The organism is Sphingopyxis sp. GW821-FHT02C12, from assembly GCF_059421785.1.
This window is the reverse complement of sequence record NZ_JBWKVQ010000002.1, coordinates 613512-725991: the sequence shown is the minus strand read 5'-3', so window position 1 is coordinate 725991 and position 112480 is coordinate 613512. Positions and strand designations below refer to the sequence as shown.

108 protein-coding genes (2 of these 108 only partly in view) are annotated in these 112480 nt (G+C 63.2%); 37 read left to right on the top strand and 71 right to left on the bottom strand.

What is annotated here, in order from left to right; genetic code table 11:
• The 5 genes from AC07U1_RS18795 to AC07U1_RS18775 all read right to left on the bottom strand — a co-directional run.
• Positions 1 to 199 carry the 5' end (the start) of a DUF2958 domain-containing protein gene (locus AC07U1_RS18795; protein WP_495177935.1) on the bottom strand. Its footprint begins 230 nt before the window's first position, so the window shows 199 of its 429 coding nt (coding positions 1-199); the start codon lies at positions 197 to 199; the stop codon falls past the left edge of the window.
• Complete coding sequence (locus AC07U1_RS18790; protein ID WP_495177936.1) at positions 196 to 1158, bottom strand: ArdC family protein; 963 nt, start codon at positions 1156 to 1158, stop codon at positions 196 to 198. Before AC07U1_RS18790 ends, AC07U1_RS18795 begins: the two co-directional genes overlap by 4 nt.
• A 478-nt stretch (positions 1159 to 1636) precedes the next feature.
• Complete coding sequence (locus AC07U1_RS18785; RefSeq protein WP_495177937.1) at positions 1637 to 2215, bottom strand: lytic transglycosylase domain-containing protein; 579 nt, start codon at positions 2213 to 2215, stop codon at positions 1637 to 1639.
• On the bottom strand, positions 2203 to 2763 hold the full coding sequence (locus AC07U1_RS18780; RefSeq protein ID WP_495177938.1) for a S26 family signal peptidase: 561 nt from the start codon (positions 2761 to 2763) through the stop codon (positions 2203 to 2205). The genes AC07U1_RS18785 and AC07U1_RS18780 overlap by 13 nt, the downstream gene beginning before the upstream one ends.
• Positions 2756 to 2995, bottom strand: a complete 240-nt coding sequence (locus AC07U1_RS18775) for a helix-turn-helix domain-containing protein (RefSeq protein WP_495177939.1) — start codon at positions 2993 to 2995, stop codon at positions 2756 to 2758. The genes AC07U1_RS18780 and AC07U1_RS18775 overlap by 8 nt, the downstream gene beginning before the upstream one ends.
• 199 nt (positions 2996 to 3194) lie before the next feature.
• Between AC07U1_RS18775 and AC07U1_RS18770 the strand changes: the two genes are divergently transcribed.
• Positions 3195 to 3416 (top strand): hypothetical protein, encoded by a 222-nt coding sequence (locus AC07U1_RS18770; RefSeq protein ID WP_495177940.1) that lies wholly within the window; start codon positions 3195 to 3197, stop codon positions 3414 to 3416.
• On the opposite strand, the gene AC07U1_RS18765 is transcribed toward AC07U1_RS18770, so the two are convergent.
• From AC07U1_RS18765 to AC07U1_RS18755, 3 genes are all read right to left on the bottom strand, one after another.
• The gene (locus tag AC07U1_RS18765; RefSeq protein WP_495177941.1) at positions 3413 to 4228 is read right to left on the bottom strand and encodes an NYN domain-containing protein; all 816 of its coding nucleotides are present in this window, start codon (positions 4226 to 4228) and stop codon (positions 3413 to 3415) included. The genes AC07U1_RS18770 and AC07U1_RS18765 overlap by 4 nt on opposite strands.
• Complete coding sequence (locus tag AC07U1_RS18760; protein WP_495177942.1) at positions 4225 to 5133, bottom strand: HEPN domain-containing protein; 909 nt, start codon at positions 5131 to 5133, stop codon at positions 4225 to 4227. The genes AC07U1_RS18765 and AC07U1_RS18760 overlap by 4 nt, the downstream gene beginning before the upstream one ends.
• 86 nt (positions 5134 to 5219) lie before the next feature.
• The gene (locus tag AC07U1_RS18755; RefSeq protein WP_495177943.1) at positions 5220 to 5543 is read right to left on the bottom strand and encodes a DUF736 domain-containing protein; all 324 of its coding nucleotides are present in this window, start codon (positions 5541 to 5543) and stop codon (positions 5220 to 5222) included.
• 427 nt (positions 5544 to 5970) lie between these two features.
• On the opposite strand from AC07U1_RS18755, the gene AC07U1_RS18750 reads away from it, so the two are divergent.
• Positions 5971 to 6264: a hypothetical protein gene (locus AC07U1_RS18750; RefSeq protein WP_495177944.1), complete on the top strand. Its 294-nt coding sequence runs from the start codon at positions 5971 to 5973 to the stop codon at positions 6262 to 6264.
• Between the two features lie 57 nt (positions 6265 to 6321).
• On the opposite strand, the gene AC07U1_RS18745 is transcribed toward AC07U1_RS18750, so the two are convergent.
• The 6 genes from AC07U1_RS18745 to AC07U1_RS18720 form a co-directional block, all read right to left on the bottom strand.
• Entirely contained in the window at positions 6322 to 6984 is a 663-nt protein-coding gene (locus tag AC07U1_RS18745; RefSeq protein ID WP_495177945.1) for an alpha/beta hydrolase, read from the bottom strand.
• Between the two features lie 150 nt (positions 6985 to 7134).
• Positions 7135 to 7329 (bottom strand): hypothetical protein, encoded by a 195-nt coding sequence (locus AC07U1_RS18740; protein WP_495178466.1) that lies wholly within the window; start codon positions 7327 to 7329, stop codon positions 7135 to 7137.
• A 152-nt stretch (positions 7330 to 7481) separates the two neighbouring features.
• Positions 7482 to 7919: a VOC family protein gene (locus AC07U1_RS18735; RefSeq protein WP_495177946.1), complete on the bottom strand. Its 438-nt coding sequence runs from the start codon at positions 7917 to 7919 to the stop codon at positions 7482 to 7484.
• A gap of 47 nt (positions 7920 to 7966) precedes the next feature.
• Positions 7967 to 8515, bottom strand: coding sequence for a hypothetical protein (locus AC07U1_RS18730; protein ID WP_495177947.1), 549 nt, complete (start codon positions 8513 to 8515; stop codon positions 7967 to 7969).
• A gap of 181 nt (positions 8516 to 8696) precedes the next feature.
• A complete protein-coding gene (locus AC07U1_RS18725; protein WP_495177948.1) occupies positions 8697 to 9485 on the bottom strand; it encodes an SDR family oxidoreductase in 789 nt (262 codons plus the stop codon).
• The gene (locus AC07U1_RS18720) at positions 9482 to 9859 is read right to left on the bottom strand and encodes a nuclear transport factor 2 family protein (protein WP_495177949.1); all 378 of its coding nucleotides are present in this window, start codon (positions 9857 to 9859) and stop codon (positions 9482 to 9484) included. The genes AC07U1_RS18725 and AC07U1_RS18720 overlap by 4 nt, the downstream gene beginning before the upstream one ends.
• A 98-nt stretch (positions 9860 to 9957) precedes the next feature.
• Here AC07U1_RS18720 and AC07U1_RS18715 point away from each other — a divergent pair, with 98 nt between their 5' ends.
• Positions 9958 to 10869: a LysR family transcriptional regulator gene (locus tag AC07U1_RS18715; RefSeq protein ID WP_495177950.1), complete on the top strand. Its 912-nt coding sequence runs from the start codon at positions 9958 to 9960 to the stop codon at positions 10867 to 10869.
• A gap of 143 nt (positions 10870 to 11012) precedes the next feature.
• Here AC07U1_RS18715 and AC07U1_RS18710 read toward each other — a convergent pair whose 3' ends face one another.
• The 3 genes from AC07U1_RS18710 to AC07U1_RS18700 form a co-directional block, all read right to left on the bottom strand.
• Complete coding sequence (locus AC07U1_RS18710; RefSeq protein WP_495177951.1) at positions 11013 to 11849, bottom strand: alpha/beta fold hydrolase; 837 nt, start codon at positions 11847 to 11849, stop codon at positions 11013 to 11015.
• Between the two features lie 25 nt (positions 11850 to 11874).
• Positions 11875 to 12795 carry an acetoacetate decarboxylase family protein gene (locus tag AC07U1_RS18705; protein ID WP_495177952.1) on the bottom strand — a complete coding sequence of 307 codons (921 nt, stop codon included), beginning with the start codon at positions 12793 to 12795 and terminating at the stop codon, positions 11875 to 11877.
• A gap of 82 nt (positions 12796 to 12877) precedes the next feature.
• On the bottom strand, positions 12878 to 14119 hold the full coding sequence (locus AC07U1_RS18700; RefSeq protein ID WP_495177953.1) for an NADH:flavin oxidoreductase/NADH oxidase family protein: 1242 nt from the start codon (positions 14117 to 14119) through the stop codon (positions 12878 to 12880).
• Here AC07U1_RS18700 and AC07U1_RS18695 point away from each other — a divergent pair.
• The 3 genes from AC07U1_RS18695 to AC07U1_RS18685 all read left to right on the top strand — a co-directional run bounded on the left by AC07U1_RS18695 (position 14021) and on the right by AC07U1_RS18685 (position 17198).
• Positions 14021 to 14674 (top strand): MerR family transcriptional regulator, encoded by a 654-nt coding sequence (locus AC07U1_RS18695; protein WP_495177954.1) that lies wholly within the window; start codon positions 14021 to 14023, stop codon positions 14672 to 14674. The genes AC07U1_RS18700 and AC07U1_RS18695 overlap by 99 nt on opposite strands.
• Positions 14675 to 15028: 354 nt before the next feature.
• A complete protein-coding gene (locus AC07U1_RS18690) occupies positions 15029 to 16639 on the top strand; it encodes a hypothetical protein (protein ID WP_495197777.1) in 1611 nt (536 codons plus the stop codon).
• Between the two features lie 136 nt (positions 16640 to 16775).
• Entirely contained in the window at positions 16776 to 17198 is a 423-nt protein-coding gene (locus tag AC07U1_RS18685) for a hypothetical protein (protein WP_495177956.1), read from the top strand.
• Positions 17199 to 17567: 369 nt separating this feature from the next.
• On the opposite strand, the gene AC07U1_RS18680 is transcribed toward AC07U1_RS18685, so the two are convergent.
• The 6 genes from AC07U1_RS18680 to AC07U1_RS18655 all read right to left on the bottom strand — a co-directional run bounded on the left by AC07U1_RS18680 (position 17568) and on the right by AC07U1_RS18655 (position 27776).
• A complete protein-coding gene (locus tag AC07U1_RS18680; protein ID WP_495197776.1) occupies positions 17568 to 18581 on the bottom strand; it encodes a hypothetical protein in 1014 nt (337 codons plus the stop codon).
• Between the two features lie 602 nt (positions 18582 to 19183).
• Complete coding sequence (locus AC07U1_RS18675; RefSeq protein ID WP_495177958.1) at positions 19184 to 21466, bottom strand: arylsulfatase; 2283 nt, start codon at positions 21464 to 21466, stop codon at positions 19184 to 19186.
• 86 nt (positions 21467 to 21552) lie between these two features.
• The gene (locus AC07U1_RS18670; RefSeq protein WP_495177959.1) at positions 21553 to 24054 is read right to left on the bottom strand and encodes a TonB-dependent receptor; all 2502 of its coding nucleotides are present in this window, start codon (positions 24052 to 24054) and stop codon (positions 21553 to 21555) included.
• Positions 24051 to 25343 (bottom strand): spinster family MFS transporter, encoded by a 1293-nt coding sequence (locus AC07U1_RS18665; RefSeq protein WP_495177960.1) that lies wholly within the window; start codon positions 25341 to 25343, stop codon positions 24051 to 24053. Before AC07U1_RS18665 ends, AC07U1_RS18670 begins: the two co-directional genes overlap by 4 nt.
• Positions 25340 to 26614 (bottom strand): FAS1-like dehydratase domain-containing protein, encoded by a 1275-nt coding sequence (locus tag AC07U1_RS18660; protein ID WP_495177961.1) that lies wholly within the window; start codon positions 26612 to 26614, stop codon positions 25340 to 25342. Before AC07U1_RS18660 ends, AC07U1_RS18665 begins: the two co-directional genes overlap by 4 nt.
• Positions 26607 to 27776, bottom strand: coding sequence for an acyl-CoA dehydrogenase family protein (locus tag AC07U1_RS18655; RefSeq protein ID WP_495177962.1), 1170 nt, complete (start codon positions 27774 to 27776; stop codon positions 26607 to 26609). The genes AC07U1_RS18660 and AC07U1_RS18655 overlap by 8 nt, the downstream gene beginning before the upstream one ends.
• Positions 27777 to 27863: 87 nt before the next feature.
• Between AC07U1_RS18655 and AC07U1_RS18650 the strand changes: the two genes are divergently transcribed.
• A complete protein-coding gene (locus tag AC07U1_RS18650; protein WP_495177963.1) occupies positions 27864 to 28505 on the top strand; it encodes a TetR/AcrR family transcriptional regulator in 642 nt (213 codons plus the stop codon).
• 261 nt (positions 28506 to 28766) lie between these two features.
• Here the strand turns inward: AC07U1_RS18650 and AC07U1_RS18645 are convergent, their stop codons facing one another.
• A complete protein-coding gene (locus AC07U1_RS18645) occupies positions 28767 to 29447 on the bottom strand; it encodes a pirin family protein (protein ID WP_495177964.1) in 681 nt (226 codons plus the stop codon).
• A gap of 49 nt (positions 29448 to 29496) precedes the next feature.
• Positions 29497 to 30813, bottom strand: coding sequence for a chloride channel protein (locus tag AC07U1_RS18640; RefSeq protein WP_495177965.1), 1317 nt, complete (start codon positions 30811 to 30813; stop codon positions 29497 to 29499).
• 166 nt (positions 30814 to 30979) lie between these two features.
• On the opposite strand from AC07U1_RS18640, the gene AC07U1_RS18635 reads away from it, so the two are divergent.
• On the top strand, positions 30980 to 32773 hold the full coding sequence (locus AC07U1_RS18635) for a cation:proton antiporter (protein WP_495177966.1): 1794 nt from the start codon (positions 30980 to 30982) through the stop codon (positions 32771 to 32773).
• On the opposite strand, the gene AC07U1_RS18630 is transcribed toward AC07U1_RS18635, so the two are convergent.
• The 7 genes from AC07U1_RS18630 to ectA are packed head-to-tail and all read right to left on the bottom strand — an operon-like array spanning position 32770 to position 40046.
• A complete protein-coding gene (locus tag AC07U1_RS18630; RefSeq protein WP_495177967.1) occupies positions 32770 to 34113 on the bottom strand; it encodes an MFS transporter in 1344 nt (447 codons plus the stop codon). The genes AC07U1_RS18635 and AC07U1_RS18630 overlap by 4 nt on opposite strands.
• Positions 34106 to 35374 carry an MFS transporter gene (locus tag AC07U1_RS18625; protein WP_495177968.1) on the bottom strand — a complete coding sequence of 423 codons (1269 nt, stop codon included), beginning with the start codon at positions 35372 to 35374 and terminating at the stop codon, positions 34106 to 34108. The genes AC07U1_RS18630 and AC07U1_RS18625 overlap by 8 nt, the downstream gene beginning before the upstream one ends.
• Before the next feature lie 21 nt (positions 35375 to 35395).
• A complete protein-coding gene (locus tag AC07U1_RS18620) occupies positions 35396 to 36835 on the bottom strand; it encodes an aspartate kinase (RefSeq protein ID WP_495177969.1) in 1440 nt (479 codons plus the stop codon).
• A complete protein-coding gene (gene thpD, locus AC07U1_RS18615; protein WP_495177970.1) occupies positions 36832 to 37752 on the bottom strand; it encodes an ectoine hydroxylase in 921 nt (306 codons plus the stop codon). The genes AC07U1_RS18620 and thpD overlap by 4 nt, the downstream gene beginning before the upstream one ends.
• 29 nt (positions 37753 to 37781) lie before the next feature.
• Positions 37782 to 38183 (bottom strand): ectoine synthase, encoded by a 402-nt coding sequence (locus AC07U1_RS18610; RefSeq protein ID WP_495177971.1) that lies wholly within the window; start codon positions 38181 to 38183, stop codon positions 37782 to 37784.
• Between the two features lie 16 nt (positions 38184 to 38199).
• Positions 38200 to 39504 (bottom strand): diaminobutyrate--2-oxoglutarate transaminase, encoded by a 1305-nt coding sequence (gene ectB, locus AC07U1_RS18605; protein ID WP_495177972.1) that lies wholly within the window; start codon positions 39502 to 39504, stop codon positions 38200 to 38202.
• An 11-nt stretch (positions 39505 to 39515) separates the two neighbouring features.
• Positions 39516 to 40046, bottom strand: coding sequence for a diaminobutyrate acetyltransferase (gene ectA / locus AC07U1_RS18600; RefSeq protein ID WP_495178467.1), 531 nt, complete (start codon positions 40044 to 40046; stop codon positions 39516 to 39518).
• A gap of 224 nt (positions 40047 to 40270) precedes the next feature.
• Here ectA and AC07U1_RS18595 point away from each other — a divergent pair, with 224 nt between their 5' ends.
• Entirely contained in the window at positions 40271 to 40756 is a 486-nt protein-coding gene (locus tag AC07U1_RS18595) for a MarR family winged helix-turn-helix transcriptional regulator (RefSeq protein ID WP_495177973.1), read from the top strand.
• 6 nt (positions 40757 to 40762) lie between these two features.
• The gene (locus tag AC07U1_RS18590; protein WP_495177974.1) at positions 40763 to 41176 is read left to right on the top strand and encodes a VOC family protein; all 414 of its coding nucleotides are present in this window, start codon (positions 40763 to 40765) and stop codon (positions 41174 to 41176) included.
• A 49-nt stretch (positions 41177 to 41225) separates the two neighbouring features.
• Here the strand turns inward: AC07U1_RS18590 and nhaA are convergent, their stop codons facing one another.
• From nhaA to AC07U1_RS18570, 4 genes are all read right to left on the bottom strand, one after another.
• Positions 41226 to 42506, bottom strand: coding sequence for a Na+/H+ antiporter NhaA (gene nhaA / locus AC07U1_RS18585; protein ID WP_495177975.1), 1281 nt, complete (start codon positions 42504 to 42506; stop codon positions 41226 to 41228).
• A gap of 507 nt (positions 42507 to 43013) precedes the next feature.
• On the bottom strand, positions 43014 to 43844 hold the full coding sequence (locus tag AC07U1_RS18580) for an alpha/beta fold hydrolase (RefSeq protein ID WP_495177976.1): 831 nt from the start codon (positions 43842 to 43844) through the stop codon (positions 43014 to 43016).
• A gap of 205 nt (positions 43845 to 44049) precedes the next feature.
• Complete coding sequence (locus tag AC07U1_RS18575; protein ID WP_495177977.1) at positions 44050 to 44775, bottom strand: SDR family NAD(P)-dependent oxidoreductase; 726 nt, start codon at positions 44773 to 44775, stop codon at positions 44050 to 44052.
• 101 nt (positions 44776 to 44876) lie between these two features.
• Positions 44877 to 45449 (bottom strand): PAS domain-containing protein, encoded by a 573-nt coding sequence (locus tag AC07U1_RS18570; protein WP_136176259.1) that lies wholly within the window; start codon positions 45447 to 45449, stop codon positions 44877 to 44879.
• 217 nt (positions 45450 to 45666) lie between these two features.
• On the opposite strand from AC07U1_RS18570, the gene AC07U1_RS18565 reads away from it, so the two are divergent.
• The 3 genes from AC07U1_RS18565 (at position 45667) to AC07U1_RS18555 (ending at position 49803) form a co-directional block, all read left to right on the top strand.
• The gene (locus AC07U1_RS18565; RefSeq protein WP_495177978.1) at positions 45667 to 46611 is read left to right on the top strand and encodes an NAD(P)/FAD-dependent oxidoreductase; all 945 of its coding nucleotides are present in this window, start codon (positions 45667 to 45669) and stop codon (positions 46609 to 46611) included.
• Complete coding sequence (locus tag AC07U1_RS18560; RefSeq protein WP_495177979.1) at positions 46608 to 48170, top strand: phytoene desaturase; 1563 nt, start codon at positions 46608 to 46610, stop codon at positions 48168 to 48170. Before AC07U1_RS18565 ends, AC07U1_RS18560 begins: the two co-directional genes overlap by 4 nt.
• A gap of 259 nt (positions 48171 to 48429) precedes the next feature.
• On the top strand, positions 48430 to 49803 hold the full coding sequence (locus AC07U1_RS18555; protein WP_495177980.1) for a cryptochrome/photolyase family protein: 1374 nt from the start codon (positions 48430 to 48432) through the stop codon (positions 49801 to 49803).
• An 18-nt stretch (positions 49804 to 49821) separates the two neighbouring features.
• On the opposite strand, the gene AC07U1_RS18550 is transcribed toward AC07U1_RS18555, so the two are convergent.
• Both AC07U1_RS18550 and AC07U1_RS18545 read right to left on the bottom strand, forming a co-directional pair.
• Entirely contained in the window at positions 49822 to 50160 is a 339-nt protein-coding gene (locus AC07U1_RS18550; RefSeq protein ID WP_495177981.1) for a putative quinol monooxygenase, read from the bottom strand.
• A complete protein-coding gene (locus AC07U1_RS18545; protein WP_495197775.1) occupies positions 50157 to 50579 on the bottom strand; it encodes a nuclear transport factor 2 family protein in 423 nt (140 codons plus the stop codon). Before AC07U1_RS18545 ends, AC07U1_RS18550 begins: the two co-directional genes overlap by 4 nt.
• A 219-nt stretch (positions 50580 to 50798) precedes the next feature.
• On the opposite strand from AC07U1_RS18545, the gene AC07U1_RS18540 reads away from it, so the two are divergent.
• Positions 50799 to 51353, top strand: coding sequence for a fasciclin domain-containing protein (locus AC07U1_RS18540; RefSeq protein ID WP_242777674.1), 555 nt, complete (start codon positions 50799 to 50801; stop codon positions 51351 to 51353).
• A 60-nt stretch (positions 51354 to 51413) separates the two neighbouring features.
• Here AC07U1_RS18540 and hemH read toward each other — a convergent pair whose 3' ends face one another.
• On the bottom strand, positions 51414 to 52382 hold the full coding sequence (gene hemH / locus AC07U1_RS18535) for a ferrochelatase (RefSeq protein WP_495177983.1): 969 nt from the start codon (positions 52380 to 52382) through the stop codon (positions 51414 to 51416).
• Between the two features lie 423 nt (positions 52383 to 52805).
• Between hemH and AC07U1_RS18530 the strand changes: the two genes are divergently transcribed.
• Positions 52806 to 53285: an Hsp20 family protein gene (locus AC07U1_RS18530; protein WP_495177984.1), complete on the top strand. Its 480-nt coding sequence runs from the start codon at positions 52806 to 52808 to the stop codon at positions 53283 to 53285.
• Positions 53286 to 53383: 98 nt separating this feature from the next.
• Here AC07U1_RS18530 and AC07U1_RS18525 read toward each other — a convergent pair whose 3' ends face one another.
• Together AC07U1_RS18525 and AC07U1_RS18520 are read right to left on the bottom strand one after the other, a co-directional pair.
• Complete coding sequence (locus AC07U1_RS18525) at positions 53384 to 53653, bottom strand: usg protein (protein ID WP_495177985.1); 270 nt, start codon at positions 53651 to 53653, stop codon at positions 53384 to 53386.
• Positions 53650 to 53877 (bottom strand): hypothetical protein, encoded by a 228-nt coding sequence (locus AC07U1_RS18520; RefSeq protein WP_495177986.1) that lies wholly within the window; start codon positions 53875 to 53877, stop codon positions 53650 to 53652. The genes AC07U1_RS18525 and AC07U1_RS18520 overlap by 4 nt, the downstream gene beginning before the upstream one ends.
• Positions 53878 to 54137: 260 nt before the next feature.
• Here AC07U1_RS18520 and groES point away from each other — a divergent pair, with 260 nt between their 5' ends.
• From groES to AC07U1_RS18495, 5 genes are all read left to right on the top strand, one after another.
• Entirely contained in the window at positions 54138 to 54452 is a 315-nt protein-coding gene (gene groES / locus AC07U1_RS18515) for a co-chaperone GroES (protein ID WP_495177987.1), read from the top strand.
• A gap of 45 nt (positions 54453 to 54497) precedes the next feature.
• Positions 54498 to 56117, top strand: coding sequence for a chaperonin GroEL (groL, locus tag AC07U1_RS18510; RefSeq protein ID WP_495177988.1), 1620 nt, complete (start codon positions 54498 to 54500; stop codon positions 56115 to 56117).
• Positions 56118 to 56397: 280 nt separating this feature from the next.
• Positions 56398 to 56997: a GTP cyclohydrolase I FolE gene (folE, locus tag AC07U1_RS18505; RefSeq protein ID WP_136172900.1), complete on the top strand. Its 600-nt coding sequence runs from the start codon at positions 56398 to 56400 to the stop codon at positions 56995 to 56997.
• A gap of 115 nt (positions 56998 to 57112) precedes the next feature.
• Positions 57113 to 58354, top strand: a complete 1242-nt coding sequence (trpB, locus tag AC07U1_RS18500) for a tryptophan synthase subunit beta (RefSeq protein WP_495178468.1) — start codon at positions 57113 to 57115, stop codon at positions 58352 to 58354.
• Between the two features lie 76 nt (positions 58355 to 58430).
• Positions 58431 to 58778 carry a response regulator gene (locus AC07U1_RS18495; RefSeq protein WP_136172898.1) on the top strand — a complete coding sequence of 116 codons (348 nt, stop codon included), beginning with the start codon at positions 58431 to 58433 and terminating at the stop codon, positions 58776 to 58778.
• Between the two features lie 35 nt (positions 58779 to 58813).
• On the opposite strand, the gene AC07U1_RS18490 is transcribed toward AC07U1_RS18495, so the two are convergent.
• On the bottom strand, positions 58814 to 58906 hold the full coding sequence (locus AC07U1_RS18490) for a hypothetical protein (protein WP_495197812.1): 93 nt from the start codon (positions 58904 to 58906) through the stop codon (positions 58814 to 58816).
• Positions 58907 to 58996: 90 nt separating this feature from the next.
• Between AC07U1_RS18490 and AC07U1_RS18485 the strand changes: the two genes are divergently transcribed.
• Positions 58997 to 59359, top strand: a complete 363-nt coding sequence (locus AC07U1_RS18485) for a hypothetical protein (RefSeq protein WP_495197774.1) — start codon at positions 58997 to 58999, stop codon at positions 59357 to 59359.
• Between the two features lie 429 nt (positions 59360 to 59788).
• Here the strand turns inward: AC07U1_RS18485 and AC07U1_RS18480 are convergent, their stop codons facing one another.
• The 3 genes from AC07U1_RS18480 to AC07U1_RS18470 all read right to left on the bottom strand — a co-directional run bounded on the left by AC07U1_RS18480 (position 59789) and on the right by AC07U1_RS18470 (position 61495).
• Positions 59789 to 60175 (bottom strand): MAPEG family protein, encoded by a 387-nt coding sequence (locus AC07U1_RS18480; protein ID WP_495177991.1) that lies wholly within the window; start codon positions 60173 to 60175, stop codon positions 59789 to 59791.
• A gap of 127 nt (positions 60176 to 60302) precedes the next feature.
• Positions 60303 to 61046, bottom strand: a complete 744-nt coding sequence (locus AC07U1_RS18475; protein WP_495178469.1) for an SDR family NAD(P)-dependent oxidoreductase — start codon at positions 61044 to 61046, stop codon at positions 60303 to 60305.
• Between the two features lie 17 nt (positions 61047 to 61063).
• The gene (locus AC07U1_RS18470) at positions 61064 to 61495 is read right to left on the bottom strand and encodes a DoxX family protein (RefSeq protein WP_495177992.1); all 432 of its coding nucleotides are present in this window, start codon (positions 61493 to 61495) and stop codon (positions 61064 to 61066) included.
• Between the two features lie 144 nt (positions 61496 to 61639).
• On the opposite strand from AC07U1_RS18470, the gene AC07U1_RS18465 reads away from it, so the two are divergent.
• The 3 genes from AC07U1_RS18465 (at position 61640) to AC07U1_RS18455 (ending at position 65405) form a co-directional block, all read left to right on the top strand.
• Entirely contained in the window at positions 61640 to 61990 is a 351-nt protein-coding gene (locus tag AC07U1_RS18465) for a winged helix-turn-helix transcriptional regulator (RefSeq protein WP_495197773.1), read from the top strand.
• Positions 61991 to 62553: 563 nt separating this feature from the next.
• The gene (locus AC07U1_RS18460) at positions 62554 to 64344 is read left to right on the top strand and encodes an HsdM family class I SAM-dependent methyltransferase (protein WP_495177994.1); all 1791 of its coding nucleotides are present in this window, start codon (positions 62554 to 62556) and stop codon (positions 64342 to 64344) included.
• A complete protein-coding gene (locus AC07U1_RS18455) occupies positions 64341 to 65405 on the top strand; it encodes a BsuBI/PstI family type II restriction endonuclease (RefSeq protein ID WP_495177995.1) in 1065 nt (354 codons plus the stop codon). The genes AC07U1_RS18460 and AC07U1_RS18455 overlap by 4 nt, the downstream gene beginning before the upstream one ends.
• Positions 65406 to 65448: 43 nt before the next feature.
• Here AC07U1_RS18455 and AC07U1_RS18450 read toward each other — a convergent pair whose 3' ends face one another.
• From AC07U1_RS18450 to AC07U1_RS18440, 3 genes are read right to left on the bottom strand one after another with little or no spacing between them, the layout of a single operon-like run.
• Positions 65449 to 66867 (bottom strand): response regulator, encoded by a 1419-nt coding sequence (locus AC07U1_RS18450; RefSeq protein WP_495177996.1) that lies wholly within the window; start codon positions 66865 to 66867, stop codon positions 65449 to 65451.
• Entirely contained in the window at positions 66864 to 67760 is an 897-nt protein-coding gene (locus tag AC07U1_RS18445) for a sensor histidine kinase (protein WP_495177997.1), read from the bottom strand. Before AC07U1_RS18445 ends, AC07U1_RS18450 begins: the two co-directional genes overlap by 4 nt.
• A complete protein-coding gene (locus AC07U1_RS18440; RefSeq protein ID WP_495177998.1) occupies positions 67757 to 69589 on the bottom strand; it encodes a hypothetical protein in 1833 nt (610 codons plus the stop codon). The genes AC07U1_RS18445 and AC07U1_RS18440 overlap by 4 nt, the downstream gene beginning before the upstream one ends.
• Positions 69590 to 70115: 526 nt before the next feature.
• Here AC07U1_RS18440 and AC07U1_RS18435 point away from each other — a divergent pair.
• Positions 70116 to 72302, top strand: coding sequence for an AsmA family protein (locus AC07U1_RS18435; RefSeq protein ID WP_495177999.1), 2187 nt, complete (start codon positions 70116 to 70118; stop codon positions 72300 to 72302).
• Between the two features lie 137 nt (positions 72303 to 72439).
• Here AC07U1_RS18435 and AC07U1_RS18430 read toward each other — a convergent pair whose 3' ends face one another.
• Both AC07U1_RS18430 and AC07U1_RS18425 read right to left on the bottom strand, forming a co-directional pair.
• Positions 72440 to 73672: a glycoside hydrolase family 130 protein gene (locus AC07U1_RS18430; protein WP_495197772.1), complete on the bottom strand. Its 1233-nt coding sequence runs from the start codon at positions 73670 to 73672 to the stop codon at positions 72440 to 72442.
• A gap of 275 nt (positions 73673 to 73947) precedes the next feature.
• Entirely contained in the window at positions 73948 to 74220 is a 273-nt protein-coding gene (locus tag AC07U1_RS18425) for a hypothetical protein (protein WP_495178000.1), read from the bottom strand.
• 582 nt (positions 74221 to 74802) lie between these two features.
• On the opposite strand from AC07U1_RS18425, the gene AC07U1_RS18420 reads away from it, so the two are divergent.
• Both AC07U1_RS18420 and AC07U1_RS18415 read left to right on the top strand, forming a co-directional pair.
• A complete protein-coding gene (locus AC07U1_RS18420; protein WP_495178001.1) occupies positions 74803 to 77067 on the top strand; it encodes a glycosyltransferase in 2265 nt (754 codons plus the stop codon).
• A gap of 11 nt (positions 77068 to 77078) precedes the next feature.
• Positions 77079 to 78110 carry a mannose-1-phosphate guanylyltransferase gene (locus tag AC07U1_RS18415; protein ID WP_495178002.1) on the top strand — a complete coding sequence of 344 codons (1032 nt, stop codon included), beginning with the start codon at positions 77079 to 77081 and terminating at the stop codon, positions 78108 to 78110.
• Between the two features lie 20 nt (positions 78111 to 78130).
• Here AC07U1_RS18415 and AC07U1_RS18410 read toward each other — a convergent pair whose 3' ends face one another.
• A complete protein-coding gene (locus tag AC07U1_RS18410; RefSeq protein ID WP_495178003.1) occupies positions 78131 to 79102 on the bottom strand; it encodes a glycoside hydrolase family 130 protein in 972 nt (323 codons plus the stop codon).
• Here AC07U1_RS18410 and AC07U1_RS18405 point away from each other — a divergent pair.
• Together AC07U1_RS18405 and AC07U1_RS18400 are read left to right on the top strand one after the other, a co-directional pair.
• A complete protein-coding gene (locus tag AC07U1_RS18405; protein ID WP_495178004.1) occupies positions 79052 to 79429 on the top strand; it encodes a hypothetical protein in 378 nt (125 codons plus the stop codon). The two genes, AC07U1_RS18410 and AC07U1_RS18405, sit on opposite strands and share 51 nt — an antisense overlap.
• Complete coding sequence (locus AC07U1_RS18400; protein ID WP_495178005.1) at positions 79426 to 80172, top strand: HAD-IIB family hydrolase; 747 nt, start codon at positions 79426 to 79428, stop codon at positions 80170 to 80172. Before AC07U1_RS18405 ends, AC07U1_RS18400 begins: the two co-directional genes overlap by 4 nt.
• A 102-nt stretch (positions 80173 to 80274) precedes the next feature.
• On the opposite strand, the gene AC07U1_RS18395 is transcribed toward AC07U1_RS18400, so the two are convergent.
• The 11 genes from AC07U1_RS18395 to AC07U1_RS18345 form a co-directional block, all read right to left on the bottom strand.
• Positions 80275 to 81030 (bottom strand): SDR family oxidoreductase, encoded by a 756-nt coding sequence (locus tag AC07U1_RS18395; protein ID WP_054587255.1) that lies wholly within the window; start codon positions 81028 to 81030, stop codon positions 80275 to 80277.
• A gap of 224 nt (positions 81031 to 81254) precedes the next feature.
• Complete coding sequence (locus AC07U1_RS18390; protein WP_495178006.1) at positions 81255 to 82487, bottom strand: NAD(P)/FAD-dependent oxidoreductase; 1233 nt, start codon at positions 82485 to 82487, stop codon at positions 81255 to 81257.
• A gap of 12 nt (positions 82488 to 82499) precedes the next feature.
• Positions 82500 to 84647 (bottom strand): catalase, encoded by a 2148-nt coding sequence (locus AC07U1_RS18385; protein ID WP_495178007.1) that lies wholly within the window; start codon positions 84645 to 84647, stop codon positions 82500 to 82502.
• Positions 84648 to 84728: 81 nt separating this feature from the next.
• A complete protein-coding gene (locus AC07U1_RS18380) occupies positions 84729 to 85655 on the bottom strand; it encodes an NAD(P)/FAD-dependent oxidoreductase (protein ID WP_495178008.1) in 927 nt (308 codons plus the stop codon).
• A gap of 29 nt (positions 85656 to 85684) precedes the next feature.
• Positions 85685 to 86410 (bottom strand): DUF72 domain-containing protein, encoded by a 726-nt coding sequence (locus AC07U1_RS18375; protein ID WP_495178009.1) that lies wholly within the window; start codon positions 86408 to 86410, stop codon positions 85685 to 85687.
• A 245-nt stretch (positions 86411 to 86655) separates the two neighbouring features.
• On the bottom strand, positions 86656 to 87660 hold the full coding sequence (locus AC07U1_RS18370) for an alpha/beta hydrolase (protein WP_495178010.1): 1005 nt from the start codon (positions 87658 to 87660) through the stop codon (positions 86656 to 86658).
• Positions 87661 to 87667: 7 nt separating this feature from the next.
• On the bottom strand, positions 87668 to 89320 hold the full coding sequence (locus AC07U1_RS18365) for a tannase/feruloyl esterase family alpha/beta hydrolase (protein ID WP_495178011.1): 1653 nt from the start codon (positions 89318 to 89320) through the stop codon (positions 87668 to 87670).
• Positions 89320 to 90774, bottom strand: a complete 1455-nt coding sequence (locus AC07U1_RS18360) for a spinster family MFS transporter (protein WP_495178012.1) — start codon at positions 90772 to 90774, stop codon at positions 89320 to 89322. The genes AC07U1_RS18365 and AC07U1_RS18360 overlap by 1 nt, the downstream gene beginning before the upstream one ends.
• Positions 90671 to 91516 (bottom strand): 3-hydroxyacyl-CoA dehydrogenase family protein, encoded by an 846-nt coding sequence (locus AC07U1_RS18355; protein WP_495178013.1) that lies wholly within the window; start codon positions 91514 to 91516, stop codon positions 90671 to 90673. The genes AC07U1_RS18360 and AC07U1_RS18355 overlap by 104 nt, the downstream gene beginning before the upstream one ends.
• Positions 91513 to 93543, bottom strand: coding sequence for an acetoacetate--CoA ligase (locus tag AC07U1_RS18350; protein WP_495178014.1), 2031 nt, complete (start codon positions 93541 to 93543; stop codon positions 91513 to 91515). Before AC07U1_RS18350 ends, AC07U1_RS18355 begins: the two co-directional genes overlap by 4 nt.
• 125 nt (positions 93544 to 93668) lie before the next feature.
• On the bottom strand, positions 93669 to 96311 hold the full coding sequence (locus tag AC07U1_RS18345) for a TonB-dependent receptor plug domain-containing protein (RefSeq protein WP_495178015.1): 2643 nt from the start codon (positions 96309 to 96311) through the stop codon (positions 93669 to 93671).
• A 101-nt stretch (positions 96312 to 96412) separates the two neighbouring features.
• Between AC07U1_RS18345 and AC07U1_RS18340 the strand changes: the two genes are divergently transcribed.
• A complete protein-coding gene (locus AC07U1_RS18340; protein ID WP_495178016.1) occupies positions 96413 to 97534 on the top strand; it encodes an AraC family transcriptional regulator in 1122 nt (373 codons plus the stop codon).
• Positions 97535 to 97637: 103 nt separating this feature from the next.
• On the opposite strand, the gene AC07U1_RS18335 is transcribed toward AC07U1_RS18340, so the two are convergent.
• Together AC07U1_RS18335 and AC07U1_RS18330 are read right to left on the bottom strand one after the other, a co-directional pair.
• Positions 97638 to 98519: an NAD(P)H-hydrate dehydratase gene (locus AC07U1_RS18335; protein WP_495178017.1), complete on the bottom strand. Its 882-nt coding sequence runs from the start codon at positions 98517 to 98519 to the stop codon at positions 97638 to 97640.
• Positions 98512 to 99273: a histidine phosphatase family protein gene (locus AC07U1_RS18330; RefSeq protein WP_495178018.1), complete on the bottom strand. Its 762-nt coding sequence runs from the start codon at positions 99271 to 99273 to the stop codon at positions 98512 to 98514. Before AC07U1_RS18330 ends, AC07U1_RS18335 begins: the two co-directional genes overlap by 8 nt.
• 112 nt (positions 99274 to 99385) lie before the next feature.
• Here AC07U1_RS18330 and AC07U1_RS18325 point away from each other — a divergent pair, with 112 nt between their 5' ends.
• The 4 genes from AC07U1_RS18325 to AC07U1_RS18310 all read left to right on the top strand — a co-directional run bounded on the left by AC07U1_RS18325 (position 99386) and on the right by AC07U1_RS18310 (position 102545).
• Positions 99386 to 100063 (top strand): MgtC/SapB family protein, encoded by a 678-nt coding sequence (locus AC07U1_RS18325; RefSeq protein WP_495178019.1) that lies wholly within the window; start codon positions 99386 to 99388, stop codon positions 100061 to 100063.
• Between the two features lie 148 nt (positions 100064 to 100211).
• Complete coding sequence (locus AC07U1_RS18320; RefSeq protein ID WP_495178020.1) at positions 100212 to 100577, top strand: hypothetical protein; 366 nt, start codon at positions 100212 to 100214, stop codon at positions 100575 to 100577.
• Positions 100484 to 101518, top strand: coding sequence for a cation efflux transmembrane domain-containing protein (locus AC07U1_RS18315; RefSeq protein ID WP_495178021.1), 1035 nt, complete (start codon positions 100484 to 100486; stop codon positions 101516 to 101518). Before AC07U1_RS18320 ends, AC07U1_RS18315 begins: the two co-directional genes overlap by 94 nt.
• Positions 101519 to 101717: 199 nt before the next feature.
• Positions 101718 to 102545, top strand: coding sequence for an SDR family oxidoreductase (locus AC07U1_RS18310; protein WP_495178470.1), 828 nt, complete (start codon positions 101718 to 101720; stop codon positions 102543 to 102545).
• Positions 102546 to 102645: 100 nt separating this feature from the next.
• Here AC07U1_RS18310 and AC07U1_RS18305 read toward each other — a convergent pair whose 3' ends face one another.
• Genes AC07U1_RS18305 through AC07U1_RS18295 form a run of 3 tightly spaced genes read right to left on the bottom strand, consistent with a single transcriptional unit; the run spans position 102646 to position 105669 of the window.
• The gene (locus AC07U1_RS18305) at positions 102646 to 103722 is read right to left on the bottom strand and encodes a sensor histidine kinase (RefSeq protein WP_495178022.1); all 1077 of its coding nucleotides are present in this window, start codon (positions 103720 to 103722) and stop codon (positions 102646 to 102648) included.
• Positions 103723 to 103727: 5 nt separating this feature from the next.
• Entirely contained in the window at positions 103728 to 104174 is a 447-nt protein-coding gene (locus tag AC07U1_RS18300; RefSeq protein ID WP_495178023.1) for a response regulator, read from the bottom strand.
• On the bottom strand, positions 104167 to 105669 hold the full coding sequence (locus AC07U1_RS18295) for a sensor histidine kinase (protein WP_495178024.1): 1503 nt from the start codon (positions 105667 to 105669) through the stop codon (positions 104167 to 104169). Before AC07U1_RS18295 ends, AC07U1_RS18300 begins: the two co-directional genes overlap by 8 nt.
• 569 nt (positions 105670 to 106238) lie before the next feature.
• Here AC07U1_RS18295 and AC07U1_RS18290 point away from each other — a divergent pair.
• Together AC07U1_RS18290 and AC07U1_RS18285 are read left to right on the top strand one after the other, a co-directional pair.
• Entirely contained in the window at positions 106239 to 108164 is a 1926-nt protein-coding gene (locus AC07U1_RS18290) for an AsmA family protein (RefSeq protein ID WP_495178025.1), read from the top strand.
• Positions 108165 to 108568: 404 nt separating this feature from the next.
• The gene (locus AC07U1_RS18285; protein WP_084758193.1) at positions 108569 to 108700 is read left to right on the top strand and encodes an entericidin A/B family lipoprotein; all 132 of its coding nucleotides are present in this window, start codon (positions 108569 to 108571) and stop codon (positions 108698 to 108700) included.
• Between the two features lie 52 nt (positions 108701 to 108752).
• On the opposite strand, the gene AC07U1_RS18280 is transcribed toward AC07U1_RS18285, so the two are convergent.
• Positions 108753 to 109931, bottom strand: a complete 1179-nt coding sequence (locus AC07U1_RS18280) for a sensor histidine kinase (RefSeq protein WP_495178026.1) — start codon at positions 109929 to 109931, stop codon at positions 108753 to 108755.
• 69 nt (positions 109932 to 110000) lie between these two features.
• On the bottom strand, positions 110001 to 110414 hold the full coding sequence (locus AC07U1_RS18275; RefSeq protein ID WP_495197771.1) for a response regulator: 414 nt from the start codon (positions 110412 to 110414) through the stop codon (positions 110001 to 110003).
• A 168-nt stretch (positions 110415 to 110582) separates the two neighbouring features.
• Here AC07U1_RS18275 and AC07U1_RS18270 point away from each other — a divergent pair, with 168 nt between their 5' ends.
• Positions 110583 to 111197, top strand: a complete 615-nt coding sequence (locus tag AC07U1_RS18270) for a DUF1989 domain-containing protein (RefSeq protein WP_495178028.1) — start codon at positions 110583 to 110585, stop codon at positions 111195 to 111197.
• Between the two features lie 131 nt (positions 111198 to 111328).
• On the opposite strand, the gene AC07U1_RS18265 is transcribed toward AC07U1_RS18270, so the two are convergent.
• Together AC07U1_RS18265 and AC07U1_RS18260 are read right to left on the bottom strand one after the other, a co-directional pair.
• On the bottom strand, positions 111329 to 111985 hold the full coding sequence (locus AC07U1_RS18265; RefSeq protein ID WP_495178029.1) for a DUF6766 family protein: 657 nt from the start codon (positions 111983 to 111985) through the stop codon (positions 111329 to 111331).
• Positions 111972 to 112480: the 3' portion of a PRC-barrel domain-containing protein gene (locus AC07U1_RS18260; RefSeq protein ID WP_495178030.1), read on the bottom strand. 115 nt of this gene lie beyond the right edge of the window; the window shows 509 of its 624 coding nt (coding positions 116-624); its start codon lies off the right edge, out of view; it ends in the stop codon at positions 111972 to 111974. Before AC07U1_RS18260 ends, AC07U1_RS18265 begins: the two co-directional genes overlap by 14 nt.

The following is a 112480-nucleotide window of genomic DNA, read 5'->3' as shown; positions in this document are numbered from 1 at the left end:
ACCCGAGATCGGCGAGCCCGAACAGCGTATCGCCGTCGGCGTCGAGTTCGGTCGCGAGCCATGTCGCCGCGCCGACCGGATTGAAGAATTTGACGACGGGAAGCGGGTCGGGTTCGACGTCGCCGGTCTGGACCGCGACTTGATGCGCGGCGGCATTGGCGCGGAGCACGGCGCGAAGGTCGGGGGTGAGCAGGATCATGCCGCCACCCTCCCCGCCTCGGCGCGCGCCTCGGCGTGACGCGCGAGAATCCAGTCGGCGGCCTTGCTCGCTTGGCTCGCGGCGCGGAAGATGGCGCGATGGTCTTCGCGCAGCACCTCGATCCAGTGCGCGAGATAATCGGCGTGACGGACGGTCGGTACGATACCGAGCGCGGCGCAAAGGAAGGCGCTGCCCATTTCGGCGACGAGTTCCTCGCGGGCGTAATCCTTGCCGCCAAGGCCGTTCATGAGCTTGCGGTCGAGCCGCGAGACATGGCCGGTCGCATGGGTCAGTTCGTGCAGGGCGGTGCGGTAATAGTTGACCTGATCGAAGAAGGCGGGTTGCGGCGGCACCGCCACGAAGTCGTGCGCAGGGACGTAGAAAGCCTTGTCGCCGCCAATGCGGAAATCGACCCCCGACGCGGCGATGACCGCCTCGGCGAGCGGCACGATTTCGCGTTCGGGCAGCGGCGCGGGGTCGGCCGCAAGCCCATCGCGAAGCCCCTCGCACTGCGCGACGTTGAACAGGGTGAAGCGCTTGAGAAAGGGGATCGCCTTGGCATCCTCGCCTGCCTCGCGCGCGCGCTCCTTCTCGGCCTCGGGGGTGAAGCGGTCGGCGTAAACGACGCTGGTGCCGCGCTCGCCCTTGCGAACGCCGCCGCCCGCTGCAAGCGCCTGCCGTAAGGTCAGCCAGCCTTGCGACGGCCAGCCGTGATCGATTACCGCGCCCCAGAGGATGAGGATATTGACGCCGCTATAGGGGCGGCCGGTCAGCGCGTTACGCGGCAGACCCGGCGCGGCGGCGGCGGCGCTCTCTCGGGCGCGGCCCCAAGGCTGCACCCAAGGAAAGCGGCCCGCTTCGAGTTCGGCGATGATGCGGCGGGTGACCTCGTCGTAGAGATTGGCGCGGGGCTGCTCCCCGCCCGTGCGGGCTGCGCGGCGCTTGCCGGTCTGGCGCATGGCTGTCCTCCTCACACGCCCAAAACCCCATGGGCCTCCCCCGGAGTGGGGGTGGGCGGCGAGTTGCGACCTGCCGGGCGCGGCCAGGAGGCGGCGCGCATCCGAAGGACCGCAACGAAGAGGAGGAGCCGGCGAAGCCGGCTTGCGGGGCGCCGGGCCGCGCCCAGAAGGGAGCGCCGGCCACCGCCACGACGGCGGGAAGGCCCGAGATCAAATGCCGCCGCGCGCCACCGCGCGCGGCGACTGCATCGCGCCGCAGGCCAAAAGGAAGGACGCGCCCTTGGCAGCGGCGCCGGCGCGGCGGCGTGCGCGCGGGCCTGTGGGCCAGCCGCCGCCGCGCCCCCGGCCAAAGCCAAGAGCGCATGCGCGGGCCCGGACAACGCGCGACCTCTGGCGGCGGCTCCGCCGCCAGTGTGCGCTCATCATACCCGCGCTCAACACCCGCCAGGATATAGCCGCGGAACGGCCTGCGCCGCGTCTAGCGGCGGATGAAGAACAGGCTCCGGGCGTCATTCGCCGAAGGCGCCGGGGCGCCCGCGTCGACCGGCCTGCCTGATCCCGATTTGGCGAACGATCCATCGGCGTCGACGCCGCTCCCAGCCGTTGCGCCGATATAGTCCCGCGTTTCGCGCGGAAGCGAGGAACGGCCGGCAAGCCAGGACGCATAACGGCCCGGCCCGGCGTTATAGGCGCCGAACAGCCCCGGATAGCCGAAGCGGTCGTACATCAGCCGCAGGTAGAGCGTGCCCGCCATTATATTGTCGCGCGGTGCGTGCGGATCGGCGCCAAGGCCGAGCCGCGCGCGCATCGCCGCCCAGGTGCCGGGCATGAGCTGCATCAGCCCCATCGCCCCGGCGCGGCTGACAATCGGCCGACCGCCGAGCGTCGTGCGTCCGCCGCTTTCGGCGCGCATCACGCGTTCGATCCATTCGGCGGGGACGCCGAAACGCGCCGAAGCCTCCTCGATATGCGGCCGCCAGTGCTCGATCGATCGGGCATGCACCGGCGCCGCCACAAGCAACGCCGTCAGCGCCAGAATCATCTTCAGCGGAGCCACAGCGGCACCGCCTTCCCGACGATCGCGCGCCGCTCGACCGGCCCGAAATAGCGGCCATCGAAGGAGGCCGGGTCGTCCATCAGCAGCAGTATGGCATCGCCGGCGAGCGTCACGCAGCCGCGCCACCAGGGCAGCGGCCGTCCGGCGCCATCGAAGCGGCGCCGGACGGCGACGAGCCGCCCTTCGACGAAGATCCATGCCTCGAACGCACAGACGCGGTCGCCCGGCCCGGCGGCGATGCGCTTGAGGAGCGGGACATTGGCGGGAAGATAGTGGCGCCGCGCCGCGAACCCGCGCCACGGCGCGCCGAGCCGGACGACGACCATATCGCTGCGGGCGACCGGCGCGCCCGGCGAAACGCGCCAAAGCCCCACGGGCGCGCTGGCGCTGGCATTCCAGAGCAGGCGCGGCCGCGGCGGCGACACGGCGGTCCAGACGAGCGATACCGCGAGCCCCGCACACAGGCCGAGCAGCGCCATTCGTCCGCGCCGGCGGCGCCGCGCCGCGCGCAGCGCCGCGCCGACGATCCGGACCGGTACCCTACGCATCGGCCCCGGCCTCGCCGACCCCCTGCGACCAGGCGTCGAGGTCGTCGATATGATAGCGGATATGGCGGCTGTGGCGCCGGTAGCGCGGGCCGGTCCCGGCGCTGCGATATTCCTGCAGGGTGCGCGGCGACAGGCTGAGGTAGAAAGCTGCCTGATCGGGGCTCAGGAAGGGCGACCCGTGGCGGGCCTGCGCGGCGCGCGCGTTGGCGTCGCGGTCGGACGTATCGGTCATGGCAAAGCACCTCGATGCGCGGCGCTTCCCCGCGCCGCCTGGTGCCCGCTTGATGATCGGTATCGCCCATCGCCGGCAGGGTCGCAGACGCCCCATGGCGAATTCGACCCCCTTCCGATATTGCCGAATCGTTCTCTCTATGTTCTAAATATCCCGCTTGCCGCCGAGCGCGGCGATTCGACATCGACGGAGACGAAGAGTGCAGCATGATGTGCGGCTGCGCGCCGCCGCGCGCGCGATTTACGACGCCTGCTATCCGGGCGAGGAATGGGCGCCGGTCGGCTTCGACGAGGCCGAGCGGCACGGCACGATCCACTATCGGCAGGCGGTAGGCGCGGCGATGGAGGCCCGGGCCGCGCTGGCGGCGCCGATACGGCCCGAACTATTCGAGGTGCCGGAGCCGAGGTTCAGCGCCATCTAGACCGCAGGTGTCTTGGCCCGGTCGCGGTTGCGCTTGTCGGCGACATAACTCTGGCCGTTGTCCGCCTTCACGATTTCGAACAGACCGGTCGCTTCGAACAGCGCCGGGAAATTCCGAGCACCATAGTTGCGCGGGTCGATCGGCGCCTGCCGTTTCGCCGCGCTGCCGGCGGCCGACATCGACGCCCATCCGTCGTCGCGCGCGACCGCCTCGACCGCACCGCGGAGGATCGTGACGAGCTTGGTGTCCATCGCCAGCGATTTGCTGGCCGCCCTGGCGGGCGCGGCTTTCGTCTTTGCGGGAGGCTTTGCCTTCGCGGGGGCGGGATCGGACGGCGATGCCGGCGCGACGCCTTCGAGGCTGTCGAGGTACAGGAAGGCCGTACAGGCGTTGACGAAGGGGCTCGGCGTCTTGCGTTCGCCGAAGCCGTAGACCTCGTGGCCGTTGGCGCGCAGCTGCATGACGAGCGGCGTGAAATCGGCGTCGCTCGATGCGAGGCAGAAGGCGTCGAGCTTCTGGGTGTAGAGCAATTCCATCGCGTCGATCACGAGCGCGATGTCGGTCGCGTTCTTGCCCGTCGAATAGTTGAATAGCTGGATCGGCCGGATCGCGAAGTCGTGGAGCTTGTCCTTCCAGCCCTTCAGCGCGTCGCTCGCCCAATTGCCATAGGCGCGGCGAATGTTCGCGGTGCCATATTTCGAAAGCTCGGCGAGCATCTCGCCGATCTTGGCGTGCGAGACATTGTCGGCGTCGATCAGCAGCGCGATCTTGCGGTCGGGAGTGGCCGCTACAGGCTCGGCCACCTCAGTCATAACGGCGCGCCTTCGGCCAGACGCTTTTCGGCGATCGCCCGCACCTCGGCCTGGAGCAGTTCGATGCGTTCGACGAGCCATTCGAGTTCGGGGCCCGTGATCTTGTAGTGCGGCGAGTAGCGCGCATTCACATAGGCCTGCTGGAGCAGTTCGAAGCAGCGGCGGCCGAACTTGCTGTCGCGCGGCCAGACCGGGATCAGGTCGCGCGCGATGTCCTCAGACTTGTCGCGCAAAAATTTGATCTTGTGGGATTTCGGTGTGTAAAGCGTCAGCACCAGCAGGACGCAGTGATAAAGGCGCTCCGCCGTCTGATGGAGCAGGAACGCTGCATCATTATTTTCGCCCTCGACGATTGCGTATTTTGCGAGCTTCAAGCTGCTCGCTGCTTTTGGAAACCATTGGTCGAAATAAGCCTGCGCTTCTTCCCTCGCCTCTTCGGCCGAAAGCGGCTTGGGCGTGTCGAACGACTGCGTCCCCAGCTCGTAAAGCACGACCCCGTCGCGCACGATGTCGATGAAGAAGGGCCGCCCGCGCGAAAGCTGCTGGTTCACGTCGGTGAGGCTGTGGACGATCAGACCGACGGGTGCCGAGAGCTTCTTGGTGACGCCATAGTCGCGCAGGAAGCGATCCTCGGCCTTATACCAATAGTCGACCGGATCGGTGAGCCGTTCGTCGTTGACGACGACGAGGATATCGTAATCCGAATAATAGCCGCCGACGGGATCGGCGACCCAGTCGCCGCGCGCGTAGCTGCCGTAGAGGATGACCTTGAGGATGCGGCCCTGCTTCTTCCACTTCTGGGTCGCGAGCGCGGTCGCGTCCTCGAACTCGGCGAAGAGGATTTCGACGATACGTGCGAGGTCCTGCTGCTTGCCGCCGGGAAGATGGTCGAGATCGGTTTTCATGTCTTTCGAATCCTAGCCGAATATTACGCGCTGACAATGGAAAGGGTGAACCCCGCGCCCGCTTGCGGCGGACGCGGGGTCGGCCCTCAGTCGGCCGGGTTCCAGATGACGGCATAGGTGTCGTCATCGTCCTGACCCGCGGCGCGGCCGAGGTTCGCGTAGAGCCGGCGCGGTCCGAACTCGGGTGCCGCGAGGCTCAGCGAGACGTATGTCTTGCCCGACACCTCGCCGGTGCGAACCCAGCCGGCACCGATCTCGACGCCTTCGGAGAAGACCCGGAAATCGGGCTGGACGTCGTTGCCCTTGGTGCGGTTGGGGCTGATCTCGATGCTCGCGCGGATCGAGAGGGTCTTGAGCTGGCCCACGAAGCCCTTTTCGATGGTGCCGTTCACAAAGCCGATAGCTGCCATTGTTCGTCTCCTTCATCGCTGCCGGAGACTATCCCCGGAGCGTGAGCAGGGACAGGCCGGGCCCAAGGAAACGGCGCGCACCCTAAGGGCCGCAGCGCATGCGGAGGACGGAAGGACCGGCGCCTTTTTTGGACGCGGCACGCGTCGGCGCGAGGAGCCCGCGCAGCGGGCGGGGAAAAAAGCGCCGGGACGGCCGTTGCGCGGCGTTTCGCGCCCGGCCAGACGGCTCACTCGGGCACCGGGATGGCCCCGGCGATGACAGGCACGAAGCGCGGCTAAAGAATTTTTGCTGAACGCTTCATCGAAATTGGCATGGCCAGCGCCGAAGGATCGGAGCAAGGCGTGAGCGCGCGGTCACCGGATTCGCGGACGGGGCGGTCCGCGGCGGGTTTTGGGCGGCGACGAGGGCGCGGACCAGGGGGATCGAATGGACGGCAGGGCAGAGCTTCTGATCGCGGGCGAGTATGGCGATATCCAGCAGATCGCGGCGCGCAGCGCGGGCATCTGGGTTGGATTGTCGATCGACGATGCCGCGCATGCCGCCCTGCGCCGCGACGGGCTCGATCCGGCACGGCTGCGGCTGACGGGGCTCCACCCGTTCGAATTTTCCGACGCGGCCGATGGCGGGCTCCAGGTTGTGGCGTGCGCCAACGATAACGAGACGGCGGAAGCTTTGCTCGACCTGTTCCGGATCTATTTCCTCAGGCGCCTGCTCGCGTAAGCATAGCTTTCGAGGGTGCGCCGCCGAGGCCCGACCGGGGCTGAAGGCCCATAGCCGTCACGACGATCGGGCGAAGGCCTCGGCGATGAAATCGCGGCCGAGCCGCAATCCGACCGGATCGACGCTATGGCCCACACCGTAGGAAATGTGCGTCGTGACATCGACGCCAAGGCGCTTCAGCTCACTTTCGGACATGTGGAGCGCGGCAATCGGTACGACCGGATCGGCCGTGCCATGCACCAACAGAACCGGCGGCTTTGGGGAGGCGTCATGGGCAAGGCCGAGCGTTCCGGCAAGCATGCCCGAGTAACCGACGATCGCGGCGACGGCGCGCGGCCGACGCAGACCGACATGAAGCGCCATCATCGTGCCCTGGCTGAAGCCGACGAGCGCCAGATCGGCTTCGGTCAGTTCATATTGGGCGAGCTTGCGGTCGATGAAGGCGTCGATCGCCGGCGCTGCCGATGCCGCGCCGGCGGCCAGTGCCGACGGCGCAAATCCCGACAGGCCCCACCATTGATAGCCCGCGCCCATCATGCCGCAACGCTGCGGCGCGTGCGGCGCGAGGAACAGCGTGTCGGGGAGCGCCTCCTGCCACTGGGGCGCGAGCGAAATCATGTCGGCGCCGCTCGATCCAAAGCCGTGCAACAGCAAGACGATCTTTTTCGGCGCGTTGCCCGAGCGCGGTTGCAGGCTGGCGCCATTCACGATTTTCGACAAATATGACCTCTTTCCGGTTGCCGAAGGTTATTTGGTCATTGGCAGTTCGCTCGACAAGCCATGAGTGGTCCGGGGCGCCGGCCAGGATTTGCACGACCACCGGAGCGTTGCGGTCGCGTGGGTCCGGCTTGCCGGGTCTTGAGACGGACGTCAGGACCGCGCCGCCGCTGCCCCCATCGCAGCGGGACCAGTCGATGCGGGTGACGACGGGTCGGCCGCTCGCCGCCCGCCGAAGTAACGGATTGAATGAAGATCGTTCAGACAGTCCGCAACCTGCGACCAGAATTCGGCTTCCTCGCCTTCTCCGCGAGCCCGAAGCGCCTGAATCCTATCGGCAATAATCACCGGCGCGCGGTCGCCATATCGGGTTTCGAGTGCGAGCACCTGACCCCAAAGGTCATGGTCGGCATTGCTTCCCATCGCTGCGACTCCGATGTGTTTGGCCAACGCTAGCACATGGACGCCTGTGCACCAAAAGGCCGGTAGCCGAGAAACGCTCAACCCAGCTCCTCGGCAAGCCCGATGAGAATCCCTTCGGGTCCGCGGATGTAGCAGAGCCGGTATATGTCCTGATAGTCGACGACCTCGCCTACGAGCTCCGCGCCGCGCGCGCGAACCCGTTCCAGCGTGTCGTCGATGTCGTCTACGGCGAACATCGCGCGAAGATAGCCGAGGGCGTTGACCGGGGCGTTTCGGTGGTCAGCAGCGACGGACGGCCGCAGAAAGCGAGAAAGCTCAAGCCTGCTATGGCCGTCCGGTGTGCGCATCATCGCAACTTCGACATGCTGGTCGCCGAGACCGGTAACGCGGCCCGCCCATTCGCCTTCGATCGTAGCCCGCCCCTCGAGCTCGAGGCCGAGTTCGAGAAAGAAATCCACCGTCGCATCGAGGTCCTCGACGACGATTCCCATATTATCCATCCGCTTGATCGCCATGATGCCGGTCTCCTGATGTCGCGCTTGATGTCAGGGCGTCCCTGCCCCTAACCGCCCTTCTTTTGCGCCCGCGCCGCCCTGACACCGGCGAGGAACTGTTTTTCATCGACCTTCATCGCCAGCCCTCGCGCTGACAGAAAAAATGCCGCCCGCGGCATGGTGATATTGCCCTCGCTGGTGGTCAGTATTGCGCCCTGAGGCGCCGTCGCCGTGACCTTGCCGAGCACCGTGGCACCGTCGACGCTCCGCACCTCGGCGCCAGGTTTCAATGCTCCATCGACGGCCGCCGCATCGGCCTCGGCCTGCCTCAGGACCGCGACAATCTTCGCCTTCGGGGCTTTCAGCGCCGGGCCCTTGGCGCTCTTCACAAAGGCATTCTTCGGCACGACGAGCCCGTTGCCGTCGATGGACACCGCGACCCTGTCTCCGGACACTTTCGCGATCTCGCCGACCTGTTCGCCATTCTGGTCATAGACCCTGGTCCCGACAACCAGCGAAGCAGCCGGTGCGGCCTCCTGCGCGTGCGCGACGGGCGCAGCAAGTGCCAGCGCGCCCGCAAGGCACAGCGCCGCCGTCGGGGTGAATGATCTGAACATGACAGACTCCTCGGGAACCAGAGTGCCTTCCCGTGCCGCAATGCATGACAGTACGCCAAATGCGATGCTGATCGGCCGTGCAACGGACGCGGCGACACGACGTCCCTGCCCTCGAAGCCATCGGACGCGTCCCTGCCGGCTGCCGCGTCCGCTGCGAGGTGCGAACGTCGGGGCAATGACCTCAAACGGTCGGAACGGTGCCGCCGTCGATGACGAACTCGGCGCCGTGGATGGCGGCAGCGCGATCCGAAGCCAGGTAGGCGATGAGATCGGCGACCTCATGTGGATCGGCCGGACGCCCGATCGGGATTCCGCCGAGGCCGTCAAGGACAACCTGTCGCGCGTCTTCGATCGTACCGCCATTGGCAGCCTGCAGCCGCTTCAGCAGTTCCTCGGACGCGTCGGTCATGATCCAGCCGGGGGAGACGATATTGACCCGCACCCCCTTCGCCCCGAGCTCCTTCGATATCGACTTGCTGTAGGTCCTGAGCGCAGCCTTGGCGGCGGCGTAGGCGGTCGTCGATTCCGGAAGCGGCAGGACCGACTGGATCGAGGTGACATGCACCACCGTGCCGACGCCGCGTTCGACCATCTGCGGAATCAGAAGTCGATCAAGGCGAACCGTGGCCAAAAGGTTGAGGTTCAGCTCTCCGAGCCAGAGATTGTCGGTCAGGGCGGCAAAGCCCCCGCCCGGTGATGATGAACCGCCGATCACTTGGGCGACGATGTCGACGCCGCCCATATGCGCGAGCGCCGCTGCAGCAAGGCTTTCCCCGCCCGCCGCTGTCGTCAGGTCGGCCCGGACGAACTCGACGCCGGCAATGGGTTCGGGGTTTCCGCGGGCGGCGGTCATCACCCGGGCGCCGCCGGCCAAGAAACGCTCGACAGTGGCGCGGCCCAACCCCTTGGTGCCGCCGCTGACGACGACGCGCTTTCCCGCGAACTCGGCCGGATCAACTGCGATGCTCATAGGGTGATCTCCAGCGTCTTGATCAGGTCATTCTCGAGCGTGAAGTCATAGGTGAAGCGGATGGGGCTGCCCTTGAAGTCGCCATGGGCCGGGCCCTCGACGACGATCCTGCCATTCTCGTGACGCACGCTGTCCGGCGTGAAGATGGCCTTCACGGCGACGACCTCGTCTTCGAACAGCGTCCTGATTTCGGGGTGGCCCGCGTGGCGGTGGCCATTGTCCACAATAAGCGCATCGGCGGCAAACGGCTTCAGCATGCCGCCGACATCCAGCCGCGCGTTGGCCTCGACAAAGTCGGCGATGGGTTTCGGCAAGGCTGCGACAAGCGCTTCTGCGCCGGCATTATTGGTGTCGGATTTGCTCTTGGTCTGCACGACAAGTCTCCTTCATTTGACTTGCCCCCGTTGTAAGACCAGCGCACTATCCGGATAAGTAGGCCAATCTGGCATGAGCTAGTGAAGGATTCGGGATAATGTCGCGACTGGCGCTTCGGGATTTCGACGCTGTGCTGGCAGTTGCGCGGCGCGGCTCCTTCCGGCAGGCCGCCATCGATCTGGGCATGTCGACGACGGCGCTCAGCCACATGATCGCGCGGATCGAAACCGAGCTTGGGGTGCGCCTGTTCAACCGCACGACACGGAGCGTCGCATTGACCGACGCCGGGCGGGTCTTCGTCGATCGCCTTGGCCCCTCGCTTCAGGATGTCCGCGAAGCCATCGAGATCGTGCGCGCCCGCGGCGAGACTCCTTCCGGGAAACTGCGGATAAACGCGCCGCCCTTCGCGGTACGCTCGCCCGCTTTCACCCATTTGCTCCTGGAATATTCGCGCCGCTATCCGGACATGCATGTCGACGTCGTGACCGAGGGCCAGCTGCGCGACATCGTCGCCGAAGGTTTCGATCTCGGCGTTCGCGTCGCCTCGCTCGTTCCGACCGACATGATCGCCCTGTCGCTCGGGGAAGCGCAGCGCTTCGCAGCGGTCGCCTCGCCAGCCTATCTAAAGACACGGTCGGGACCGCTGGTACCGACCGATCTCCTTTCCCACGACTGCATTCGCGTCCGCCTACCCGATGGCGCGCTCTACCGTTGGCATTTCGAGAAGGGCGGCGACCTCGCGCAGATCGAGGTGAGCGGCCCGATGACGTTCGATGAGTTCAACCTGTCGCGCGCCGCTGTAATGGCGGGACGCGGGATCGGCTTTTATTTCGAACAGGATGTCATCGCCGATATCGAAGCAGGAACGCTTGTCCGCCTGCTTGAAGACTGGACCCCACCCTTCCCCGGCCTCTGTCTTTACTATCCTGGCCGAAGGCATCCGTCCGCCGGGCTGGCCGCATTCCTGTCGGTCGCTCGCGAACTAGCATCAACCCGCGTAAAATCGTAGCCCCCCTACGGGCACTGGCCGATGGACGACGGCCCGCGTTGCAGGATGCGCAGCGCAAGGATGTCTTAGGGGGCCTCAAAGCGGGCGCTCGGTAAGCGGTGGGAAGGATGCGCACCGGCAGAACCACCGGTGCGCTAACTGTTTCAGCTTCGGATGAACTTCAGAATGTCCGCGTTGACGACATCGGCGTTGACCGTGAGCATGCCGTGCGAGAAGCCGGGATAGATGATGAGTTCGCTGTTCTGCAGCAGCTTGTCCTGCATGAGGGCGCCGGTCTTGTAGGGCACAACCTGATCATCGTCGCCCGCCAGCACGAGCGTCGGAACTGTGATCGCCTTCAGATCCTCGGTCTGGTCGGTCTCGGAAAAGGCCTTGATGCCCTCGTAATGCGCCTTGGCGCTTCCCATCATACCCTGACGCCACCAGTTCTTGATCACGCCTTCGGACGGTTCGGCGCCATCACGATTATAGCCGTAGAAAGGCCCCGCGGGTACATCGAGGAAGAATTGCGCGCGGTTGGCGGCGAGCGCGGACCGGAAGCCGTCGAACACTTCGACCGGCGTGCCGTCGGGGTTGCCGTCGGTCTTGACCATCAACGGCGGCACCGCGCTGACGAGCACGGCCTTGGCGACTCGGCCCTGCGGCTCGCCATGCTTGGCGACATAGCGCGCGACCTGACCGCCCCCGGTCGAGTGGCCGATATGGATCGCGTTCCTGAGGTCGAGATGCTCGGCGACCGCCGAGGCGTCGGCGGCATAATGGTCCATGTCGTGGCCGTCGCTGACCTGCGCCGAGCGCCCGTGTCCGCGGCGGTCGTGCGCGACGACGCGGAAGCCTTCGCCCAGGAAGAACAGCATCTGGTTGTCCCAGTCGTCGGCGCTGAGTGGCCAGCCATGATGGAAATGGATCGGCTGCGCGTCCTTCGGCCCCCAATCCTTGTAGAAGATATCCGTGCCGTCGCTGGTCGTCACATAGGCCATGGTCATTCTCCTTACGTAAAAGCTGTCAGTATTGGCTTCGCAATGTCGGAAGGGGCTGCAAAGAGCGCGGCAGATACAGAACCATCTGCGCCTCCTTAACGACGTCGAACCGCAGGATGTTCCCGGCGCCCAGCCCACCCAGCAACTGGCTGATCGGACCATCGGCGCGTGACAGTTTGACATCGCGCGGGAACAAAGTTTGCGCAAACTCTATCGGGTTGGTCACAAACTGCGTCTGGCGCCATTCGCCGTCGACCAGACCGATCGACGTGTTGGTCGAAAGCCGCGATTGAGACGCGATCCGCCGGAGCGAAGGGAGAGGTGCCGTCAATGTCACATCAGCGGTGCCGTCGGTTGCCGATATGCTTGCCGTAACGCCGTTTGATGAGATATCGAACCCGATATCGGTCCGCCATTTCGGCAATTGATAGCCATACACGCCCCGCACCCGCGCAATTTCGGTATCGACCGGCAGCGCCAGCACATGGGCAAAGAAACTCTGCCGCCGCATCGAATCCATGAGTTCGAACACATGCGGCCCGCGCGCGCCGGGGCGCCGGATGACGATGGCGACCGACACTTCGTTATATGGATCATTGTCGCAGACCGCATAGGAGAAGAAGGTCAACGCCACGAGCCCGTAGCCCGGGAATGCGCGCAGCGGCTCCAGCGGCGCCGGCAGCATCGAGCGCAGCTTTTTCACGGGCGCGAGCATCAGCGCCTGCACATGGCCGGTGCGATAATAGAAGTTGGGCGCCCAGGTCGGGCCGATCCGTGACGAAGCCATCACTTTCGGGATCCGGCGAAAGAAATCGACATTGCCCGCGGCGGGATCCTTCGCCACCTCGTCGAGATCCGGGTTCATCCGGAACCGGTCGTAGTAGCCGCCAGCAGGGACCGCGACCTTGTGACCTCCAAAATCGACCTCTGTGAACCGCTCGGTCATGGCAGGGCCTTTCGCCATGCCATGCTAGGCTTAAACCCCGGTTGAAGGTCAAGGCCGCCAGCCTGTCTGGTCGAGCCTTCCATCACGCCACAACCTCTGACCGGCCCGCCATCCAGCGACGATAAGCGCGCGCGTCGCGCTTCGCATCGAGCTGCGACAACAGGAGTGCCCAGACGGGCGAGACGTCGGGTTTGGTCCGCCGGTTCCGGCCAAGGCGAACGAGCTGGTATCGCACTGCCGCCATATGCGCCGACGAGGCGACCGGCTTGTTCTTCCATTCGATCGGCTTCAGCGCCGGCGCGTCGTCGCGGCCGAGCCGCCAAGCACGCGGCAGGCCGGGCTCGATCGCGAGCGCGGTGGCGATGCCCGCCATCGCGACGCCGCTTTCGATGACCGCCTCGGCGACCGCGCGGCGGCGGATGCCGCCCGTCACCATCAGCGGCATGGTGGCGACCGCTGCGATCTCCTTGGCAAATTCAAGGAAATAGGCTTCGCGGGCGAGCGTGCGGTCATCGCGTGCGGTCCCCATCATAGCCGGCGCCTCATAGCTGCCGCCCGACAATTCGACGAGATCGACGCCGAGGGGTGCCAGCATTTGGACCGCGGCGCGCGCATCATCGGGCGAAAAGCCACCGCGCTGAAAATCGGCGGAGTTGAGCTTCACTGCAACCGCGAAGTCTGGCGCGACCGCCGCCCGAATATCGCGGACGATATCGAGGAGCAGGCGGGCCCGGTTTTCGAGACTGCCGCCCCATCGATCGGTACGCCGGTTCGATAGTGGCGAGAGGAACTGGCTCAGGAGATAGCCGTGCGCGGCATGGACCTCGACACCGGTGAAGCCTGAGCGCTCGGCGAGCCGCGAAGTCGCGACGAAGCGCTCGCGAACCTCATCGATCTCGGCTTCGGTCATTTCGCGCGGCACGGGGAAGCGGTTCGACTGCGCCCCGAGATCGAGAGCGATCGCCGACGGCGCGAGCGTCTCCTGCCCCAGCCCCGCCGGCATCTGACGTCCCGGGTGGTTGATCTGCATCCAGACCTGCGCGCCCTTTGCGCGCGAGACCTCGGCCCAGGTCCTGAAACGCCCCAGATGGCGGTCATCCTCCAGCACCACGCCCGCCGGCCCGGTCATCGCGCGCGCGTCGACCATCACGTTACCTGTGATGATCAGCCCCGCCTCGCCTTCTGCCCAAGCGCGGTAAAGGTTGATCAGCGCATCCGACGGCGCATGGTCGCCATCGGCCATATTTTCTTCCATCGCCGCCTTGGCGATACGGTTGGGAACTATGGCACCATTGGGCAGCGCCAGGGGAGAGAAGAGCGACATCTGCGGGTCTTTCGAAAGAGGAATTTGACAGCTTGTAACCTTCAAGTTAAATTTAAGGTCAAGCTTAAAGTCTCGAGGACCGCAATTATGAAAATCGGCGAACTCGCAAAGCGCAGCGGCATCACCCAGTCGCGCATCCGCTTCTATGAGAGCATCGGCCTCCTGAAGATGGTCGATCGTCGGCCGAACGGGTACCGTACCTATCCGCCCGATGCGCTCATCGTGCTCGAGTTGATCGACACCGCGCAAAAGGCGGGATTCAGTCTCGACGAGATCCGCGCGCTCGTGCCGGGCAACCTCGAACAATGGGATCATGGATCGTTGATTCCGATTCTCCGCGGTAAGGTCGAGGATATCGAGGTCCTCGAGGCAAGGCTGACGCAAAGCAAAGCAGGACTTCTCGCGCTGATCGCCGATATAGAAGCGAAGCCCGACGACCTAGACTGCGCGGCGAACGCCCGGCGGGTCCTCTCGCGTATGCTGGCCGGCGACATGGGTGTCCCGGCGATGGCACCGGGCGACGTCAAGCGTCTCGGTCAGGCAGGTCGGAGCTAGCGAACTCGCGGCATTGGCCGGTTGCAGACTGTCCGCAATTGGGTGTCAAACAAGGAGAGCGGACGTTCAACGAAGAACCGGAGAGCTCGCTCAACGGGATAGCGAGATTTACTGGCTAGACTTTGATGTTTTCCGTCAGGGTCAGCGCATCTTCACCGTCGACGCCGGGTAAACGCCCTTACATAAGTCATCTCGCGGACAGGTCGAGCGCTTCTCGCGCGCGCTGCGAATGTCGCTTGATCGGCAACGTGACAATCAGAACGTCTCAAGCTATCGGCGTCTTGGGTCGCGCCGCTTTTCTTCTCTCGCCGAGGCGACACGATGCGCATACCTGTTTTATCCCGACTATCCACTTTGCTGATGCTGGCACTTGGCGCGGGTGCAGACGCGCAGGCCCAAGCCGGTCTCGAAAGCTGGACCTGCACCGCGGTCGCAGAAGGCGCCCATTGCATTGAAAGGCTGGACGCCGCCGATCTTGCCGTCGCGGTTCAGTCGTCAGCGCGCGATTTGCGCAAGCTCAAGGCCTACAGCGCGGAGGAATGGCGCAAACAGCAGCGCGGCGCGCAGGGCAAAGGCCCGATGGGTCAGTATAAGCTCGGGATTGCCGACGCATCCGGAGCGGTCGTCTTGCCCCCGCTCTACAATCATGTCGCGATCGTCGATGACAATACCACCTACGCCGTGCTGCTGACGATGAATGGCAAGGCTGCGCGGTACGACAATCTGATGATCGACCTCACGACCGGAGTATCTCGGCCTGCCGACCCCGGTCTCCCCACCTTCTTCCGTCCTCAAACCTATTTGACCGCGTCGGGCCATCGCTATGTCGTGGGTTACAATGACAGACATTCCGAGGCCGCCGTGCCGTTCAACCACCAGCGTTTCCGGGCGTGGGACGGCAACAGGTTTCGGGTTCTCGGTGATGTCAGCCTCGAAGGCGGGGGCTCGAGCGGCCCCAACCTCCTGCGATTGTACGGCGAAGTGCTGGTGCTCCGACAGACGTCGTTGAGCCACATCACCCCTGTGCGCATCTTCGACCGATCGCTCACCGAACTTCACAAGGACCGCGACTTTGTCATCGCACGTGACGACAAATGGCGGCTCACGACCCTCGCCGCAGTGGAACCGATCGATGGCAACCGGGTCTACCGTCCGCTCACAGCGAACGGTGAGTTGGAGACGCGGCCCGATGGTTGGATCGGGTTCGTGGCCAGCCACCCCGATCCGCAGTGGGAATTGTACGACGGGAATTTGCGCGTCAGCGTTTATCGGACGCCGCGCGGGATCCGCTACCGTTACGCTGGCGGCGAATATGTGTCGCTCGTCACCGATCCAGCGCTGATACCGGCTTTCTTCGGCAATTTCCGCGGTCGCACCGGGCGCCAGACGGTATTGGGACGGCTCGAGACCGGGCAATGGACCGCAGTCGAAGATCCGGCGCGCCAGACCTATGCGAGCGTCGCCGACGCCGTCGCCGACCTGCCGCGCCGCAACAGTAACATCGGTGCCGCCGCCTACGCAGCCGCTCAGACCGCGCGAAGCAAAGGCGACCGAGGCCAGCTAATCGCGGATTTCCAGGCCCATCTCGACACGCCTGCCTATTCCCCCGACGGCACGAGCCTGATCGCCAAGGCACGCAGGCTCGGCGGAGACTATCTTCTGACCTATGCGCGGCGCTTTCCGCTGGAACCGCAGGACCTCGCCGTTCTGTGCACCGGTGGCCGGAATGCAATGATTTGCGACAGTCAGCGCTCGCGTCTCGCTGCGCTCGATGCCGCCAAGGCCGCGCGCGCCGAGCGTGGCGCCGAAGCCGCTGCATTCGCGAATGCCATGGCGGCAGCGGCCAGCCGCCCGAGTGATCCGGCGCTTGTCACGGTCCGCACCTATGACAGCAAAGGCAATTACCTCGGCGATCGTCTGATGACCCCGTCTCAGGCCCAGACGATCGGCGCCAGAGCCTATTGAGGGCAAAGCATATCTACAATTCACCCGCACATCAGGAAGACAGCCGGTACCGAGGTAAGGCTTTAAGGATCGAACGGCTTGAACCGCACCCAGTCCAACGGTCGAATATCGATGAGCAAGCAAAGGGAGACCGACGATGGCAAAAGGAAACTATCTTATCACGGGTGCCGCCATGGCGGCAGTGGTCGTCATGACATCGGCGGATGCGAAGTCTCCTCCACCACCGGCTGAAGTGGCTTCCCGTTGGGAAAGCTATTTTGCTGACAGCAGCTATAGCTATTATCGCGACCCGGCGATCGTCCGCGACGGAACGAACGCAAGTTTGTGGAAGGTATCCGTGCCGACGCCGTCCATGAGCAAACTCGGCGTTCCCACGAGCTATGAACGGGTGACCTATGATTGCGTGGGCAAGCGCAAGAAGATCATGGAAATAAAACGCTTCAAGGCGGATGGATCGATCCAGCCGCCGCCTGAAAAGGATGTCAAACTGGACAGCTGGTTTCCGACGCTGAGCGCGTCGGATACATTGCTTCTACGCGAAGTTTGTTCATCGATTTGATGGTCGCGCAACGTCGTCGCAGAATCGCCAATGACCGCGACTAGGTAGAAGCCGCGACTTCGTCGTCGCATGCAAGCCACCGCTATCGATCGGCGACAATTGAGCTCGCCCAATGCGCGGGGGCGCTGATCAAGGTTGGCCGATTGCAGAGTGGCAGCTTTTTGGATTAGCGAAGGAAAAGCAGCCCTCCTCTGTCGATCAAGGATTGTTTGCAGCCAAAATATTCATACCCTAGGACCCGGCCACAGAGTAACAAACAAAATAGTTTACAGCCGCGGACGAAAATGCGGCCTTTAAAAAACCAAGTTAAATAAGAAACTCGGGCCTTAATCATCACTGAAAGTAAAAATTATCCAAATCCGGCCTTCATTAGCGCTTCACGTCCTTCACACCTACAAGGCCAGAATATTTTCCGGAAACCAACAGGCCGGTCGGACTGATATTGAGGGTCAGTAGCGCATTGTCATACTTTTGACCTTTGCCTAGATACGTCCTCCAAGCGACCTTACCCGTTCTAAAATCAATTGCAGTGATGTACCATTCGTCCGCTGTTCCCGGCTCCAAATCGTGAAAATAAATCAGGCTGTTGCCGAGTGACAACTTCGGACCCGTCGCCGCCCGAATTTTATCATTTTCCCAGATGAGATCGCAACCTGTCAAATCACGCCGAACATCGATCCGCGCAAGCCCTGGGCGCCCGTCTGCGGATCCTTCCAGCAATGTGAAGCCCTTGTTATTTCCGACGATCATCGAATGATCATAGCCGATAAACGAATTCTCCAGCACCGTCTCGCCGGCTTCGAACAGAGGCACTTTACATATTAATCTCTTCGAGTCCGGTACCAAATCAAGGCGATAGACGAGCGCATTGGGCCGTGGTTCGGAATTGTCGCCGAAGGCGATAATCCGGCCGCCCGCCAAAATCGTCGGGGTCGTGCCCGAACCCGTTCTATTCAAATTGCCCCAGCCGCTTCCACGCGACGGACCGGAATCGTAGGCTGTGCGAAACTTGGTGGTGACTGCATTTTTGCCAGCCTCCACGCCATAAAGATGCTTGTCTGTGACGAAGAAGACGCCATCTTTTGAGGCAGCGAGGCCATTGCGTATCGATTCACCGGGGAATTTGCGCGCGTGAATGTTGCCGTTCGGGTCTACGAAGCCCACAATGGCGGGCTCCCAAAATACAAACCACCAGTTGCCCTTCCAGTCTGCGACGACGTCCATCGGCATCGTGCGAGGACCTATTTTCTTGATCGGCACGATGCCCGATAGATCGATGCGCTTTTGCAACTTCCACGTAGGACCGCTCTCAGTTTCAATTATTCGCAGCATGACGAGCGACCTGTCGCCAGAAGGGATCACGACATCGCCCTTCTCGTCCATTCGAAAATAGAATCCCGCCATAGGGGGAAGCTCGTATGTTGCGAGCGGTTGGAGTGTCTCGGGATCCAACAGCAAGAGTCGGCTAGCAGTCCGCTGCCCGACGCAAACTGTTATCACCCTGCCCTTTGCGTCGAAGGATTGCGTTGAGCAAAGGGATGGCTTTTCAATCGGATCGTATGAAACGACCGAAACTTCGGCGCCAGTCGGTCCGGTCGCTTTGACGGCGTGGCTATTATAGCTGTCACCGTGAGCGCCCGAATAGCCATCGTTATTCTGGTATGGGTGGACAGGCATAGGAAGGTCAGGAAGCCTGTGCACCTCCTTGAAAGAAATATCGGCGCGTTGGGAATCGTAGTGGCCAGGCGTTACTTCCGATCGACCTGCTTCTTGCGCGCCGACCGGTACTGATATGCATAACGCGGCACCTCCGAGGAGACATACTGCCCGAGAGTTCATTGCTCACTCCTCTTCATAGCGAATCCGCCTCATCGCTTGAGATCGCGGTGATGGAACGTGAACGCGGATCGACATCCCAAATTCCTGCGGCCGAGTCTTTGAACGGCGCTCGACGAACCACCGCTGGGCCTTTGCAAATGCCCATCTCAAGGCCGCGGCCGATTGAAATCGAATACGATCTTCGAGATTTTGCCATCGAAGGGCATGCCGGCGACGTAGTCATCACTGACCGCGTTCCCCCAATCAATGCCGATATCGAATGTTTCCGCGACGCCGTATGTCGCGGGCATCATATATTCCACAGTGCGTTCCCCTATGATCCGCCCATCGCGAAGAATAGTGACGCTCACCTTGGCGGGCTGCCCATTGGTTGCAGGAATGCGGCCGATGTTGAGGCCCAGCAAGTTTTCACCCTTGCCGAGGGGTCGATCGCCCACAATCTCATATCGCGTGCGACCCGCAAGCGAACGCAGCGTCAGAATGGGCACACCATCACGAAGATGCAGCGCAATTCCGCCCATGGCGCCTCCCCGAGCAAAAATCGGGCCGGTTTCACGCCCGGTTTCCAGGCCGACAGTGGCCGTCATCGTGAATGGCATCAAAGTGATCGGCGGCCCGGCTCGCTCCGCGATGTGCGATACCGGAGAAGGGAATATCCATTTGCTATCGCGGCGGATCATTTCCGCCTGGCGAAGCTTGTTCTCAAAAGGCCTTGATTCCGCGATGTTCCCGATCGGATAGACATTATATTTCTTCGCCTGCCGGTCGAACTCAGCGGAAAGCTGCGCAACCTTTTTGGGGAATTTGCTCGCCAGATTGACAGTCTGCCCCGGGTCCCCGCGCAGATCATACAGCTCCCACGGCTCATCGGCCGGAGACAGATCAGACATGTCCCAAGTCTGGGTCCTGTGCGTCGTCACGATCGACCAGCCGCCTGACCACAGTGCCTTGTTGCCGTACATCTCGAAATATTGCGCCTTTTTACGGTCAGCCGCCGAGGCGTCCGCAAGCGTGTATCCGAAGCTCAAACCCTCCATGGGCGATTGCGGAACATCGTTCAGTATCCTGGCAAGCGGGACGCCGGCCAGTTGCATCAAGGTGGGTGCGATGTCGGACACGTGGACGAACTGCCCGCGCAACTCCCCTCGCGCCGCAATGCCGCGCGGCCAAGACACTACTAACGGAACCCGTGTCCCGCCTTGGTGTGCAGTCTGCTTGTAATAGCGGAACGGCGTGTTGCCTGCGACAGCCCAGCCGAAGGAATAATGCGGATAAGTCTCTCGCCCACCCCATTTGTCGAAATAGGGCATATTCTCCGCGACGGACGGCGTACGCGCATTGGTGAAGAGAACTTCGTTATAGGTCCCGTCGCGAGCCCCCTCTGCGCTTGCCCCATTGTCGGTGGTAATCAGAACAATCGTATTTTCCAGCTCGCCCGACCGCTTGAGGGCGTCGAGCAGCTTTCCGAACTGTTCGTCGGCGTGGCTAAGGGAAGCCGCAAAAACCTCCATCTGCCGGGCGTAGAGGCGTTTCTCGTCGGCATTGAGACTTGCCCATTCGGGCATCTCGACCGGGCGGGGGGCAAGTTTGGTGCCCGCCGGAATTAATCCCTTCTCAATCTGGCGCGCGAGAATGCGCTCGCGGGCCGCATCCCAGCCATCGTCGAATTTTCCCTTATAGTGATCGATCCAAGATTGTGGGGCATGATGGGGCGCGTGCGCCGTGCCGGTGGCGTAATAAGCGAAGAAGGGACGTTTCATTTCCTGCGCCGAACGCGCGGCGATCATCTCGATTGCCTTCGCCGCAAGGTCGCGATCCAGATGATAATCCGGATCGTTCGATGCCTGTATGGGCGCATTATCCTGCATAAGCATCGGCTGCCAATTATCCGTGTCGGGCGCCAAGAAGCCGAAATAGCGATCGAAGCCCTGTCCTAGCGGCCAGAGGGAGAATGGCCCTGCGGGCGTCATCATCCTCGTCGGCAGATGGTCCCATTTCCCAAGCGCGAAGGTGATGTAGCCAGCGGAACGGAAATTGGCAGCGACCGTCGCATCTTCCGGCGGGATCACCCCGTCATAACCGGGAAATGGGCGAAAGGCCGCCGCATGCCCACCCATATGGACGCTATGCGAGTTGCGCCCGGTCAGGAGCGCGGCGCGACTGGCAGAGCAGATCGGGGTAGTATTATAATTCGTGTAACGGAGTCCTGCCGCCGCGACACGGTCGATGTTAGGCGTCTCAACGAGTCCGCCGAACGCCGACATCTGCGCAAATCCGACGTCGTCGAGCATCCAAATTAAGACATTTGGTCTTTGGTCGGCGACCGGCGGCGCTTGGAGATCCTGCTTGATAGACTCATCTTGAGCCAGAACGGGTGACCCCGACGCGAGGAGGGCTGCGAACAGAGGGGCTGAATGGACCAATTTCATCGATATTCTCCAGGCGCCAGGGCATGCAGGCAGGAAATCGCCCCAGCGCCCACGGTTTCCGTCGGCGCTGGCGGCGGCATAATCGGTCAGAATTTCGCCGACACGGTCACGCCATAGGTGGCCGGTTCGGTCCGGATGCCCGAAACATAGCCGACAGGCGCAACGAGCAGGTTGCTCGAATAGTCCCGGTTGTTGGTAATGTTCCGACCGAACACAGCGACCTCGTAGCGATCATCATCAAAGCTGAGCGATGCACGCGCACCGAGGAAGCCCTGCGCCGGGCGAGTGGTTGCAGCGACGATCGCGTCGTTCTGGCTGTTCGGGACCGCTGCTGTCGTAGCAGTCGCGGGATTACCAGCCCAGAAATAGGGCGCCGTCGGGGTCTTGCCGGTCCAGGCATAGTCCGCGTGCAGCTTGAGCTTCGCGCCGCCGATGTCCCGGCTGTAGTCGGCCGCGACACCGAATTGTTCCTCGGCAACGCTGTCGAACCGCTCGAACGACCGATCGCCGGTCAGATCGCTATAATCGAGATACTTGGGATCGACTAAGGCACCGTTGAGCGACAGGGTAAAGCCCTCGATGATCAGCACATTCAACTCGGCTTCGACGCCGCGGAACCGGGCCTCTCCGGCATTTCCGAGGACGGTCGCGCTCGCACCGGCACCGGATGGATTGGCGATCAAGGTCGAACGCTGGATGTCTTTTACATTGGTTTGATAGGCTGCGATGTTGAGGCGTGCGCGCCGGTCGAAGAATTCGCCTTTCATCCCGATCTCATACGAGTAGGCAATTTCTGGTTTGAAGGGGATGAAAAATGCGGCCGTTGGCGCTCGGAGATTCTGGCCACCCGAACGAAAACCCTTGGCGGTCTTCGCGTAGATCAGAATGTCATCCGTCGGCTTATAGTCGAGACCGGCGGTATAGGACCAACCGCCAAAGCTATCCCGACGTTTGATAGCGCATTGCGGGACAGCGAGAACCGGCCCGCCAAGGAGGAGCCCAGTGACCTGGACGAGAGAGCAGTTGGTGACGCCGGTCGTACGATTGTACGAATTGCTACGACTTTCCAGGCCCTTGTCATCAACGGAGTATCGGATTCCGCCCGTGAACGACAGCTTGTTGTTGATGTGCCACGTCCCCTGACCATAGAGACCGATGCTGTCATTCTTCACATAGCCATAGGTGTGAGCGGTGACTGCGTTGAGCGCGGGGGCCACGATCGACATCGACTGGTCGTAACCATTCTCGTGGAACACGAACGCACCGCCGACATAATCGAGCGCATCGTCGAAGCCTGTCCCTGTGAACTGCAGTTCAGCGGACGTCTGTTCGATTTCCTGTCTCAGTTCGGTGAAGTGGATCGCATATTGCGATCCCTCAAGGTCGATGCCGGCATAGTTTTCAACCTTTCGATAGCCGGTGATCAACTGGATCTGCCCGAACGACGTGTCCAGCATCCCCGTGAACCCGAAAGTCTTCGTCTTTGCGAAGGCGTAGGGCACTTCGTTGTTCGACGTCAGGCGCGGATTCGCTGCGAGATATGCAATCTGGTCGTTGAGCAGATTGATCCCGATCGTGGTGCTGGCCGCGCTATTTGCGGGCGACGTCGGCGGCGGCCCGCCGTTGGTAACGCCTGTGAACAAGGCGGCAGTACCGCCAAGTGTATAGGTCGAGTTGGAGGCGGCGAAGGGCCGCGTGGCCAGCAAAATTTCTCGCGCCGGCGCAACCTCATTCATCTTGAAATATTCGCCCGAAAATCGAAGGGTCAGATTCTCGGTCGGCATAACGTCCAGCTTACCGCGCAGACTCCACCGGTTCTTGTTGTCGAATTTCAGCCCGTCGGGATTGCCAACGAACGGAGGCTGCGCGACCGGAGCGTTTGCTGGCACTGCCGAGGTGGTACCCGCCCGGACATCGTTTTCGGTGTAGCCATCGCGCCGGAATCTCTGGCCCGAAAGCCGCAAGGCGATCTTGTCGGTCACGATCGGCACATTGAGTACCGCCGTGGCCCGAAACTCGTCGAAGCGGCCATAGGTCAACGAGACCTTCCCCGAAAAATCGTCCATGTCGGGATTATTCGAGTTGATGATCAGCGCGCCGCCGGTCGTGTTGCGGCCGAAGAGCGTACCTTGCGGGCCCTTCAGCACCTGGACGGATTCGACGTCCAGAAAATCACCATTGATGCCATAGGCACGCGCCCAATATACGCCGTCCACATAGGTTCCAACCGAGGGGTCGAGCGTCACCAGAATATCGGTTTGCACCTGACCACGGACTGCAAAGGTCAATGCACTCGGCGTCTGCGAATGTTGGCGGATCGACATGCCTGGCGTGAACCGGCCGATGTCCTGGACCTGATTGATACTCCGGACTTCGAGTTCGTTGCCGGAAAAAGCCGTCACGGCAACCGGCACATCCTGAAGATTTTCGTTCACCTTGCGGGCCTGGACGATGATGATTTCCAGCCCCTCGTCGCTTGCCTTCTCGGCTTCAGCCGTTTGAGCAGACGCGAAGGTTGGCAAGGCCGCCAGAGCCATGATGGACGCCGAAGCCAGCATCAGCGGGGCACTGCGATTGTGCTTTGTCATCTTTTCTCTCCCATTATCGTTTTTCTTGCTTGTCTTAGTTTTGCATAGGCGATCATCGCCGCGATGATGGCGACGAGCGCCGCCAAGATCGTTGCCAGCAGCGCGTCTCGAAGCGACTGCGCTCCGCTGCTCGATCCGAGCAGATCGCTCAGCCATCCGATCGTGAGGGGTGCGAGTCCGCCCCCGAGGCCGCTCGAAGCAAGGCCCAGAAGCACCGATGCCATCGCGCGATTGTTCGGCGGTGCGAGAGTCTGGCCAAGCGCGTAGGCGGCAGGCAAATGAAAGGTGAGGAAAATCTGGAAGAAGAACAGGCCGGCGAGCGCAAGTTCGGGTCCGGGAGAAAAAATGAAGAAAAGACCGGGCACGATCGCTAGTGCGACCCCCAGCGCCGCGACCAGCGCGTAATTTTCAAGCCCACGTCGGCCCCAGCGATCAGCAAGCGGGCCCGCAACAAGGTTGCCAATAATGAGGCCAAGCGCGACAGCTCCACCGAAAGCCGCTCCCACCGCTTCCAGCGTGAGGCCGTGCCAGCGATGAAGGAAGCTCGGCCCCCAAGACAAAATGCCAAAGCCTGAAAAGCCCACCGATGCCATCAGCAAGCAGAGCCAGGGATAGCCGGGAACCCGCATGAGCAGACCGATCGCTGCCAGCGGCCCGCCAGCGGCATGCTGGGGCGCCCGAACCTCCTCGCTCATACCGCGCCGAGGCTCCCTGCTGACGGCGAGAATCGACGCCAGAACGATGCCGGGAATCCCAACCAGAATCAACGTCAGGCGCCATCCGAGCGACCCGACCATCATCCCGCCCAGAAAGACGCCGGCACCGATGCCGAGCGACTGTACGGCGGAGAATACAGCGATTGCCGTAGCACGCTGACGAACCGGAAAGATGTCTGAAATCATTGAATGCGAGGCTGGTACGGCACCGGCCTCGGCGACCGCGACCCCGACCCGCGTCATAGCGAGTTGGACAAAGCTGGTCGCCGCACCTCCCAAAGCGGTCATCATGCTCCAGACGGACAGACATCCCGCAAGAACATATTTACGCTGGTACCGGTCACTTAGCGCGGCAAGAGGAATCGATGCCAGCGCATAGGAGCCAGCAAAGAGGAGGCCCGTCAACAATCCGAGCTGCGTATCGCTAGCACCGAAGTCCGCCTGGATCGGTACGATGAGGACAGTGATAATCTGCCGGTCAATAAAATTGAATGCGCCGACCAGACAAAGCAGCGCTAGCAAGCGCCACCGCTGCCCCATCGTCCAAGTCGAGGCGGCAGGCGCGTGCATCATGGCTTCAACTGATTATGCCGTTCGAACATTGCTTGCGACTTGCGAAGCAATGCGCGGTCGGGCTCCGGAAGAATGACAGGGCCGTGCTCGCGGCTCGGCAGCAGTATCGTCGCCTCTCCCTCGACAGTGATTTCACCGCGCTGGTTCGTCATTTCCACTTCGAGGTCGACGTAGAAGCGGTCGTTCTCGGCGCGCTTTGCAATGACGCGGCCAGACAGGAACTGCGTATCCCCGATGTAGTTGAATTTGCGCATGCTGTCGTACTGGCGGAACACCCAGCCATCATCGCCGCACCAATCGGTCAGATAATGGTTGAGCCAGGACTCCCGGACGACGCCGTAATCATACGCCATCGGATTACCGATGCCCTGCGCCCATGCATTGTCCCAATGGAGGCGCTGGGCAACGTCGGGAATCCCCTGTTCGTTCTTGATGTAGAAGGGCGCAAGGCGTTTGCGATTCTTATGCCAGAGCCGTGAACCGAAAAGACCGAACTCGCGGATGCCATACCCGCCGGCATGGTATGAGATGATATGGGTTACGAGGAGCGGCCCCTTCGCCATCGGCGGCAGCGCCTCGCCCACTTCGACATCCTCGAAATAGCGGGGCTCGTTGCCGCGGCGCTGCTCGGCTTCATATAGATCGTCAATCCGCTTCAGATCCTCGTCCGAATAGATCGTCGGCTCGATCTGCATGTATTTGCCTTCTTTAACAGCCTTCGATCGCTCGGCGTAAATCGAGCGCGTGCGCTGGTTGAAGACGATTTCACCCCGCTGGTTGATCTTGACCCGTCGCTTGAATTTCGTGACGGTGCGGCCCGAGAAACTCGACGGCTTCTCGAAATAATCTTCGTCACCGCTGAAAGCGTGAAGCTCATCCCTGGGATAAATGGGGCGGTAGAAGAATTTTTCCGAGCCCGAGACGAACATGTGAACGCCGCGGAACAATCCTCCGGCGATCTTCTTGATCTCCGATGGCATAGGATCGCCATACATCGCCTTGGTGATGACCTCAGCCATGCTTGGCGGCGCAATCAAGCCGCCCCAGCGTGTTTTCTTCGCATACGCAGGATCGGTGTAGAGTGGATTGTCGTCGCCGATTCCGTGCGCATAATTACGGATGTTGTTCTCGGTCGCTTCTTCGAGGAAGAGGTTTCGCGTTTCAGCGACATCATAGCCGCAGATGGTTTTTGCTGCCGCAATATCGTCGTCGGTCAGCTGCCACACACGGGCTTTTTCGAACTCTTTATCTATGGAAAATTGGTCAGTCATGAGCCGTCCCGAATGAGCGTGAGAGGAGAAGTTTGGCGATGTTGAGAAGATGGATCTGGCTCGTGCCCTCGTATATTCGGAACACACGCGTATCGCGGTAGAAGCGCTCGATCGGGTGGCGCTTCACGTAACCGGCTCCCCCGAAAATCTGCAGCGCCTTGTCTGCGACGCGCGAGCACATCTCGGTCGAGAAATATTTGCACAGCGAGACGTCCATGGTGACATCTTCGCCGCGGTCGCGTTTGCGCGCGGTCTGCAAAATAAGCGCGCGCGCAGCCTCCACATCGGCCTTGCATTCGGCGAGCATCGCCTGAATCAGCTGAAACTCGCCGATGCGCTTTCCGAACTGCTCGCGGTGCTGAGCATAGGCGATCGCCTCGTCGAGCATGCGGATCGCTGGTCCCGTCGCGAGCGCCGAGAGATTGATGCGCTGTTTATTCAGCGCCTTCATTACGGACTTGAACCCAACGCCAGGCGTGCCGCCAAGAATCTGGGAGGCGGGTATCCGGCAATTTTCCAGATAGACCTCGCCGATCGGTGCGCCGTCCTGTCCCATCATGGGGGTCGCCGCGCTCAGCTTGAGGCCCGGCGTGTCGCGCTCGATCAGGAACGCGCTGATGCCCTTGCCTCCCCTTTCCTGATCGCCCGTCCGTGCCAGCACGGTGAACAATCCCGCAAGCGGCGCCATTGTTATGAAGCACTTGGTTCCGTTCAGGATATAGCTGCCATCGCCCTGCAGCTCGCCTCGCGTCTCCAGCGAAGTAGCATCGGATCCTGCTTCGGGCTCGGTGAGCGCCAGACAACCTAGAAGCTCTCCCGTTGCGAGCGCGGGCAGGTATCGCTGACGCTGCTCGTCGGTCCCGTCCTGAATCAGGGCTTCGGAACCCACGCCTGCGTTCGTCGCACCGACGACGCGATACGCGACCGCACCTTGCGACAATTCGAGGAATGCCATTGCGAGCTGCTCGGTTGAAAGCCCGAGGCCGCCATACTCTGTCGGAATGCTCCATCCGAAGGTTTGAAGCTTGTGGAGCTCCGTCATCACCAACTTGGGCAACTTCCCCGAACGCTCGGTTTCCAATTCGCCTACGCGGCCCACGCCACGGACGAATTCACGCGTCCGCATCAGTAGGTCACCGAACTCTCGGTCCTCCACGATCATCTCCCATCTATTGTTAAGTCGTCATACTTATCGTTGATTTTGATGTCAAGTACGTCTACTTAGATCGCAATAGGGAGGCGACGGCGCGTGCAAGAGAAGCTCAGAACCAAGGATTTGCGGGGGTCAGAAGCGACGCGCCAAGCGCTCATCGACGCCGGCGAACGTCTCTACGCCCAGCATGGTGTGCATGGTACCAACCTGCTGGCCATCGCGCGCGAGGCCGGCCAGGCCAATAAATATGCCGTCCAATATCATTTCGGTGATCAGGAAGGCCTTTTGCGGGCCATCTTGGATTCGCGTGCGGTGTGGCTCGAAAAAGAACGGGCGCAACGCTTGGCAGCGCTACCGGCAGCCGGCGGACTGACAGATCTGCTTGGTGTGGTGATGCTGCCGCTCGCCGACCTCGTCGATCCAGAAGGTAAACGCGCCTATGCCCGCTTTCTGCTGCAGTTCATGACGCAGCTCGAGCCTTGGCCACATGTGCGCCATCCGTTGCGGGAAAAGAACCCGGACTATCCCACGATAGGCGAAGTCCGGCGGATTCTTTTTGCGAAGTTGCCGCACTTGGAACGAGAAACGCTGCTTCGTCGCTTGGACTGGCTGTTCCGCGGCTTTCTCGGCGTCTTGGTCGATTTCGAGAACCGTTCCGAAGTGCGCCGTGCCGCGGAGACTCTTCATAGTCACATCGAGGACTATCTGAACATCTGTGTCGCCTCGCTCAAGGCGTAGTCCGCAGCGAGGAACATCCCAACTGGCCGGCGGGGGCTTGACCCGCCGGCCGCTTTTTGCAGCAAGGGAAATGACCGAGCGCGGAAATCGATGCTACTACTGGCCGGTTGCGGACCGTCTGCTTTCAGGTCGGGACGACGAGAAAGCAGACGCCGAATTTGGCATGGGGCCCACCGCCGCTGATAGGTGATGAGCGATTTCGAAGTGGATAAGGCGCAGCCAAGCCGCAATTGCAAGACACTTCAATCGTTGTCGCCGAAACTAGCAGTCATCGAAAGCCAGGATCAGAGCATTTCCTCGGGAGGAGCCTGCTATTGACGACTCTTCATCCATGAGCATCGCGCCGAATTTTTCTACAATTTCCCCATCGACCGATATGCTGCCCTCCAATACCGCGATGTAGCTCTTGTTCCCGGAAAGAGGGACCGACCATGGCGCCGCACCCAGTCGGAGAAGCGTGATGCGTGCGGGGATGTCCCATCGCAGACTGTGACTGCCATTGAAGCTATCTGCGGCAGTCCAGTCGCTGTACGACAAATCACCTACCACCCCCCGGTATTTGGGACGATCATCTGCCTCGGGAGATGTGAGCCACAAAACTGAATATTGCGCTTGCTGTCCTGCTGCCGAGCGAATGGAGAACTCGGTACCGATGCCGGTCGCAACCGATGCGATTTCATTCGCTCCGACGGCTATCGATTTGCCATCGTCCTTCTCAATGACGATGGCTCCTTCGCGCACGATGAACAGAACCTCGGTTTCAGAGTGGAAGCTCGAAGAAAGGGCCGTATTCGCGGCCAAAACATTGTGGTTCAGGACCCGTAGCCTGCCCCAGTTCAGGAAGTTGGCATCCTGATATCCCGCAAAGCAGAAGTGATGCCACGCCTCCAAGACTGGTGTGTGCGTTCGGCCCAGGTCCGAGGCTTGCCGAAAAAGGATCATGGAAGCAAATTACGCCGAAGCGCCCCGATCATCATGACGTCTTGCCCCGTCATTTGGGCTGATCGCTAAGTCTCGGCTTCTCGTCGAATAGTGCCGCCAGACCATGATAGAGCTTGTCGCGACACACGAGTTTGCTCACCGCATCCGCAATGATCGCGGTCAGAAACAAGGGTACGATCATACCGCGACTCGCGGTCGCCTCCATGAGAATGATGACTGCCGTAAGCGGCGCCCGTACCACGCCGACAAAATAGCCCGCCATGCCGAGCAGCACGATGGCGCCCGCCGGCGACGATGGGAAGAAATAGGAAAGGAGCTGGCCGAAACCTGCTCCAACAGACAACGACGGTGCGAAGATGCCGCCCGGAACGCCCGAGATCGCAGTCGCGGCGGTCGCCAAGAGCTTGGCGGGCCCAAACCAGACCGGCGCATCGCCATAACCCTCGATCAACAGCCTCGTCGTCTCATAGCCCGTTCCCCAGGTCGAACCGCCGGTGGCAATGCCCAGGATCGCAACGATGAGCCCGCAACTCAAGGCTGTGCGCACCGGACTGTTCCTCGCCGCACTGGGCAGCCTTCCCTCGCCTCGTGCGAAGGCCAGGATGGCTCGCGAAAATAGCCCGCCGACTGCGCCCCCCGTCACGCCCGCGACCGGAGGCACCAACAGCATGCCCGAGATGCCGAGCGTCTGGCGCATCGCACCGAAATAAACATAGTCGCCGGCGAACGCGAGACTGACGAGACCCGCGACGACGACCGCGCCCATGACCAGGATGGCAACCCGCTGTTCGAAAGCTGCGGCAAGTTCCTCGATAGCAAAGGCGACACCGGCAAGCGGCGTGTTGAATGCTGCCGCCACACCGGCAGCGCCTCCCGCGATAAGGACCCCGGACGTGAGGGGAACGCGCAGGAAGCGGTGGAAAGCAACCATGACAGCAGCGCTGACCTGTACGGTAGGCCCTTCCCGGCCCACAGAGGCGCCGACCATGAGCAAGAGCGTCGTCAGCATGAGCTTGATCAGCGCGACAGGCAGTGAAAGTAGCGACTGGGCCAGGTCGGGCCGCCGCCCCGCTGCCATGACCTGCGGGATGCCCGATCCCTTCGCCCCCGGCGCCCAGCGCCGGGTTATGACGACAGCCGCTGCAAAGCCTATCGGCGTCAGGATCAGCGGAGCATATTCGAAGCGAAGCTGGAGGCTTCGAAAGACATGCTGCGCGCGGTCGCCGGCCCAGGCAAATGCTATCGCAACCAGCCCTATGACGACGGCACCGGCAAAAGTTGCAAGACGCCGCTTTGCGAGGTCCACCTGAACATCGAACGCCGGAACCGAACGCTTCGCTGCTTCAAGATATTTACGCGGCTTCACTGTCGGCGTCCTGCAAATGCATCGGATTTCCGGACCAGTCCCGGGTCGACGGGTTCCCCATGAACGATCCCTGGACCTCGCGGCAAGCCCTTTCGAGGTCTCGCTCCAACAGGGATCCCACAAATATTCGGCTGTCAGGATGCAGCCATATCAATAAGAAGGCTCGATGTTTTCCATCGACTCGCTGCTCATAAAGATTGCGCTGATCGGCATACTCGGCATCGGCGCCCAATGGATTGCCTGGCGAACCGGCAGACCCGCCATCGCGCTGATGCTGATAGCCGGAATTGTTGCCGGACCAATCTTCGGGATATTGGATCCTGAAAAGGATTTCGGCGCGCTTCGCGAGCCGATCATCAAACTTGCCGTCGCGGTCATCCTGTTCGAGGGCGGCCTCAGCCTGAAATTCCGCGAATTGCGACAGGCCGGAATCGCGGTTTTCATGCTCGTCTTTCTGGGCGTGCCGATCGGCTGGGGGCTTGGGACACTCGCAGCCCATTATGCCGCCGGTCTGCCGTGGGAGCTTGCTGCACTGTTTGGGGGTATCATGGTCGTGACCGGCCCGACGGTCATCATCCCCCTGCTCCGGTCGCTCAACATCGCGCCGCGCGTCAAACATATGCTGAAATGGGAGGCGATCGTAAACGATCCGATCGGCGCCCTGCTCGCGGTCGGGGTTTATAGCTATATCACGCACGGCGGCGCCGAGGCGAACAGCACCGCGATCGTCATTGACGTCGTAGCTGCCAGCATGCTCGCGATGGTGATGGGAACGCTCGCCGGGTTTGCTCTGACCTGGGCCTTCCCGCGCGGATGGGTGCCTGAATATCTGAAGGCGCCGGTTCTGCTCGCGACGGTGATCGGCATGTTCGTGCTCTCCGACCTCGTGATGCACGAGACAGGCCTCATCACGGTGACGGTGATGGGGGTCGTGATGGCAAATCGCGAAACCTATTCGAGCCGCGCACTGCTGCGCTTCAAAGAAGATCTGACCGTCATTCTCGTCTCGGGCGTCTTCGTTCTGCTTGCGGCGACCCTCGACTGGGAGGTGGTAAGCAACTTCGAGTTCCGCTTCCTCGCCTTCCTCGTCCTGCTCCTCATCGTCGTCCGGCCTCTCACGATAATGCTCGCGCTGCTCCCGACACGCATCCCGCTCAAAGAGCGGCTGTTCGTCGCATGGATCGCGCCGCGCGGCATTGTCGCGGTCGCGGTCACGGGTCTCTTTGCGCTTCGCCTCACCGATTATGGCGTTGAGGGAGCCAATGCGCTCGTCCCCCTCGGCTTCGGCGTCGTCATCGCAACGATCTTCGCGCATGGCTTCACCGCCGCGTATTTCGCGCGCTGGCTCGGTCTCGACCGCGGCAAGGGGGACGGCCTGCTGCTCGTCGGGGCAAACAGCTGGACGGTTGCGTTTGCCGAATTCATCAAGGCGCAGGGTAAGGAAGTCCTGATCGCCGATCAGAGCAAATTCGCGCTGCGGAGCGCGCGCCGCGCCGACATTGCCGTCTACGAAGGCGACATATTGGATGAAGCACACGACGACATAGTCGACATGGGGCAGTATCAGCAGTTGATCGCAGCCACCGACAACGACAGCTATAACGCGCTGGTGTGCACGGAACTCGCACCAGAAATCGGCCATAACAGGGTCAGCCGCGCTGCCGGCGAAAGCCGCGCTTCGACGAAGCGGCGTGGCCGTATCTTCACGCTGGCGGGAACGCCGATCGAGGAACTTCTCGATAGGCTCCATTCGGGCTGGACCTTCGGACGCACGCGCATCACCGAGAAATTCCCATATGAGCAATTCGTCGCGCGGATGAAAGCGAACGGCGGCGACAGCTTGCTCGTCGTGCGTCCTTCGGGCGAAATGGCGATCTTCTCGACCGATCATCGTCCGTCGGTCGGTCCCGAGGATATCGTGTGGACCTTCGTCCCGCCCGAGCCTGTCACGCGCAGCTAGGCCACAGCCTCCGTCGACGGCGCGAATGGATCATCATGCAGGGATTTTCCAGCGGTTTCCGGCATGAAATGGAGCGCGATCAGCCCGACCGCGCAAGCGCCCATCATGTAGAAGGCCGGCATCAACATATTACCGGTCGCCGAAATCAGCGCGCTGCCGACCATCGGAGCCGTGCCGCCGAAAATCGAGGTCGAGATATTATAGGCGATCGCAAAGCCCGCAAAGCGCACTGCAGTGGGGAACAGCGCCGGGAAGGTCGCCGAGATCGTCGCAAGTTGCGGCACATAGAGCAGCCCCAAGGCGATGAAGCCGATCACCGCGCCCGCGAAACCCGTCCCGATCAGCAAATAGAGCGGCACCGCGAAGAGGAGCAGCCCGACAAGCGAGAAGCGCCACATCGGCCGCCTGCCGAAACGATCGGACAGCGCGCCTGCGAAGGGCACGAAGATCATCATGAAGACCATGCCGATGATCGGCACGAGCAAAGCCTGGTCATGCGTCAGGCCGATACGGCGCTGGAGATAGGTCGGCATATAGCTCAGCAGCGTATAGTTGACGACGTTCAGCGCGACGACGAGACCGCCGACAACGAGCAGCGGCCGCCAGTGGCCTCGTATGAGCCGCCCGAGGCTGGGGCCCGGACGGTCTTCGGCAGCCTGCTGCGCTTCGAGGAAGACCGGCGTGTCCTCCATCTTCGAGCGCAGATACATGCCGACGAGGCCGATCGGCCCCGCGACGAGGAACGGGATACGCCAGCCCCATTCGCGCATCGCTTCCTCACCGAGGTGCAGCGAATAGCCGAGCATCAGCGCAGCGCCGAACGAGAAGCCCGCCAGCGTCCCGAATTCGAGGAAGCTGCCATAGAAACCGCGGCGGTCGTCGGGCGCATATTCGGCCATGAAGGTCGCCGCGCCGCCATATTCGCCGCCGGTCGAAAAGCCCTGGATCATGCGCAGCAGCACGAGGATCGCGGGCGCCCAGAGGCCGATGCTATCGTATGACGGGATGAGCCCGACCGCGAAGGTCGCGCCCGCCATCAGCAGGATCGTCATCGCAAGCACCGACTTGCGCCCAATGCGGTCGCCGAGCGGTCCCCAGAACAGCCCGCCAAGCGGGCGGACGAGGAAAGAGATGGCGAAGGTCGCGAGCGCGAAGAGCACTGCCTCTTCCATGTCGGGAAAGAGCGAAGCCGAGATATAGGTTACGCCATAAGCGTAGATCCCGTAGTCAAACCATTCGACGGCATTGCCGAGCGCCGATGCGCCAATCGCACGGTGCAGCGGAGAGGGCTTGCGAAAGGGCGGCGGATGCCCGGGAGCGTGGATTACGGGTTTATCCATGTATCACCTGTTGTTGGGGCTGTGCTGTCGAAGGGGCCGCAGAGTCAGGACCCGCCGGGTCGAGCAGGGCGGCGACGGGCGTCGTGCGCGGAAGAATCTGGAAATCCTGTTGCCGGTCGGCGGGCACAGGGCCGCGTCTCGCCGCGCGCCAAATCCCGAAAGTGAACATGACAGCAGACGCAAGCGCGATGAAAAGAAAGAGACCGCCCGCCCCGAGCATCGACATCGAGGCGGCCGCGCCGAGCGGACCGAGCGCCGCGCCGGAAGAGTAGACGAGCACCAGTTGGCCGCTTGCCGCAACCCGCTCGGCGGGAAGGAGCCGGTCGTTCGCATATGCAACGCAGAGCGGATAGAGCGCGAAGCTCAACCCGCCGAAAGCGGCGCCGAGCCCAAAAAGGAGGATGCCTTGCGGTTGCGATGCGAGCGCGATGCTGATCATCCAGGTCGCGGCGAAACAGGCGAGGATGACGCGCCGCCGGTCGTAGCGATCGGACAGCCGACCCAGCGGCCACTGTAGCGCGACGCCGCCGAGGATGACCGTCGTCATGAAAGCGGCGGTATCGCCCAGATCGAGACCGATACGGCGAGCGTAAATGGCCGCGAGGCCATAGAATGCGCCGAGAAGCAGGCCCGTGACGCCCGCGCCTGCAACTCCGAGCGGCGAGGCTTCGACAAGTCGCCGCAACGGCACGGAAGCGGCATCTTCGAGTTGCGGCGCGGTGGCTCGCGTCAGGCAAACGGGGATAATCGCGAGCGAGATCAGGATCGAGGCGAGTTCGAACGGGATTTGCGGCGCGCTATTCCCCGACCGCAATATGAGTTGGCCGAGCGCCTGTCCCGAATAGAGGGCGACCATATATCCGGCGAGAACCGCGCCGCGTGCCGCGGGTTCGGCACGGTCGTTCAGCCAGCTTTCGACACATATGAAGACACCCGCCACGCACAGCCCGTCGACGAAGCGAAGCGCCATCCATAGCGCGGGATGCTGAAGCAGCGCATAGGTAAGCGTGCTCGCCGACAGCAGCGCGACGAAGGCCGCGAAGGCGCGGATGTGACCGACCCGGCGTACGACCTCGCCGGCGCGTAGCGCGCCGAGAACCAGCCCGCCAAAATAGGCGGTCGCGACGATGCCGATAACGATCGTTCCACTGCCCGCTCGCTCGAGCCGCAGCCCGATCAGCGTCGCAAGGAAGCCGCTGCCCGCCATCATCACGAAAATCGCGACCAGCAGGCTCCGTACGGGCAGGATCATTGCGAACATCGGCCGTCGTCGGCCGCCGCGTCATGCGGCGCACCGGTCCTCCGCAGCTTCGGCGGCATCTTCGACCAGCGCCTTGTGCAGCACGCGCACCGCCGCGTCGAAATCGCGGCTTTCGACGATGAACTGGATATCGACATTGCGGATCTGGTGCTGAAGCGCGACCATGGCGATCCCCGCTTCGCCCAGCGCGCGCAAAGCATCGGGCACGAGGCCGGGCCGCGCGATATCGCTGCCGATCGCCGAGACCATCGCCACCGGCTGCGACGATATCGCCGCATCGGGATATTGTCGTTGCAGGTCGGCGATAACCGCCTTCACACTTTCGGCGCTTGCCGACAGATAATGGGTGATCGTGTTGGCGTTCGACGACTTGCTGACGATCCACAGCCGGTGCCGGGCCAGCGCCTCGAGGATCGCAGCGTCATAGCCCTTCACCCCGACCATATCCTGTTCGAAGAATTGCAGCGCCTGCATCTGGGCGACGCCGGTGACGATCTCGACCCGCGGCACGTCGGTCACATAGTCGGCGGTGACGAGCGTGCCCTCATCCTCGCGGTCGAAGGTGTTGCGCACGCGTAACGGGATACAAGACTGGCGAAGCCCGCGCCCCGCGCCCGGATGGATCGCCTCCATGCCGAGATTGGCAAGCTGGTCGGCGACATCGTAATTGGTGCGTCCGATCTTGCGCGCCTTGTCTCCGCCGACGAGCCGAGGGTCGGCGCTCGACAGGTGGAATTCCTTGTGGATGATCGCCTCGCGCGCGTGCGTGACAACGGCAAGGCGCGAAAAAGTCATCTCGGTATAGCCCCTCGCATAGCGCCGGACCATGCCACCCTCGCAGCCGGCATAACCGGTGACAATCGGCAACGTCGTCAAGAGGTCGATACCGGCGAAGGCCGTCTCGATCCGTTCGTCGAGGCTGCGCAAATCATCCTGGTCCCAAAGCGTCAGATCGACGAAGAGCGCATTGACGCCGCGGTCGCGGAGCAGCAGTGCGGTGCTATGGGCGCTGTGCGCCTCCCCGAGCCCCGCGAGCAGTTCGCGCACGGTCATCAGCTGTTCCTTGACGCAGAAGCGGCCGTGGCTGCGCAGCCGCGCCAGATCGTCGAGGCAGGCCGTAACCGCCGCAATGCGCCGGTCGACAAATTCGTCGGCCGCGCCGCGGCTTGTCTCGCATTCGAACATCGCGTCGTTGCGCGCGAGCATCGCCTCGCGCACGGCTGCCATCGCCTTGCGCCAGCCGCTCGCCTCCTCGTCGGCGACGAAGCGCCCATAGACGCCCGGCTCGCCGGTCTTCTTGTTCTCGAGCAGCAGGTTGGTCATCCCGGCATAGGCCGAGACGACAAAAATGCGCTTGTAGAGATCGGCGCCCGAACGCCCCGCGATCAGGACATTGTAGAACAGGGTCCGGGTCGCCGCCATCGAGGTGCCGCCGATCTTTTCGACGCTATGTCCGCTCATGCCGCCACCGTCTCGGCAAGCGTGCCATGCCGCGGGATGAGCGGGTCGGGCTCACCGCGACGCGCAAGAAACCAGGGACGCGGCTTGAGGGCACCGAAGGGCTTGTCGAGACGGTTGCTCACCGCATTATAGACGAGGAAGGCGTTGGCGCGCGGGAAAGGCGTGATGTTGCCGTTCGACCCGTGCATCAGGTTGCAGTCGAACAGGATCACCGTCCCGGGCTTTCCCGTCGGCGCGACGATGCCGTGCTTGTGCGCAAGTTCGGCGAGGCTCACTTCGTCGGGAACGCCATATTCCTGTTTCTTGAGCGAACTCAGATAATGATCGCCGGGGGTTTCGCCGACGCAGGTCAGATAGGTGCGGTGCGACCCCGGGATGACCATCAGCGGGCCGTTGTTGGGGGTATTTTCTGCAAGAAGCACCGACATCGACAGCGCACGCATCCGCGGCATGCCGTCCTCCACATGCCAGGTCTCGAAATCGCTGTGCCAGTAGAATTCCTTGCCCGTGAAGCCGGGCTTATAATTGAGGCGCGACTGGTGGATATAGACCTCGTCGCCGAGCAGGAAGCGCGCGACCTCAGCGAGCCGCGCGTCGGCGGCGAGCCGGGCCATCACGGGGCTCTGCGCATGGATCTCGAAAATCGAGCGGATTTCCTCGCTCTGCGGCTCGGTGACGATCGTATCGCCGTCGAGCGCGGCAGGGTCGGCGAGCAGCTGCCCCGCAGCATTCTGCAGGAAAGCGACTTCGTCGGCCGAGAAGATATCCTCAAGCACGATATAGCCGTCGCGGTCGAACTTCGCCGCCTGGGCAGGGCTGATCGGCGCGTCATTGCTCCAGTCGCTGTGGACGACAGGGTCCTGGCGCGGTCGCATCTCGGCATCGGCCGCGTGGCGTGAGGGGTAGAGGTCTTGCATCGGACGCCTCCCTTTCTGTTGTCTAGTTGTCAGTCGGCGGCGACGAGCTCGGCGTCGGCCGGATAGGCCCCGCTTTCGTCGTGCACTTCCTTGCCCGTGACCGGCGGATTGAAGGCGCAGGCCGTCAAAATATCGGTTTCGGGGCGCACGATATGGCGGTCATGGTCGTTGAGCGCGTACATCACGCCAGGCTCCAGCTGGTGGATTTCGCCCGTCGCCAGATCTTCGATGGTCCCGGTGCCCTTCAGGACGAACACCGATTCCAGGTGATTTTGATAGTGCATCTTGAGTTCGGTGCCCGCGAACATGGTGGTGATATGGAAGGAAAAGCCCATGCCATCGTCCTTGAGCAGCATGCGGGCGCTCACCCACCCATCCGAACGGACGTTGCGGTCGGTCTTGCGAATGTCATTGAGGTTGCGAACGATCATCTGAATATCTCCTGTTTCATTCGGCGGCGACGGCGTAGTCGGTCGCCATCGCTTCGCGGATCCTGGTTTCGAGGATGTCGAGCCCGGCGCCGAAGACGGCGTCGTCGATGACGAGCGGCGCGAGCACCTTGATCACCTCGTCATGCGCGCCGCTGGTTTCGATGATGAGGCCGGCGTCGAAGCAGGCGGCGGTCACACTCGCGGCGAGTTCACCCGACCCGACATTGATGCCGCGCATCATGCCGCGGCCGCGGACCTCGAAGCCATGTTCGGTCACGATACGACCGAGCCGCATCGCCAAAAGTTCGCCGCGACGTTCGACGTCGCGCAGGAAATCGCCCGTGCTCCAGAAATGGCGGAGCGCGGCGGTCGCGGTGACGAAGGCATGGTTGTTGCCGCGGAAGGTGCCGTTATGCTCACCCGGAGCCCATTGGTCGAACTCGGGGCGCAGCAGGGTCAGGGCAAAGGGCAGGCCCATGCCCGAGAGCGATTTCGCCAGCGTCACGATATCGGGTGTGATGCCCATATCCTCGAAGCTGAAGAAGCCGCCGGTGCGGCCGCACCCCGCCTGGATGTCGTCGACGATCAGCAAAGCGCCATGCGCTCTGGCGATGTCCGCAATCCGGCGCAGCCATTCGGGCGAGGCGGCATTGAGCCCCCCTTCCCCCTGCACCGTTTCGACGAGGATCGCAGCGGGGGCGTCGAGCCCGCTCGACGGATCGGCGAGGCGCTGTTCGAGCAGGTCGGCGGTGTCAACGTCGGGGCCGTAATATCCGTCATAGGGTTCGTGCGAGACATGCGCGAGCGGGACGCCCGCGCCGCCGCGCTTTGCCGCGTTGCCGGTGCAGGCGAGCGCGCCCAGCGTCATGCCGTGGAAGCCGTTGGTGAAGGCGATCACCAGTTCGCGGCCGGTGACCTTGCGCGCGAGCTTGATTGCCGCCTCGACTGCGTTGGTGCCGGTCGGGCCGGTGAACATCGCGCGATAGTCGAGACCGCGCGGCTGGAGGATCAGCTCTTCGAAGGTCGTCAGGAACTCGGCCTTGGCCTCGGTATGAAGATCGAGCCCATGCGCGATGCCGTCGGCCGCGATATAGTCGAGCAGCGCCTGCTTCAGGATCGGATGATTGTGCCCATAGTTGAGCGTCGAACAGCCCGACAGAAAGTCGAGATAGCGCCCGCCCTGGTCGTCATGCATCCAGACTCCTTCGGCACGGCCGAACTGGCGCGGCATCGACCGGGCATAGCTGCGCACCTTGGATTCGCGGCGCTCATAGATGGTTCGGTCCGGAAGCGATCCGGACGGCTTGAGTTGCATCAACATGCTGATCCCCTTTAGTCGGCAGAAATCGTGGTGAGCGGCCCGATACGGGCCAGATATTCGGTCGGATGGACGCCCGCGAAATGGGCCTCGCGTTCGAACATCACGCTGCGTTCGAGCGCGGCGTGCTGCTCGCGGGCGAGCTTGCGAAAGAGGCCCCAGGACGAACTATTGTCGTCCGTCACGGTCGTGATGAGATGGGTAACGCCCTTCTGCGCGGGCCGGGCGAGCAGATCTTCGATCATCCGCCCGGCAAGGCCATGCCCTCGCGCTTCGGGCGCGACCGCGACCTGCCAGACAAAGAATGCCTCAGGTTCCGACGGGGGCCGGTGGCCCGATACCCAGCCGATCATGCGGCCGTCGCGCTCGGCGACCAGGCAATGGTCGGCGAAGTGCGAACATTGGATGAGATTGCAATAACGCGAATTGCGATCGAGCGGAGGACAGGCAGCGATGAGCGCGGTCACTGCCGGGCCATCGGCCGAAACTGGAGGGCGGAACCGGCATAATGGCTCCGCCCTCGCCCCTTGTGATTGATCGGAAATTGACGAAGGCTCTACGTTCTGGCGATCCAGAATCTTTCATCTCCTGAAATATATGGAAGCTGCAGCTCGGAGAGAGCCGCGTGATTCGTCTATAAATCTAGTCATTTCATCGACAGTTTCAACCCGCCCGACAGAATTTTATTTCAGTTGACGAAGGACTTTGAGCGCGGCAGTCGGTCATGAACGACGGCGCAGCGACGCCCACCGTCACTTTCGGAGACGCAATGGATCAGGAAATAGCCACCGGAACGCTGCGCGCGTTGCGCAAGATATTGAGGGCCACCGAAGCCGGCACGAGGAAGCTTGCAAGCGCGACCGGCCTCACCCCGTCGCAGCTTCTGGTCCTCCGCGAAATCGGCGCGCGGCGGGGCGCGACACCGGGGTCGATCGCGCAGCAACTGCAGTTCAGCCACGCGACCATCACCGCCATCGTCGACCGCCTCGCCGCCCTCGGCCTGGTGACCCGAACGCGAAGCGAGGCGGACAAGCGCCAGTTTCTTCTCGAGATCACGCCCGATGGCAGCCGCACCGCAGCCGAAGCCCCCGACATGCTGCAGGAGATATTTCTGCACCGCTTCACGATGCTGCCGAGTTGGGAGCAGGCGATGATCTTCGCGGGCGCCGAGCGTCTCGCCGCGATCCTGGGCGGCGAAGCCGACGCGGCCCCCCTGCTCGATAGCGGCGCGATCGACCGCAGCGGCAGCGAGTAGCGCGCGTTGTCGAAGCCTCAGATTGCATCGATCACGCTCGGCGTCGAGGATCTGGCGCGCTCGCGCCGTTTCTACGCAGAGGGGTTCGGCTGGAAGCCGCACTTCGAGAATGACGAGATCATCTATTATGATGTCGGCGGCCTGATCCTCGGAACCTGGCTTCAGATGCCATTCGAGATGGACATGGGCCGGTTCGCCGTTGAGCGGCCCGGCCCGATCAGCCTTGGATATGGGGCCGCGTCAGCGAGTGGCGTCGACGCGCTCGCAGTCCGCCTGGTCGCGGCGGGCGGATGTATCATCCGCCCCGGCGGCCGCCCGCCGGAAGGCGGATACCGGGCCTATGTGTCCGATCCCGACTGTCATGCATGGGAGATCGCCTGGAAGGGCGTCTGGATTTTCGAACCGGAAGACAGCCCCTAAACCGGACCCTCTCCTTTCCGGCATCTCCAGCGGCTGGCGAAGACATGCGCTAGTCCGCTCGTCCCGCGCCGTCCGCCGCGGCAAGTGCGCCGCCGACATCACCGTCGGCATCGATTTCCTGCTCCTGCCCGGCTTTCTGTGCCGCATGGTCCGGCGCGAGCGGCGCGATACGCAACAGAAGATAGCCCGTGATCGCCGCGACGACCGATCCCGCGAGCGTGCCAAGCTTGGCTTCTTCGATCAGGAGCGGATCCGAGAAGGCCAATCCTCCGATGAACAGGCTCATCGTGAAGCCGATGCCGCAAATCACTGATACGCCGTAGATTTGCAGCCATGTCGCCCCGCGCGGCTTCGCGGCAAACCCAAAACGGACCGCAAGCCAGATGGCGCTGAAGATGCCCGCCTGCTTACCCAGGAAGAGCCCTGCGGCGATACCGAGCGGGAGCGGCGACAGGAGATCGTCGAGCGTGAGGCCCGACAGCGCCACCCCTGCGTTTGCGAAACCGAAGATCGGCACAATGAAGAAGGAAACAGGAACATCGAGCGCATGCTCAAGCCTATGGAGCGGAGAATCGGCGGCGTCGGGACGCCCCGGCGTCGCGACGATCGGGATCATGAACGCCGCAAGCACACCGGCGATGGTAGCGTGCACGCCGGACAGCAAGACGGCAACCCAGAGCAGCAGGAAGGCGAACAGATAGACGGTGAGCGACCGGACGCCCGCGCGATTGAGGGCGAACATTGCGATTGTCAGCACGGCGGCTGCGGCCAGTGCGACCATATTGATCTGCGAGGTGTAAAAAAGCGCGATGATCGCGACGGCGCCCATGTCGTCGACGATCGCAACGGTGACCAGAAACAGCTTGAGCGAGGTCGGCGCCCGTTTGCCAAGCAAAGCCAGCACACCGATTGCAAAAGCGATGTCCGTGGCAGCCGGAATAGCCCAGCCATTGGCAAGAGCGCTCTCGCCTCCCGCGATCGCCAGATAGAGACCAGCCGGGACGATCATGCCGGCGGCAGCCGCCAGGACAGGAAGACGGCGCTGATCCGGGCTTGCGAGGCGTCCGTCGACGAGCTCGCGCTTGATCTCCAGACCGACGAACAGGAAGAAGATCGCCATCAGGCCGTCGTTTATCCAGTGGAGCAGCGACAGGCCGCCCACATCGACATGGAGCGCCTCGAAATATCCTGGCCCAAAAGGCGAGTTGGCGACGAGCATGGCCAGCGCCGCGGCCGCCATCAGCACGAGGCCGCCGGCTGCGCTGTTTTCGAGAAATTTGCGGAGAACGGAAACAAAGCCGGCCGCGGGCCGGGAGTTCGATGCGGTCACAGGACGCGCTCCTACGGAAAATCTGACACCAGTCTCCGTATTCGGGCTCTCCCGGGCGCACGCAGCACACGCCTTGATCCACTATAGGCCGCGGACCGATATGTTCAACCGGCCGCGGCGCCTCGCCATCCGCGATCGACGGCAAACTCCGTACGCGGGGAGCAATAAGCGCCGGAACAAGGCACCCGGAAAATTCTAGCCGCTGAGGTTCCGAAAATCCGGCTGCGCATAAAAAAAGGTGCCCGCCCGGATTGAACCGGGCGGGCACCAGATGAAGAATTCGGCCTCTTACAAGGTCGAGCTCTCCTGGGTCGCGCGGCGCTGGTAGGCCCCAGATGGAGGAAGCGATTGGACGGAAACGCCAAATCGGCCGAGGTCGCTTTGCTGCCAAGAGCCAGGCGTAATGGCCGGTTGCGGCTTGGCTCCTTACGAGTTCAAATCGCGAAAGGTGAACGCTGGCGAGGCAGCGCCTCGCGGATCACAGGCAATCAGAGAAACAAGACACTCTCATGATCGGTCTGCGACCGTGCCACGTTCCAGAAAAAGCCTCATTGCCTCTCCCAATTGCTCAGGTCTGCCGTACGGCATGCCGTGGCCCGCATCCGGTATACGTTCATAGCGCAGCAAAGGGTTGAGGCTCTGCAGTTCGCACGCTGTATCGACCGACACGACACCTCGATCGCCAATCAAAAGTAGCGTCGGAACACTTATATTTCGCACGAGCTCGCGCCAGTCCGGGTTGGGCGGCGTGAGGATCTCGAAAGCGCCCAAGCTGGTCCGAAGCCTGGCGTCAACCAGGTGCGCAATAAGCTCGACTGACCGGCCCGCATTTTTCAGGCGCGCTTGATCGAGTAGTTCATCCCTAGTCGATAGAAGCAATTGGCTATGATCCTCCGCGACGCCGCTTTCGAAAACCTCGCGCTGCCATTCGGGGCTGAGGAATGTCGGGTCGATGAGTATGAGTGCGCTGACCGGCACTCCAAGTTCACCGGCAACAAAGGCAGCCGTCATTCCGCCCATCGAATGACCTGCCAGGACAGGCGCGTCGAGCTGCAGGGCATCGATCAGCGCCGCAGCGTCGGCGGCCAGATCGCCATAAGAATATCCGGTTTCGGGAGCGGCTGAGTCTCCGTGCCCCCTGGCGTCGGGCAGAATGATATCGAAGCGGTCTTCAAGCCCACGAACCAAACGTTGCAAGCACGCGCCGCTCCCGATCAGGCCGTGCAAGACCACTAGCGGGGGCTTTGCCCCGCCGCTTCTGTAGTAGTGGATTTCGATGCCGTTGGCTCGGCAGAGGTCGCGGCTCCATGCGCCAAGACGGTTGGTAGTTTTATCCATATCGGCGCCCTTGCCTGCGCAATACCGTCATGTCGATGCATGGTGGCAGGTCGGACTGTGTGAGGCCACGATGCTTTCATGATGCACGAAAATCACAGGCCGCCACCGCGGCAACTGGCCGATTGCCGTCGGTCTGCTTCTGGCACAATGTTCGCTAAAGCGGACAGGCAAAGAGGCGGAGACTCTTGAAGCGCCTGCTGGCTCGTCAATACGGGATAGGCCTTCCATCCCAGCCGAAGAACCCGCCGCTATCCATCGGCGATAGCTGGTCGATGACGGCCAGGATGTGCATCGCGCTTTTATCCGCACTCAAGAGCGATGATTCAGCTACTCGCGCCTGAAACGGCTCCGAGAGCGACGTGTCGACAGTCCCGGGGTGCAGTGCCGCCACGATTGCTTCGGGATTGCTGCGGCCGAGCTCTATCGCGAAGCATCGCACCAGAGCATTGAGTGCCGCCTTGGAAGCGCGGTAGCTGTGCCATCCGCCAAGTCTGTTATCCGCAATCGAACCAACGCGAGCAGAAAGAAATATCGCGACCGCTCGTTGCCGCCGGGCAAGCAAGGGAAGAAAATGCTTCGCGACGAGCGCGGGCCCGATACTGTTCACAGCGAAGACCTCGGCCATCACCGATGCTTCAAGCTGCCGGAGGCTTTTTTCAGGACGAATGTCAGTCCTGCGATGCAGCAGCCCCGTCGCCACGATCAACAGGTCGAGAGCGCCATCTTGGGCAATCTGGCGACCTGCCTCGGCAAGCGTGTCGTTGTCCAATATGTCGATCGTCAGCCTAGTTACATTGGAATGGTGCGCCGCATAGGGCCGCCTGTTCCCGGCATAGATGCGGTCAAATCGCCCCGACGCCACGAGTTGATTCACAAGCGCGGCACCGATACCGCCGCTGCTTCCGATCACCAAGGCGCGCTTGACGCTCACATGCTGCTCCTCCCGGCAATGACGTCGGTCCGGCATCCCGACGCTCTTAATCGGCGGCAGCGCGATATCCCATATGCCTCAAAGGGAAGGTGGAGCGGTGGCTAGAAACCGGCCTCGACCGCAAGCCGGATCGCATCGGCCGTGGTTTCGACGCCGAGCGCGCGCAGCAGCGCAGCGCGGTGCATCTTGATTGTCCGCTCCGACAGCGAAAGCGAGAACGCGATCTGCTTGTTGAGCTGGCCGCTCGCCATCAGTTTCAGCACCTCGCGCTGCCTCGGCGAGAGCGCCTCGATCTGGGCGCGCGCTCGCGCGCTCCGTCCTCCAACCGCCTCGCCGGCCTCGTCGACCTCAATTTGCGAGCCGAGAAAATATTCGAGAGTGCCGCCGGGGCCAAAGATTGGCGCCACCAGCACGGCATTGCGGAAGGGCGTTCCGTCCTTCCGGTAATTGAGGATCTCGACGAGCGCTGGCCTCTGCTCCCGGATGGCGGCCCGCAAGGTCTCGGTCAGTTCGGGTTCGGTGTCCGGCCCGGAGAGAAAGCGGCAATTGCGCCCAAGGATTTCGTCCGGCCCATAGCCGGTGAGCGCCGAGAAGGCAGCGTTGCACTCGACGATCGGATTGTCAGGCAGACGCGGGTCGCTGATCACCGCGGCGATCGGGCTGGCCGCGATCATTGTCTTCAATGACATAGTATCTGCCTGCTCTCCCCTGGGTGCCCCAAGGGACATGTTGCGACACTTCCCCTCGCTCATGCAAGCCTGCGTCGATGACAATTGCGACGAACCGGAAAAAATTACGCATGACGCCCAGCAGATTGACGGCACAGTCATGCTTACGGGCGGGCGTAGGACATTGTGCGAGCCCCCTTGGTGACCGCGAGGCCATGGTCTGATGCGGGTCGCGATCATCGGAGCCGGTATTTCGGGGCTCGCCTGCGCCAGGCGGCTGCGCGACGCCGGGGTCGAGGCGACACTCTTTGACAAATCCCGCGGAATCGGCGGCCGCCTCGCGACCCGCCGCGCGGATCCGGGCAATCCCGAGGTGACATTCGATCATGGCGCCACGCATTTCACGGCGCGCTCGGAAGGCTTTACCAGGCTGGTTGCTGCGTGGGAGAAGGCAGGCCTCGCCGCGCGCTGGCCGGCCGCGGGCGCGGACAGCTGGGTCGGCACGCCGACGATGACCGCACCGCTGAAAGCCCTCGCGGACGATCTCAATGTCCGTCTGTCGCGACCGGTAACAGCCCTGACCAAATCGCGCGCCGGCTGGACGCTCCACAGCGAGGCCAAACGGCTCGGAAAATATGATGCGGCGGTGATCGCCATCCCCGCCGAGCAGGCGGCCCCGCTTTTGTCGCTCCATGATTTCGAGATGGCGCGCGCCGCCATGGCGGTGCGCTACAATCCCTGCTGGACCGCGATGTTCGCCTTCGATGAGCGGATCGAGGAGCTTCCCGATTTCCTCCGCGGCGCGGGCTCACTTGTCACCGCCGCGCGCGACAGCGCGAAACCTGGCCGCGCGCCGGGCGAACGGTGGGTCGTGCAAGCCGACTGGTCGTGGTCGGAAGCGCATCTGGCCTGCGACAGCGCGAGCGTGGCGCCCGCGCTTCTCGCCGAGCTTGGCAAGGTCGCCGGCCGCGACTTGCCCGTCCCAAGCCATATCGCGGCCCATCGCTGGTTGTTCTCGCAGCCCTCAGGACAGGATCTGAAGCTGCTCTGGAACCCTGCCATCGGTCTCGGCGCCTGCGGCGACTGGCTCTATCACGGCTTTGCCGAATATGCGTGGCTGTCGGGCCATATACTCGGCGCGGCGATCGCCGCCGGGGCGCCGCAATGACCCGCGCGATCGTGATCGGAGCCGGCATCGGCGGCCTTGCGCTCGCCATCCGTCTCCAGTCGGCGGGCCTCGATACGCTGCTTGTCGAAGCGCGCGACCGGCCGGGCGGTCGCGCCTATGTCTTCGAGAAGGACGGCTTCACTTTCGATGCCGGGCCGACGGTGATCACCGATCCGGCCTGTCTTGCCGAGCTTTGGGAACTGAGCGGCCAGCGGCTCGAGCGCGATGTCGATCTCGTTCCGGTCTCGCCTTTTTACCGGCTGAGCTGGCCCGACGGATCGACCTTCGATTATGGCAATGACAAGGAGGCGCTCGCCCGTCAGATCGCCGCGCTCGATCCCGCCGATGTGGCGGGATATGAGCGGTTTCTTGGCTATTCCGCGTCGGTTTTCGAGGAAGGCTATGTGAAGCTCGGCGCGGTGCCCTTTCTCGATTTTCGTTCGATGCTGAAAGCGGCGCCCGCTCTTTTGCGGCACCGTGCCTGGCGCTCGGTCTATAAGACCGTCGCGAGTTATGTGCGCAGCGAGAAGCTGCGCGAGGCTCTCTCCTTCCATACCTTGCTCGTTGGCGGAAACCCGATGGCGACGAGCAGCATCTATGCGCTCATCCACAAACTCGAGCAGGATGGCGGCGTCTGGTATGCGCGCGGCGGCACCAACCGGCTCGTCGCCGGCATGGCCGCGCTGTTCGCGCGCCTCGGCGGCTCGCTGCGGCTCGGCGAGCCGGTCGCCCGCATCGAAACCGAGGGCGACCGCGTGACCGGCATCGTGACGCGAAGCGGGTTTACGGCACGCGCCGATCTTGTCGCCTCGAACGCCGATCTCATGCACAGCTACCGCGACCTGCTCGCGCATCCGCGCGGCAAGCGCGAGGCGAAGCGCCTTGCGCGCAAGAGCTGGTCGCCGAGCCTCTTCGTCCTCCATCTGGGGGTTCGCGGCGCCTTCCCCGAAATACCCCACCATATGATATTGTTCGGTCCGCGCTACCGCGGGCTTCTCGACGACATCTATCGGAACGGGACGCTCGCCGAGGATTTTTCGCTTTACCTTCATCACCCGAGCGCAAGCGATCCGGGCGTGGCCCCCGCGGGCCACAGCAGCTTTTACGCGCTCGCTCCGGTTCCCCATCGCGGCCACGCCCCGCTCGACTGGGAGGTCGAAGGACCCAAATTGGCGAAGCGCATCATCGCCGAGATCGAGCGGCGCCTGATCCCGGACCTTGGCGAGCGGATCGTCACGCAAATCCAATATGCCCCGCCGGACTTCGAACAGGATCTCGCCGCGCATCTCGGGAGCGCCTTCAGCCTTACGCCAACACTGCTGCAGAGCGCCTATTTTCGGGGGCACAACCGCGACGCGCGCATCGAGAACCTCTATTTTACCGGCGCGGGCACGCATCCCGGCGCGGGTATTCCGGGGGTCGTCGCGAGCGCGAAGGCGACGGCGAGCCTCATTCTCGGCGACTTCGGCAACAGAACTGCGGCAGCCCGCGATCCGGGCGCTCGCGACCGAATATTCTCCGGGCGTGATGACGCGGCAGGAGATGTCATGCCCAGCTGATCGCAAGGACATTCCGGTTCTGCCGGCGGCCAGCGCCTTGCGACCCGCGTCTGGCCGCGGCGGGGGGCGGTGATTGCTCATCGCCGGGCGGTGCGACGCCATGTCGCACCGCCCAACCTTCCCCTTGCTCGCGCTCGCAAAGCGGCTCTTCATTGCCTGGACTTCCCAAAAGGCCATCTTTTGCGGAGGTCGGAGCCTGCCAGATGAGGAAATCCGCGCTCGCCAGCACCACAGCCCGCCAAAAAAGGGAACCGTCGCCATGCCGCCCGCCATATTGTGGCTCCGTCAGGACCTCCGCATCACCGACCATCCGGCGCTCCTCGCGGCGATCGCCGAAGGTCCGGTCATTCCGCTCTACATATTGGACGACGAGAGCCCCGGAACGCGCGCGATCGGCGGCGCGCAGCGCTGGTGGCTCCATCACAGCCTCACCGCGCTCGATGCGAGCCTTCGCAAACGCGGCAGCCGGCTCGTCCTGCGCCGCGGCCCTGCCGCCGAAATACTCGAACGCGTCGCGGCGGAAGCCGAGAGCACAAGGGTTCACGCGACCCGCGGCTACGAGCCTTGGTGGCGGCGCTGCGAAGACGCGCTGGACGCCAGGCTTGCGCTGCGGCTCCATGGCGGCAATTATCTCGCGCCGCCCGAGAGTATCACCAATGCGCAAGGCGCCCGCTACCGCGTTTTCACGCCTTGGTATCGCGCGCTTCTGGGGCGCATGCCGCCCGCCCTTCCCTATGCGGCGCCCGACCATATTCCGGCGCCTGGCGTCTGGCCGGCGTCGGACAATCTTGCCGATTGGGGGCTGACCCCGACCAGCCCCGACTGGACCACAGGATTTGGCGACTGGAGCCCGGGCGAGAAGGGCGCCTGGCGGGCGCTGCGCGACTGGCTGCCGCTTGCCCGCGACTATAAGTCCCGTCGCGATTTTCCCTCGCTCCCCGCGACATCGCGGCTGTCGCCGCATCTTCATTTCGGCGAAATAAGCCCCCGGTCGATCTGGCATGCTCTCGGCGAGCGCGACGACGCGGGTGCCGAAACCTTTCGGTCGGAGCTCGGCTGGCGCGAACATGGCATCAACCTCGTCGACCAGATGTCCGATTATGGCGATCGAAACGGGCGCCCTACCTTCGATAATTTCGACTGGCGGAGCGGCCCCGAAGCCGACCGGGACTTTGCTGCCTGGACCCGGGGACGGACCGGCTACCCGGTGGTCGACGCGGGCATGCGCGAGCTCTGGCACACGGGCTGGATGCACAACCGCGTGCGGATGGTCACCGCCTCCTTCCTCGTCAAACATCTGCTGATCGACTGGCGCCGCGGTGAACGCTGGTTCTGGGACACGCTGCTCGACGCCGATCTCGGGTCGAATGCAATGAACTGGCAATATGTCGCGGGCACCGGCGTCGACGCGCCGGTCTTCTCGCGCATCATGTCGCCGCTGCTCCAGAGCGGGCGGTTCGCGATGGGCGATTATGTCCGCACTTATGTTCCGGAGCTTGCACATCTGTCGGATGCCGAGATCACCGCCGCCCATGGACAGGAGGCCGGGGTGCCCGCCTATCCCGCGCCGCTTATCGACCATGAGGCGGCGCGGGCGCGCGCCCTGACTGCCTGGGAAGCGCTGCGCCGCTAGCGAACGAGGACCACCAAGCTAGTCGAAGGCGGCGCTTGCCACGCCGTGGCTGTTGTAAACAGGGCCTTCGCGCGACACACCGAACTTGCGGCTTGAGGAGGAACGTACACCAAACGCGCCGATATGCCCCAGCATTCCCCTGTACTGCGGCCCGGCCAGATGCGCTGCGAGCGCAGCTTCGCCGTCCCATTCCTCGAACACGTGAATGCGCGTCGCCACATGCGGATCGAGGGTCCAAGCGTAAGCGAGACAGCCCGACTGCTCAAGCGCGCCTTCGATCCAGCCGCGCGCGCCCGCCAGCGCCTCTCCGCGCGTCTCGGGATCGATATCGATGACCGCCTGGATCAGGATCTTCATGACTGCACCTCACTTTTTGAAAGCTGCGGCAACGGCCGAAACCGCCGCTCTGCAAACAGCCACCGGCCATCAATCCGGCGGCAGACATCGTCATAGATCCCAAGGGTCCGGTGAAGGGTGCCCTCGCGCAGGAAGATTTCCTCGGTGTAGGACCGCATGGCCGCAGTCTCGCCATGGACCTCGATCGAACCCGGCCAGGCGCGAAAGACAATGTCGGGAAAGGCGCGCATCGCCGCGCGCCAGGTGTTGACGATCTTCGCCTTGCCCTCGAAGATCCCGAAACCCGGAAGCGACCATCGGCCGCCTTCGTCCCAAGTCGCGGCCCAGGCCTCGCTGTCGGCCCGGTTGACCGCATCGGCATAGGCGTCGAGCAGGTCGCGAAGCGCCAGCCGGTCTTCGAACGACCCCTCAAACGGCATGGAAGCCCCCTTTTCGCCCGGCTGCGTCGATGGTCCAGCCTGCCGCCGGTTTGCCTGCCGCTGATGGGAGGGAGAACTGCCGTTATCGCTAGCGGCGAAGGGCCGCGGAGGGCGGGCCGGATAACCCGCCCCAAAGGACAGGTCGCCCCGGCGGGGCGGCGCGCCTAATTTCATGCCCGTCCTATCCCCCCGGGACGAACATTCGAAAAGGAATGACCAATGGCTATTTCCCGTATCTCTCTTTCGCTCGCCGCAGCAGCGCTCGCGCTCGCCGGCGGCATTGCAGCCGCCAAGAACCCGATGGTCGGCGGCGCCGCGATGTATGAGACCAAGACCATCGTCGAAAATGCCGCCAATTCGAAAGATCACACGACGCTGGTCGCGGCGGTCAAGGCCGCTGGCCTCGCCGAGACCCTTTCGGGAGCCGGCCCGTTCACGGTCTTTGCGCCTACCAACGCTGCCTTTGCCAAGCTTCCCGCCGGCACCGTCGATACGCTGCTCAAGCCCGAGAACAAGGCGATGCTGACGGGCATATTGACCTATCATGTCGTGCCGGGCCGCCTGACCGCGACCGATATTGCCGCGCAGGCCAAGGCCAATGGCGGCAAGGCGGTGCTTACCACGGTGCAGGGCGCCATGCTCACCGTCTGGGAGAAGGATGGCAGCTGGTATGTGAGCGACGCCAAGGGCGGCACGGCGAAGATCGGCCCTGCCGACGTTCTTCAGTCGAACGGCGTGATCCACGTCATCGACGGCGTGCTGCTTCCCGCCTAATGACCTGTCGGGGCTGCGCGACGCTTGTTAGCGCAGCGCGGCCCCGACAATCAAAAGCCCTCAAAGCCAGCCCGAAAGCTCGCTCCTTATCAGGGCGGCGAGCATATCCATCCCGACATCGCTATCGTTGAGACAGGGCACATAAGCGAAATGGCGTCCGCCGGCGGCAAGGAACTGCTCGCGTCCGCGGATGGCGATTTCCTCGAGGGTTTCGAGGCAATCCGCGGCGAATCCCGGCGCGATCACGGCCACCGACCGGCCTTCGCGCCCTAGCGTTTCGAGCATCATGTCGGTTGCCGGCGTCAGCCATTTGGCCTGGCCGAAGCGCGACTGAAAGCTCGGAATAACATTCTTCCCCAGAACTTCGCCCAACCGACGCGCGGTCTTGAGGCACATGCAGTGATAGGGATCGCCGAGACGAAGGGTGCGCTCGGGCATGCCGTGGAAGCTCGCGACGATCGTATCGGGCATAAAGTCGAGGCCGCCGATCGCACGTCCGAGCGACGACGCCAGCGCCTCGACATGGCGATCGTCATCATAATAGGGCGGAAGGACACGCAGCGCCGGCTGCCAGCGCAGGCGCGCCATATGCGCCTGGACCGCATCGCCAACGCTCCCGGTCGTCGCGGCGCAATATTGAGGATAAAGAGGCGCAACGAGAATGCGGCGACATCCTGCCGCAAGAAGCGCGTCGATGCCATCCGCGATCGAGCTGCTGCCATAGCGCATCGCATGCGCAACCACAGCGTCACCTCCCAGCGAAGCCTGAAGAGCCCTTGCTTGGCGGCGGGTGATCGCTGCAAGCGGCGAGCCTTCTGACGTCCAGATTTCGCGGTAGGCCCGCGCCGATTTCCGCGGCCGAACGGCAAGGACGATCCCGCGCAGGATCGGTTGCCAGATCAGCGAGGGCAGTTCGACAACGCGCCGGTCGGAAAGAAATTCCGCGAGATAGCGCCGAACCGCACGGCTCGTCGGCGCGTCGGGCGTCCCGAGATTTACGAGAAGCACGCCGATGCGGTCGACCGGCACGGCGGGGTGCCCCGCCGGAAACGGGGCGGGCTCCGGATCTAAGTAACGATCCCCGATTTCAGACGTTACCAGAGGCCCTTCGACAGTCATTGCAATCTCCGCGGACAGGACGCCTCGCGGCGACCGTGCCCCGCGACCTTGATCGCATGTCTCCGACTTGCCCCTCGCCGCCAAGCTGCACCAATGGGCAGACTGGATGCCATTTCCCGCATGCCCGCAGGCGCCCCGAAGTTCGGGAACCGCGCTGGCTGCCGCGACACGTCAGTCGACTTTCCGGGCGGCCCCACGCTCTTGAAACGGCAAAACGGCTTTCCTAACTCATTCCCGGACGCGGGATTTTCCGCGTCCTAGGACAGAGAGAGCGCCGGCTCTAAGTCCCGGCGCATCTCATGCCCGAATTGCTTCAATCAGGAGGATTTGGAAATGAGAACCGATTTTGACTTCACCCCCTACCGCCGCTCGACGGTGGGCTTCGATCATCTCTTCGACCTGCTCGAGAAGGGGCAGCGCGGCGAGACGTCGGACGGCTTTCCTGCTTTCGACATCGTGCGCGACGCCGACGACCGTTTCCGCGTCACGCTGGCGGTGCCCGGTTTCAAGGCCGACGAGATCGAGATCGTCGCGCAGCAGAACCAGCTCAGCGTCACGGGCAAGCCGGCCGAGGAGGATGCGACACGCGCCTATCTCCACCGCGGCATCGCCCGCCGCGCGTTCGAGCGCCGCTTCCAGCTTGCCGACTATATCGAGGTCGGGCGCGCGAGCTTCGCCGACGGGCTGCTCACGATCGAACTGAGCCGCGTCGTCCCAGAGGCGATGAAGCCGCGCAAGATCGAGATCGGCAGCAGTGCCGACAAGCCGCAGCGGATCGAAGCGCCGAAGAATAAGGCGCTCGAGAACGCCTGAGCTAGACAAGGAGGCACGCCAGGAGCGTGCCTCCTTTTTTCATGGAAGCGCGATACCCGACGACCGCCTCCGCGCGCCGCAAGCGCCCAAATCTGCTGCTAATCGAGCGATCTGACGATATCCGCCGCGCGCCACTCGGCGGGCCCGATCAGCGCGTGGTGCGCGATCCGCACCGAGTGGAGGGCGGCTTCGATCTGGCGCCTCCACATGGCAAGAAAATCGAACAGCACCGGGAAGTCCGGCGGCAGATCATAGTCCTGCCAGACGAAGAGCTGGAGCAGCGAGGGATGATCGGGCCGGTAATAATGGATCTCGGCGGTTGTCAGCCCATAGCCGTCCAGCTGCGCGATCAGCGCCCGGTCGGTCATGGCGCGCGCGCCTCGCCGCCGTCGAGCGACCGGAGCGCGGCGAGCACATCGTCGATCGGCACGGCGCGGCGCGCGCCGGGCGGCTTTCGGAGCGCGGGCTTGTTGCGGACCGCCGAGTGGTCCGATGCCCAGGATGCCAGAAGTGCGCGCTTGACCTCGGGCTCGAGGCTCGGGTGACGCGCCACGTCGAAGGGGTGAAGAAAACGGGAAAATGGCTCGGACATGATCGTGCCTCCTTCCTTGTAGCCTTTCCTTTCCTGTCGTGCGGCAGGCTGCCGCGACCAGAGATTTTGGAAAGGAAGCGAGTCGAGTCAAGAGGTGTCAGCCCCTTGATAAGGGGCATTTGTTTTGCGCTGGCGCGAATGCGAAAAAATTTTCGCCGACCCTCTTGAAGTAAAAAATTCCGCTTCCTAGCTCATCGGCGCCGCGCGTCCCGGACAGGCGCGCCGGCTTATCATATCGTTATGCAACATGGAGGTTATGCATGCATTTCCGTCCCTTGCACGACCGTGTGGTCGTCCGCCGCATCGAAGCCGAGGAGAAGACCTCGGGCGGCATCATCATTCCCGACACCGCCAAGGAAAAGCCGCAGGAAGGCGAAGTCGTCGCCGTCGGCCCGGGCACCCGCGCCGAGGACGGCACCATCGCCGCGCTCGACGTCAAGGCCGGCGACCGGATTCTGTTCGGCAAATGGTCGGGCACCGAAGTCCGCATCGACGGCGAGGAACTGCTCATCATGAAGGAGAGCGACATCCTCGGCGTCATCGAGCAGGCCGAGGCGCTCAAGCAGGCGGCGTAACGCCTATTCATCACCCACTGAAAGGACAGCAAGAAGGAGGTCAAAATGGCTGCCAAGGAAGTGAAATTTGCGTCGGACGCACGTGATCGCATGTTGCGCGGCGTGGATACGCTTGCGAATGCAGTGAAGGTCACGCTCGGGCCGAAGGGCCGCAACGTCGTGATCGACAAGAGCTTCGGCGCGCCGCGCATCACCAAGGACGGCGTCACCGTCGCCAAGGAAATCGAGCTTGCCGACAAGTTCGAAAATATGGGCGCGCAGATGCTGCGCGAGGTCGCGAGCAAGCAGAACGACAAGGCCGGCGACGGCACGACGACCGCCACCGTGCTCGCGCAGGCGATCGTCCGCGAAGGCTCGAAGGCGGTCGCCGCGGGCATGAACCCGATGGACGTCAAGCGCGGCATCGACCTTGCCGTGAATACCGTCGTCGAGGACCTGAAAGCGCATGCCAAAACGGTCGAGGCGAACAGCGAAATCGCGCAGGTCGCGACGATCTCGGCAAATGGCGACGAAGAGGTCGGCAAGATCCTCGCGGAAGCGATGGAGAAGGTCGGCAACGAAGGCGTGATCACGGTCGAGGAAGCGAAGAGCCTCGCGACCGAACTCGAAACGGTCGAGGGCATGCAGTTCGATCGCGGCTATCTCTCGCCCTATTTCATTACCAATGCCGAGAAGCTGAAGGTCGAACTCGACGATCCGTACATCCTCATTCACGAGAAGAAGCTGTCGAACCTGCAGGCGATGCTGCCGCTCCTCGAGAGCGTCATCCAGTCGGGCCGGCCGCTGCTGATCATCGCCGAGGATATCGAGGGCGACGCGCTTGCGACGCTCGTCGTCAATCGCCTGCGCGGCGGGCTCAAGGTCGCCGCCGTCAAGGCGCCGGGCTTTGGCGATCGCCGCAAGGCTATGCTCGAGGATATCGCGGTGCTCACCGGCGGCAATGTCGTCAGCGAGGAACTCGGCATCAAGCTCGAGAGCGTCACGATCAACATGCTCGGCCGCGCGAAGAAGGTCGTCATCGACAAGGATAATACGACGATCGTCGATGGCGTCGGCGCGAAGTCGGATATCGACGGCCGTATCGCGCAGATCCGCCAGCAGATCGGGACGACGACCAGCGACTATGACCGCGAGAAGCTGCAGGAGCGGCTTGCCAAGCTCGCGGGCGGTGTCGCGGTGATCCGTGTCGGCGGCGCGACCGAGGTCGAGGTCAAGGAGAAGAAGGACCGCGTCGACGACGCGCTCCACGCGACCCGCGCGGCGGTCGAGGAAGGCATCCTGCCCGGCGGCGGAATCGCGCTGCTGCGCTCGCTGAAGGCGCTCGAAGGCCTTAAGGCCGCAAACGACGACCAGCAGTCGGGCATCGACATCGTCCGCCGCGCACTCCGCGCCCCGGCGCGCCAGATCGCCGACAATGCCGGCGAGGACGGCGCATGGATCGTCGGCAAGCTCCTCGAAAGCGAGGAGTATAGCTGGGGCTTCAACGCCGCCACCGGCGAGTATCAGGACCTCGTCAAGGCCGGCGTGATCGATCCCGCGAAGGTCGTGCGCACCGCGCTTCAGGATGCCGCGTCGGTCGCGTCTCTGCTGATCACCACGGAGGCGCTCGTCGCCGAGCTGCCGAAGGAAGAGAAGGCCGCGCCGATGCCGGCGATGGATTTCTGACAGACCGGGGGCGGCGGGCCACCGCCGCCCCCGCATTTCCATACCGCCCTATTCACCAGCCGCCGCGCACCGCGCCACGCCTCGTCAAGCGAGCGGAGGGCATTTCTGCGTTCCGGGGCTCACCCGAGGTTCGTGCACGAAACGGGCTTCCAACCGGCGATCTGCCCCAAGGGACATGTTGCGACGCCATGCTGCGCTCGGGCATGCGCCGATCCGGCGGTCCACCTCCCTCTCCTCCCCTCCCGGAACGCCAACACTTCGCCGTCAGGAGGCCAGGACCATGCTTCACGTGCCCCCTTCCAGCCCCACCGTTGACGGCGCGATACCCCCCGAGGTTCTCGCTTCGGTGGAGACGCTGCTGCGCTGGGTCGGGGAGGATCCTCATCGCGAAGGCCTGCTCGACACACCGAAGCGCGTCGCGCGTGCCTGGAAGGATTATTGCCAAGGGTATGACGAGGATCCGGCGGTGCATCTCTCGCGCACCTTCGAAGAGGTCGGCGGCTATGACGAGATCGTCTTGCTGCGCGACATCCCGTTCCAGTCGCATTGCGAGCATCATATGGCGCCGATCACCGGAAAGGCGTCGATCGCCTACCTCCCCCGCGACCGCGTCGTCGGCATCTCCAAGCTCGCGCGCGTGCTGAACGGCTATGCGCGCCGGCTGCAGGTGCAGGAGCGGCTGACCGCCGAGGTCGCCCGATGCATCTGGGACAATCTCCGTCCGCACGGCGTCGCCGTGGTGATCGACGCCCAGCATGGCTGCATGACCGGGCGCGGCGTGCGCACGCCCGGCGTCGGCATGATCACGAGCCGGCTCCTCGGCTGCTTCCTCGACGACCAGCGGAGCCGCAAGGAAGTGCTCGCACTGATGGGCTATTGATGCGCCGGTCGAGAATCCGGACCGGTCTCGCGAGCGTTACCCGCCCCCATGAGGCGCTCGCCAGAATTCTGTGCGGCGGCGCCTCGCGCGGGTCTCCTGCCGGGATTGCACCGACATGACGCGGTCTCCACAACCATCCGACGATCTTGGTCATATTCCGAACAGCTTGCGTGGGCAGCCGGATGAAGCGGGTCATTTCGGGAAATTCGGGGGCCGCTTCGTCCCCGAAACGCTCATGCCCCTCATCCTCGATCTGGAGCGCGAATATCGAGCCGCAAAGCGCGACCCGGCCTTCCAGGCCGAGTTCGACGACCTGCTCGAACATTATGTCGGCCGTCCCAGTCCGCTATACTTCGCGCCGCGCTTGACGTCCGCGCTCGGCGGCGCTCAGATCTGGTTCAAGCGCGACGAACTCAATCACACCGGCGCCCACAAGATCAACAATTGCGTCGGCCAGATCCTGCTGGCGATCCGGATGGGCAAGACCCGCATCATCGCGGAAACGGGCGCGGGCCAGCACGGGGTGGCTACTGCAACCGTCTGCGCGCGCTTTGGCCTGCCCTGCGTCGTCTATATGGGCGCCGCCGATATCGCGCGCCAGGCGCCCAATGTCTTCCGCATGAAGCTGCTGGGCGCCGAGGTCGTGCCCGTCACGGCCGGCGCCGCGACCCTCAAGGACGCGATGAACGAGGCGCTGCGCGACTGGGTCGCCCATGTCGAGGACACCTTCTACATCATCGGCACCGCAGCCGGTCCCCACCCCTATCCGGAGCTTGTGCGCGATTTCCAGAGCGTGATCGGAAGGGAAGCGCGGGCCCAGATGCTGGCCCGTGCCGGCCGCGTACCCGATCTCCTGGTCGCCGCGATCGGCGGCGGATCGAATGCGATCGGTCTCTTTCACCCGTTCCTCGACGACCCGATGGTCAAGATGCTCGGCGTCGAGGCCGCCGGCTATGGCCTCGACAAAGCACACGCCGCGTCACTGGCCGGCGGGCGTCCCGGCATTCTTCACGGCAACAAGACCTATCTGCTGCAGGATGACGACGGGCAGATCGTCGAAGGGCATTCGATCAGCGCTGGCCTCGATTATCCCGGCATCGGCCCCGAGCATGCATGGCTCAAGGACATCGGACGGGTAGACTATGCCTCCGCGACCGACGCCGAAGCGCTCGAGGCGTTCCAGCTGCTTTGCAGAACAGAGGGTATCATCCCGGCGCTTGAGCCCAGTCACGCCGTTGCCGCCGTTGCCAGGATCGCGCCGACGATGCCGAAAGATAGTATCATCATCGTCAACATGTGCGGACGAGGGGACAAGGACATATTCTCCGTGGCCCAGCATCTCGGCGTGGAACTTTGAGCGCGACGAAAGGTAGGGGCACGGGACGTGTGATCGAAGACACTAGCGCTGCAGATTTCGGATCTATGAGGGACGGATGATGATAAGGGTGTTTCTTGTAGAAGACGATCCGCTGGTGGCGATGATGCTTGAGGGGTATCTCGACGTGCTTGGACACGAGATCGTGGTAACCGCAGCGACCGTCGCGGAGGCGCTGGATCTCGTCGCGAAGCGAGATTTCGACCTCGCAATATTGGATGTTCACCTTGCCGATGGCAAAACGAGCGAGGCGGTCGCTGCCGCGTTGAGCGATGCCGGGAAGGCTTTCATAGCGACGAGCGGAGATGCGACGATCATGGCGGCTGAATTTGATGGCCGGCCAGTTCTTCGCAAACCTTTCAGGATTGCCGAGCTCGAACGGGCAATCGCCGCTATAACGGGGTAGCCCGCGGTCACAGGCCGGAGCCTGCTCGACGGTCGTTATTCGGGCGCGACTTGGTGACGGGCCATGTGCGGCATGAAATCCATCTTGCCTATGGCAACACCTGCGTTGCGCAGCGGCGAGTAAGCCATCGTCACATGAAAGTAGAAATTTGGCATGATCCAGTCGCGGACTCAAAGCCGCGATTGCAGCAGCATCATTCTCGTGGCAGATTGTCGTCGATGGGGTCGTTTCGCACTTTTTTGATCATCCTTTGGCTGGCGCTGGCCGCCTACACCGCTGTAGTCATTTCCCGCCATGGCCTTGGATTGTTACCGATCTTTTTCGGAGACGTGGCGAAGCTGGGATGGCCCGGGCAGTTCAACCTCGATTTTCTCTGCTTTCTCATCCTCTCTGCGCTTTGGACGGCTTGGCGGAATGGATTCAGTGCGATCGCCCTGCTCCTCGCGTTCATCGCCTTTTTCGGAGGCGCGGGTTTCCTGCTTCCCTACCTCGTCTTTCTCACAGTTCGTGAACGAGGAAACATGCCCCGGGTGCTGATCGGCGCGCGAACCCGAAGAGATGAGCCTTACAGCGGACGATGAGCGCGACGGCATTTCGCCGTCATCGAACGAACTGCGCTTCTCGCGGCGCCGCTTGGCCGGTAGCGGTCCTTCCGGTTTTAGGAGGTGCCGACGGGAAAGCTGCCTGATGCAGATGTTCCTGTGGGAAAGCATCCAATGCCACCTTATCGCCTAGATCGGCATCTGCGCCAGGGACAGATTCATCATCAGTGCTGCCAAGATCGATCCGCGCATTTGCGCGATCGCATCAGTCAGCGGGCAAGCGCCAGCCGCAACGCCCTCAACCGCGCTAGCGCTAAATCGCGAAGGCGGCCGACCAGCGGTGGAGCAAGTTCGGAGGCGGCGCGACAGACTGCACCGTCGGCACGGTCCACGCGCTTCGGCGGAAACGAAACCGATCGAACGCGAGTTCTACGATTTCAACCATCGGCGCGGCATCCTAGGGAGCAGTCATAACGCGACGTTGACGATCAAGCCTCCCGCAGCGCAAAGCAACGCCAGATAGGTGAAGATCATGCCGAAGCCGCGCACCGGCCCCGAAGCAGTCAGCATGCCAACCCCGTGCAACGCTCGGCCGAGGACCAGCATCGTCGCAATCGTCAAGACGAGCCATAAGGGTGCAGCTTGAGCCTCGGCCAGCGCGACGGTCATAAGTCCAAGTGGAACATATTCGATGAAATTGCCCTGCGCACGGATACGTCGGCGCAGAACGTCATCGGCGCTGTCGCCGACCATATCGCCAACCTTCATACGGCGCAGTGAAATCGGAAATGAAAGAGCGACGAGTGCGACCGCGAAAGCGGCCGCCAGCAACGATGTGACGGGAAGTACGGCCATAGGGGTTCCTCAAGGGTCAAAGTGATGAATTGGATGAAGCGAGGCCGGGCCTTCCGGAAAAAGGAATCAACGTCCTTCGCTGGGTCCGCAAAGCCCTTCGATATGCGGCCTTTGCAGGTCCGTCGGCTCAGCGTGCGCCGTCGATGATCATGCCGCCGTCGGGCGTCAGGCTGTAGCCAGTGATGAACTGCGCATCCTTGGTGGCGAGAAACAGGATGACCGGCGCGATGTCCTGTTCGGGCGATCCATTGCGATCGAACACATTGGGCAAGGGCGGCCTGTCGCTGCCGAAGGTATCGGCGATCGGCATGACATTGTTCACGGTGATTCCGTCGGCGCCCCATTCGCGGGCGGCCACCCGTGTGAGCGCGCGGACAGCTTCCTTGGCCATGCCATAGGGCGCGTAGCCCACCATGCCGAGGAGGCCGCCGGCGGAGCCCAGGTTAATGATGCGGCCGGCCGGGCTGACTTTGAGGTGCGGATAGGCTGCCTGCATCATGCGCAGATAGGCGATCGGTCCCATGTCGAAGTTGCGCTGCAACGTCTCGACCGACAGGTCGAGGACCGAGTACAGGGCCGCCGAGGGATCGAAGGCATTGTTGACGAGGATGTCGATGCCGCCCCAAGCCGCGACGACCTTGGCCACCGCAGCCTTGATCTGCTCGCCGTCACTGAGGTCACACTGAACCCCGAGCGCCGTACCGCCCTTCGCCTCGATATCGGCGATGACAGCGTCGATATTCGCAGGCGTCAGCGACAGGACAGCAACCTTCGCTCCCTCCGCCGCGAAAAGCTTTGCGGTGGCGCGGCCGATCCCGCGGCCTGCGCCAGCTACAATGGCAATCTTGCCGTCTAGTCGTCCCATGTTCATCTCCAATTTTTCAAGTTTTAGCGAGGCGCCACAGCAGCTGGCGCATAGGGTGAAGGCACGTCGCGAGCGGTGTTCTGCGTTGCGAACGATGCGGCGAGGAGAACCAGGCCGATGGCGGCGGGCAGCGCGCCCTTGAAACTGCGCACCCCGAGATGGGCCATTCCGGACAGGATCAGGTGATAGAGTATGCCGGCATAGGCGAGATCGCTGAGCGGCACGTTGACGCGCGAGAGGATCGCGACCGGCCCGAGGATCTTCACTACGATCATTAGCGGCACCAGATGGGCGGCATAATAGCCTAGGTCGGCCTGGGCCTTTCGGACGAAGTCCCGCTTCATCAGGTACAGAAATGCGGATGACAGATAGAGCGCCGACAAAAGAGCGGTGCTGATCCAATAGGTATAAATGGCGGCCACAAATTCTTCCTCATGGTCGAGATTGCTCGTCAAAAAGCAGGCTCTGCGCCGCGACCGATTGCTCCATCAGCCGCGTGCATGTATAGAATTTGAGGCCTATGATGAATCAGCGCAAGTAGGATGAATTTTTGACACTAAGTATGGAAATACTGACCAATGCCGGAAAATGACTTCACGATGCAGAATGAGATGCGGCGCGCTTTCGCGATGCTCTCGGGCAAATGGAAGCTCGAGATCATGTGGCTGCTCCACCAGCGGATCTATCGCTTTGGGGAGCTGCGAAAGGGAATTCCGGGGATCACGCAGCACATGCTGACCGCACAGCTACGCGAACTCGAGGCTGATGGCTTAATATCGCGCACGGTGTTCGCAGAGGTGCCTCCGCGCGTCGAATATGAAATGACATCAAAAGCTCGCGCCCTCGGGCCAATGATGGAAGCACTGACCGCTTGGTGGAGCGAACACGGAAGCAGCGTCCCGCAGAAGCCGTCGAAATCGAGCGGCCGCAATGCGAGCGATAGAGGATAACGGCCGGGCGAGTTTCGAGAAGGATTACCCTGATCGCAGTCAAATTCGCTGCCGTTTCAACCTAACTGTCCGATCCAGAAGTTGCTTCTGGTGTTGGCCGATTGCGGTCGGGCAGCTTGCGAGCCTGAGAACTTAATAACTGCCGTTCGCACCGGAGATTCTTGGATAAACCTAGGGAAGAGAGGCCGTATGTGGCTCGGTGGAGCGCAGCGGAAAAGAGAGCGGTCGCCTTTAAGGCAGGACGCCACATATGTACCGAGAGGACAGTGTCGCTCAGCAATATGCGAACATAATGGAAACAAATGCTTGCTACTGCCCAAACCCAGCGGCAAAAAGGCGCATGGACCATCGTTATACTTGGGCGCCATTGCGAGCGTGGTTTACACGGCGATCGTCCGCTTTGGCGCTTTGGACATCAGTGGAACAATGCCATGACGACCGCATCGATTCTCGGTGAGCAAACGCTTCTGCGGATCGGGAGCGCTGACAATTATCGCCGACGGAATTCCAATGGATCAATCACGCGTTTACGGTGCATTTAAACCCAGCAAAAAGAGGGCCATATGACGTCAGTCGCACATCAAACGACGACGCAAGCCGCTAAGGCAGACGTCGATTTGGACGCCTTACGCCTCGAACTGGCGCGCACGCGTTTTGTGGCCCGCGCATGGTCGCAAACGATCGCCGAGAATCGCCGCACGAACCAGGCCGCACTTTTTGCACGCGTAGCCATCGAGACCTTCGCCCGCCACGTCGCGCCCGGCATCACCCTGAGCGCGCCCTTCATCACGCCGCGCGGCAAACTCAGCGTCACGGACTGTCAGCTCGCCGCGTCGCTTGGCCGCGAAGCGGCTGCACTGCCCGTCATTGAAGGCTGTCACTTCCTGACGAGCCTCTACACCACTTTACTGCCGGGCAAGGAGCGCAGTGCCCTCGGGGCATTTTACACACCGCCGGCGCTGACGCAGCGCCTACTCGATCTCGCGAGCGAAGGCGGTGTTGACTGGGCGACCGCCCGGGTGCTTGATCCAGCTAGCGGTGGCGGCGCCTTTCTTTTGGAATCCGCCGCCCGCATGAGGCGCTCGTTGGAGGGTAGCGAGCCTGCTTTTATCCTCGCTCAGCTCGGAAACCGACTGTCAGGTTTTGAACTCGACCCTCACGCTGCCTCGCTATCCCAAGCCGCTCTTGAGATTTTCCTGTCCGACCTGCGCGCAAGCAGCGGGCGCGATATCCCGAATTTCGTGACGGTCTGCGATACGCTGGAAGAGGTACCAGAAGAGTCTTATGACTTGGTGGTTGGGAATCCACCGTACGGCCGCATCAGTCTCACGACAGTGCAGCGCGCACGCTTCGCCCGTGGGCTCTATGGTCACGCCAACCTCTACGGGGTTTTTACTGATATAGCCTTGCGGTGGACTCGGCCGGGAGGTGTGATCGCCTACCTGACGCCTACCAGCATGCTCGGTGGTCAATATTTCGGTGCACTGCGCAAACTATTAGCGGATGAGGCTCCTCCGGTAGCAATCGATTTTGTGCATGCTCGACGGGGCGTGTTCGAGGACGTGCTGCAAGAGACCCTTCTCGCGCTCTACCGGAAGGGCGGCAGCCGCCAGCGATTTCAGGTCCACTATCTGAACGTCGATAATGAGCGTGAAGCTAGACTCACCAAGAACGGCAAGGTCGGCCTGCCCGTAAACGCGTCAGCGCCGTGGCTGGCGCCGCGTGAGCCTGCTCATGTCAATCTGATCAAAGCGGCTGAAGGCATGGCCTCGCGCCTCGCCGACTGGGGCTATGGGGTTTCTACCGGGCCGCTGGTATGGAACAGGTTCAAACCAAAGATGAGGGATCGCGCGGGCCGAGGCCTGTACCCCTTGATATGGGCTGAAGCCGTGACAACAGATGGGCGGTTCGTTTTTCGCGCCGACAAGCGCAATCACTCGCCCTATTTCAAGCCAGACGCGGGTGACGACTGGCTTGTGGTAGATCGCAGCTGCGTCCTCGTGCAACGCACCACAGCCAAGGAACAGGAGCGCCGTTTAATCGCCGCTGAACTGCCGCAAACCTTTATTGACGCCCATGGCGGCGTGGTGGTCGAAAACCATCTCAACATGGTTCGCACGACCGGCGCGGCCAAGGTCTCACCAGCCACGGTGGCAGCGATGCTCAACAGCGGGATCGTTGATCAGATTTTTCGTTGCATTAGTGGAAGCGTGGCTGTCTCCGCGTTCGAGCTGGGATCCATCCCGCTGCCGTCCGCCTCGGCGATGGCGCCGGTGGAGGAGCTGATTGCAAAAGGCGCATCACCGGCTGCTATCGAACAATGCATACGCGAGCTATACGGAGTAAAGGCATGACCCTCCCTGCTCTGCTTGCATGGAATGGGATTCATGCGCGGCTTCCGTTGATATTCCCTGAGGGCTCCGCCAACCGGGAGCGTTCAATCTGGGAGATCTCGGCCAAGACCATCTTTGTGATGCTGTACGCCGGCGCTGTCGAAGGGGCCGATCGCTGGATCAGGCCCGATCAGGTCACCCGCATGAGCGATGAACAGGCCGCGCTCACGGACGACGTTGCCCGCAACGCTTGGATCAAGCTATCCATGACACCGAGCAAGACCGACGTTCCGGGCCGCTGGTATGCGGTGAACACCCGTGAATCCATCCGTGACGATACGATCCGCTATGCGCTGATCCAAAACGGGGCGGTCGTTGAACGTCCCGGTCTCTCCACAACCTCGCCTGCTGGCCGCTATGCCCTGCAAAGCGACTTCGCGGCTCTTTTCGCGCCGGAGCTGGATGAGGCGACGTTCCATGCCAAGGCGACGGCCTGGCGCGAAACCAATCTCAATGCGGGAGCGTTGGCGCGCATCGCGATCGTGCGCAAAGGCGCGGCCGGCGGCGGCGAATATGAGCTCGTCACCTTTCCTAGCGGAGAAACCCGCCGCATGTCGACAGGACCGAGCGCCGACATTTCGAAGGCCGTGATCGAAGTCTTTGCGAAGAAGTTTCTTCAGAAGCCGGGCGTTATCTCGCTCAGCGAAAGCGGTAATAAGGTCGTCGCGCGTGATGATGATCTTGCCAAAGCGATCGGATTGACGATCCCGGCTGACAAGAGTCTGCCGGATATCGTGCTAGTCGATCTTGGACCTGCACATCCGCTGCTCATTTTCGTCGAAGTCGTCCATACCGACGGCCCGGTCAACGACGCACGGAAGGCTGCGCTGTTGCAGATTGCCGAGGGCGCGGGATTCTCATCGCAGCATGTTGCCTTCATGACCGCGTTTCTTGATCGTGGCGGGCAACCATTCCGCAGGACCGTAAGCAGCCTTGCTTGGGGAAGCTACGCTTGGTTCGCGTCCGAGCCCGACAATCTCATCGTGTTCAGTGGAAAACCGCTTCAAATAGTCGGCGGGTAATGCTTCGGTTGAGGCAGGTTTGGGAAACAAGGTAGCCTGCCGGCTAGGTTCTTGCGTAGAGGGCCCGCGCGCCTTCAAGCAATTGCAGCGCGCGGATGCCGTCCGTCGTAGAGTATTTTAGCTGCCTGATCAGATAAGCATAAGCGGTGGCCGCAAATTCCCTCTGTCCTGCGGCTGCCCGTAATCCCCATTCCCTCACCGAACGGACGAATTCCGGGACCGGGCAGTCGACAAGATAGCTCTCGAGGTCGAACCAAGCTTCGGCTTGGGCCGCGGAAGGCCACGGCCCGTTCACGTAAGGACTTTTCGGATGGAAAAGGAGACTAAACTCCAGAGAAATCGGGTCTAGGCTGCGGGGGCCTTCGTCGACGTCACCGTAATCGATAAGGACGGACTGTCCGTCTTCGAGGATAAGTGCGTTTTCGCCATGCAGATCGCCATGCACGCAGCACCAGATGCACTGCGCGCGTCCCCGCTCAAAATGATCTACCCAGACCAAACCGTGACGATCGACGATTGCCTGCAAATCATCGTCGCCCAGAACACGTTGGCGCACTTCGCGAACCAAATGCGCGGATTCGACGACCCCCTCTGACCACGCGTCAGTCATCTGCTCAAGACTTGCCGCCACCCGAGTGGTCGCTTCGTTTCGCCACCCTGCTGCATCGAAGGCCGTTCCGACAAAGTCACTAGCCAGCTGATAGAAGATCGCTGCATCAGCCTTCGCGCCCCATCTCAGCAGCATCAGCTTCCGCGGCGTCGCCGCGGCCCGCAACCTTGAGATGTGCGCATCGTATCGCTGCGCCTCGTCCTGGATTTCCTGAAGTGGGCCCAATTTTCCGACCGCGTTGTGGATCGTCGCCCCTGATGCATCCGTGACCTTAATGCGCAAGACCTGTGCGCCCGAGAGGCCGCCGCCAAGCGGGGAGACAATACAGCGCGCGCCCCCTACCGTCGTGGCAAAGATCCTGATGAGGCGGGCATAGGTGACCGGGAATACGTATTGGGGAGAGTCGATCTCAACCTGACCGAGCGCATCCACGGCAGCGATCAGCGGTCCAATCAGGGTACCCAGATTCGCGAAGTTGATCTTCTTCAAGAACTGGACCGTCGGTACCTCGCCCCTACCCCAAACGTCGATCTGGCGGGCCTGCCCAAGCAACTCTGGAAAATACTCGTCTCCCGACGTGGCGGTAAGTATGAGGATAGGTGTTCCCGGAGCGACCCGGCGTGCGTGCGTGAAGACGGCGAGCCCGTGCACTGGATCGGCGTCAAGCGCCGACTCTGTTGTGGGGATGCGCAGGTCTAGAATTAAAAAGTCATAGATCTCGGCGTCTAACCGAGCGAACGCTGCCTCACGGTTTGTGGCCGTGTCGGGAACGGGCGCGGGCATATGCGCGGCAAGCTCTGCCAAGATTTCGTCGGCAAACTCCTGCTCATCTTCAACGACCAATATTTTCACGTCCGCTCCCATCGCAGCTCATACGAGGCTCCGCCACCAGCGGCCCGAGAGAGTATGACCGTGCCGCCAAGTGTATCCATCGCTTGCTTCGCAATCGCCAGGCCGAAACCTCTATGATCCTTTTTCGTCGTCTGACCTATGTCGAAGGCCTTTTCCACTGACTCCGGAAGCCCAGGCCCTCGGTCTACGATTGTGACCCAGACATCCGTGTCCGTGGCGCCCCAGCTCACGACAACAAGGGACTTCGCGTCGTCACGGTCCATCCCGACCACTGCCTCGAGCGCATTTCGAAGGCCGTTGCGGAAGGCTAAGTCCAGCAGTTTCGGATCCGATCTGATCGCCAGAGGCGCTTGGCCGTGCGCGGAAACGGTGTCGGCCCTCCCATTGGCAACGTCGTAGATAGCCTGATTGAGTTGGTCGGCGAGATCGAATTGCGTAGGCTTGGCGGGCGTCGCGGCTGTTTGAAGCTGCTCGATGGCATCAAACGCATTTCGGATCGCTTGCATCCGACGCTCCACCGCTGACCCTCCATAACGCGCCCCGAGCTCGCGGACGGCGGCAGCCTCGAGAAGGCCCAGTGGAGATCCTATTTCATGAAGGAGCATTCCGGACACCCATTTCACGGCTTGCCCATATATTTCTACCCTCGTCTCGTCAGACACACCTTCTGGGCCGTCCGCGCGCACGGGCGTTGCCATGCGCCGCTTGTTCTTGCAGGTTTCTATCGCCAGATCGATCGCGGCGATCACGTAAACATCGGTTTCCTGTGCACGAAGCCGGTTGAGGAGGGGTAGGTCCGCGTTTTCCGTGTTCTTCAGCAGGAATCGGGCCGCCTTCAGCCGGGCGTGCGTCGATCCCGTCTGGAGCGCCTGCAAAGCATCTGCGCGAGTCATGAAGCCGGATGCGACTGGTAGAATTCGGAGCGGCGACGAAATGCCTCCTCGCCGCCCTCCATGACGGTCGTGATTGCATTGACCGTAGTGGGATTATCGAGCGGAGCAGCGGATGCCACAAACCCGCGTCGGCCATCGCTCTCAAGGTGAACGACCACATCAGCGGCACCCAACACCGGGATATTGGGATTGTGAGTCGAAAACACGATCTGTCCTTCCGGGGATCTCTGGAGGATCGATTTTATCAGGGTGTCGGCGATAAATGCATTGTCAATATGGTCCTCGGGCTGATCAACGATGAGCAGCCGATCCCGATGTTGCAACACTACCGGCAGGATCACTGTGCACCGCTGTCCGGTGGAGAGATCCGAAATGTCTTTATAGTCGCCACCGTCCAAGAGCTCGAAACAAACGTCGTCTTCGACCAGAGAGGTCCCAATGGTGCCCAGATCGGCGTCTTTCAGGCCGTTGATGATTTTCAGAGCGCGGTCGGACGAGATTTTTGCGGCATCGGAGATTAGCTGGATATCGTTGGTTTCGACCGCTTCGAGCAATTCTCGCGGGCTCATGCTCTTGGCGAGAACATCAGCTAGCTCATTATACCGTAGCCCGCTACCGCGGAGCTTGTCCGCCAATATGGCGGAAAATCCTTCGACCTGCCCCGAGCGCAGCAATTTAAGGCGGATCCGAGGGCCTACCGCATCGTTCAAAGTACGCACGACGGCCGTACGCGCCGCGAACCGCTCGCTCCGTATTTGATCCAATCGGTCAAGCGATTGGTTCCTCCGCGCTCGCAAAGCATCGAGCGCCGTCCTGCGTCCCTCCATCGTGCCGCTCACCGCGTCCAACTGCGCCTTGCGTTCTCGGAGCTGCTGGCCTTGACGCATCGTGGCGCCGGCGCCCACCTGCAGTCGCTCAATCTCCTTCCGAATTTCTCGCGCACGCTCCTCGAGAACTAAGTTCTTGCTCAGCAGTTCCTCGTTTATCATGTCGGCTTGCGCATTGCCGTCAGCCAGTTCCGCGATTGCACGGGCGATATGGCCCCGCGCCTCTGCAAGCCGGGTTAGCGGAATGTTCAAACGCTCAGTCACGCCATCGGGCCATCTCTCGTCGAGCGGGCCAGACGCATGGGCGAGCGCAATTCCCATCTCTTTCACGCGAGCTTTATAAGTTTCGATCGCCTCTCGTGTGACCCCGGCCGCTGACGTCTGAGTGACGATCGCAGCCAGTTCCGCACTTTTCTTGTTCGACTCTGCCGAAATGCCCGCCAATGCTGCCTCTTGGGGAGCAAGCTCCGCCAGACTGGCTTCGATAGCGGGCAACTCGGCATATCGACGCTCAAGATCCTCGATCTCCTTTCGGATCGAAGCTACTTCAAGGGTCAGCGAACGGACTTCCGCAGCGGCTGCGGACTCGTCGCGATCGCCGGACGCTCGATCATCCCGAAAGCCATCAAGGAGCCGCAAGCGACCTCCAGACTGCATGCCGACATTTTCAATCTCGGTTTGAGAGAGTATGATCGGCGACGCGAACTGAGCAGATTTTCGTGGCGCTTCTTCTGCAGCGGTTCTGGTGACCGTAACCTCTCGGCTGCCGTCGGCCATCGTCACGGTGATCTGGCCCGAACCGAGAACGGACAAGGCATGATCTCGACTTCGTCTCGTCGAATCTTGCGTATATCCTGGGACATCGAGACAGAACCGGACCAGCTCAATCAATGAGGTTTTGCCTGTGCCACGGGCGCCAATCAGAGTGACCAAGCCAGCTCTCAGTTGAAGGTCCAGTCCGTCGAGAAAGCCTTCTTCAACCTGAATGCGCGTTATGTGCATTTTCACTCCCGTGTTGACCCCAAGGTTCTGCAGCGAACAGGGTCAATATGCTCGCTTAACGTAGGCGGCGCCAATGAGCCAGAGCCCGCACCGCCGAACATCGCCACCATCGAGAACATATCCCGCAGGACGAGATCTCGTGCTGAAACGAGCAATTGGAAAAGGCCAGCAAATCGCATGGAGAACAAGGCTCCACAGGGTCACCCCATTCGTTCTTGTAATGTTCCACCATTTTAACAACTGGGTCAAGATCCCCGCATGCCCTTTGCAGACCAAAGGCGGGCCGTGTCCATTCTTAACGGGGGCCGGTGACGGATCAGGCGGAGAGCCGGAGACAAACAGTTGGTGCAACCGCTTCTAATCTCACCCCACGGACGGCCGCTGTTGGGGGCGCCAAAAATCAGTATGAACGGCCGACTTCAGGCGCACACCTGCCACCTTGGCGATACCGCACTGAGGGCGCGGTATCCGCCCGCCAGCTCAACCCATGAAAGGAACGATGCTCCGCGCGGCGGATTGATGCCGCATGGACAAGCGCTCCGGTCAGGCCGCCTCGGCGGCCCGCGCGCCAGCCCTCCGCTGGACCGATCGCCCGCGCCGCTGGGCACGGACCGCCTGCACGCCCGCCTGGCTCGAACGGCGCCCGCGCCCGCTCCGGATCGCGATCAGGACGGTCGCGCTCATCCTGCTTATCCTCTTCGCGATCTGGCTTATCCTCTTCATCACCAAAGGCCGCTTTCTCAAGGGCCCGTTCGAGCGGTTCGCGACGGCGCAGCTCGAGCGCCAGGTCGATGTCGGCGGCGACTTCCAGCTCTATTTCGCACCGTTCAACGTCAAATTTTATGCCGAGGACATCCGGATCGCGAACCCGGCGTGGGCGCGCGAAAAGAAGTTCTTCACGGCCAAGAAAATCGACACGCGGGTTGCCACGCTGCCGCTGATCTTCGGCAAGCGCATCCTGCGGTTCGCCGATCTCGACGGCGCGCAGCTCGCGCTCGAATGGGATGCCGGGAACAAGCGCAACAGCTGGACCTTCGGCGACCCGAACCGTCCGCCCGAGCCGCTCGAACTGCCGCGGATCCGCCGCGCTGCGATCACCCGGAGCGGCCTCACCTATCGCGACCCGCGACTGCAGCTGTTCGCGGACATCGACGTCGACACGGTACGCGCGACGGGCACGCGCATCAGCGACGATATCGGCTTTTCCGGACGCGGGACGATGCGCGCGCAGCCCTTCACCGTGTCGGGGGGCCTCCAATCGCCGAACGAGACGATTGCCGGAGGCAAGAACGCGCTGACCCTCCATGCGGTCGGTCTCGGCAACACGCTCGATGTGTCGGGGACGTTACCGGGGCCGACCGAGCTCGAAGGCGCCGATCTCAAACTGCAGGCGCGCGGCGGAAATCTGTCGCGCATGTTCGACTTCCTCGGCGTCGCGATCCCCGACACGCGCGCCTACCGCCTCACCTCCGCGCTGACCTATGAAAACGAGGTCTGGAAGCTCACGGGGATGAAGGGGATGTTCGGCGACAGCGATCTCGCGGGCTCGCTCGCGGTCAGCCAGCCCAAGGGGCGCCTCTATCTCAAGGCCGACCTCGCCACCCGTTCGCTCAACATCATCGATGCCGGCCCGTTCGTCGGATATGATCCGCAGCGGCTCGACCGGATGGGCACCGGCGGCACGATCGAGACGGTCGGCGGCCGCCCGCGGGTTCTGCCCGACGCGCAGCTTCGCGCCGCGGCGCTGAAGCGCTTCGACGCCGACGTCCGCTACCGCGTCACCAGGGTGCGCGCCGAGAGCTTTCCGATCAGCAATGTCGACCTGACGCTGGCGCTCAAGAACGGGCTGATGGAGCTGAAGCCGTTCAATTTCGTCGTCGCGGGCGGCACGGTCAAAAGCGACATCGCGATCGACGCGCGCCCCGCCGTCGTGCGCACCGAATATGACGTCCGCCTGTCGCCGACGCGGCTCGGTACCTTGCTCGCGCGCTTCGGAACCGAGCAGTCGGGCACGACGGGCACCGTCAGCGGCCGCATCCGGATGGTGGGCTTCGGCGACAGCGTGCGCGAATCGCTCGCGACGTCGAACGGCCGGATCGCATTCGTCCTGCCGCAAGGCACCTTCTGGACACGCAACATCCAGCTCGCCGAACTCGATCTCGGGACGTTCGTACAGAAGATGTTCCAGGACAAGCTCAAGAAGCCGGTCGAAATCAACTGCGGCGTGATCGCCTTCACCGTGCGCGGCGGGATCGCGGCTGCCGACCCGATCCTCATCGACACGAAGAAGAATGTGATGCTCGGCCGCGGCGGCTTCTCCTTCCGCAGCGAGGCGATCGACATGGCGGTGCGCGCCGACGGCAAGACCTTCAGCCTCTTTTCGGGGCAGTCGCCGGTCGGTGTCGGCGGCTATTTCGCGGCGCCGAAGATCGATCCCGTCAGCGACGAACTCGCGGGCCGCGCCGGCACGGCGCTCGGCCTCGGCATATTTGCGAGCCCCGTGGGCCTGATCATTCCGTTCATCGATCCCGGCGATGCGAAGGCGGCGCAGTGCGGTCCGGTGCTCGCGGGCGCCACCGCGGCGGCCCAGCGTACCAGCAAGGGCAAGCCGCGCGACGATGTCGGCAAGGGCACCACCGCGAAGTCCGAGGATGGCAAGCAGTCGGCCGACGGCAAGAAGAAGCAGCGCAAGAAATTTCTCGGGATATTCTGAGACTTCGCCGGTGGAAGGGAGCTTTCGTCACGGCGCGGCGGTGCATCGCAGCCTGCAGAAGGCGGGCGCGGATGACCCCGAAGACCGCGCCAACGCGCGGGGTGTTGCGGTGACGCCTGGCATTCTGCCCTGCCCGCTCAGTCCATCGCGGAGAGCATTGCCTCGATCGTGGTGGTCGCAAAGCCGATGGCGCTATCCGAAATACCGTAAGGGATGAACAGCTGCCCGCCGACGCGGGTGGCGCCGCAGGTGTACACGACGTTCGGCACATAGCCTTCGCGGTCGCTCTCGGCAGCGGACAGGATCGGACAGCGCGTCCGCGCGATGACCCGCGACGGATCTTCGCGGTCGAGGAGCGCGGCGCCGAGGCTGTACTTGCGCATCGCGCCGACGCCATGGGTGAGCAAAATCCAGCCTTCGTCGCATTCGATCGGGCTGCCGCAGTTGCCCATCTGGACAAATTCCCAGGGAAATTCGGGCCGGATGAGGATCTGCCCCTCGTCGTTCCACTCATCGAGGCTGTCCGACGTCAGGATCGTGATATTTTTCCCGTCCTGGCGCGCGACCATCCGGTAACGGCCGTCGATACGGCGCGGGAAAAGAGCCATCCCCTTGTGCCGCGCCGCGTGCCCCCGGAGCGGTTCGAGACAGAAGCTGCTGAAATCCCGCGTCCGGAGCAGCTCCGACCGGATCGCGCGACCCGAATAGGCGGTGTAGGTGCCGAGATATTCGATCTCGCCATCGTCCTCGACGAAGCGGACCAGGCGAAGGTCTTCGAGACCGTTGCGCTGTGCCTCGGTAACGGGGAACAACACGCTGTTCGAAATCGCGCTGCCCGCGTGGCGATGGACGCTGACCGCCTCGTCGGGGCCCATCTGGTGACGGTCGTCGGCGACGGCCGCCATCGCCGGTCCCGACTGCGGCCAAAGCTGGAAACCGGCCCCCGGACCGATGATCCCCTCGCGGAAGGCGACCGAAGAAATATGCCCTTCGCCAACCGCACGCATCGACATGATAAAGCGGAGCTGCTCGCCGCCAAGACCGCTTTGATCGGGATGCGGGACGATGCTCGGGTTCATGAGCGCCGCGGCGGCATAGCTATATTCGTGGCAGAAATAGGCGCCGATGAGGCGGCGTTTGACGGGCGACACCGCCTGATCGTCGAGATCGAGGTCTTCCGAGATTTCGCGATAGCGCTCGTCGAAAATCTCCCCGATCTGCCAGTGGCGCTCCGAGAAATCCTTCCAGATCAATCCGAGTTCGAGCTCGGCCTGATCGTCGTCGAGACCGAGAATGTCGCTTACCAGCTGCGCCGCGCGCGGGGGCTCCGAGACGTTCGACTGCCAGGCAAGGTGGAACGGCCGCAGCACCACACGACCCGGATCGGCCGTCAGCTTTTCATCAAGAATCTTAAGCGGGGACTGCTCGGGCCGGCAGATCAGCATGGATGGTGTCGACCTTTCATATCGTCGCCTTCCACCGGCAACAGGTCGCGCACGATGAAGCGATCGGGGAGAAAAGCAAATGGTCTTCGCGCCGCAACGTTCCCGTCGCCCGATCAAAATCGACCGGGCAAGGTGCGCCGCCGGGCACGGCCGGGCAGCCTCGCCCTCGCTGTCGCTGCTTCGAAAGCGGCGATGTCACGCTAGGCGGACGAAGATCCGGCCCCGGCGCCGGCCATGGCGGGGGTTTCGCGCCGCGACGGCGCGCGGGCCGTTCGCACGCCGCCGATCTGCCACATATTGGCGCCCGATTTCGTCATCCGGGCGAGGAGCTGTTCGCCTTCGAACAGCTCGACCTCGACGCCGTCCTTTTCGTTGCGGGCCAACAGGAAAGCCTGTTCGGGACTGTCCGCATGAAAATCGACGCGGCGATGTCGCGCCGACGCGTCGGTGACGATCATATGAAATGCGCCCATGGCCATGATCCTCAAGCATTCGAGACGGCACGCATGCCGGCGTCGGCCTGGCGAACGGCGCAATCACCCGCGATTGCGCCGGCAGCCGTGCAAGCCATCGGATGCGACCCGATTCCCTTCGCCTCCTTATAGCAGCAACGGGGGTCTCTTCCGACTCCCGCGCGGCCCGGCCGGTGCTGCCTGCGCAGCGACAGCTTGCCGCCGTAGCGCGCGGAATTCGCATGGTTTGGCCGCGCAGCGCCTTTCCGGTGGCCCGGCTGCCGGGAGGCGGAATCGTTATAACCTGAGTTAATCGGGGGGCTTTATTTCCCGATCCCGTCATGTTGCACTGCAACCCGAACGCATGTGCCGCGTTAAGCATGCACACAATCAGCCAGTTCCCGAGCCCGGTCTTGCGGCCGGCGTCTTCTTCGCGCGCATCCGCGAGCGAGGCGGAAGGCGCGCGCGTGCCAGGGAACACCAGCCACGAGGACGGATATGAAGCACGACAGCGAAGACCGTTTTTTCCGGAATGTTTGCGAAAACGATGTTCCCGTCTCTGATGTCCCTCTTGCCGCCAGCGGTATCGAGACGACCGCGCGCGTGGCCCTGATCGGCTGTTTCCGGCCGCGTCGATGCGGCATCGCGACCTTTACCGCGGACATCCATGATCATCTGCGCGCGGTCCGGCCCGATCTCGCCATCGACGTCTATGCGATGTGCGGCGAAGGCGATCGGGCGCTTGGCGCCGAAGTGGCGCGCACGATCCGCGAGCAGGAGGCCGCAAGCTATCGCGCGGCCGCCGAGGCGATCAACGACAGCGGCGCGAGTGCGATATGGCTTCAGCATGAGTTCGGCATTTTCGGCGGCGTCGCCGGCGATATGGTCCTCGAGCTGGTCGATCGGGTTGCCGCGCCGCTGATCGTGACGCTTCACACGGTGCTCGCCGAGCCCAACCCCGACCAGCGCCGGGTCATGGAACGACTGATCGCCCGCGCAAGCAAGCTTGTGGTGATGAGCGATTTCGGCCGCGAAATCCTGCGCGACGTCTACGGAGCGAGCAGCGACCAGATCGTCCATATCGAGCATGGCACGCCCGATCGCCCCTTTGTCGATGTCACGCCGCTGCGCGAGACATCGGGAATCGCCGACCGACCGGTTCTCTCGACCTTCGGTCTCATCGGGCCGGGGAAAGGCCTCGAAACGGCGATCCGGGCCCTGCCGGCGATCACGGCCCAATATCCCGATATTCTCTACCGGATCGTCGGCGCGACCCATCCCAACCTGGTCGCCGCCGAGGGGGAAGCCTATCGGCAAAGCCTCGAACGGCTCGCCGAGAGCCTCGGCGTCGCGGATAATATCGCCTGGGAAAATCGCTTCCTCGATACCGGCGAACTGCTCGACCAGATTGAACTCTGCGACATCTATCTCGCCCCCTACCCCAATCTTCAGCAAATCACCTCGGGCACGCTGGCATATGCCGTCGCGCTGGGCCGCGCGGTCGTATCGACCCCGTTCGTTCATGCGCGCGAACTGCTGGCCGATGACGTCGGCATCTTGCTCCCCGGCGCCGACAGCGAGGCGATCGCGGAGGCGGTGCTACTGCTTCTCGCGGTCCCGGACGAACGGCGCGCGCTTCAGCGCCGCGCCTATGCCCGCGGCCGGCGGACCGCCTGGACCGTCGTCGCGCAGACGTGCGGCGCGTTGGTCGACGGGGTCACCCGGCGCGATCGACCGACGGCGCGCGGGCGCGCCGCGCCTGCGCTGGAGGGCGCATGGTCGCTCTGCGACGAAGTCGGCATGTTCCAGCACTGCAACCACTTCGTCCCCGACCGCGCGCATGGTTACTGCATCGACGACAATGCGCGCGCGCTCATGCTCGTGCACAGCCTGCCGCCGCGAGCGCAGGAAGAAGCGGCGTCGCGCGCGCAAACCTTCGCGAGCTTTATCCAGCACGGATGGAACGCCGAGCGCGGCTGCTTCCGCAATTTCATGGGTTATGACCGCCGATGGCTGGAAGACGCAGGGTCGGAAGACAGCAATGGCCGGACATTATGGGCGCTGGGCCATGCCGCCGCGCACGCCGCGGCGCCCGCTATGCGCGATTGGGCGGCGAGCTGGTTCGATCGAAGCGCCGCCATGTTCGAGCAGTTCGAGAATCCGCGGGCGATTGCCTTCGCGATGCTCGGCGCCGACGACCGGCTCGGGCACAACCCCGGAAATGCACAGGCGCGCGCGATCGTCGAGCGCGGCGCGGCCTTTCTCTCGGCGCTATGGAAAGCGGAACGCCGTCCCGGCTGGGACTGGTTCGAAGCCGATCTCGCTTACGACAACGCGCGTCTCGCCGAAGCGCTCATCCGCGCCGGGAGGCGGCTGCCGTCGGTTCCGCTCGTGGAGACCGGTCTCGACGCCCTGGCCTGGCTGACCACGTACCAAACGGCGCCGGACGGTCATTTCCGTCCGGTCGGATCCGAAAGCTTCGGCAAGCCTGGCGAAAGCCTGCCTTTCGACCAGCAGCCGCTCGAGGCGTGGGCGACGATCGCGGCCTGCGCGGCCGCGTCGGCCGCCACGGGCAACGCGCTCTGGTCGACGCACGCCGAGACCGCCTACGCCTGGTTCCTCGGCCGGAACGACCGCCACCTGCCGCTGGGCGATGCCAGGACGGGGCGCTGCTTCGACGGGCTCACCCCGCGCGGCGTCAATCGCAACAGCGGTGCCGAGTCGGTGCTCGCCTTTCATCTCGCCTATCGGACGATGGCCGACATGTTCTGGCGCGAGGCCATAGCCGATTCCCCGGACTGGCGCAGCGCCGGCACGGGTCCGCTTCCTGCCGCGGCACCGGCGCCGGCGCTGGCGCTCGCCCACTGAGGAGACTGCGAATGAGCGCGCCGATCCAACCCGTCATCCTTTGCGGGGGTGCCGGGACGCGCCTTTGGCCTGCGTCCCGCGGCGCCCGCGTGAAGCAGTTCCTCGATATCGTCGACGACGAAAGCCCGTTCGCGCAGACCCTCGCTCGCGTCGCGGGGCCGGCTTTCGCCGACCCGCTGGTCATTTGCGGCGCCTCGCACGTCGAGACGGTTCGCGAGCAGGCAGGCGGACGCGGGATCGGGCTGCTCGTCGAGCCGTCCGCCCGCAACACCGCACCCGCGATCGCGCTCGCGGTCGCGGCGACGGCGCCCGATGCTTTGCTGCTCATCATGCCGAGCGATCATATTATCGACGATGTTCCGGCCTTTCACGTCGCGATCGAACAGGGCGCGCAGCTCGCGCGCGACGGCTGGATCGTGACCTTCGGAATTGCGCCCGACTGTCCCGACACGGGCTTCGGCTATATCGCGAGCGGCATGGCCATCGGCGACACCGGCTTCGCCGTCGAGCGGTTCGTCGAAAAGCCCCGGCTGGATGTCGCAAAGGCCATGATCGCCGCCGGCGGCTACAGCTGGAATGCAGGGATATTCCTGTTTCGTGCCGGGGCCATGCGCGACGCGATGCGCGTCCATTGTCCCGACATCCTTGCCGCGGCCGAAGACGCGCTGGCCAACGGGGCTGACGACGGCACCGCACGCTATGCCGACCTCGCCAGCTTCGAGGCGGCGCCCGCCGTCTCGATCGATTATGCCGTCATGGAGAAGCACGACCGGGTGGCCGTCGTACCGGTGTCGATGGGCTGGTCCGACCTTGGAAGCTGGCACGGCGTCCACAGCCGTGCCGCGCACGATATGGCCGACAACAGTTGCCGCGGCGACGGGCTCTTTCACGACAGCAGGGGTTGCCTTGTGCGCGCCGACGGGCGCCGCGTCTCGCTCATCGGCATGGAAAATGTCGCAGTGGTCGTCGACGGCGACGATATTCTCGTGATGCCGCTCGCCCGATCGCAAGAGGTTCGCGCGGCGGCTGCGCTGCGCGAATGAACCTGCCGGGCGCTGCCGGATCAGAGGCCGAAACGGTGCTTCGGAATGTGGGTGATCCGGCACGCGAGGTCGGATTCACCCGAGGCGACGATATAATGATCGCCGGCATCGGCGATCCCGGTGGTGAAGACGATATCGCGAACATATATCCTGTCTTCGATCGGCCGGGTAAGCTCGGGGTTCGCCTCGAGCAGCGGACCATGGTCACCGCGCAGGACCCGCGACGGATCGTCCGGATCGAGCAGGGACCAATAGGTGCGATAGATGCCCACGATCTCCTTCGGTTCCACCCCGTGCCAGAGCGTCAACCAACCGTCCGGCGTCAGGATCGGCGGCGTTCCGCCGCCCATTCGCGCGGTCGCAACGGTGTCGGCATGCGGGCGCAGGCCGGGCTCGCGATGGGGCTTCCAGTGCAGCGCGTCGGGCGAGGTCGCGAGGTTGATCGAAGGACCCGCACGCCACGGGCTTCCCGGCGGGTAAGCGAAATAGAGACTGCCGAGCGGGCGCGTCTGGGCCCAGTATTGCCCGTCGATCCGCCCCTCGAAGATCAGCATGTCCTTGTTCTGATGATCGAGGACAATGTCTTCGAAGCGCCAGTCGAGACCGTTGTCGGAACTGTAGAGCGTCGTCGAATGGCGCTCGGGGCTCACCGAGCAACTGGTCATCAGCCATCGGCCGTCGACGCGGCTGATGCGCGCGTCCTCGATACCATAGCATTGGAAGGGCGCCGCGGGTGCGATGGCGCGGTCATAATGGATCGCGACGATATCGAGCCCGTCGGGCGTCAGCTCGACCGGCAGGAGCCAGGAAAGCGATGTCAGCGCGATAACCTGCCAAGCGCCGCCGCGCACGAGAAACGTGCGCGGGTCGGACGTATCGCAAAGGTCGAGCGGCCAGGCATCGCGCACATAGCGACCGGCGTCCCATCTTATGCTGTGGACATGGCCGTTCGCGACCGGTTCGCGCAGCGCCTCGGCTACGCGCACCATCATCAGCAAATTGCCGCTCGCGAGACGGGTCAGGCCGGGATTGAAAGCGCCGAGCACAAAGGTTTCGGCATCGAGCGAGCCCGCAAGCGGCGAACGGGAGAGATCGACATCGTCGGAGCCAAAAATCAGGCGATCGGTTTCGAATGGCATCGGGCACTCCGGTTGACGGCGCGGGAGCGGCTTCGCGACCTCGAGGCCGCCCCGCCGATGCTTCATCAAGGCTCGAAGCGGGCCAATGTTCCTCTTCTGCGCGTCCGGATCGTCATCGACGCGGCGCGCGCTGCCGCCCATCGCATATCGCACGGCCCCTCCAAGGAATTTATCGCATGAAACAACTCATTGCCTTCGACCTCGATGGAACGCTCGCCGAAAGCAAGCAGCCGCTCGAGGCCGAAATGGGAGAGGCATTGGCGGATCTGCTGGAAGTCGCCGATGTCGCCGTCATTTCGGGGGGCGACTGGCCCCAGTTCGACAAGCAGGTCGCGAGCCGCCTCCCGGCTCGCGCCGACCGGTTTCGCCTGTGGTTGATGCCGACGACCGGCACCAAGCTCTACACGCATCGCGAGGGCGCGTGGGCGGCCGTCTATGCGGAGCTTTTCGACGACGAGCAGAAGCGCCATATCCTGCAAGCCTTCGACGCGTCGCTCGAAGCGACCGGATTTGTACCCGAGGAAACCTGGGGCGAACGGATCGAGGATCGCGGCAGCCAGATCACCTTCTCCGCGCTCGGGCAACAGGCTCCGATCCACGCGAAAGAGATATGGGATCCCGATTTCGCGAAGCGCAAGATCATCCAGGCCGACCTGACGACCCGGCTCCCGGGCCTGTCGATCAACATGGGCGGCGCCACGTCGATCGACATCACGCGCGAAGGCGTCGACAAGGGTTACGGGCTGAAGAAACTTGCCGAGGCGAGCGGCTTCCCGCTCGACGCGATGCTGTTCATCGGCGACGCGATCTTCCCGGGGGGCAATGACTATCCGGCCAAACAGATCGGCCTCGACACCGTTCGCGTCCGCGACCCGCAAGAGACGCTTGCCGTCATCTCCGCGATCATCGCCTGCCAGAGATAGGCCGGCGCGACCTTCGTCGGGCACCGGTCGGCCCCGGCAGGGCCGGCGGCATGGTCCGCGCCCGTCCGCCGCTGCGCGGGGCAAGCAATGATGGCGCCGGGATCAGGGATGCTCCAGCCGCGTCTCGACGCGAATGAGCGACACCGCGGAGCGCCGCGGCTGGGTCAGCATGAAGTGGACCGCCACCGCGATATCCTCGGCGCGAAGCATCTTGTCCTCGTTGATGAGCTCGCGCTGCTTCTCGGGCGGGAACTCGGGATATTGGAAGTCGGCGCCGGTGAATCCGGGCTCGATCAGCCCGACCTTGATGTCTTCTTCGGCAAGTTCCTTGCGGAAGGAGGGCACAAAGCCCTGGATACCCGATTTGGCGGCCACATAGATCGAACCGCCCGCTCCTCTCGATACCGCCGACATCGATCCGATGAAGACGATGTCGCTCCCCGCCGACATCCTTCGGGCCGCTTCCTGCGCGCAGATGAGATAGGCAGTGAGGTCGGTGTCGAGCTGGTAGCGCGTTTCGCTCTCGCCACTGTCGGCGAGCGCTGCCGCAGGGATCGCAGCGTTGATAATCGCGATGTCGATCTCGCCGAGATAGGCGGCCGCTGCCTCGAAGAAGCGATCGACATCGTCGGCGATCGAGAGATCGACATTGATGCCGTCGCCCTCGCCCACCTCGTCGATGCGGCGCAGCGCATCGGCAAGATGCTCGGGGGTGCGCCCGCAGACGAAAACCCGCACGCCGTAGCTTGCCAGCAGGACGGCGATGGCACGCCCGATCCCCGTCGTGCCGCCGGTTATGATGGCGCGGCGACCGTCGAGACCGGGCTGCTGCGTATGCGCGTCCTGTTCGTCTATCATTCCGGGCTCCTTCCTGTCGCGCTGCGCGCGGCGCCCCGCCCTCCCTTCAGCGACGTCTGGAGACCGCCGAAGTTCCCGTCGGACGGGGTGAAGCGAGGCTGCGCCGCGCGAACGGCCGGTCGCCATCGCGAAAAAATTCGCCTGGCCTCACGCTCGCGGGCCCGACGTTCGTCGTGGCGGGCACCGGCGATGCATTCATCGGCCGAACAGCGGATTGTTCCGGGTCAGAACTTGCGATGAAAGCTGACCAGATCGGCGTCGGGATCGCCATAACCGCAAATCAGCCCGCGCAGCATCTGCGCCGCCATCATCGAGAAGGTGATCCCGTTTCCGCCATATCCCATCGCGGCATAGCAGTTCGGCATGCCGGGAATGCGGCCGATGGTCGGTGTCCCGACCGGGCTGTCGCCGAAACTTCCGGCCCAGCTATATGCGGGCGTCGCGTCCACCCCCGGCAACAGCGCAGCAAGCTTCCGCGACAGCGTGGCGGCCTTGTCGGCGAGCTTGGCATCGCGGAGAGCCGCGTCGCCGATTTCCTCGTCCTCGCCGCCGCAGATGATTTCTCCGCGCGGGGTGGTCCGGATGTAGAGATAGGGATCGGCCGCTTCCCATATCATCGCCGCGGTCGGCCAGATGGCGCGGGGCTGCGGGCGCGTGGCGATCGACCAGCTCGAGATGATCCTGTTTCCCTTGCGCGGGATGCCCTTCATCATCTCATAGCCCGTCGCCACGACGAGATGTTTGGCGCGGATGGCAGGTCCGTCTTTGGAACGGAGCGTCACGACCGCCTCGGAGGGAGCGACGTCGCAAATATCGACCGGGGCATAGAGCCGTGCACCGCGCGAAATCGCAACGTTCAGATAGCCTGCGGCGAGGCGGCGTGGATCGGCCGAATAATTGCCGTAGCCGATGATCGCATGCCGGCCCTTGATGCCGTAGCGATCCTCGACCTGTGCGGGTTTGAGCAATTCGATTTCAAATCCGGCCCGGCGCCGCGCCTCGGCTTCGCGCGCAAGCCCCGCCGCATCGAGCACATTGCCGTCGAGATAGATCGAGCCGCGCGTCGCGCCATCGACATCGAGGCCGAGCCTTTCGGTCCGTTCGCGCAGCGCGTCGACCGACTGGCGCGAGCGGCGCCAGATGCGTTCGGCTTTGTCGCGCCCGATCCGCTCGGCCATCAAGGACAGCGGTGTGTCGAGCTCATATTGCAACATCGCGGTCGACGCGGCGGTCGACCCGTCCGTGGGGCCGCGGCGGTCGACGATGAGGACATCGAACCCCGCGTCGGACAACTGTTCGGCGATCAGCGCGCCCGATATTCCAGCGCCGACCACCACAATGTCGCACGCGACATCGCGGGTCAGCGGTTTTTCCTCGATGGACGGACGACGCCGAGCCGACCAGATCGACTGGCCGGTCCGGAGGTCGCGATGATGGGTCGCCGATGCGCGGCTCACCGGGACAGGCGATCAGGCAAGATCGCGCACCTTGGTTTCGCGCGCCCAGTGGCGCCGCGTTCCAACGTCGGCGAACTTGTCGATGGCAACGACGCCGCCGTCCTTTTCGACTCCGGCCTTGTCGAGCAGCAACTGTGTCGCCTCATCATGCGCGATCGTCTTGCAATGGCCATAGGCATCCATGAACCACTGGACCGCGGTGCCCTGCGTCGACAGCAGCTTGGCCTGGTCGCCAGTCAGGATCGACGCAACGGCGTCGAACAGTACCGAGGGGGACCCCGCAAGCTGGCCGTCGGCCTTGAGCGTGCCGCCCTTGACCTTGATCCCGCCGACTTTCGGCGCGACGAGGAAGGCGGTGCCGCCGGCGCTTTCGATATCGCCTTTCAGCTTGTCGATCGCCGCCTTGTCCGATCCTTCGGCGAACAGGATCGCGACCTTGCGTCCCTCCATGGTGTCGTCGGCATTCTTCTGGATCGACAGCGCGTCGGAAGGTTTAAGATCGACGGGCGCACGCGCAGCCTTTTCCTTCGCCGGCAGATCGATGGCGAGCCCCGCGGCGACACGCTTGGCCAGGTCCTCATCGATGTTGCGCAGCTGACCGACGACGCGGGCGCGAACATGATCGAGCGTGACCTTCGACAGTTCGAAGACCAGCGCCGAGGCAATATGCGCCTGTTCATTCTCGGTCTGCGACAGGTAGAAGAGCCGCGCCTGGCTGAAATGATCGGCGAAGAGTTCGGCGCGGATGCGCAGCTTTTGCGCCGGATCGTTGCGCTCGTCGTTTGTAGCGAAGGTCGTAAAGCCCGTTTCGACGCTGGCGCGCGGGCCGCCGTTCTCGCCCGCTTCGGCAAGGCTGTTGGGCTCGTAATTGGCGCGCCCGGTGGGTACGAGCGTCTGCATCATCCCGTCGCGCTGGAAATTGTGGAACGGGCATTTCGGCGCATTGATCGGGATCTGGTGGAAATTGGTCGTCCCCAGCCGCGATTTCTGCGTGTCGAGATAGGAGAAGAGCCGGCCCTGCAGCAGCGGATCGTTGCTGAAATCGATCCCCGGAATGATGTTCGACGGCAGGAAAGCGACCTGTTCGGTCTCGGCGAAGAAATTGTCGACGTTGCGGTTGAGCGTCATGCGACCGACGATCTCGACCGGGATATCTTCCTCGGGAATCAGCTTGGTGGCGTCGAGCACGTCATAGGGCTGCTTGGCGGCGAACGCTTCGTCGAACAGCTGCACGCCTAGGTCCCAAGCCGGAAAATCGCCCGCGTCGATCGCCTCGAACAGGTCGCGGCGGTGGAAGTCGGGGTCGGCACCGGCGATCTTGACCGCCTCGTCCCATGTCGTCGACTGGATGCCGAGCACGGGTTTCCAGTGGAATTTGACGAATATTCCCTCGCCCTTTTCATTGACGAAACGGAAGGTGTGGACGCCAAAGCCCTCGATCATGCGCAGGCTGCGCGGAATCGTGCGGTCGGACATCGCCCACATGATCATGTGCATCGCCTCGGGCATCAGCCCGATGAAATCCCAGAAGGTGTCGTGCGCGCTCGCCGCCTGCGGATATCCGCGATCGGCCTCCATCTTGACGCTGTGGACGAGGTCGGGGAACTTCATCGCGTCCTGGATGAAGAACACCGGGATGTTGTTGCCGACGAGATCCCAATTGCCGCTGCCGGTGTAGAGCTTGACCGCGAAGCCGCGCACGTCGCGCGGGGTATCGACCGAGCCCGCGCCGCCGGCGACGGTCGAGAAGCGGACGAAGACCGGGCAGGTCGCGCCCTCTTTCTGAAAGATGGATGCCTTGGTGAGCCCCGGGATCGCCTTGGTGCACTCGAACACCCCGTGCGCGCCCGACCCGCGCGCATGGACGATCCGCTCGGGAATACGCTCGTGGTCGAAGTGGAAAATCTTCTCACGGAGAACGAAGTCCTCCATTAGCGTCGGCCCGCGTTCGCCGGCGCGCAGCGAATTCTGGTTGTCCGAAATGCGATGACCGAAATTATCGGTCAGATGGGCCGCCGCATCGGCGACCCCATCTCCGACATCCTGATGCAGTTCATCGCCCTTGCCTCGGCTGTCGGTCGGCGCGGCTTGCCCCTCTCCCGGCTGATGATCGCGAAGGGCGTGGTCGGTGGCAGGGGACGGTGCGGGCTTCTTGGCCATGGTCGGTTCCTTGGATCGGAGGACATATGCGTTCTCAACCCCCCGCTCGCTCCGAAGTTTCGCTCCACGACCCAGACCGACTTATTTCTGGTCGGCCATCACATGCCCCTCCTGTTCGCGGAGCCAGTTGTGGAGCCGCGTCGCCGCCATCGCGCCCTGCCCCGTCGCGACGCTGATCTGGTCGAGACCTTCAAGGACGTCGCCCGCGGCATAAACGCCGGGAAGCAGTCCGTCCGAAAAAGCGCTGAACGGGATGCAGCCATTGGGGTCGGTCAACGGCCCCAGCATGGCGGCAAGCTCGCTGCGCGGCGTCGATCCGAACGCCGGGTAGAGCGTGTCGAACCGGCGCGGCGCGACTTCGCCCTCGATCGCGACGAACATCGCCTCCTCGGTGGCGTCGAGGCGCAGGACGCGGCCTTCGAGAACATCGACGCCGCTCGCTTCGAGTTCGCCCCGCTGCTTGTCGGTGAGCGCCACCTGCCATTTCGGGATGAGCGTGACGTGGCGCGAATATTGCCGCAGGAACATTGCCTCGGCGGCGCCGTGGAGATCGGAACCGAGGACCGCGATCCGCTCATCGCTATGTTCGAAGCCGTCGCAGATCGGGCAATAGCGCAGCACGCCGCTGCGCACGGCCGCCCCATGATCGCCGCTGTCGAGCTGCGCCAGATTGGTGTCGACGCCGGTCGCGAGGATCAGCCCGCGCGCGTCGATGATCGCACCGCCTTCGAGGATTGCGCGAAAGCCCTCATCGTCTCGCCGCGCGATTTCGACAACTTTCCCCGCGGCAATCTCGGCGCCATAATGCGTCGCATGGTCACTCATCCGCGCGATGAGATCGGCCCCGATGATCCCATCAGGAAAACCGGGGACGTTACGCGAGCGCGGGACCCAGAGCGCGCGCGAACTGCCGTCGTGCACGATCCGGACTCGGCGCCTATAGCGTGCGAGATACAGGCCGGCCGCAAGACCGGCGGGGCCCGCGCCAACGATCAGAACATCTATCATGTCACCGTCCGGACGCTGTTCCGTCTCCATCAGCGCGACACCTGCGAAACAAGTTCAAACGCGTCACCCATCGCCGCCATCGCGGCAGTGTTGTCGAAAATGCACCAGGGTGGCTCTGCTCCCTTATGCTCGCACGCGATCAAAGCCGCATAGTCGGCGATCCGCTCCGCGCCATAAGGCGAGCGATATATGATAGGCGACCCGTGAAGGCGCCAATAGGACAGCCCGCGCCAGCCGCCCGGCACTCCGGCCGCAGGGACGCGCGCCGGATCGGCGGCGACCCGCGCGACTTCGCGCGTCGCCAGCAGGCGCTCAGCGCCGGCTTCGAACCAGCTCGCATGGCGAGGCTCGCAGGCAATGCGAGCGGATGTCGAGGCTCCAAGCCCGGCAAAGAAGCGCTCGGCCACTTCGACATCGAGGGCTAGATTGGGTGGCAACTGGACGAGCAGGACGCCGAGCTTCGGCCCCAGCCCGGCGATCTCATCGACGAAACGCGCAATCAAGTCACCGCAATCGCGAAGGCGGCGTTCATGCGTGATCGTGCGCGGCACTTTCACCGCAAAGCGGAAGTCCTCGGGTACGATCGCCGCCCACCGTGTCCAGGTGGCGGGACGATGCGAGCGGTAAAAGGAGGAATTGATCTCGATGCACGAAAAGCAGTGCGCATAGCGTTCGAGCGCAAAGCCCGCATCCGGAAACCGGTCGGCATATTGCGACGCGATGCTCCACCCTGCTGTTCCGATCCGCCATCTCATCGTTCGAGAACGCGGCTTCCGGCAACTGGATGCGCGCGAAAGCGATTTGGCGAGATGTCGCCGCGCTTGGCCGATTACGGAACGGCCGCATCGAGGCATCCTTTGCAAAAACACAGACGGTCGGCAGGCAGTCGCCGTCGGCGCGACACTTCGAAAATATCCGTCCTAGTCCTCGCAACAACGTGGCGGGAGCGAGGATTACGAGGAGTTCGAAGGGCTCGACAGCTAAACGAAGCCGCTCCTGACTAACGCTTCAAACGGCGAGGATCAGCATGCTCGATCTCGATGCCGGCGGCACGCTTGCCCTGGTCCATTGTACTGCGAAAGTTCAGCACGCTTCGATCGATCCAGTCCGGTGGCGCGAGCTGCCGCCCCAGGAAGCCGAGCGCATCTGCCATGCGCGGCAGGAGCGATCCACCCACATGATCGGCTCCGTGTACCAATCGATATTCGTGAGCGAGGCCGACGTCGAACAGGACGCGGTGCAGAAATTCGGCGCCTTCATAGAGATACAACGCATCCTGGTCGCCGACCTCGAGATAGATGCGAAGGTCGAGCAATCGATCAGGATCACCGCTCGCGATCGTCGCGGGATTATTCAGCGCCCAGTACGCGGCATCTACAGGCTCGCCGAATATCGGATAAAGGACGCGCTCGGGCCGCCAGAAACGCGTATGCGGCCCCACACCGTTCCATTCCAGCGCGGCTTCGATCGCAGGCTCAAGAGCGAGTACGGCCGCAAACAGTTCGGGATGCTTGAACGCGATGCGCAAACAGCCAAGCCCTCCCATCGAGACGCCGCCGATGAAGGTTCCTGCACGTACCGCATCGAGATGTGCCGACCGTCTAATGAACGGCAGCGCGTCGGACAGGATGAAGCTTTCCCAGCGCTCCGTCCCGTCCCGGAAATCCATATAGAGCGAGCGACGCCCGCTCGGCATCGCGATGACCAGCGGCGGAATACGGCCCGAGGCGATTTCGCTGTCAAAGACGCTCTTGAAGAAGAGCAGGTCCTTCTCGCTGCCATTCCCGCCATGGAGCAGAAGCAGGAGCGGATAGGGCTCGGCGCGCGCAGTGTCGTAGCCCGGCGGCTCGTAGATCGCGACGCCAAGCTCGCCGGGTACGTGCGATGACGCCAGTGCGCGGAATCTTATCTTGCTTTCCGAAGCGAGTGCGGACGAGGAGCCTGGCGCGGCGACCGAGGCCGCACCCGCAACCGCAAGGCGCGAAAATTCCCTGCGATTCAACACCTGCCGCTTACCGTTCGTCCGGCGCGGTGCAGGCGAAATTGCTCGCCGAAGCCGTCGAACCCCAGCCGCGATAGACCGCCTTCTTGGGATAAGGGCAGAGCGGCCGCTGCATTTCCACCCTTCCGGCGTCGTCGCTCGCGAACTTGGTCGCGATGATGCTCTCCGGCGCCTTGCCGCCATCGGCCCAGTCGATCAGCGCCGAGAAGATGTCATGCTTCGCGTTATAACCGGGCGGCTGCGGCGGAATGCCGAGCGTGCTATTGAACGCATCGGGACCGGCGCCACCGCCGCAGTGCATCATTCCGGGTGCGAGGAACAGGCGCGCGTTGTTCGCCAGATTGTCCATGCCGCCGAAGTCCTTCGCATGCCGCTCGTAAAAAGCCACCGATTGTCCAGGCGCGACGAGCGTGTCGGCGAGTCCATGATAGACGATCAACTTGCCGCCGCGGGCGGCGAAGGCCTTGAGGCTGCCCCGCGTCGCATCATTGACGATCGCGTCGAGCCGCTGATCCACCAAGGGCATATCCCGGTCGAAGTCGAAGCTTTTCCAGTCCCAGTCCGCTCCGAACACCCATTTGAACAGGGCGCCGAACGGCGGTTCTTCGTTGATCGGCTTCTGGAGGAAGGCCCAGCCGAAGGTGTCGGGCATCTCGCTACCGGGCAACCAGCCGAAATAGCTTGCCTTGCCTTCCGCAGTCATCGGCCCCGAGTAAAAAGCGCGGGCGGTCTCGATCTCAGCCGGCGTGAGACAGGCGTCGGATGCGCCGCCCTTGCATGCGAGGACAGCGGGATCGAACTTGCAGCTCATCGGATCCGAGACGAACCGGTCGCCGGCGATGCCATGCCCCTGTTTCCAGCAGGTCGCAACCGCGGCCCGGTTGAGCAGCCTGAGCTTGGCGTCCGACAGAAGGTTGCCCGGCGTGCGATGCGCCGCGGCATAGTCCCACAGGACCGCGGCGTGGCCCCAGGTCCGGTTCATGACCGGCGCGCCCACGAGAATGCCGTCATAGTCGTCGGGATAATAGAGCGACTCGATAAGCCCCTGCTGTCCACCGGTCGAGCAGCCGGTGTAATATGAGCGTTTTGCCGGCTGGCCATAGAAGGCCTTGGTGATCGCCTTGCCGGTGGTCGTCATCACATGCGTCGACAGCCGTCCCCAGTCACGCCATTTGCGGTCCTGCCCGATAAGCGCATCGCCCTCGAGCGGCGTCGCGGGCGCCGTACCGGCGTCGGTCGTCGCGGTCGCAAAGCCGCGCCGCAGGCCATCCGCCATCCCCGAATAGCCGCCCGCGAGAATGCCGGCGAAGCCCCCGTTGCCATTACCGTGGAATACACCGGCCCATCCCTCCACCGGCAGCCAGATTTCGACGCCGATGTCGGACCCGGGGGCTGAGCGGACATGCACGACGACACGGCAGAAGCTGCGATATCCCGCCGCATCGCCGACGAGCGAAGCCTCTGCCTCTTTACCCGGCACAAGGACCGCACTCGTTATGCTGGTGTCGGCAAGTTTCAATCCGGCGAGGCTCGCGCAACGCGCCGCAGGCGCCTCGATCGCGGAGGCTGCCCTGGAAGCCGGCGCCATCGCCGCAACGCTCACCGGAACCAGCGATCCCGCCGCGACGCCCGCCAGCAGGGCGATGCCAGATATCCGCTTCATTATTGTCTCCCGAGAGTTGATGCGTCCGCCCGTCCGGTCTCCGAATTCCGGATCAACCGGGCGAGCCAGACGAAGAGCAGCGCGGCGACGAGATACATGGGCGCCAGCGCATAATAGGCCATCCGCAGCGCATGCTCGCCATAGTCGGCACGGAAATAGTCGCTCGCCATGCCGACGAAGGTCGGACCGAGGCCAAGGCCGATCAGGTTCATGACCAGCAGTAGCAAGGCCCCCGAAATCACCCGCGCGCCGGGATCGACTTCGCCCTGGACGAAGGTGACGGTCGCGGGAAGAAAGAAGGAGTTGAGGAACAGCGGAACGAACAGCAGCGCGAGCGCGATCTCCCAGCGATCGGCAGCCGCAAAGCCGAGGAAGAAGGGCAAGGCGAGGAGCAGCGAGAGCGCCGGAATGCTGGCATAGGCGGCCTTGTTCTTCACCGCGAAGCGGTCGATCAGACGGCCGGCGACGAAGATGCCGGTGCCCATTCCGAGCCCGACTGCGAGGGCATACCAGATCGCGACATCTTCGAGCCTCATGCCCTTCTCGCGCATCAGGAAGAGGGTCGCGAAATTGCTGAGGCCATAGGTGATGAAGTTGGCAGCACCGCTCGCCAAGGCAGCCACCGCCAGAATGCGGTTGCCGAAGAAGGCTCGGATGGCCGAGCCGAAGCTTTGAGCGGGAACGTCAGTCGCCGTGGTCGCCGGCACCGGATCGAACCGACCCCGCTCGGGCTCGGGAATGACCAGATAGACGATGATGGCGGTGAGCACGCCGATCGCGCCCACAACATAAAAGGGGATGCGCCAGTCATAGGCGGCAGCCAGCGACGCGCCGAAGGCGACGCCGAGCGCGGAGCCGAGTGGCGGCCCGAGATTGAAAATGCCCATGGCGGTCCCGCGCTGCTCGCGGGAATACGTGTCCGAGATGATCGCATAGGACGGCGGCACTCCGCCCGCCTCCCCGATGCCGACCGCCATGCGCGCGACGACGAGCTGTCCGTAATTGGCGGCCATGCCGCAGGCGGCGGTTGCGGCGCTCCACAGGCCGCAGGCGATCGAGAGAACCTTCACCCGGTTCGTACGGTCCGCGAGCCAACCGACCGGGATGGCAATGAAACAATAGAATAATGCAAAATAGAAACCCGTGATCCGGCCGAGCTGACTATCGCTGATCTGGAGGCTGTCCTGGATCGGCTTTGCAAGGATCGATACGAGCTGCCGGTCGAGGAAGTTCAGCACGTAGACGAAGCAGAGCATCCCGAGCACCAGCCCCCGATTGCGCGGCTCGCGGCGAGCAGCGGGCGCCGGCCGGTCCTGCAATTCCAAGGTGTCCATAACTCTCCCCCTTCCTTTATCCGTTGCGCGTCCATCCGGGGCGGCCCTTGCCACCACCCAGCCCCGCCGCGACGCGCTGCTTGAGCAGCGCCGGAGGTCTGAACCGCTCGCCATAAGCATCGTGCAAAATATCCTGCACCTGCAGACAAAGGTCCGACGTGACGACGTCCATCATCGCGAACGGACCGATCGGATGCCCCAGCCCGAGACGGCAAGCCGTATCGAGATCGGCCGGCGTTGCCACCCCCTCCTCCACTAGGCGGACAGCTTCGATGAGAAGGGCGTGGAGCATGCGATTGACGGCGAACCCGGCCACATCCTTGATCTCGACAGGCTGCTTGCCCACGCCTTCCAGCCACGCCGCAACCTGTTCGATCGTCGCGCGATCGGTGGCAAAGGCCGGGATGATCTCGACAAGCTGCATTCGCGACACGGGCGAAAAATAGTGGGTGCCGAGGAAGAGCGGGCGGCGCCCGGGCCTTAAAGAGGCCGCGAGCGTCGATATCGGGAGCGTCGACGTGTTCGACGCGAGGATGCAGTGCGGCGCGCACAAATCGTCGAGCGCCTTGAGGACGCCCGCCTTGGCGTCGAGCGATTCGAAAACCGCCTCGGTCACGAGATCGCGGTCGGCAAGTTCAACAATCTTCGTCGTCGGCCGAATAAGGGTCAGCGCCTCGCGCGCGGTGTCGGCAGCATAGGCTTGCCGCGAGATGCCTTTCTCGATGAGGCTGCCGAGCCGCGCCATCGCGCGATCGAGCGCCTCTTCCGATAGATCGGTCAACAGGACATCATGGCCGGCCAACGCGAAGACCAGCGCAATTTCCGTCCCCATCAGCCCTGCCCCGACGACGGCCGCCTTCATGCGGCATCTCCCGCACGATGCCAGCGCCGTGCCTGCTCGATATACCAGGGCAGAATGTCTGGCGTGGCAGTTGCGTCGGCATTGATCACTTTTGCAACCGGCCAGCCGGCAAACAGCCGTTTGATAGGAAGCTCCTGCTTCTTGCCCGACAGCGTGAGGGGAATAGCCGGCGCAGCGATCAGGCGATCGGGCACGAAGCGCGGCGAGAGGCTGGTGCGGATAGCCGATGCGATCGCTGTTTCCATGGCGGAATGAAGGTGCTCCCCCTCGGCCGGGACAACGAACATGATCAGCGTGCTGCCACCCGCGCCATCCTCGACATCGATGATCATCGTATCGGCAACGCCCGGCAGGCCTTCGACCGCCGCGTAGATCTCGGCGGTGCCCATACGCAGCCCGTGCCGGTTGATCGTCGCGTCACTGCGGCCCGAGATCGCGCAGCCGCCGTCGGCACCGATCGTCAGCCAGTCGCCGTGGCGCCATATCCCCGGCCATTCGGAAAAATAGGATTCGCGATAGCGGCTGCCATCCTCGTCGCCCCAGAAACAGAGCGGCATGCTGGGGAAAGGTTGCGTGCAAACAAGCTCACCCACCTCGTCGATGACGGGCTGGCCGTTTTCGTTCCATGCCTCGATGGCGGCGCCCAGATGGCGGCATTGGAGCCTGCCGGGCGTGTCGGGCAGTTCCGGGTTGCCGGCCATGAAAGCGGCAGCGATCTCGGTCCCGCCGCTGACGTTGCACCACCAGATTCCGGGCCGCCCGGCCGCTTCGAACTCGGCCGATCCCCAGCGCTGTACATCGGGCGGAAGCGGCGAGCCGGTGCTGCCAAGCGCGCGAATGCCGCCGAGCCCACCGAAACCCGCCAGATCGAGACCTGCCTTGCGGCAGCTTGCGAAAAAGGCGGCGCCGGCGCCGAACCAGGTCACACCGCTCCGCGCGGCAAAATCCCAGAGCCGGCTCCAGTCGGGAGCGGCCTTCGTTCCGCTCGGCGAGCCGTCGAAGATGCAGATGGTCGTGCCACTGAGCAGTCCGCCGACCTGGATATTCCACATGACCCAGCCCGTTGCGCTGAACCAGTGAAACCGGTCGCCGAAGTTGTTTGCGGAATAGCTCGGCCCGAGATCGAAATGGAGCCGCCCGGCGGCGGTCGCGAGGAGTACACCGCCGTGCCCGTGCACGATCGCCTTCGGCAGTCCGGTTGTCCCGCTCGAGTAGAGGATCCATAGCGGATGATCGAAGGGTAGCCACTCGGGTTCGAACGCCGCCACCGCGGCATCGGCGCGGCCGACCGCCTCGGCGAAGTCGAGCGCGCCGGGCACGGCAGCCGCCCCATACCCGCTGGTAACAAGGAACAATCGCTCGATACACGGCAGCTCAGCGCATATTTTGGCGACGGCGGCGCTACGGTCCATCGCCTTGCCCGCATAAAGGACGCCGTCGACCGCGATCAGGGCCTTGGGCTTCGTCTGCCGCAACCGGTCGAGCACCGCGCTCGTTCCCATGTCGGGCGAGCAGAGCGTCCAGATCGCGCCGAGGCTCGCCGAGGCGAGCAGGCCGATGACTGCCGCCGGAATGTTGGGCAGATAGGCCGCAACCCTGTCCCCCTTGCCTATCCCGTTCCGGCGCAGTTCAAGCGCCAGCGACGCCGCCTGCCGGCGAAGCTCGGCCCAGCTCAGTTCGACGGTGTCGCCGCGCTCGTTCATCGCGACAATCGCCGGCTGGCCGGCCTCATCCGCTGCGGCCGCATGCCGGAATATGTGGCGCGCATAACTGACCTCGGCGCCCTCGAACCAGCGCGCCTGCGGCATGGGATCGTCGCTCAGTACCGAGGTGAACGGGGCCGCAGATTCGATTTCATCATAGTCCCAGATGCTGCGCCAGAAGGCAGCAAGGTCACCCACCGACCAACGCCGCAAATCCTCGAAGCTCGCGAAGTCGAGGCCCTGCGTCGCCTTGAGCCAATCTGAGTACAGGCGCATCTGCGGAACCGGACCCGAAACATCTGCGCTGTTGCTGGAAAGATTCATCGACTGGGAGGGCCTTGTTGAAATGGCGGGAAAGATAACGAGCATAGTCCGGCGTCGCCGATCCCTCCGGGCTTCGACGACGAAGGAGAGGCGGCGACCTCGTCGAGGTGCGCCGCCTCAAAAGGTCAGAAGGCGGTCCGGAGGCTCATCGCAGCGTAGCGCCCGATCGCATTGTAGGTCCCGCCGATACCGTCGGTTCCGGGGAAATAGGGCGGCGTCTTGTCGAACAGATCGTTGATCTGCAGGCCGATCTCGGTTCCCTTCATGAAGCCCGTGTCAGGCAGCTTGACCGACAGGCGCAGGTCCGCCGTCGTATAGCTTTTCGACCGATAGAGGCTCGATCCCGTCGGGGTCGCGAAGGACGCGGTAACGCCGCTGCGATGATTGACGAAATTGACGATCGTCACCGGCCCCGCCGTGAAGCCGAGCGTGGTCCGCAGGGTCGCCCGAGGAATCCCGGCGTCGAGCGAGTTGCTGACCGCCGAGGTCGGCGACAACTGCGTACGATATTTCAGGATATAATTGCCGGCGACCCCGCCGAAGATCGTCCCGAAGTCCGCCGTATGCCGATACCGTATGTCGAAATCGATGCCGTTGGTCTTGCGGATGCCGAAATTGCCCTGGCGCAGATCGAGGATGTTCCCGATCGTCGGCACCGCCGAGAAGGTATAGAAGAAGGGCACGGTGTTCGTGATCGCCGAGGTGACCTGCGCGGCACTCGGATCGCGAATGACCAGTGACGCAAAGGTGGGATCGGTGAAGACAAGCGCGCCAAGGCCCGACGGCGTACCGATCACGTCGCGATATTTGATGTCATAGAAGGTAGCGCCGGCAGTAAGGCCCGGCGCAAAGGCCGGCTTGAGGTCAAGCCCGAACGAGAAGGTCCTGGCTTTTTCCGGCTTCAGATTCTGATTGCCGCCGAAGAGCAGCATCGTGTTGACTTGCGTTGCGCCGCGCAAGGGATCGCGCGCGCCGAAGGCGTCGACCAGCGCAGCCGCGGCGTAGTAAGAGCCGACGGTCGAGCCGAGGTCGCGAAGTCCGGGCGCGCGGAACGACCGGCCGTAACTGCCGCGCAAGTTGACGCCCTCGACAGGCTCCCAGGTGATGCCGACCTTCGGATTGGTCGTCGAGCCGAAGTCGCTGTAATGATCGTAGCGCCCCGAGAGCGACAGGGCGAGGCTATGCGCCATCGGCCCCGCATTGCCCTCGCCGACGATCGGCACGAACAGCTCGCCATAGACCGACGCGATGTTGCGGCCCAGATCTTCCGGAAAGCCGACGCCTCCGCTCGAACCGCGCTGCATGTAGGTTTCGCGCCGATATTCGGCGCCAAGCGCGACCTTGAGATCCCCGCCCGGCAGGTTGGCCAGCGGTCCGTCGATCTTCACGGCGCCGATCCGGGTGCGCTGGCGGTTGGTGAAATCGGTCGGATTGTCGAGAATGGCGGCAACGACCGCCGGGTTGGTACGTGTGCCGAACGGGTCGAGCGCGGTCGCGGTCGTCGTGCCGGCCGCCGCTGCCGTCAGGGCGGTCGTGTTGATACCCGGCTGGAAGGTGTCGTTCCGCGCCCAGTTGAACGTACCGAACAGGCTCGCCTTGAAATCGCCCGGCAATTTGACGTCGAGCCCTGCCGTCGCATTGCCGCTCCTGACACGGAACGTCTGGTCGAAATGGTCGGCGCCGACCAGATTGTCGGGCCGGAAGTCGACAAATTCAAAGGTCGCGCCGGTGCCGGGAGGTGCCCGGAAGAAGGGATTCGCCGCAGTGATCAGGACGAAGGTCTGGCCGGGCAGCGCGGCCTGAACGACATCCCTCCGGTCCGAGTAAAGGACGTCCGCCCAGAGAGTCACGTTCGAGGACAGGTCCTGGCGCGCCGAGACGAAGGCGGCGTGGGTGCGGTTCTCCGGCACAAGATCGACCGGCCCGCGCGGATCGCAGGTGTTGAGTCCCGGCGTCAGGCTGGGCGCGGCATAGATCGTGCCGGTGAACAGGTTGACGTTCGCATCCGGGCAGACCGCGGATCGCGTATCGACGCCGCCTGCCGCCTGGAAATCGAGCGAGCGATAGCGCCGGTCGGCACCGGTGATGTTGCTGCTCTCCGAATATTGATAGGCCGCGACGAAGGAGCCGCTACCCCAGTCGTGACCGAAAATGGCCCCCGCGTTGAACGCGTGATAGTCGTCGGCGAACCCATAGCGGACATTCGCCTCCAGTCCCGAGACGCGCTTCCGCGTGATGAAGTTGACCACGCCCGCGACGGCATCCGAGCCGTAGATGGCCGAGGCGCCGTCGGCGACGATCTCGACCCGCTCGATCGCGAGCTCGGGAAGAAAGGGATAGTCGGGATTGGTCTGCTGCGTGCTCCCCGAGATCAGGCGATGTCCGTTCATCAGCGGCAGGGTAGCGGCAGGCGGGAGCCCGCGGAGACCCGGCGCGAAGGATCCGAGCCCGCCATTGCTGGTGCGCGGCGCGGTGTTGAAGCTGTTGAGCTGCGGAACCGTTGCGAGCAGTTCGGGTGTGCTCGCGGCGCCGATCAGCTTCGCATCCTCGCGCGTCACGCCGATCAGGCCCGATCCGGTTGGCGGAATGCCGCGGATGCTTGTGCCGGTCACGACGATTTCGGTATCGGCCTCACTGTCGCCGCTCGACTGCACATTATAGTCGGCCGACTGAGCCTGCGCGCTTGCCGGCACAAGGCACATTGCCGCGATCGCCGAGCCGGATAGCAGACACGCGCGGCGCGCCACGAAATTGATGTTGTTCGACATGTCGGTCCTCTCCCTCGCTTGTCAAATACGGCGTTAGCCGCGGCCGGACTTTGCCGACTTGATGCCCTGCTTATGGTCTGCCAGAGAGGTTTGTAAGCGCCTTGACGGACATCGATGTGTCTTTAGCGGACAGCAGAAGGAGAGAGACGTTGTCGCCTGGCGATGTTCAAGCCGGCGGGGTGAGTGGCCGCAGTCGCGCAGGCTTTCCGTCGCTCAACCAGCGAATCTTCGCGCCATTCAAACTGGCAACGGTCATAGACGCCGTCGCCAGCCGCGGTATCGTGCCGGAAAGGGTCTTGGATCGAACCGGCTTGACGCCGGCCGAGGTTCGCGATCCGCACACGCTGACCTCGATCGGCCAGTATCTGGTCGCGTGCGAGAATATTGTCGCCGCCGGCGCCGAGTTCTCCGACGCGTTTGTGATCGGCTCGCGTCTCCACCTATCCGCTTATGGCATGTATGGCTACGCGCTGATGTGCTCGCCGACGATGCGCGAGTTCTTCGACTTCGCGGTGCGATATCAGCCTCTTGCCACTCCGACGGTGAGGCTCGGTTGGCGAACAGAAGGCGCGGTCGCGATCTGGCGATTCGAGGAAATCTATCGAGACGTGATGAGCAATGAGGTCCGGACATTCCTCGTTCGTCAGCAGATGAAAATGACCTTCACGCATATCCGGGACACCGCCGGGGCGGACAATCTGCCGATACGCGCGATATTCGCCTTGCCCGAAGACGGGCAAGCGCGTGCCGACGAAGATGCGCTGTCCTGCCCCTGTTCTTACGGACAGGAATCCAACGAGCTTCATTACCCGGTGGGAATTCTCGACCAGACACCCGAATTAGGGAACCGGCTGACGCGGACAATGCTCGAGGAGACTTGCGAACGGCTGATCGGGCAGTCGCGGATCGCGTCGGGGCTGTCCGGCGAAGTCTATCAACTGCTGCTTCTGGCACCCAATCAGTCCGCCTCGATGACATCGATCGCGGGCCAGTTGGGGCTACAGGAACGTACCCTGCGTCGCCGGCTGGCTTCTGAAGGAACCAGCTATGGAGAGATAGTGGATGATGTTCGTCGCAAGCTGGCGATCGAATATCTGCAGACCACCCGGATGAGCGTGGACGATGTCGCCTGGAAGGTCGGATTCAGTGACAGTGCGAACCTGCGCCGCGCCGTCAGACGGTGGACGGGGAAGACCATCAACGAAGTCCGCATGGCAAAATAGCGCGTCAACGGCTCTGCTCGAGGCTCGCTGTGGCGGGGCTGCGCCTTTTGGCCGCCTTCGTGCCTGGTGCAGGCGATGTACTACACACACAGGATTGAGATAGTCAGACGCCCCGCATCAAGCCGGGAACAAGCGGCGGCAGTTCGCGCGCCAGAAAGCCGAGCGATCCCATCGTCTCCGACAGGCGGCGCCCCGCCTCGCCGTGGAGCCAGATGCCCCACGCTGCCGCGTCGAGCGGAGAGAGTCCCTGGGCGCCAAGCGACGCGATCAGCCCCGCCAATATGTCACCCGATCCGCTGACCGCCAGACCAAGGCCGCCGCCCGCGTAACTCAGCGATGTGTCGCCGGCCATCAGGTGGCTGGTCGACCCCTTCACCATCACCGCGCAACCGAAGCGCTTGACGGCTTCAGCCAGGTTGCCGGCGGGATCGGCGGCAATTTCTTCACGCTCGACACCCAACAAGGCGGCCAGTTCGCCTTCGTGCGGCGTCATAACGATATGCGCGCCGCGCGCCCGAATTTCCTCGGCATGATCGCCCGCGGCGCGAAGCGCGACCGCGTCGAGCAGCAAGAACATGTCCTCGGGGAGCGCCGGCAAGAGTGCCGCAAGAAGCGATCCGACGATAGCCTCGTCGATCATCGCGGGCCCGAAAACGATCGCGTCGTGCAGTTTGAGTTCAGCAAGGAGCAACTCTGCGCTGTCCGGCGAGATTTCGCCGCTTTCTGTCTCGGGAAGAGCTACCACCGCGCAGGAAGGAAAAGCGATGCCGATCGGGATCGCGGCAGAGGCGATCGTCGCGATCGTGACCTTTCCCGCGCCGGCTCGAAAGGCAGCCTCGGCGGTCAGCAACATGCCGCCCGGCACCCGTCGACAGCCGCCGATGACAAGCACCCGGCCGCGGCCGTTCTTGTCGACATTGTCATGATGATCGGGAAGCGGATTGGCCTTCAGCCATGCCGTGTCCAGCCGCGCTTCCTCACCCACGCGCGGCCACCATCGCGTCGGGCTCGCGCGTCACGGCGACCTCGCCCTTCATCGGCGCGGTGACATTGTAGCGCGACAGCACCAGATTGCCGTCGCGGCCAATGCCGGGATCGAACCGATATTCGGTAATCGCGCAATTGGCGACGTCGCCTTCCCTGTCGATCGCCAGGATGTCCTTCTCCCCGAGATTTTCGATGATCGTGCGCAGGCAGAGCACCACGACCTGATGCGCGACGATCATCACGCGCCGCCCGCCATAGTGAAGTGACACCGTGTCGAGCAGCGACCGGAGCCGCAGGATCACGTCGCACCAGCTCTCGCCGCCCGGCGGGCGATGATAGAATTTGCCCAGCAATGTCCGGAATGCCGCCTGCTCGGGATGCGAGGCCTCGATGCCGACATGCGTCAGCCCGTCGAGGATGCCGAATTCCTTTTCGCGCAATCGCTCGTCGATGCAGATTTTCTCGTCGGCCGCGCAGCCGCCAGCGGCGCGGAAGATTTCGGCGGTCTGGACCGCGCGTACATAGGGCGAGGCAAGCATGATTTCGGGCCGTCCGTCTTCTTCGCCGTCCGCGAACCATTCGCCGAGCGCTTGCGACTGCTCCTCGCCGAGCCGGGACAAGGGCACATCGACATCGCGGTGATCGAGCGCAATGCGCAAGTCGCCAGCAGCATCGGCGGCATCGCGCGCGACATTACCCGCGCTCTGTCCGTGACGGACGACCCAAAGCGTTGATGGCCAGCGCGGTGTCATGTCGTTCCAACGCCGCGCCGCCAAACTCGTTGCGCCGACGCGAATTCGCCCGGGACCTGTTCAGTCGACGGAACCCAGCGGATAGCCTAACCGTAATTGCCCGGTGGAGACGATGGACCCTCAACTTCTCTGGCCGATCGCAGGTGCGATAGCGGCAGGCGCCATCATCGGCGCCGAACGCGAATATCGTGCCAGTCCCGCAGGCCTCCGTACGCATATCCTTGTCGCCCTCTCCTGCTGCCTGCTCATGCTCTCGGCCGTGCATCAGATGGCCTGGCTCAACGACGCGCCGGTCGAGGTCATCCGCATCGACCCCGTCCGCATGGCCCACGGCATATTGACCGGGATCGGCTTCCTTTGCGGCGGCGTCATCTTTCGCGAAGGCTTCAACGTCCGCGGTCTGACGACGGCCGCATCGCTCTGGACGACGGCAACGCTCGGCATGCTTTTCGGGATCGGTTTCTACGAACTCGCCATCTTCGGCGGCGTCGCAACGCTCGCGGTTCTCGCCGCGGTTGCCATCACCGAGCGCTATGCGCCGCAGCGCCGCGTCGCGCACGTCAACGCGAGCTACAGCCGCAGCGCGGACATGACCCTGTCGCGGTTTGCAGACGCGCTTGCCGCGACGGGGCTCAAATTCATCACGATCGACCAGAAACTGGACGGCGAAACGCAGACCTTCAGCGCCATTGCGAACGGCTATAGCGAGATCCGCGCCGAAGCGCTCGCCGCAAGCTGGTCGAACGACCCCGCCATAACCTCCTTTAATATCCGGCCGCAGCAGGCCTGAGATGCGGCGCCCCGGATTCTCAATGCCGATCGGGGTTCCGGCTGCAGGCCGCGGCGAGGACAAGCCACGGGCCGGATGGCGCATCGCCCTTTGCCTTCTGGCTCCCTCGCTCTTCCTTATATCCGGTTGCGATAAATTTCCGGCGGACATGGACGGCAGCCTCGCGACAATCGCGCAACGCAAGACATTTACCGTCGGTACGGCGGCTCCGCTCCCCTCAAGCGCCGAGCAGCTGGTTGCACGCCTCGAGAAAGCGACGGGCAGCAAGGCCCGGATCGTGACCGGCCCGCTCGAACCGCTGATCGCCGATCTGGAAGCCGGCAAACTCGATCTGATCGTCGCGCCCTTTCGGAAGGATAGTCCGCTTGTAGCAGACGTCTCGCTGTCCCCGCCGATCGCGCGCGCCGGCGAAGAGATCGAATGGCACGCCGCGATGGAGAATGGCGAGAACCGCTGGATCATGCTCGTCGAGACAGAGGCGCGCGGTGTCGCACCGCCGGGTGGTACCGAATGACCTCGCCCGACGGAACCCATGTCGATGCTCTGCCGCCGGGCTTGCGCGAGACGCTTCGCCGTGCGGAGCGCCTTGAATGGTGGAACATAGTCTGGACGATCTCGATCATCGCGGTGATGGGGCTCGTCCTCGGCCAGAGTCAGACCATGAAGACCGCATGGATCGAGGACACCCTCGGCCTCGTGCCGCCAATCGCCTTTCTCGTCGCCGCCCGCATGGAACGAAAGGGCACGAGGTCTCATAAATTCCCGTTCGGGTTCGAACGGGTCAACGGCCTCGGCTTCTTCCTCGCCGCGGTCGCGCTCGCCGGGACCGGCGCGCTCCTCCTCTGGGACGCCGCGATGACGCTCGTGAAAGCCGAGCATGTCACGGTCGGCTCGGTGCGTCTGTTCGGCCATGACATCTGGCTCGGCTGGCTCATGATCGCGGCGCAGATCTATGCCATGATCCCGCCGATGATCATCGGTCGCAAGGAGTTGCCGCTCGCCGAAGATCTTGCCGACAAGCTTCTTCATACCGACGCTTTGATGAACAAGGCGAACTGGATGACGGGGGCTGCGGGTGTCGCAGGCATTATCGGACTGGGTCTCGGATGGTGGTGGGCGGACTCGGTCGCGGCCGCAATCATATCGCTCGACATACTTCACGACGGCCTGACTGCGCTCCGCTCCTCGACCGCCGAGCTGGTCGATGGCGCGCCGCGCGCCCTCGCGAGCGCCAAACTGTCGGACGACGCCGAAGCGGTCCGGTCCCTGCTCGAAAAGCGCTATCCCGACGCGCGCATCCGCCTTCGCGAGACCGGCCGGCTGATCCGCGCCGAGGTCCATGGGTGTCATCCTCCGGAAGACTTCGACGGTGCCGCAAGCCATTGGCCGGGAGAAGCGGACCGGAGCTGGCGATTGGCACAGGTCAGCTTCGTACCCGACGGACCCAGGAGCTGATGACCGCCTGCAACCGCACCGCCGATCCATGCGTTCGAATTCTGGGGCCGACCGAAACAATCTTTCCGAACCTTGCAGAGAGAGAACCCCAATGGCGCGCGGACCGAAAGCCGGCAAGATCGGCGAAACCCCTTCCGAAAAGCGCGGCAAGCGCACCGCCGCAGCAAAGCTTCGCAAGGAGGTCGGCAGCGGCAAGACCATCGCCAAGCCGCCACAGGACAAGGAGGCGGGCCTCGAGCGCGGGCCCAAATGGGAACCGCGTTACACAGGGTCCGATCGCCTGAAAGACAAGGTGGCGATCGTGACCGGCGGCGATAGCGGCATCGGACGGGCGGTGTGCGCCCTGTACGCGCGCGAGGGCGCCGACATCGCAGTCGTGTATCACAGCAACAGGAGCGATGCCGAGGACACGGCCGAGATCGTATCGGGCGAAGGCCGGCGGGCGATCATCATCAAAGCCGATGTCGGCAAGACGAGCGCGGGCAAGAAGATCGTCGAGAAGACCATCGCGAAGTTCGGCCGTCTCGACATCCTCGTAAACAACGCCGGCGAGCAGCACCCGGCCGAGGACATTCGCGACATTTCGCCCGAACAGCTTCAACGCACATTCGCGACCAATATCTTCGGGATGTTCTATCTCGTGCAGGCCGCGCTGCCGCATCTCAAGAAAGGCGCCGCCATCGTCAACTGTACGAGCGTGACGATGTACCAGGGTAGCGGCGGCCTCCTCGATTACAGCGCGACCAAAGGCGCAATCACGGCCTTCACCCGGTCGCTCAGCGAAAATCTCATCGAAAAGGGCATTCGGGTCAACGGCGTCGCGCCGGGCCCGATCTGGACTCCGCTCAACCCGCGCGGCGGGGCTCCCGCGAAGAAAGTCGCCACGTTCGGGGAAAGCACACCCATGAAAAGGCCCGGCGAACCCAATGAGGTCGCGCCCTGTTTCCTTTTCCTCGCCTGCGACGACAGCAGCTACATGTCTGGCCAGGTCCTCCACCCCAATGGCGGGACGATCGTCAACGGCTAGCGGCGGCCGTTTGCGGACTGACCGCTATCGGATTCAGACCTTCACGGGCTCTTCCAAAGGAAATTCCATGCGTCCCTGCCGATAGAGGACCAATCGACGCTTATTCCTCTGAAGTCCGGCGCAGGTCCTTCGCCTGCACCTTCAATGTCATCGAGGCGCGCATTCCGGGACGCGCTCCCGTATCGTTGGCGACGCAATATCGAACATCCGCTTTGTTGGTTCGCGCCAATGCATCGATCAGTTTCGTACCGAGGCCTGTCCCATGGACGGTGCCGTTTGCTGGCATGCCGGGGCCGTCATCCTCGACGCTCAGTTCGATTTCCTTGTCCCCCGTTTGGCGGAGACACAGGCGAATCTCCCCATCCTCGCCGTCTCCATAGGCATATTTGCAAGCGTTACTGACCCATTCGTTGGCGATCATGCCGAGCGCCACTGCCTTGTCGGTAGACAACCGGATCGGATCGACCTCCGGTACGACCGTGCGCCGCGCACTGCCGGTCGACCAGGTCGAGCCGATATCGTCGGCGAGCCCGGTCAGGTAATCGTCCATTGCGACGAATTCGACGTCGTCGGTAGTGTAGAGACGCCGGTTTACCTGCGCGATCGTCGCAATGCGCTGCTGCGTCTTCTGGAGTGCTTCGCGTGCACCCGCGTCCGCAAGGCCCTTCGACTGCAGCGCAATAAAGGACATGACCATCTGAAGATTGTTGGCGACGCGGTGGTTCACCTCCTTGAGCATAGCCTCGAGCCGCGCATTGCTGGCACGCAGTTCGGTCTCGGCCAGCTCACGCGCGCGGCGAAGCTGCGCACGCTCAAGAACCTGCGCGAACGTGCTATCGAGCAGATCGAAAAATTCTTCACCGACCGTTTTCGCGACATAATCGTCTGCGCCAGCTTTCAGGGCCGCAACCGCGATCCGGCTTTCTTCCGAACCTGTGACATAGACAATCGGCGGGCAATCCCGCAGCGCGCGCAGCGCCTCGATCGTCGCGAGACCGTCCTGTCCGGGCATGTAATGATCGACGGCGACGAGATCGAATTGCGTCGTCTGCGCCATTGCGACGCCCTCGCCGCCGCTGGCGGCAAGGCTGACCTCAAAGCCTTTTCGCGCGAGCGCACGCGAAACGAGGCGCCTGATGCCCTCGTCGTCGTCGATGTAGAGAATATGTGGTGGCACGCGTCTCAGACGGGGTCGGGGTCGGGAACCTGGATCACCGACAGGAAAAGGCCAAGCTGGCGGATCGCATCGGCGAAGCTCTCATAATTCACCGGCTTAGTGATGTAGACGTTACAGCCCAGATCGTAGCAACGCTGAATCTCGACCTTGTCGTCGGTCGTCGTCAGCACCACGACCGGCGTGCGGCGAAGCGGACTGTCGTCAGCTTTCAACTTTGCGAGAATATCGGTGCCGCTCATATCGGGCAGGTTCAGGTCGAGCAGGACGAGCGCGGGCCCGTTGCGTACAGGACCATCCTTTCCGTCATAAAGGAAGTCGAGCGCCGAGGTGCCGTCGAGAAAATGATGGATGGTGTTCGAGATGCCGGCGCGGCGGATATTCTTCTCGATCAGCCGGGCATGGCCTTCATCATCCTCGATCATCACGATATTGACTGGCTGTTGGTCAGGCATCTTCATTCCCGGTTGTCCATTCGATCGGCAGGATCAAACGAAAGGTCGATCCTTCGTTCAACGCCGACTGCAATTCTATAAATCCGCCGAGGCGATATGCCAGCGCACGGGCATGCGCAAGCCCGATGCCCTCGCCCGGCTGGTCCTGAACCCCGGAGCGGCGGAACAGATCGAACACCCGATCATGGTCGCGCGGATCGATGCCCCGTCCATTGTCTGTAACCGTCACAACTGCGCGGCCGTGATCCATCTCCCCGCTTATGCTGATCAGGCCCGGTCTTCCGGGCAGGAGGTATTTCAGGGCGTTCTCGACAAGGTTCGAGAGGATCTGCTCGACCGCTACGCGGTCGTTCACAACCGTCGGCAGTGGAGCGACGTCGACCTTTGTTCCAGTCTCGTCGATCCGGTGCTGCAGGCTGTCGATAATGCCTTTGACAACGGATGTCAGATCAAGCGCCTCGGGCGTTAGCGTCCGCCGGCCCTGCCGCGACAGGTTGAGAATAGCATTGATCAGCCGGTCCATCTTCTGCGTCGAACTGCGGATAAAGCCGATCGCTTCTGGCAGATCCTCCTCGATCGCGAGGCGCGTTTCCTTGTTGGGGGGCTGCCAGCCATCAGCATCGCTCTTCGCGAGATAGCCCGTGATTGCCTTGCGCGCCGTCTCGAGCTCGGCAGTAAAACCCATGACGTTCACGAGCGGCGAGCGCAGGTCGTGCGAGACGATATAGGCAAAGCGCTGGATTTCGTTATTGGCGCGCTGGAGCTCGGACGTGCGCGCGTCGACGAGATATTCCAGCCCGAGGTTCAGGCTGTGAAGTTCCTCCCGCGACTTCCTGAGCTCGATCAGATTGCGGCGGACGAGCCAGAGCGTGACCGCTGCGACGACAAGAATCAGCAGTCCGGTGGCGATCAGGATCACACTGAACAGACCCTGCGTGCGCTTCTGGTTCGCTTCGCGCGCCCGCAACAGCGCGAGTTCGTCATTCACCATTTCGCTCACGACATCTCGCGCCGCCCGGACATTCGCAACGGCCGGATCGTTTGTGAAATCAGCCAGCATGCGCTCGCGCGCCGCGCCGCTGATCCCGACAGACTGGCGGTAATTACGGCTGTACGCGTCGAGCAGGGCGCGAAGGCGCTTCACGCGTGCCTTCTGCTCGGGATTGTCGGCGATCAGCTTGTCGAGTTCTCCAAGTTGGGTGCGCGCGCCGCGCTCGGATTGCGCGACCAGGTCGGTGAACAAGGGATTGCCCGTAAGGAGCAATCCCCGGCGCGCGGTTTCCATGCGCTCGTTCGCACTCGCAAATGATCCGAGGCTTGCCTCGACCGCGAGCGTGTGCGCAACCATGCGCGCGTCTCCCTCATTCTGTCGCTGCACCCAGAAGGCGGCAACCGCCGCCGCGAGCAAGGCAACGAAGCCGACAGAGAGCAACAAGATGATGAGACGGTTGGCGCGGGTGTCGCGCCCGAGCGACGCCAGCTTTACTGAATCCATGAAATATCCGCGTCCTCGTTCGATCTGCGATGACTGTGAAAGGCTTCATGCCCGTCCTCGGCGAAGCCTGCAAGCGAGGCGCCGCCCCCCCCGGGCCGCGACATGGACGCCTTCGCCAGTTTCCAGAAGGCCGAGGCGAGATATATCAGCGCGGTTGCCGAAAATAACGAAGACCATCGACATTCCGAAAAGGCCAAGCTCGGGTCTCGATGACGTGGTCAATGTCGCTTCGCCTGCTTGAAGACAGGTTTCTGTATTCGTCCGCGAGCAGACAGGCAGCCTCTGGTTTCAAACGTTTGCAGGTGGAACTATCGGCTTCGATCAGACTGCTCCGATGCAGCACCGCGCACTGCCGACGGCAAGAACAATATGTCGGAAGAGGGTGCCGCGACGAGATCATGCGCGGGTCGAACGCATCCCCCCTCGTCGCAGCGCTGCTCGCGTAGCGCGGCAGCATTGGTCACACACTAACCTGGATCAAGTCTCCTCGCGTTAGATGTGGGCTACGCACAGGAACGTTTCGCGACGAACGGGATTTGAAGATCGGCAAGCAGGGAGAATGACGGCGAATGGCGACAGCAGACACTCCGCGCGGTCGCTTTCCCAAAAAGGCAAAAATCGCCGTCGGGGCCATCGTCGTCGCAATCCTCGCCGTGGTGCTTGCGGCCGCCGCTTTTCCCGTTGGCCTGTTGAAGGGCGTCGCCGAGCGCCGTCTCTCGGCCGAGTTCGGCGCGCCGGTCACGATCGGCGCGCTGTCACGAACGAGCATCTTTTCCTTCACCCCCGAGATCGTCGTGAACGACCTGCGGATCGCACAACCGGCATGGGCCGGCAAAGGCGACTTCCTGAAAATCGTCCGCGCCAGCGCGCACCTGTCGATCTTCGATGTCATGACCGGCAACGGCCATCCGCGGTCGATCATCGTCACGGGCCTCGATGTCGCGCTCATGCGCGACGCCAAAGGCAACAGCAATTGGGCGGGACGCGCCGACAAGAAATCGTCGCCGGGCACTGATGCGCCATCACTAGATCGCCTGCTGATCGACAAGGGCCGTTTCACGCTGCGCGATGCGAAGCGCCGACTCGACATAGCGGGCACGATCACCGCCAACGGCGCCACCGGCCTCGCGGTCGACGCCGCGGGCAGCTTCGACGGAGCGCCCGCTCGCCTCACGGCGCGCGGCAAGCCGGTAACGGGTCAAGGCACAAGCGATGCCTGGCCCTTTTCTGCAAACCTCGCCTCCGCTGTTCTCGACGTCACCGCAACCGGCACAACCGCCGGCCCGCTCAACTTCCGCGACATGACGATGAAGATGACGGCAAGGGGCACCAGCCTCAAGAAGCTCGACCAAGTCATCGAGGCCGGCCTGTTCGGAACGCAGGATATCGATCTCGCCGGTTCGGTGCGCCACGTCGGCGAGGACTGGTTCATCGACCGGCTGAACGGCACGATCGGCCGCTCGCGGATCAACGCAAAAGCGACGGTCCTGAAACGCGACGGCCGCATGAAGATCGATGCGACGATCGATGCGCCGCAGTTCGATTTCGACGATCTCGCCGACGATGCGGGGCTCGCTGCAGCGCGCGCCAAAGAGGCCCGGATCGGCAAGCGCGTCATTCCCGACACGCGGATCGATCTCAGCCGGATGGGACCGACCGACGGCATCATCCGCTTCTCCATCGCCCGGCTCCTCGTCGAGGGCGGATCGGCCTTCCGTAGCCTGAAGGGCAATCTCACGCTCGATCACCGTGTCCTCAAGCTCGAGAATGCCGTCGCCAAGCTCGACTCCGGGCGCATGACCGGCTGGGTGAAGGTCGATTCAACGAAGCCCATGCCGGCCTTCTCCACCGAGCTTCGGGTCGAGGGCGCGCTGCTGGAAACCTTGGTCGGTCAGCCCGACATGATCCGTGGCGCGGTGCAGGGCCTCGTCCGGATTACGGGCCGCGGGACGACGATCCGCGAGGCTTTCAGCAACGGCACTGGCAAAATCGCCTTTACCGCCAGCCGCGGCTCGATGAACCGGGCCGCCGCCTTCGTGCTCGGCCAGGATCTGGGCGGTGCCATCGGCCAGAAGCTCGGCGACGATGATGCGATGACCCCGCTCACCTGCGCGATCCTTGCCTTCGATGCCAAAAATGGCGTTCTTCGTCCCGCGCCGTTCCTGATCGCGACCGCCGTATCGCGCGGCAGCGGCCGCGGCCAGATCAACCTCGATGGCGAAACGGTGGCGCTGACGGTGGTGGGTGCGTCTAAAGACAAGCCTGTCCTGAAGCTCGTCGACCCGTTGCAGGTCGGAGGCACCTTCTCGGCCCCCTCGATCACCGTCGACAGCCAGCCGACAAAGGGCAAGGGTTCCGGCAAGGGCATCATCGGATCGATCGGCCGTTCGATCGGCAGTGCTCTGGGCCTGCGAAAGGACGACGGCAAAAAAGCCGAAGTTCCGCCTCCTTCGGCGGTCAATTGCAAGGCGCTGACGCAGGCAGCGTTGCGCTAGTCCGGACCGCGCACGCGCGGCCCGGTAGAAAGCGTTCAATCCTTCATGTTTTGAAGCTCGGCGTAGATACGCGGATATGCCCAAGCCGTTCCATTCACGCGAAATTTTCCGGCGGCCCGGAAAAATCGCCGCACGGGGAGATGATCGGCCGCCGGTCAGGGCGTGCAGGGTTTTTGCAGACCGGCCGACCGGCGGGTCGGCAACGAACCTCGAAAAATATCTGCTGCTTGCAAAGCGAGGCTTTCCGAGGGTGACAGTCCCGGTGTTTCCCGGTTGCAAGCCTCGCCGATCTGTCGGCCTATTCGAACGTCCTGGCTCCGGGTAGCAGAACCCGCGGAACAATTCGCTCCAGAGACCGTAATCCCCGGCAGAGGGCAATTTGCCTTCGCTGTCGGAGAAAGTGAATGAAGAAGCTTCTGACAATATTCGCAATCAGTTCGATGCTGGTTCTTTCGGCCTGCAATACGGTCAAGGGCGCCGGACGGGATGTCGAATCCGCCGGAGACTGTGTCGACGGCGTCAAAGGCAACTGTTGAGCCGCCAGCCAAGGTTTAGCGCGGCCCAGGCTTTCAGGAGCGACATGCTATGTCAGGTCGCCGCGAGCCTCATGCGAAACGCAAAGCTCGTTTCGGTCGGCGAAGACTGTACTGTGAGACTGCCGCCATGCGCCTTGGCGATCGTCGAGGCGATATAGAGGCCGAGGCCGAGGCTTCCGCTTGCGTGCGATTCTGCGCCCTGTTCGAAGGGCTGGAACAATGTTTCGCGCACCTGCATCGGGATCTCGGGGCGATTGTTCGTGACCGACAAGGTGAATTCGTCGTCGCTTTCGCGGCACGCGACGACGACCGGCGTCCCCTGCTCGCCATGCGTTAGCGCATTACCGACGAGATTGGACACGAGCTGGCCGATCCGCTGGGCGTCGCACATCAGCGGCGTAACGGAATCGCAATGCAAGACGATCTCTCGGTCCGGATGGGCAATCGCCAGTTCGTTTACGATCTGCGTCATGATCGCTTCCGCAGACTCGGCCTTGAAGCGGAGCGGCAAATCGCCGACCAGCCGTCCGCGCGCGAAATCGAGGATATTGCCGACCATGGCATTCATGCGGTCGATCGTCGCCTGCATAGCCGACATGATGAATTCGGCCCGCTTCTGGTCAGGCGCCCGCTTCATCAAGGAAAGCCCGGCCTCGAGTGCCGCCAGCGGATTGCGAAGATCGTGGCCCAGTACGGCGATGAACTGCTCGCGCTGGATTCCGGTCTGGCGCTCGCGACCCAGATCCGCCTGCGTTTCGGACAGCTGCTGCCCCATGCCCAGATGAAAGCCGATCAGGTCGGCGAACATCCGGAAGATGTTGCCCACCTCGGGCCGGTCAAGATCGCGCGGTTCGGGATCGATCGCACAAAGCGTTCCGAAAAAACGCCCGTCGCGAAGGACGATCGGAAAGGAGATATAGCTGCGGAACCCGTAATGGGCGGGGGTATGGTGGTTGCGGTAGACAGCGTCCCTCGCGACGTCGGGTATGACCACGGCCTGCCGGCTGTCACGTATCTCATGGCAGATCGTGGTCTCGAGCCTCAACTCGCCGCCCGGTTCGAGGCCGAATGCAATGTCGTCCTTGACGCTGCACGCGACCCAGTGCGCTTCGGTAACGCGGGCAATGGCGGCAAAGCCCATCCCCGTTACGCGGCACACGGTATCGAGGATGGCAGGCACGACATCGATCGCGCGGATCGCTTCGACACTGCTGGCCGGGTCGATTTCCACTCATCCTCCGCCGTTCAGTGCGCTGTGGTCTCGCTGTAAATGGACCTAGACGTCAGCAGGGCGGCGGCGTCACTGGAGCGCAAGGATTTTGGCGGTAAGGTCGTTCGCGCTATAGGGTTTGCGCAGGAACTGCCCTTGCGGCGGGAGCGAGGTTTCGCTCACGCGCACACCGCCCGAGGTTACGAGTATCTTGATATCGGGCCATCGCTCGCGGATGCAGGTCGCGAGCTCCAGCCCGTCCATCGAACCGGGCATCTCGATATCGGTAAAGACGATGCCAATCTCGGAACTCCGCTCGAGCAAGACCATGGCCTCGTCGGCATCGGACGCTTTGAGAACGATATATCCCTCGTCTTCGATGATGCCGAGAGCCATCATCAAAATCAGCGGATCGTCCTCCACGACGAGTATATGGGAGACCGGCATCAAATTCTCCTTGCGGCCCAAAACCGCAAAGCCGGATCGGCACCTCATGTGCCCCATATGGCACAGACAGGGAAGCAACGCGCGGGATCGCGATTCGTCCCACGGTTCGTCCGATATTGTCTCTCCCGACCCACTTTCGTTTCCGTTCGCAGCTTTCGACGTCGCCATCCGTATAAAGGACGACGGATCCGCCTTTCGTACGACTCCCATCAAGGGCTCCAATCAATGATTCAACACATCGCGCCGCGCAGCGGCACCGCCTTTTCCTTGCGCGAGGGCGATATCTTGCGGGTGATCGATCCCGAAGGCGGCCAGGTGAGCGACCTGCTCGCCTTCATGCAGGGCGATGTCCGCGAAGCGCTCTCGAACGGCCGCACCTTCGATTATGAAGAGACGATCCGGCTCACGACGGGGAACCGGCTCTGGTCCAACCGATCGAACCCGATGCTCGAAATCGTCGAGGACGGCGTCGGCACGCATGACTTTCTTCTGACGCCGTGCAGCGAGGCGACGTTCCGCCATTTCTATGCCGACAAGCCGGTGCACCGCGGCTGCTTCGGCAACCTCGCCGAGGCCCTCGCCCCTTTTGGAATCGGCGAAGACGCCATTCCGGTTGCCTTCAACATCTTCATGAATGTCCCGGTGGATGGGAAGGGAAAGCTCCAGGTGTTGCCGCCACCCACCGCACCTGGCGACTATATCCGGATGCGTGCTCTGAGCGATCTGGTGATCGGCCTGACCGCCTGTTCGGCTTACGACAGCTGCGGAGGCAGTTTCAAACCGATCCATTATGAGATCGAGAGCCAGGCCGGCACAGCTGCTGCGACCGGCGACCTTTAAAGACCGGCGCCCGCGATGTGAGGCCTGCGATGGAATGCCGGCCGCCACACCTTGTCGGCGAATGCCCGTTGCGATGGCCTCGGTTCTGATCGCCGCCCGCCGGCCGATCTCTCTTGCTTCCCGTCACATCGTCAGTCGCCGGTGTGCGCATGCGAAGCCGCAACCGCCTTCGATTCGGGAGATTCCTTCTGACGCAGAAAGATCGAAAGCAGCACGAGCACGGCGGTCGACAGAAATTCGCTTTGCCAGTTCTGGAAGGATTCAAACCACAGTTGCGGATCGCCAAGATAGGCGATCGTCGACAGCGCGGCCTCGCCATGGTCCTTCGCCTCGATAGCCGCAGCGCGCGCGCTTTGCGTCCAGTGCATCACGAAGGAGAAAAGAAAGAGCAGGAACAATGCGATGCCGAGCGAACGGGCATAGAGCGCACGTGCGAGGCGACCTTTGCGCAAGATGGCCGGCGCGCCCGGCTTCGATGCCTGCGCCGCGAGGTCGGCGTCGCGCGGCGGGCTGTCGGGGTCCTTCGATTCCGACGAGCCGCGCTGGATGAGCATGGCGGTCAGCACGACATAGGCCGACATCTGCAGGAATTCGCTCTCCCAATTCTCGAACACGCTCGACAGAAATTCCGGGCTTTGCGTGTAATTCATCAGCGACATTGCTGCCCGGCCATGATGCGACGCGTCCGCAGTCGCCACATGCCAGCCGGTCAGCCACTGACCGACGATGGTGGCACCAAAGAGCAGCAGCAAAACGACAGTGAGGCTGTTGTTCCTAAACAGTCGCATGCACATCCTCCTTGTCGACGGCGGAACGCCGCGAAGCTTCCGATTTCCGGCGATCCGCACCCGGCACACGCGCTGGCCACTCGCCCGCGCCAAGCTCTGGGCGACGTTCGAACTGCGATTTCGTCTCCAGGAGAATGAGCCCGTCGGCATGGCAGTCGACGCTAGCGAGCGGGACGGGGCGCAGCGTCTCCTCGATCCCCCCAAGGCCGCCGCTCGCAACGACGATATAGCTGACCCGCCCGGTTTCGCATTCGATCATCGCATCGACCGAGGATCCGACGGTCTCTCCGCGCATATCGCTCACCGGCAGGCCCGACAGGCTGGTGGCGGAAAACAGGCTCGAACCAGGGCTTTTCCGGCTGGACCTCGATGCCGACCGCGCTCCATCCTCATAGCCGCGCTGCCGCCCGAGCCATCGCCACACGCCGACAAGATTGACGAGGGTCAGGAAGACATTGGTCGCAACCAGATTGGTCTGACCGGATCCGAGGCCGA

What these genes read in the sequence shown, in the direction of transcription:
- AC07U1_RS18725 (WP_495177948.1), bottom strand. Translation starts at nt 9,485, where the DNA reads ATGAGCATCGCAGTTGATCCGGCCGAGTTCGCGGGAAAGCGCGTCGTC.
- AC07U1_RS18700 (WP_495177953.1), bottom strand. Translation starts at nt 14,119, where the DNA reads ATGTCGCTCTTCTCTCCCCTGGCGCTGCCCAATGGTGCCATAGTTCCC.
- AC07U1_RS18345 (WP_495178015.1), bottom strand. Translation starts at nt 96,311, where the DNA reads ATGTCGAACAACATCAATTTCGTGGCGCGCCGCGCGTGTCTGCTATCC.
- AC07U1_RS18485 (WP_495197774.1), top strand. Translation starts at nt 58,997, where the DNA reads ATGGGGTCGTTTCGCACTTTTTTGATCATCCTTTGGCTGGCGCTGGCC.
- AC07U1_RS18435 (WP_495177999.1), top strand. Translation starts at nt 70,116, where the DNA reads ATGGACAAGCGCTCCGGTCAGGCCGCCTCGGCGGCCCGCGCGCCAGCC.
- AC07U1_RS18705 (WP_495177952.1), bottom strand. Translation starts at nt 12,795, where the DNA reads ATGACCGAGCGGTTCACAGAGGTCGATTTTGGAGGTCACAAGGTCGCG.
- ectB (WP_495177972.1), bottom strand. Translation starts at nt 39,504, where the DNA reads ATGTTGATGCAACTCAAGCCGTCCGGATCGCTTCCGGACCGAACCATC.
- trpB (WP_495178468.1), top strand. Translation starts at nt 57,113, where the DNA reads ATGACGCGGTCTCCACAACCATCCGACGATCTTGGTCATATTCCGAAC.
- AC07U1_RS18380 (WP_495178008.1), bottom strand. Translation starts at nt 85,655, where the DNA reads ATGATAGATGTTCTGATCGTTGGCGCGGGCCCCGCCGGTCTTGCGGCC.
- AC07U1_RS18350 (WP_495178014.1), bottom strand. Translation starts at nt 93,543, where the DNA reads ATGAATCTTTCCAGCAACAGCGCAGATGTTTCGGGTCCGGTTCCGCAG.
- AC07U1_RS18480 (WP_495177991.1), bottom strand. Translation starts at nt 60,175, where the DNA reads ATGGCCGTACTTCCCGTCACATCGTTGCTGGCGGCCGCTTTCGCGGTC.
- AC07U1_RS18405 (WP_495178004.1), top strand. Translation starts at nt 79,052, where the DNA reads ATGGCCGTTCGCGACCGGTTCGCGCAGCGCCTCGGCTACGCGCACCAT.
- AC07U1_RS18545 (WP_495197775.1), bottom strand. Translation starts at nt 50,579, where the DNA reads ATGCCGTTTGAGGGGTCGTTCGAAGACCGGCTGGCGCTTCGCGACCTG.
- AC07U1_RS18595 (WP_495177973.1), top strand. Translation starts at nt 40,271, where the DNA reads ATGGATCAGGAAATAGCCACCGGAACGCTGCGCGCGTTGCGCAAGATA.
- thpD (WP_495177970.1), bottom strand. Translation starts at nt 37,752, where the DNA reads ATGCAAGACCTCTACCCCTCACGCCACGCGGCCGATGCCGAGATGCGA.
- AC07U1_RS18665 (WP_495177960.1), bottom strand. Translation starts at nt 25,343, where the DNA reads ATGATGCACGCGCCTGCCGCCTCGACTTGGACGATGGGGCAGCGGTGG.
- AC07U1_RS18540 (WP_242777674.1), top strand. Translation starts at nt 50,799, where the DNA reads ATGGCTATTTCCCGTATCTCTCTTTCGCTCGCCGCAGCAGCGCTCGCG.
- AC07U1_RS18565 (WP_495177978.1), top strand. Translation starts at nt 45,667, where the DNA reads ATGCGGGTCGCGATCATCGGAGCCGGTATTTCGGGGCTCGCCTGCGCC.
- AC07U1_RS18710 (WP_495177951.1), bottom strand. Translation starts at nt 11,849, where the DNA reads ATGGCCTATGTGACGACCAGCGACGGCACGGATATCTTCTACAAGGAT.
- AC07U1_RS18610 (WP_495177971.1), bottom strand. Translation starts at nt 38,183, where the DNA reads ATGATCGTTCGCAACCTCAATGACATTCGCAAGACCGACCGCAACGTC.
- AC07U1_RS18490 (WP_495197812.1), bottom strand. Translation starts at nt 58,906, where the DNA reads ATGGCTTACTCGCCGCTGCGCAACGCAGGTGTTGCCATAGGCAAGATG.
- AC07U1_RS18625 (WP_495177968.1), bottom strand. Translation starts at nt 35,374, where the DNA reads ATGTTCGCAATGATCCTGCCCGTACGGAGCCTGCTGGTCGCGATTTTC.
- AC07U1_RS18290 (WP_495178025.1), top strand. Translation starts at nt 106,239, where the DNA reads ATGGCGACAGCAGACACTCCGCGCGGTCGCTTTCCCAAAAAGGCAAAA.
- AC07U1_RS18355 (WP_495178013.1), bottom strand. Translation starts at nt 91,516, where the DNA reads ATGAAGGCGGCCGTCGTCGGGGCAGGGCTGATGGGGACGGAAATTGCG.
- AC07U1_RS18755 (WP_495177943.1), bottom strand. Translation starts at nt 5,543, where the DNA reads ATGGCAGCTATCGGCTTTGTGAACGGCACCATCGAAAAGGGCTTCGTG.
- AC07U1_RS18415 (WP_495178002.1), top strand. Translation starts at nt 77,079, where the DNA reads ATGAGCGCGCCGATCCAACCCGTCATCCTTTGCGGGGGTGCCGGGACG.
- AC07U1_RS18495 (WP_136172898.1), top strand. Translation starts at nt 58,431, where the DNA reads ATGATGATAAGGGTGTTTCTTGTAGAAGACGATCCGCTGGTGGCGATG.
- AC07U1_RS18395 (WP_054587255.1), bottom strand. Translation starts at nt 81,030, where the DNA reads ATGATAGACGAACAGGACGCGCATACGCAGCAGCCCGGTCTCGACGGT.
- AC07U1_RS18460 (WP_495177994.1), top strand. Translation starts at nt 62,554, where the DNA reads ATGACGTCAGTCGCACATCAAACGACGACGCAAGCCGCTAAGGCAGAC.
- AC07U1_RS18630 (WP_495177967.1), bottom strand. Translation starts at nt 34,113, where the DNA reads ATGGATAAACCCGTAATCCACGCTCCCGGGCATCCGCCGCCCTTTCGC.
- AC07U1_RS18655 (WP_495177962.1), bottom strand. Translation starts at nt 27,776, where the DNA reads ATGATCGTGGAGGACCGAGAGTTCGGTGACCTACTGATGCGGACGCGT.
- AC07U1_RS18660 (WP_495177961.1), bottom strand. Translation starts at nt 26,614, where the DNA reads ATGACTGACCAATTTTCCATAGATAAAGAGTTCGAAAAAGCCCGTGTG.
- AC07U1_RS18315 (WP_495178021.1), top strand. Translation starts at nt 100,484, where the DNA reads ATGGCACGCCGCGATGGAGAATGGCGAGAACCGCTGGATCATGCTCGT.
- AC07U1_RS18285 (WP_084758193.1), top strand. Translation starts at nt 108,569, where the DNA reads ATGAAGAAGCTTCTGACAATATTCGCAATCAGTTCGATGCTGGTTCTT.
- AC07U1_RS18730 (WP_495177947.1), bottom strand. Translation starts at nt 8,515, where the DNA reads ATGTTCAGATCATTCACCCCGACGGCGGCGCTGTGCCTTGCGGGCGCG.
- AC07U1_RS18750 (WP_495177944.1), top strand. Translation starts at nt 5,971, where the DNA reads ATGGACGGCAGGGCAGAGCTTCTGATCGCGGGCGAGTATGGCGATATC.
- AC07U1_RS18410 (WP_495178003.1), bottom strand. Translation starts at nt 79,102, where the DNA reads ATGATGGTGCGCGTAGCCGAGGCGCTGCGCGAACCGGTCGCGAACGGC.
- AC07U1_RS18675 (WP_495177958.1), bottom strand. Translation starts at nt 21,466, where the DNA reads ATGAAATTGGTCCATTCAGCCCCTCTGTTCGCAGCCCTCCTCGCGTCG.
- AC07U1_RS18520 (WP_495177986.1), bottom strand. Translation starts at nt 53,877, where the DNA reads ATGTCCGAGCCATTTTCCCGTTTTCTTCACCCCTTCGACGTGGCGCGT.
- AC07U1_RS18330 (WP_495178018.1), bottom strand. Translation starts at nt 99,273, where the DNA reads ATGACACCGCGCTGGCCATCAACGCTTTGGGTCGTCCGTCACGGACAG.
- AC07U1_RS18320 (WP_495178020.1), top strand. Translation starts at nt 100,212, where the DNA reads ATGGACGGCAGCCTCGCGACAATCGCGCAACGCAAGACATTTACCGTC.
- AC07U1_RS18560 (WP_495177979.1), top strand. Translation starts at nt 46,608, where the DNA reads ATGACCCGCGCGATCGTGATCGGAGCCGGCATCGGCGGCCTTGCGCTC.
- AC07U1_RS18685 (WP_495177956.1), top strand. Translation starts at nt 16,776, where the DNA reads ATGGCAAAAGGAAACTATCTTATCACGGGTGCCGCCATGGCGGCAGTG.
- AC07U1_RS18425 (WP_495178000.1), bottom strand. Translation starts at nt 74,220, where the DNA reads ATGGGCGCATTTCATATGATCGTCACCGACGCGTCGGCGCGACATCGC.
- AC07U1_RS18555 (WP_495177980.1), top strand. Translation starts at nt 48,430, where the DNA reads ATGCCGCCCGCCATATTGTGGCTCCGTCAGGACCTCCGCATCACCGAC.
- AC07U1_RS18620 (WP_495177969.1), bottom strand. Translation starts at nt 36,835, where the DNA reads ATGAGCGGACATAGCGTCGAAAAGATCGGCGGCACCTCGATGGCGGCG.
- AC07U1_RS18275 (WP_495197771.1), bottom strand. Translation starts at nt 110,414, where the DNA reads ATGGGGCACATGAGGTGCCGATCCGGCTTTGCGGTTTTGGGCCGCAAG.
- AC07U1_RS18465 (WP_495197773.1), top strand. Translation starts at nt 61,640, where the DNA reads ATGCAGAATGAGATGCGGCGCGCTTTCGCGATGCTCTCGGGCAAATGG.
- AC07U1_RS18445 (WP_495177997.1), bottom strand. Translation starts at nt 67,760, where the DNA reads ATGACTCGCGCAGATGCTTTGCAGGCGCTCCAGACGGGATCGACGCAC.
- AC07U1_RS18570 (WP_136176259.1), bottom strand. Translation starts at nt 45,449, where the DNA reads ATGATCGCGGCCAGCCCGATCGCCGCGGTGATCAGCGACCCGCGTCTG.
- AC07U1_RS18635 (WP_495177966.1), top strand. Translation starts at nt 30,980, where the DNA reads ATGTTTTCCATCGACTCGCTGCTCATAAAGATTGCGCTGATCGGCATA.
- AC07U1_RS18365 (WP_495178011.1), bottom strand. Translation starts at nt 89,320, where the DNA reads ATGAAGCGGATATCTGGCATCGCCCTGCTGGCGGGCGTCGCGGCGGGA.
- AC07U1_RS18525 (WP_495177985.1), bottom strand. Translation starts at nt 53,653, where the DNA reads ATGACCGACCGGGCGCTGATCGCGCAGCTGGACGGCTATGGGCTGACA.
- AC07U1_RS18780 (WP_495177938.1), bottom strand. Translation starts at nt 2,763, where the DNA reads ATGCGTAGGGTACCGGTCCGGATCGTCGGCGCGGCGCTGCGCGCGGCG.
- AC07U1_RS18715 (WP_495177950.1), top strand. Translation starts at nt 9,958, where the DNA reads ATGTCGCGACTGGCGCTTCGGGATTTCGACGCTGTGCTGGCAGTTGCG.
- groL (WP_495177988.1), top strand. Translation starts at nt 54,498, where the DNA reads ATGGCTGCCAAGGAAGTGAAATTTGCGTCGGACGCACGTGATCGCATG.
- AC07U1_RS18775 (WP_495177939.1), bottom strand. Translation starts at nt 2,995, where the DNA reads ATGACCGATACGTCCGACCGCGACGCCAACGCGCGCGCCGCGCAGGCC.
- AC07U1_RS18295 (WP_495178024.1), bottom strand. Translation starts at nt 105,669, where the DNA reads ATGGATTCAGTAAAGCTGGCGTCGCTCGGGCGCGACACCCGCGCCAAC.
- AC07U1_RS18440 (WP_495177998.1), bottom strand. Translation starts at nt 69,589, where the DNA reads ATGCACATAACGCGCATTCAGGTTGAAGAAGGCTTTCTCGACGGACTG.
- folE (WP_136172900.1), top strand. Translation starts at nt 56,398, where the DNA reads ATGCTTCACGTGCCCCCTTCCAGCCCCACCGTTGACGGCGCGATACCC.
- AC07U1_RS18790 (WP_495177936.1), bottom strand. Translation starts at nt 1,158, where the DNA reads ATGCGCCAGACCGGCAAGCGCCGCGCAGCCCGCACGGGCGGGGAGCAG.
- groES (WP_495177987.1), top strand. Translation starts at nt 54,138, where the DNA reads ATGCATTTCCGTCCCTTGCACGACCGTGTGGTCGTCCGCCGCATCGAA.
- AC07U1_RS18325 (WP_495178019.1), top strand. Translation starts at nt 99,386, where the DNA reads ATGGACCCTCAACTTCTCTGGCCGATCGCAGGTGCGATAGCGGCAGGC.
- AC07U1_RS18300 (WP_495178023.1), bottom strand. Translation starts at nt 104,174, where the DNA reads ATGCCTGACCAACAGCCAGTCAATATCGTGATGATCGAGGATGATGAA.
- AC07U1_RS18765 (WP_495177941.1), bottom strand. Translation starts at nt 4,228, where the DNA reads ATGACTGAGGTGGCCGAGCCTGTAGCGGCCACTCCCGACCGCAAGATC.
- AC07U1_RS18550 (WP_495177981.1), bottom strand. Translation starts at nt 50,160, where the DNA reads ATGAAGATCCTGATCCAGGCGGTCATCGATATCGATCCCGAGACGCGC.
- AC07U1_RS18760 (WP_495177942.1), bottom strand. Translation starts at nt 5,133, where the DNA reads ATGAAAACCGATCTCGACCATCTTCCCGGCGGCAAGCAGCAGGACCTC.
- AC07U1_RS18645 (WP_495177964.1), bottom strand. Translation starts at nt 29,447, where the DNA reads ATGATCCTTTTTCGGCAAGCCTCGGACCTGGGCCGAACGCACACACCA.
- AC07U1_RS18385 (WP_495178007.1), bottom strand. Translation starts at nt 84,647, where the DNA reads ATGGCCAAGAAGCCCGCACCGTCCCCTGCCACCGACCACGCCCTTCGC.
- AC07U1_RS18265 (WP_495178029.1), bottom strand. Translation starts at nt 111,985, where the DNA reads ATGCGACTGTTTAGGAACAACAGCCTCACTGTCGTTTTGCTGCTGCTC.
- AC07U1_RS18270 (WP_495178028.1), top strand. Translation starts at nt 110,583, where the DNA reads ATGATTCAACACATCGCGCCGCGCAGCGGCACCGCCTTTTCCTTGCGC.
- AC07U1_RS18735 (WP_495177946.1), bottom strand. Translation starts at nt 7,919, where the DNA reads ATGGCGATCAAGCGGATGGATAATATGGGAATCGTCGTCGAGGACCTC.
- AC07U1_RS18530 (WP_495177984.1), top strand. Translation starts at nt 52,806, where the DNA reads ATGAGAACCGATTTTGACTTCACCCCCTACCGCCGCTCGACGGTGGGC.
- AC07U1_RS18580 (WP_495177976.1), bottom strand. Translation starts at nt 43,844, where the DNA reads ATGGATAAAACTACCAACCGTCTTGGCGCATGGAGCCGCGACCTCTGC.
- AC07U1_RS18455 (WP_495177995.1), top strand. Translation starts at nt 64,341, where the DNA reads ATGACCCTCCCTGCTCTGCTTGCATGGAATGGGATTCATGCGCGGCTT.
- AC07U1_RS18375 (WP_495178009.1), bottom strand. Translation starts at nt 86,410, where the DNA reads ATGAGATGGCGGATCGGAACAGCAGGGTGGAGCATCGCGTCGCAATAT.
- AC07U1_RS18695 (WP_495177954.1), top strand. Translation starts at nt 14,021, where the DNA reads ATGGTCGCCATCGGCCATATTTTCTTCCATCGCCGCCTTGGCGATACG.
- AC07U1_RS18360 (WP_495178012.1), bottom strand. Translation starts at nt 90,774, where the DNA reads ATGCTTATGGCGAGCGGTTCAGACCTCCGGCGCTGCTCAAGCAGCGCG.
- AC07U1_RS18475 (WP_495178469.1), bottom strand. Translation starts at nt 61,046, where the DNA reads ATGAACATGGGACGACTAGACGGCAAGATTGCCATTGTAGCTGGCGCA.
- AC07U1_RS18400 (WP_495178005.1), top strand. Translation starts at nt 79,426, where the DNA reads ATGAAACAACTCATTGCCTTCGACCTCGATGGAACGCTCGCCGAAAGC.
- AC07U1_RS18680 (WP_495197776.1), bottom strand. Translation starts at nt 18,581, where the DNA reads ATGGACGAGAAGGGCGATGTCGTGATCCCTTCTGGCGACAGGTCGCTC.
- AC07U1_RS18670 (WP_495177959.1), bottom strand. Translation starts at nt 24,054, where the DNA reads ATGACAAAGCACAATCGCAGTGCCCCGCTGATGCTGGCTTCGGCGTCC.